General features: G+C 69.9%; 83 protein-coding genes and 1 other annotated feature. Of the genes, 49 read left to right on the forward strand and 34 right to left on the reverse strand.

Translation table 11 applies throughout. The features are described from left to right. Positions 1-729 precede the first annotated feature (729 nt). Complete coding sequence (locus ACUN0C_RS15520) at positions 730-1512, reverse strand: 3-hydroxybutyrate dehydrogenase (protein ID WP_445467301.1); 783 nt, start codon at positions 1510-1512, stop codon at positions 730-732. 120 nt (positions 1513-1632) lie between these two features. Here ACUN0C_RS15520 and ispG point away from each other — a divergent pair, with 120 nt between their 5' ends. Further along, positions 1633-2910, forward strand: coding sequence for a flavodoxin-dependent (E)-4-hydroxy-3-methylbut-2-enyl-diphosphate synthase (ispG, locus tag ACUN0C_RS15525; protein WP_445467302.1), 1278 nt, complete (start codon positions 1633-1635; stop codon positions 2908-2910). A gap of 13 nt (positions 2911-2923) precedes the next feature. Here the strand turns inward: ispG and ACUN0C_RS15530 are convergent, their stop codons facing one another. Continuing rightward, entirely contained in the window at positions 2924-3457 is a 534-nt protein-coding gene (locus tag ACUN0C_RS15530) for a DUF6790 family protein (protein ID WP_445467303.1), read from the reverse strand. A gap of 89 nt (positions 3458-3546) precedes the next feature. On the opposite strand from ACUN0C_RS15530, the gene ACUN0C_RS15535 reads away from it, so the two are divergent. Together ACUN0C_RS15535 and ACUN0C_RS15540 are read left to right on the forward strand one after the other, a co-directional pair. After that, a complete protein-coding gene (locus tag ACUN0C_RS15535; protein WP_445467304.1) occupies positions 3547-4197 on the forward strand; it encodes a DNA-3-methyladenine glycosylase family protein in 651 nt (216 codons plus the stop codon). A 9-nt stretch (positions 4198-4206) separates the two neighbouring features. Next, entirely contained in the window at positions 4207-4854 is a 648-nt protein-coding gene (locus tag ACUN0C_RS15540) for an alpha/beta hydrolase (RefSeq protein WP_445467305.1), read from the forward strand. Positions 4855-4919: 65 nt separating this feature from the next. Here ACUN0C_RS15540 and ACUN0C_RS15545 read toward each other — a convergent pair whose 3' ends face one another. Continuing rightward, positions 4920-6125, reverse strand: a complete 1206-nt coding sequence (locus ACUN0C_RS15545; RefSeq protein ID WP_445467306.1) for a reverse transcriptase domain-containing protein — start codon at positions 6123-6125, stop codon at positions 4920-4922. 1155 nt (positions 6126-7280) lie between these two features. On the opposite strand from ACUN0C_RS15545, the gene ACUN0C_RS15550 reads away from it, so the two are divergent. The 5 genes from ACUN0C_RS15550 (at position 7281) to ACUN0C_RS15570 (ending at position 12212) form a co-directional block, all read left to right on the forward strand. Next, positions 7281-8081: a DUF1269 domain-containing protein gene (locus ACUN0C_RS15550; protein ID WP_445467307.1), complete on the forward strand. Its 801-nt coding sequence runs from the start codon at positions 7281-7283 to the stop codon at positions 8079-8081. Between the two features lie 118 nt (positions 8082-8199). Then, complete coding sequence (locus ACUN0C_RS15555) at positions 8200-8811, forward strand: hypothetical protein (RefSeq protein ID WP_445467308.1); 612 nt, start codon at positions 8200-8202, stop codon at positions 8809-8811. 208 nt (positions 8812-9019) lie between these two features. Next, positions 9020-9072, forward strand: a sequence feature (sul1 is cis-regulatory element that is thought to sense ions involved in sulfur or methionine metabolism; They are found in Alphaproteobacteria). Positions 9073-9134: 62 nt separating this feature from the next. Then, positions 9135-10619: a SulP family inorganic anion transporter gene (locus tag ACUN0C_RS15560; protein ID WP_445467309.1), complete on the forward strand. Its 1485-nt coding sequence runs from the start codon at positions 9135-9137 to the stop codon at positions 10617-10619. 13 nt (positions 10620-10632) lie between these two features. After that, positions 10633-11484, forward strand: coding sequence for a universal stress protein (locus tag ACUN0C_RS15565; protein ID WP_445467310.1), 852 nt, complete (start codon positions 10633-10635; stop codon positions 11482-11484). A 170-nt stretch (positions 11485-11654) separates the two neighbouring features. Then, positions 11655-12212 (forward strand): HNH endonuclease, encoded by a 558-nt coding sequence (locus ACUN0C_RS15570; protein ID WP_445467311.1) that lies wholly within the window; start codon positions 11655-11657, stop codon positions 12210-12212. Here the strand turns inward: ACUN0C_RS15570 and ACUN0C_RS15575 are convergent. After that, the gene (locus ACUN0C_RS15575) at positions 12185-12718 is read right to left on the reverse strand and encodes a disulfide bond formation protein B (RefSeq protein WP_445467312.1); all 534 of its coding nucleotides are present in this window, start codon (positions 12716-12718) and stop codon (positions 12185-12187) included. The genes ACUN0C_RS15570 and ACUN0C_RS15575 overlap by 28 nt on opposite strands. Positions 12719-12765: 47 nt before the next feature. Continuing rightward, complete coding sequence (locus tag ACUN0C_RS15580) at positions 12766-13347, reverse strand: YqaA family protein (protein WP_445467313.1); 582 nt, start codon at positions 13345-13347, stop codon at positions 12766-12768. Between the two features lie 205 nt (positions 13348-13552). Between ACUN0C_RS15580 and ACUN0C_RS15585 the strand changes: the two genes are divergently transcribed. From ACUN0C_RS15585 to ACUN0C_RS15595, 3 genes are read left to right on the forward strand one after another with little or no spacing between them, the layout of a single operon-like run. Next, positions 13553-14758: an aspartate aminotransferase family protein gene (locus ACUN0C_RS15585; RefSeq protein ID WP_445467314.1), complete on the forward strand. Its 1206-nt coding sequence runs from the start codon at positions 13553-13555 to the stop codon at positions 14756-14758. Beyond that, positions 14755-15693 (forward strand): ornithine carbamoyltransferase, encoded by a 939-nt coding sequence (gene argF / locus ACUN0C_RS15590; protein ID WP_445467315.1) that lies wholly within the window; start codon positions 14755-14757, stop codon positions 15691-15693. The genes ACUN0C_RS15585 and argF overlap by 4 nt, the downstream gene beginning before the upstream one ends. After that, entirely contained in the window at positions 15693-16682 is a 990-nt protein-coding gene (locus tag ACUN0C_RS15595; RefSeq protein WP_445467316.1) for an Hsp33 family molecular chaperone, read from the forward strand. Before argF ends, ACUN0C_RS15595 begins: the two co-directional genes overlap by 1 nt. Before the next feature lie 4 nt (positions 16683-16686). On the opposite strand, the gene apaG is transcribed toward ACUN0C_RS15595, so the two are convergent. Together apaG and ACUN0C_RS15605 are read right to left on the reverse strand one after the other, a co-directional pair. Further along, complete coding sequence (gene apaG, locus ACUN0C_RS15600) at positions 16687-17079, reverse strand: Co2+/Mg2+ efflux protein ApaG (RefSeq protein ID WP_445467317.1); 393 nt, start codon at positions 17077-17079, stop codon at positions 16687-16689. Between the two features lie 132 nt (positions 17080-17211). Continuing rightward, positions 17212-17790 (reverse strand): phasin family protein, encoded by a 579-nt coding sequence (locus ACUN0C_RS15605; RefSeq protein ID WP_445467318.1) that lies wholly within the window; start codon positions 17788-17790, stop codon positions 17212-17214. A 245-nt stretch (positions 17791-18035) separates the two neighbouring features. Here ACUN0C_RS15605 and ACUN0C_RS15610 point away from each other — a divergent pair, with 245 nt between their 5' ends. Beyond that, positions 18036-21140, forward strand: a complete 3105-nt coding sequence (locus ACUN0C_RS15610) for an ATP-binding protein (RefSeq protein WP_445467319.1) — start codon at positions 18036-18038, stop codon at positions 21138-21140. Between the two features lie 3 nt (positions 21141-21143). Here the strand turns inward: ACUN0C_RS15610 and ACUN0C_RS15615 are convergent, their stop codons facing one another. After that, a complete protein-coding gene (locus ACUN0C_RS15615) occupies positions 21144-22301 on the reverse strand; it encodes an acyl-CoA dehydrogenase family protein (RefSeq protein ID WP_445467320.1) in 1158 nt (385 codons plus the stop codon). A gap of 95 nt (positions 22302-22396) precedes the next feature. Here ACUN0C_RS15615 and ACUN0C_RS15620 point away from each other — a divergent pair, with 95 nt between their 5' ends. Then, entirely contained in the window at positions 22397-23263 is an 867-nt protein-coding gene (locus ACUN0C_RS15620; RefSeq protein ID WP_445467321.1) for a DUF937 domain-containing protein, read from the forward strand. On the opposite strand, the gene ACUN0C_RS15625 is transcribed toward ACUN0C_RS15620, so the two are convergent. Together ACUN0C_RS15625 and ACUN0C_RS15630 are read right to left on the reverse strand one after the other, a co-directional pair. Continuing rightward, entirely contained in the window at positions 23203-24198 is a 996-nt protein-coding gene (locus ACUN0C_RS15625; RefSeq protein ID WP_445467322.1) for a DMT family transporter, read from the reverse strand. The genes ACUN0C_RS15620 and ACUN0C_RS15625 overlap by 61 nt on opposite strands. Positions 24199-24286: 88 nt before the next feature. Continuing rightward, positions 24287-25660: a glutamate--cysteine ligase gene (locus ACUN0C_RS15630; protein ID WP_445467323.1), complete on the reverse strand. Its 1374-nt coding sequence runs from the start codon at positions 25658-25660 to the stop codon at positions 24287-24289. Between the two features lie 171 nt (positions 25661-25831). Here ACUN0C_RS15630 and ACUN0C_RS15635 point away from each other — a divergent pair, with 171 nt between their 5' ends. Further along, positions 25832-26356, forward strand: coding sequence for a hypothetical protein (locus ACUN0C_RS15635; protein WP_445467324.1), 525 nt, complete (start codon positions 25832-25834; stop codon positions 26354-26356). Here the strand turns inward: ACUN0C_RS15635 and ACUN0C_RS15640 are convergent, their stop codons facing one another. Continuing rightward, entirely contained in the window at positions 26357-27097 is a 741-nt protein-coding gene (locus tag ACUN0C_RS15640; RefSeq protein WP_445467325.1) for a 16S rRNA (uracil(1498)-N(3))-methyltransferase, read from the reverse strand. It abuts the gene before it with no gap. A 62-nt stretch (positions 27098-27159) separates the two neighbouring features. On the opposite strand from ACUN0C_RS15640, the gene xseA reads away from it, so the two are divergent. Then, a complete protein-coding gene (gene xseA / locus ACUN0C_RS15645) occupies positions 27160-28695 on the forward strand; it encodes an exodeoxyribonuclease VII large subunit (protein ID WP_445467326.1) in 1536 nt (511 codons plus the stop codon). Positions 28696-28992: 297 nt separating this feature from the next. On the opposite strand, the gene ACUN0C_RS15650 is transcribed toward xseA, so the two are convergent. After that, entirely contained in the window at positions 28993-29148 is a 156-nt protein-coding gene (locus tag ACUN0C_RS15650; protein WP_445467327.1) for a hypothetical protein, read from the reverse strand. 200 nt (positions 29149-29348) lie between these two features. Between ACUN0C_RS15650 and ACUN0C_RS15655 the strand changes: the two genes are divergently transcribed. Further along, positions 29349-30434 (forward strand): acyltransferase family protein, encoded by a 1086-nt coding sequence (locus tag ACUN0C_RS15655; protein ID WP_445467328.1) that lies wholly within the window; start codon positions 29349-29351, stop codon positions 30432-30434. A 6-nt stretch (positions 30435-30440) separates the two neighbouring features. Here the strand turns inward: ACUN0C_RS15655 and ACUN0C_RS15660 are convergent, their stop codons facing one another. The 4 genes from ACUN0C_RS15660 to ACUN0C_RS15675 are packed head-to-tail and all read right to left on the reverse strand — an operon-like array spanning position 30441 to position 34138. Continuing rightward, entirely contained in the window at positions 30441-31118 is a 678-nt protein-coding gene (locus tag ACUN0C_RS15660) for a LutC/YkgG family protein (protein ID WP_445467329.1), read from the reverse strand. After that, positions 31115-32551, reverse strand: a complete 1437-nt coding sequence (locus ACUN0C_RS15665; RefSeq protein WP_445467330.1) for a LutB/LldF family L-lactate oxidation iron-sulfur protein — start codon at positions 32549-32551, stop codon at positions 31115-31117. The genes ACUN0C_RS15660 and ACUN0C_RS15665 overlap by 4 nt, the downstream gene beginning before the upstream one ends. Before the next feature lie 4 nt (positions 32552-32555). Continuing rightward, positions 32556-33329: a (Fe-S)-binding protein gene (locus ACUN0C_RS15670; protein WP_445467331.1), complete on the reverse strand. Its 774-nt coding sequence runs from the start codon at positions 33327-33329 to the stop codon at positions 32556-32558. Positions 33330-33337: 8 nt separating this feature from the next. Next, positions 33338-34138, reverse strand: coding sequence for an FCD domain-containing protein (locus ACUN0C_RS15675; RefSeq protein ID WP_445467332.1), 801 nt, complete (start codon positions 34136-34138; stop codon positions 33338-33340). A gap of 188 nt (positions 34139-34326) precedes the next feature. Between ACUN0C_RS15675 and ACUN0C_RS15680 the strand changes: the two genes are divergently transcribed. Then, positions 34327-35619 carry a DUF3422 family protein gene (locus tag ACUN0C_RS15680; RefSeq protein ID WP_445467333.1) on the forward strand — a complete coding sequence of 431 codons (1293 nt, stop codon included), beginning with the start codon at positions 34327-34329 and terminating at the stop codon, positions 35617-35619. A gap of 48 nt (positions 35620-35667) precedes the next feature. On the opposite strand, the gene ACUN0C_RS15685 is transcribed toward ACUN0C_RS15680, so the two are convergent. Next, entirely contained in the window at positions 35668-36066 is a 399-nt protein-coding gene (locus tag ACUN0C_RS15685) for a c-type cytochrome (RefSeq protein ID WP_445467334.1), read from the reverse strand. A gap of 157 nt (positions 36067-36223) precedes the next feature. On the opposite strand from ACUN0C_RS15685, the gene ACUN0C_RS15690 reads away from it, so the two are divergent. Genes ACUN0C_RS15690 through glcF form a run of 3 tightly spaced genes read left to right on the forward strand, consistent with a single transcriptional unit; the run spans position 36224 to position 40297 of the window. Continuing rightward, a complete protein-coding gene (locus ACUN0C_RS15690) occupies positions 36224-37720 on the forward strand; it encodes an FAD-linked oxidase C-terminal domain-containing protein (RefSeq protein WP_445467335.1) in 1497 nt (498 codons plus the stop codon). A gap of 10 nt (positions 37721-37730) precedes the next feature. Next, on the forward strand, positions 37731-38957 hold the full coding sequence (gene glcE / locus ACUN0C_RS15695) for a glycolate oxidase subunit GlcE (RefSeq protein WP_445467336.1): 1227 nt from the start codon (positions 37731-37733) through the stop codon (positions 38955-38957). A gap of 5 nt (positions 38958-38962) precedes the next feature. Further along, positions 38963-40297 carry a glycolate oxidase subunit GlcF gene (gene glcF / locus ACUN0C_RS15700; protein WP_445467337.1) on the forward strand — a complete coding sequence of 445 codons (1335 nt, stop codon included), beginning with the start codon at positions 38963-38965 and terminating at the stop codon, positions 40295-40297. 422 nt (positions 40298-40719) lie between these two features. On the opposite strand, the gene ACUN0C_RS15705 is transcribed toward glcF, so the two are convergent. The 5 genes from ACUN0C_RS15705 to ACUN0C_RS15725 form a co-directional block, all read right to left on the reverse strand. Continuing rightward, entirely contained in the window at positions 40720-41139 is a 420-nt protein-coding gene (locus ACUN0C_RS15705; RefSeq protein WP_445467338.1) for a hypothetical protein, read from the reverse strand. A gap of 123 nt (positions 41140-41262) precedes the next feature. Further along, the gene (locus tag ACUN0C_RS15710) at positions 41263-42234 is read right to left on the reverse strand and encodes a hypothetical protein (RefSeq protein ID WP_445467339.1); all 972 of its coding nucleotides are present in this window, start codon (positions 42232-42234) and stop codon (positions 41263-41265) included. 213 nt (positions 42235-42447) lie between these two features. Continuing rightward, entirely contained in the window at positions 42448-42714 is a 267-nt protein-coding gene (locus ACUN0C_RS15715) for a DM9 repeat-containing protein (RefSeq protein WP_445467340.1), read from the reverse strand. Then, a complete protein-coding gene (locus tag ACUN0C_RS15720; protein ID WP_445467341.1) occupies positions 42711-43391 on the reverse strand; it encodes a hypothetical protein in 681 nt (226 codons plus the stop codon). Before ACUN0C_RS15720 ends, ACUN0C_RS15715 begins: the two co-directional genes overlap by 4 nt. A gap of 445 nt (positions 43392-43836) precedes the next feature. Continuing rightward, the gene (locus ACUN0C_RS15725) at positions 43837-44733 is read right to left on the reverse strand and encodes a fumarylacetoacetate hydrolase family protein (RefSeq protein ID WP_445467342.1); all 897 of its coding nucleotides are present in this window, start codon (positions 44731-44733) and stop codon (positions 43837-43839) included. Positions 44734-44845: 112 nt separating this feature from the next. Between ACUN0C_RS15725 and ACUN0C_RS15730 the strand changes: the two genes are divergently transcribed. Continuing rightward, entirely contained in the window at positions 44846-45511 is a 666-nt protein-coding gene (locus tag ACUN0C_RS15730) for a FadR/GntR family transcriptional regulator (RefSeq protein ID WP_445467343.1), read from the forward strand. A 90-nt stretch (positions 45512-45601) separates the two neighbouring features. Here the strand turns inward: ACUN0C_RS15730 and ACUN0C_RS15735 are convergent, their stop codons facing one another. Continuing rightward, positions 45602-46009 (reverse strand): cupin domain-containing protein, encoded by a 408-nt coding sequence (locus ACUN0C_RS15735; RefSeq protein ID WP_445467344.1) that lies wholly within the window; start codon positions 46007-46009, stop codon positions 45602-45604. Positions 46010-46164: 155 nt separating this feature from the next. Between ACUN0C_RS15735 and ACUN0C_RS15740 the strand changes: the two genes are divergently transcribed. Further along, complete coding sequence (locus ACUN0C_RS15740) at positions 46165-47049, forward strand: LysR family transcriptional regulator (RefSeq protein ID WP_445467345.1); 885 nt, start codon at positions 46165-46167, stop codon at positions 47047-47049. 145 nt (positions 47050-47194) lie between these two features. After that, on the forward strand, positions 47195-47944 hold the full coding sequence (locus ACUN0C_RS15745; RefSeq protein ID WP_445467346.1) for a TSUP family transporter: 750 nt from the start codon (positions 47195-47197) through the stop codon (positions 47942-47944). Here ACUN0C_RS15745 and ACUN0C_RS15750 read toward each other — a convergent pair. Then, positions 47936-48697: a FadR/GntR family transcriptional regulator gene (locus tag ACUN0C_RS15750; RefSeq protein WP_445467347.1), complete on the reverse strand. Its 762-nt coding sequence runs from the start codon at positions 48695-48697 to the stop codon at positions 47936-47938. The two genes, ACUN0C_RS15745 and ACUN0C_RS15750, sit on opposite strands and share 9 nt — an antisense overlap. Before the next feature lie 131 nt (positions 48698-48828). On the opposite strand from ACUN0C_RS15750, the gene ACUN0C_RS15755 reads away from it, so the two are divergent. The 6 genes from ACUN0C_RS15755 to ACUN0C_RS15780 all read left to right on the forward strand — a co-directional run bounded on the left by ACUN0C_RS15755 (position 48829) and on the right by ACUN0C_RS15780 (position 55251). Continuing rightward, positions 48829-49833 (forward strand): Bug family tripartite tricarboxylate transporter substrate binding protein, encoded by a 1005-nt coding sequence (locus ACUN0C_RS15755; RefSeq protein ID WP_445467348.1) that lies wholly within the window; start codon positions 48829-48831, stop codon positions 49831-49833. A 64-nt stretch (positions 49834-49897) separates the two neighbouring features. Beyond that, positions 49898-50392: a hypothetical protein gene (locus ACUN0C_RS15760; RefSeq protein WP_445467349.1), complete on the forward strand. Its 495-nt coding sequence runs from the start codon at positions 49898-49900 to the stop codon at positions 50390-50392. Then, positions 50392-51927: a tripartite tricarboxylate transporter permease gene (locus tag ACUN0C_RS15765; RefSeq protein ID WP_445467350.1), complete on the forward strand. Its 1536-nt coding sequence runs from the start codon at positions 50392-50394 to the stop codon at positions 51925-51927. The genes ACUN0C_RS15760 and ACUN0C_RS15765 overlap by 1 nt, the downstream gene beginning before the upstream one ends. 1 nt (position 51928) lies before the next feature. Further along, positions 51929-53212 carry an LVIVD repeat-containing protein gene (locus ACUN0C_RS15770; RefSeq protein WP_445467351.1) on the forward strand — a complete coding sequence of 428 codons (1284 nt, stop codon included), beginning with the start codon at positions 51929-51931 and terminating at the stop codon, positions 53210-53212. A 60-nt stretch (positions 53213-53272) separates the two neighbouring features. Further along, positions 53273-54250 carry an aldo/keto reductase gene (locus ACUN0C_RS15775; protein ID WP_445467352.1) on the forward strand — a complete coding sequence of 326 codons (978 nt, stop codon included), beginning with the start codon at positions 53273-53275 and terminating at the stop codon, positions 54248-54250. Between the two features lie 77 nt (positions 54251-54327). Continuing rightward, a complete protein-coding gene (locus tag ACUN0C_RS15780; protein WP_445467353.1) occupies positions 54328-55251 on the forward strand; it encodes an alpha/beta hydrolase in 924 nt (307 codons plus the stop codon). Here the strand turns inward: ACUN0C_RS15780 and rssA are convergent. Next, on the reverse strand, positions 55239-56222 hold the full coding sequence (gene rssA, locus ACUN0C_RS15785; RefSeq protein ID WP_445467354.1) for a patatin-like phospholipase RssA: 984 nt from the start codon (positions 56220-56222) through the stop codon (positions 55239-55241). The two genes, ACUN0C_RS15780 and rssA, sit on opposite strands and share 13 nt — an antisense overlap. A gap of 185 nt (positions 56223-56407) precedes the next feature. Here rssA and ACUN0C_RS15790 point away from each other — a divergent pair, with 185 nt between their 5' ends. From ACUN0C_RS15790 to ACUN0C_RS15800, 3 genes are read left to right on the forward strand one after another with little or no spacing between them, the layout of a single operon-like run. Then, positions 56408-56989 carry an Hsp20/alpha crystallin family protein gene (locus ACUN0C_RS15790; protein ID WP_445467355.1) on the forward strand — a complete coding sequence of 194 codons (582 nt, stop codon included), beginning with the start codon at positions 56408-56410 and terminating at the stop codon, positions 56987-56989. 36 nt (positions 56990-57025) lie between these two features. After that, entirely contained in the window at positions 57026-58075 is a 1050-nt protein-coding gene (locus ACUN0C_RS15795) for an endonuclease/exonuclease/phosphatase family protein (protein ID WP_445467356.1), read from the forward strand. Further along, a complete protein-coding gene (locus ACUN0C_RS15800) occupies positions 58072-58761 on the forward strand; it encodes a pyroglutamyl-peptidase I family protein (protein ID WP_445467357.1) in 690 nt (229 codons plus the stop codon). The genes ACUN0C_RS15795 and ACUN0C_RS15800 overlap by 4 nt, the downstream gene beginning before the upstream one ends. Here the strand turns inward: ACUN0C_RS15800 and ACUN0C_RS15805 are convergent. Continuing rightward, on the reverse strand, positions 58758-59792 hold the full coding sequence (locus tag ACUN0C_RS15805) for a LacI family DNA-binding transcriptional regulator (protein WP_445467358.1): 1035 nt from the start codon (positions 59790-59792) through the stop codon (positions 58758-58760). The two genes, ACUN0C_RS15800 and ACUN0C_RS15805, sit on opposite strands and share 4 nt — an antisense overlap. Before the next feature lie 192 nt (positions 59793-59984). On the opposite strand from ACUN0C_RS15805, the gene ACUN0C_RS15810 reads away from it, so the two are divergent. The 6 genes from ACUN0C_RS15810 (at position 59985) to ACUN0C_RS15835 (ending at position 67299) form a co-directional block, all read left to right on the forward strand. Further along, positions 59985-61298 carry a M24 family metallopeptidase gene (locus ACUN0C_RS15810; RefSeq protein ID WP_445467359.1) on the forward strand — a complete coding sequence of 438 codons (1314 nt, stop codon included), beginning with the start codon at positions 59985-59987 and terminating at the stop codon, positions 61296-61298. A gap of 58 nt (positions 61299-61356) precedes the next feature. Continuing rightward, a complete protein-coding gene (locus ACUN0C_RS15815; protein ID WP_445467360.1) occupies positions 61357-62370 on the forward strand; it encodes a thiamine pyrophosphate-dependent dehydrogenase E1 component subunit alpha in 1014 nt (337 codons plus the stop codon). Continuing rightward, positions 62358-63335: an alpha-ketoacid dehydrogenase subunit beta gene (locus ACUN0C_RS15820; RefSeq protein ID WP_445467361.1), complete on the forward strand. Its 978-nt coding sequence runs from the start codon at positions 62358-62360 to the stop codon at positions 63333-63335. The genes ACUN0C_RS15815 and ACUN0C_RS15820 overlap by 13 nt, the downstream gene beginning before the upstream one ends. A gap of 10 nt (positions 63336-63345) precedes the next feature. Beyond that, positions 63346-64797 carry an NAD-dependent succinate-semialdehyde dehydrogenase gene (locus ACUN0C_RS15825; protein ID WP_445467362.1) on the forward strand — a complete coding sequence of 484 codons (1452 nt, stop codon included), beginning with the start codon at positions 63346-63348 and terminating at the stop codon, positions 64795-64797. Positions 64798-64822: 25 nt separating this feature from the next. Continuing rightward, positions 64823-66235 (forward strand): dihydrolipoamide acetyltransferase family protein, encoded by a 1413-nt coding sequence (locus ACUN0C_RS15830; protein ID WP_445467363.1) that lies wholly within the window; start codon positions 64823-64825, stop codon positions 66233-66235. Positions 66236-66327: 92 nt separating this feature from the next. Further along, positions 66328-67299, forward strand: a complete 972-nt coding sequence (locus tag ACUN0C_RS15835) for an NAD(P)-dependent oxidoreductase (protein WP_445467364.1) — start codon at positions 66328-66330, stop codon at positions 67297-67299. Positions 67300-67413: 114 nt separating this feature from the next. Here the strand turns inward: ACUN0C_RS15835 and ACUN0C_RS15840 are convergent, their stop codons facing one another. Genes ACUN0C_RS15840 through ACUN0C_RS15860 form a run of 5 tightly spaced genes read right to left on the reverse strand, consistent with a single transcriptional unit; the run spans position 67414 to position 71631 of the window. Beyond that, positions 67414-68190 carry a glutathione S-transferase family protein gene (locus ACUN0C_RS15840; RefSeq protein WP_445467365.1) on the reverse strand — a complete coding sequence of 259 codons (777 nt, stop codon included), beginning with the start codon at positions 68188-68190 and terminating at the stop codon, positions 67414-67416. A 13-nt stretch (positions 68191-68203) separates the two neighbouring features. After that, positions 68204-69238: a branched-chain amino acid ABC transporter permease gene (locus ACUN0C_RS15845; protein WP_445467366.1), complete on the reverse strand. Its 1035-nt coding sequence runs from the start codon at positions 69236-69238 to the stop codon at positions 68204-68206. 1 nt (position 69239) lies between these two features. Beyond that, positions 69240-70118, reverse strand: coding sequence for a branched-chain amino acid ABC transporter permease (locus ACUN0C_RS15850; RefSeq protein ID WP_445467367.1), 879 nt, complete (start codon positions 70116-70118; stop codon positions 69240-69242). Positions 70119-70130: 12 nt separating this feature from the next. Further along, a complete protein-coding gene (locus tag ACUN0C_RS15855; protein WP_445467368.1) occupies positions 70131-70865 on the reverse strand; it encodes an ABC transporter ATP-binding protein in 735 nt (244 codons plus the stop codon). After that, positions 70858-71631, reverse strand: a complete 774-nt coding sequence (locus tag ACUN0C_RS15860; RefSeq protein ID WP_445467369.1) for an ABC transporter ATP-binding protein — start codon at positions 71629-71631, stop codon at positions 70858-70860. The genes ACUN0C_RS15855 and ACUN0C_RS15860 overlap by 8 nt, the downstream gene beginning before the upstream one ends. 317 nt (positions 71632-71948) lie before the next feature. Here ACUN0C_RS15860 and ACUN0C_RS15865 point away from each other — a divergent pair, with 317 nt between their 5' ends. The 4 genes from ACUN0C_RS15865 to ACUN0C_RS15880 all read left to right on the forward strand — a co-directional run bounded on the left by ACUN0C_RS15865 (position 71949) and on the right by ACUN0C_RS15880 (position 75812). After that, positions 71949-72251, forward strand: a complete 303-nt coding sequence (locus tag ACUN0C_RS15865) for a hypothetical protein (RefSeq protein WP_445467370.1) — start codon at positions 71949-71951, stop codon at positions 72249-72251. A gap of 162 nt (positions 72252-72413) precedes the next feature. Further along, positions 72414-73679 carry a glucose-1-phosphate adenylyltransferase gene (gene glgC / locus ACUN0C_RS15870; RefSeq protein WP_445467371.1) on the forward strand — a complete coding sequence of 422 codons (1266 nt, stop codon included), beginning with the start codon at positions 72414-72416 and terminating at the stop codon, positions 73677-73679. Next, positions 73676-75175 carry a glycogen synthase GlgA gene (gene glgA / locus ACUN0C_RS15875; RefSeq protein ID WP_445467383.1) on the forward strand — a complete coding sequence of 500 codons (1500 nt, stop codon included), beginning with the start codon at positions 73676-73678 and terminating at the stop codon, positions 75173-75175. The genes glgC and glgA overlap by 4 nt, the downstream gene beginning before the upstream one ends. Continuing rightward, entirely contained in the window at positions 75168-75812 is a 645-nt protein-coding gene (locus ACUN0C_RS15880) for an alpha/beta hydrolase (RefSeq protein ID WP_445467372.1), read from the forward strand. The genes glgA and ACUN0C_RS15880 overlap by 8 nt, the downstream gene beginning before the upstream one ends. Here ACUN0C_RS15880 and ACUN0C_RS15885 read toward each other — a convergent pair. After that, positions 75809-76744 carry a ring-cleaving dioxygenase gene (locus ACUN0C_RS15885; protein WP_445467373.1) on the reverse strand — a complete coding sequence of 312 codons (936 nt, stop codon included), beginning with the start codon at positions 76742-76744 and terminating at the stop codon, positions 75809-75811. The genes ACUN0C_RS15880 and ACUN0C_RS15885 overlap by 4 nt on opposite strands. A 273-nt stretch (positions 76745-77017) precedes the next feature. Here ACUN0C_RS15885 and ACUN0C_RS15890 point away from each other — a divergent pair, with 273 nt between their 5' ends. Beyond that, positions 77018-77461 (forward strand): hypothetical protein, encoded by a 444-nt coding sequence (locus ACUN0C_RS15890; RefSeq protein ID WP_445467374.1) that lies wholly within the window; start codon positions 77018-77020, stop codon positions 77459-77461. 59 nt (positions 77462-77520) lie between these two features. On the opposite strand, the gene ACUN0C_RS15895 is transcribed toward ACUN0C_RS15890, so the two are convergent. Continuing rightward, the gene (locus ACUN0C_RS15895; protein ID WP_445467375.1) at positions 77521-79431 is read right to left on the reverse strand and encodes a hypothetical protein; all 1911 of its coding nucleotides are present in this window, start codon (positions 79429-79431) and stop codon (positions 77521-77523) included. A 117-nt stretch (positions 79432-79548) separates the two neighbouring features. On the opposite strand from ACUN0C_RS15895, the gene ACUN0C_RS15900 reads away from it, so the two are divergent. Both ACUN0C_RS15900 and ACUN0C_RS15905 read left to right on the forward strand, forming a co-directional pair. After that, positions 79549-80022 carry a Tat pathway signal protein gene (locus ACUN0C_RS15900; protein WP_445467376.1) on the forward strand — a complete coding sequence of 158 codons (474 nt, stop codon included), beginning with the start codon at positions 79549-79551 and terminating at the stop codon, positions 80020-80022. Between the two features lie 27 nt (positions 80023-80049). Continuing rightward, on the forward strand, positions 80050-81165 hold the full coding sequence (locus ACUN0C_RS15905; protein ID WP_445467377.1) for an NADH:flavin oxidoreductase/NADH oxidase: 1116 nt from the start codon (positions 80050-80052) through the stop codon (positions 81163-81165). Positions 81166-81201: 36 nt separating this feature from the next. Here ACUN0C_RS15905 and ACUN0C_RS15910 read toward each other — a convergent pair whose 3' ends face one another. Continuing rightward, positions 81202-82599, reverse strand: coding sequence for an aspartate aminotransferase family protein (locus tag ACUN0C_RS15910; RefSeq protein ID WP_445467378.1), 1398 nt, complete (start codon positions 82597-82599; stop codon positions 81202-81204). 412 nt (positions 82600-83011) lie between these two features. Here ACUN0C_RS15910 and ACUN0C_RS15915 point away from each other — a divergent pair, with 412 nt between their 5' ends. The 4 genes from ACUN0C_RS15915 to ACUN0C_RS15930 form a co-directional block, all read left to right on the forward strand. Continuing rightward, complete coding sequence (locus ACUN0C_RS15915; RefSeq protein ID WP_445467379.1) at positions 83012-84529, forward strand: Do family serine endopeptidase; 1518 nt, start codon at positions 83012-83014, stop codon at positions 84527-84529. 162 nt (positions 84530-84691) lie between these two features. Next, positions 84692-85369, forward strand: coding sequence for a response regulator transcription factor (locus ACUN0C_RS15920; RefSeq protein ID WP_445467380.1), 678 nt, complete (start codon positions 84692-84694; stop codon positions 85367-85369). Further along, positions 85362-86774, forward strand: a complete 1413-nt coding sequence (locus tag ACUN0C_RS15925) for an ATP-binding protein (protein ID WP_445467381.1) — start codon at positions 85362-85364, stop codon at positions 86772-86774. Before ACUN0C_RS15920 ends, ACUN0C_RS15925 begins: the two co-directional genes overlap by 8 nt. Next, on the forward strand, positions 86764-89735 hold a 2972-nt coding region (locus ACUN0C_RS15930), incomplete at its 3' end, for a bifunctional [glutamine synthetase] adenylyltransferase/[glutamine synthetase]-adenylyl-L-tyrosine phosphorylase (RefSeq protein WP_445467382.1). The genes ACUN0C_RS15925 and ACUN0C_RS15930, both read left to right, overlap by 11 nt.

Here is an 89735-nt window from a genome sequence, read left to right on the forward strand (position 1 = left end):
AAGCCGGAGGCGCCCGGAATTTCGGGAGGGGGGCTGGACCGCGCCAAGAGACGGGCGCTCGATGCCATGCGAAACGAGCGCTGACGCGGCTGCTGTTTCCCGGGATAGGTCCAGGCTCCATCGCAGCCACGGGGGCGGCGGCGGTGCACCGCCCCCCTCCCGAAAGCGGCTCCGCCGCTTTCGACCTCCCCGCGAGGGGGAGGTTGGGGCGCCGTGCCGTTTCGCGTGGTGCGGACGCGGCGGATGGTCCGCGTTTCCTCTCGCTCTGTCGTCATGCCCGGGCTTGACCCGGGCATCCAGCGCGGCCTCGCCGCAGGGGGCGCCGCTCGTGGATCGCCGGATCAAGTCCGGCGATGACGACAGAGTGTGGGGCGGGGGTGGTGCGGTCGACCCCCTGCGTTTCCTCTCGCGCTGTCGTCCTGCCCGGGCTTGACCCGGGCATCCAGCAGGCGGTGCCGCGGGGATGGCGCTGCTTGGATCGCCGGATCAAGTCCGGCGATGACGACAGGGGGTGGGGCGGGGGCGGTGCTGCTGACCCGCTGCGGCTCCTCTCGTTCTGTCGTCATGCCCGGGTTCGACCCGGGCATCCAGTGCGGCCGTGCCGCGGGGGAGGCGCAGCCGGATCGCCGGATCAAGTCCGGCGATGACGACAGAGAGTGGGGCGGGGGCGGTGCTGCTTGGATCGCCGGTCGATGCGCGGCGATGACAGGGATAGGGGCGCGGGTGAGCTCAGAGGGCGGTCCAGCCGCCGTCGACGGGGAGGGGGGTGCCGGTGATCTGGGCGGCGGCGTCGGAGCAAAGGAAGACGGCGAGGGCGCCGATGGCGGAGACCTCGACGAATTCCTTGGTGGGCTGGCGGGCGAGCATGACGTTGCGGATCACCTCGTCGCGGCCGAGGCCGTGCGCCTTCATCTGGTCCTCGACCTGGCCCTCCACGAGCGGCGTGCGCACATAGCCCGGGCAGATGGCGTTGCAGGTGGTGCCGGCCTCGGCGAGCTCGAGCGCGACGGTGCGGGTCAGCCCGATCAGGCCGTGCTTGGCGGCGACGTAGGCGGACTTGTAGGGCGAGGCGGTGAGCCCGTGCGCCGAGGCGATGTTGACGATGCGGCCCCAGCCGGCCGCGCGCATGGCCGGCACCGCGGCGCGGATCGTGTGGAAGGCGGAGGAGAGGTTGACGGCGAGGATCGCGTCCCAGCGCTCCGGCGGGAAGTCCTCGATCCTGGCGACGTGCTGGATGCCGGCATTGTTGACGAGGATCTGGACGGGGCCGAAGGCGTCGGCCGCCGCCTCCACCAGGCGGACGCAGGCCGCGGGATCGGCCATGTCGGCCGCGACGTAGACCGCCTTCACGCCGTGCGCGCCCGCGACCCGCTCCGCCATCGCATGGTCCTCCGGGCGGTCGGTGAAGGAATTGAGCACGACGTTCGCGCCCGCGCCGGCCAGCGCCTCGGCGATGGCCAGCCCGATGCCGGAGGTCGACCCGGTCACGATCGCGGTCTTGTCGGAAAGCATCGCCGTCTTCTCCTCGTCTCGAAGAGCGCATATCTATTGCAGCGCAGCAGGGAAGGCCATCGGGCCGACCGGCGCGGGCCGCGTTGACTTCGGGCGCCGCCTTCGCCACCTCAAGCCGTAATGAACGGGGATCCGATGCACGCGCACGCCATCCATGCCGGGCCGAGCCCGCGTCGCAGCACCGTCGCGGTCGACGTCGGCGGCGTCACAGTCGGCGGCGGCGCCCCGGTCGTCGTGCAGTCGATGACGAACACCGACACGGCGGACGTGGAGAGGACGGTCGCCCAGGTCGCCGCGCTCGCCCGCGCCGGCTCCGAGATCGTGCGCATCACGGTCGACCGCGACGAGGCGGCGGCGGCCGTGCCGCACATCCGCGAGCGGCTCGACCGGATGGGCGTCACCGTGCCGCTCGTCGGCGACTTCCACTTTATCGGCCACAAGCTGCTGGCCGACCATCCGGCCTGCGCCGAGGCGCTCGAGAAGTACCGCATCAATCCCGGCAATGTCGGCTTCCGCGAGAAGCGCGACCGGCAGTTCGCGGCGATCGTGGAGACGGCGATCTCGCACGGCAAGACGGTCCGGATCGGGGTGAACTGGGGCTCGCTCGACCAGGCGCTGCTGACGCGGCTGATGGACGAGAACGCGGCGTCGGCCGCGCCGCTCACGGCAGCCGCGGTGACGCGCGAGGCGATGGTGCGCTCGGCGCTCATCTCCGCCGAGCAGGCGGAGGAGATCGGGCTTGCCCGCAACCGCATCATCCTCTCCGCCAAGGTCAGCCAGGTGCAGGAGCTGATCGCCGTCTACCGGATGCTCGCGGCGCGCACCGACCACGCGCTCCATCTCGGCCTGACGGAGGCCGGCATGGGCTCGAAGGGCATCGTCGCCTCGTCGGCGGCGATGGGCATCCTGCTCCAGGACGGGATCGGCGACACGATCCGCGTCTCGCTGACGCCGGAGCCGGGCGGCGACCGGACGCTGGAGGTGAAGGTCGCGCAGGAGCTCCTGCAGACCATGGGCTTCCGCGCCTTCGTGCCGGTGGTGGCGGCCTGCCCGGGCTGCGGGCGGACGACCTCGACGCTCTTCCAGGAGCTCGCCAAGGAGATCCAGGACAACATCGCGGAACGCATGCCGGTGTGGCGCGAGACCTATCCGGGCGTGGAGGCGCTGCAGGTCGCGGTGATGGGCTGCATCGTGAACGGGCCGGGGGAATCGAAGCACGCCGACATCGGCATCTCGCTGCCGGGCACGGGCGAGACGCCGGCGGCGCCGGTCTTCATCGACGGCAGGAAGGCGATGACGCTGCGCGGAACGACGATCGCGGCCGAGTTCAAGCAGATCGTCGAGGACTACATCGAGAAGCGCTTCGGGCGCGCGCGCTCCGACATCGAGGCGGCGTGAGGCGGGACGCGCGTCACGCGGCGGGGGAGCGGCCGGTCTCGGCCGGGCGGCTCCAGCCATAGCGCCAGACATAGAGCGCGAGGCCGATGATCGGGCCGAAGATGTCGGTCCAGAAGATGACGCCCGCATTGCCGGGCGCGAAATTGCCGGCCGTCACCATCTGGTAGACATGGCCGCCGGCCGCACCCCACAGGAAGAAGGCGGGCCCGAGGATCGCCGCGAGGCGCATGCCCCGGCTGCCGTGGAAGGCGAGGAGCCCGACGACCGCGAAGCCGAGGCTCGCGAAGCCGACCTCGGCCTGGAACGGGCTGTCCTCCCAGCCGATGAAGCGGGCCGTCATCGCGCCGAAGAAGACGTGCATGACGAAATTGTAGAAGAAGGCGATGGCGATCGAGAAGAGCAGATAGAAGGCGAGGAAGGCCTCCGCCGGCTGGCTGGAATGGCGCGGCCGGTGCTCGGCCGCGAGCGCGACGAGGGCCGCGAGCGCGCCGAGGATCAGCACCGTCAGCGTGAAGTTCTCCAGCGCAAGCCGGATCGCCGTCTCCATTCGAAATCCCCCGTTTCCGCCCCGCTCCGGGCGGCGCTATGTTCCCGGCCGGTTGCTAAGGAATCCTGAAACGGCAGGCGTGGCAAGCGATGCGGACGATCGGGGAAGCGGCGGACATCGAGGCGGGGCTTGAGGCGCTGACGGCGGCAGACCCGCGGCTCGCGCCCGTGCTCGCGGCGGCGGGCGAGGTGCCGCTCCGGCGGAATGCCGGCGGCTTCGAGGGGCTCGCCGCCATCATCACCTCGCAGCAGATCTCGAACGCCGCCGCCGACGCGATCTGGGGCAGGCTCCGGGCGGCGGTCGACCCGTTCACGCCGGACGCCTTCCTCGCCGCGGAGGCGGAGACGCTGAAGGCGGCGGGGCTGTCGCGGCCGAAGATCCGCACGCTGACAGCCTTCGCCGGCGCCTGCGCGGACGGCTTCGACGTCGAGGCGCTCGGCCTCATGCCGCCGGAGGAGGCGGTGGCGGCGATGGTCGTCCATCCCGGCATCGGGCGCTGGACGGCGGAGATCTACCTGCTCTTCTGCCTCGGGCACCCGGACGTCTTCCCGGCCGGCGACCTCGCGCTGCAGGCCGCGGTCGGCGACGCCTTCGCGCTCGAGGCGCGGCCGAACGAGAAGGCGCTGCGGGCGATCGCGGAGGCGTGGTCGCCCTGGCGCGGGGTCGCGGCGCGGCTCTTCTGGTCCTATTACCGGGTGCGGCGCGAGACCCGGTTGCGCGCCGCGCCCGACCTGCCTTAGCTAGCCGCCATGCTCGACGGACCCCGCATCGCGCCCGCTTCCGGCGGGCGGCCCCGCAGCCTCGTGATCTTCCTGCACGGCTACGGCGCCGACGGCCGCGACCTGATCGCGATCGGCCGGGAATGGGCGGGGCTCATGCCGCACACCGCCTTCGTCGCGCCCGACGCGCCGGACGCCTGCGCCGGCGCGCCGATGGGCCGGCAATGGTTCCCGCTCACCATGCGCGACCCGCGCGAATATGCCCGCGGCGTCGCGGCCGCGCAGCCCGGGCTCGACGCCTTCCTCGTCGCCGAGCTCGCCCGGCACGGGCTCTCGGAGGAGGCGGTCGCGCTGGTCGGCTTCAGCCAGGGCACGATGATGGCGCTCCATGTCGGCCCGCAGCGGCGGCGCCCGCTCGCCGGCATCCTCGGCTATTCGGGGCTGCTCGCCGACCCGCGCGCGCTGAAGGCGGACGGCATCAGCCGGCCGCCGGTCTTCCTCGTCCACGGCGACCGCGACGACCTCGTCCCCGTCGGCGCCGTCTTCACCGCCGCCCAGGCGCTCGCCGCGGCCGACATCCCGGTGCAATGGCACATCTCCGCCGGCGTGCCGCACGGCATCGGCCCCGACGGACTGGAGTTCGGCGGGGATTTTTTGCGGCGCGTGCTGCCGGGGTGAGGGGGTGTGTCGGAGTTTGATGTGAGCCAACTTAAAGAATCCGCCTGTGATGATAGTGGCCTTTATCAATCGGACAGGAGATGCACACCCAAGGCTCTGCGCTTCTGGGGAGCGCTGCACTTCGCAGTCGTCTGAGAATAGAAGTCTCTGAAATCCGCTAAGCGACGGTCTATTTCTCGATCCAGCCGTTCGAACACGTCGGGGCACTTGGAAATGCGGAATGATCGTCGCCAACCACGAACTACATGGTCGATCGCAACAAGGGTCTGAGCATAACAGCGATCCTGCCCGGTTAACTTTCGGTCTTTTGCGGCCTTTGCAATCGAGTGTTTGCCCACAGAAATTAAGTCATTGACTTGCTTCACTAGCCTAAGGTTGGCTGCATCAGCAGGCGGGTAGATGCCAGGTAGTAGTTTGTAACCTAAAAACACCCATCCATCGTCAACAGTTCCTATGAACGCTTTTGTAGGTGATTTGCAAGGATCATATATATCCATTCCTAATTCGGACAAATGGCGTTTCGCCCCCTCTAACGCTTTCCCAACAGCCGATCTTGATTTCCCCATTACTATAAAATCATCGATATAGCGGATGCAGGTTATGCCTCGCGCATTCATCTGCCGATCGAAACGCTCGAGGACGATATTGCCGGCGAGTGCCGAAAGGGGGCAGCCCTGCGCCACGCCGTCCTTCCCAGTCGGGAAGAGCTTGCGATCATCCTCGCTCAGCTTGTCTGCATTTGAAAGTTCGACGGTGAGCGCACAATCGACAAGCTGAACGAATTCGGGCTCGACGGATCCTCGTGTCAAAAAATCGATCACATCGGGCCGCGAAATTTTCGTGAAGAACCCCGAAATGTCAGACCCGGCGACATATCGGTCGCCCGCCTTAACGCGCTCATCGAATAACTTTATCGCATGGTCCACGCCGCGGCCACGGATGCCGCCGACCGACGTGGGCGTTTTCAGGACACTCTGGACGGCAGAGATTTCTGTAGCGTCTTGAAGAACGTCGAGGATCGCACGTTGGACAATCCGATCCTCCAAAGGCGCGACGACGATCGGCCTCTTTCCCGGCTTGCCACCGCCCTTGGGTGGGGTTGCACCGTAAGCTTTGTCAAAGTGGTAGCCATCGCGGAGCCGACGCTGAAGCTTGCTAAGGTTGGATGGCAAGTTCTCACCGAACTTGCGTGCATTCAGCTTCGTTGTCTTCTGCTGCGATGTCTCAGCATTCCGCCGAATGGCATGCCACGCGGCCAACAACACGGGCATCGAGCGAACACGCTTGCAGAGCGTCGTTCCCTTGGACCTAGCTCTGGGGCCTGCCGACAAAGTTATCCCCCGGCCAGGTGTGTCCTTCAAGCGAAGCCCCGACGCCGATAGACGGCGAGGCATCGACCTGCACCGCGAAGCTCATCGCCCCGCGATGGTCCCCGCCTCTCGGACCTGCACCCGTTACGGGCCAAGCGAGAATAAGGGCCAGTGACAAAACGGCTGCCGTTCTCAGGCTTGTCGCCAGAGTAACCGACACCGAGAAAACTCCGCGGACGCGCATGGTAACTCCCCCTTCCAGCTTAGCAGCTTTTTGGGCGCGTCAAGTCCTTGCGCGGCTCCCCGCCCTGGCGGACATTTAAGTTCGGAGACTGTTCGACAGGCCGCCATAGACGGAACACCAGTCTCGCACATGTCAGCCGGGGCGTGCGGGCGTCCTTCAAGCGAAGCCCCGACGCCTATAGACGGCGAGGCATCGACCTGCACCGCGAAGCTCATCGCCCCGCGATGGTCCCCGCCTCTCGGACCTGCACCCGTTACGGGCCAAGCGAGAATAAGGGCCAAGTCAGCACCTTCAACTTACCCGATTGCGAATGAGAAGGAAAGGTGAACATTCCCAGCTCGGTCGCCGCAAACCGCAAAAGCGGGGATTCTACGGAGAAATATCCCCAGAATTCGTCAGTTGGGCTCGCGTATCGGCGGCTCAGGCTCGGATTGGAAGCCGTCTGCACTCATAGAGCGGCGGTTCGCCCCCCCAACTTCTCAAGGATGACACGGGCGTTATCGACTATGGCGTCGGCCGAGTGGGGTCGGGCTTCGGTGAAACGGCACGCGGCATGACGATAGGCGTGGCGCCCGATGCCGAACCGGTCGTGGATGTGGCGCGGAAAGGCGGGCGGTGCGGGGGCTCGGGGGCGCCGCCGGAGCGCGGTCGGCGGGGGCGGGGCGGGGGCCCGGCGCGAAAGGTGACCGGGGGTTGATCCATGTCAAGGTGAGTTCACGCTCGAGCGGCATTCTGGATCCGTCCCGGTCCGGAAATCGGCGGCGCCCTCGAGGTCCGTGAGGAGCCTCGAAGGACGAGGGCCGGCGCCGGCATGATGCTCGGGCGCCCGCGGACCGTGGACCATTCGACCGCTCCTCACGGGATGCGCAGCAATGAGCAAGTTCGTGGTCATCGTGTTTCCTGGTGAGGCGCAGGCCTACGAGGGCACGCGCGTGCTGACCGAACTCCATGCCGAAGGCAGCGTGACGCTCTACGGCATGGCGGTCATCGCGAAGGACGCGGCAGGCCATTCATCGATCAAGGCGGAAGCCGATGCCGGCCCGCTCGGAACCGCCGTCGGCGCCCTCGTCGGCGGCCTTCTCGGCGTGATCGGCGGACCGGTCGGCGTGCTCGCCGGCGCGGCCGGCGGGACGCTGATGGGAAGCGTGGTCGACATCGTCAATTACGGCGTCGGCGAGGACTTCGTGGTGCAGGTTTCCGAGGAGCTCGGCGCAGGCAAGACCGCAATCGTCGCCGAGCTCGTGGAGAACTGGACGACGCCGCTGGATGCGCGGATGGAAGCCCTGGGCGGCACCGTGCTGCGGACCTGGCGCGCGGACTTCGAGGACGAGCAAGTCGCCAAGGAGGTGACCGCACTCAGGGCCGATCTCGAACAGCTGAGAGCCGAATATGCCGAGGCGCGCGAGGAGGCGAGAGCCGCGATCAAGGCGAAGCTGGACCAGGCGGAGAGCGATCTCGAAGCGGCCGAAGAGAGACTCGAGGCCAGACTGGAAGCCTTGAAGGCGGAGGTGAACGCCAAGGTGGCTGCGCTCGAAAAGCAGCTCGTCGAGGCGCACGCGGATGCCAAGGAGAAGATCAGGCGGAACATCGCCGCCATCCGGGCCGACTACGAGGCCCGTTCCGCCAAGCTGAAGCAGGCGTGGGCGCTCGCGAAGGAAGCGCTCGCCGCCTGAGGCAGCCGACGAGATCCGGCGGGCCGGCCGGCGAGGCCCGGCCCCCGGCCACACGGGATCCGACATGGCGCCCGCCGCCTTGCGGACCATTCACAGTCCACGCGAGCCGGAGGCTTTCATGCCGGAGCAAAGCAGCATGCACGACTATCTGAACTGGACGAAGGAGCGGATCGACGAGATGGACGCCACGCTCGCCGCGCTCGAAGGCAAGGCGGCGGAGGTCAAGGCCGAGTCCCAGGCCATGACCGAGGAGGCGGTCGCCGAACTGACGAAGCAGCGCGATGGGTTCCAGGCGCAGGCCAGGGCGCTGGCCGAAGCGGGCGGATCGGCGCTGCTGGCCGGCAAGGGGCAGCTGGAAGCGCAGTGGCGCGACTTCGAAGCCCGGGTGAAGGCCTATTTCGAGACGGTCGGGAAGCAGATCGGACAGCAGCAGGCGACGTTCCAGGAGATCGCCGCAGCGCAGGTGAAGGCCTGGCGCGAAGCAGCCGAGACGTTCAACGGCGAAGCCGCCAAGCTCGCGGCTGCGAAGCGCGCCGACGTGGACGCCGCCGTCAAGCAGATGAAGGCGGACGCGGCGGAGGCGGAGGCCCGGCTCCGGACGCTGAAGCAGGCCGGCAGCGAATCCTGGGCGGCGATGAGTGCGGCCCTCGCAGAATCGCGCAAGGCCTTCGACCAGGCCAACCAGAAGGCGTGGGAGGCCCTCAAGCGCGCCACGCCCCCGTCCGCCTGAGCCGGCCGCCCCGGCCGCCCTCCGCGGGCGCGACGGATCCGGAGCGCCGCCTGCGGATGCGCTCCGGACCGACGACCTTGCCGGGTCCCGCTCCGGCGGCGACAGGTCCGGCCCGGGCGAACGAAGCTGCCCGGTGCAAGCAGGGCTGACCTGCAGGCGCCTTTTCGCCTTGCATTCGGCTGCCGCGAAGCTATCCGTGCGGCTTCAGTTCGGATCCCGCAATGCGGGTGGCTCTTCCGGCCGCCGATCCGCCGGACAATCCTCACACCCTGTGAGACGACAGCCGGCGCGCGGGGACGACCCGCGCCGCCCGCCAGGACCCCATGATCAGTTTCGACGCCTACCGCAGCCAGTGGCTGGGCAACATCCGCGGCGACCTGCTTTCGGGCATCGTCGTTGCCCTGGCGCTCATACCCGAAGCCATCGCCTTCTCCATCATCGCCGGGGTCGACCCGAAGGTCGGCCTCTACGCATCCTTCTCGATCGCCGTGATAACCGCCATCGCCGGCGGCCGCCCCGGCATGATCTCCGCCGCGACGGCCGCAACCGCGGTGCTGATGGTCACTCTCGTGCGCGACCACGGCCTGGAGTACCTGCTCGCAACCACCGTGCTGGCGGGCCTCCTCCAGATCGCCGCGGGGGTCGCCCGCCTCGGGCGGCTCATGCGCTTCGTCTCGCGATCGGTGATGACGGGCTTCGTGAACGCCCTCGCCATCCTGATCTTCATCGCTCAGATTCCGGAGCTCGTGGGCGTGCCCTGGCTGACCTACCCCCTGGTCGCCGGCGGCCTCGCGATCATCTACCTGTTCCCGCTGCTCACCAAGGCCGTTCCTTCGCCACTCGTCACCATCGTCGTGCTGACGGTGCTGGCGATCGTCTTCGGCTGGGACGTCCGCACGGTGGGGGACATGGGGGCTCTGCCCGACACGCTCCCGATGTTCCTCATCCCCGGCGTGCCGCTCACGCTCGAGACGCTGACGATCATCCTGCCCTATGCCGCCGCGGTCGCGGTGGTCGGGCTGCTCGAAAGCCTGATGACGGGGCAGATCGTCGATGACCTCACCGATACGCCGTCGAACCGGAACCAGGAATGCATCGGCCAGGGCCTGGCGAACACCGCGACCGGCTTCATCGGCGGCATGGCCGGCTGCGCGATGATCGGCCAGTCGATCATCAACATCAAGTCGGGCGGGCGCGGGCGCCTTTCCTGCTTCGCAGCCGGCGTCTTCCTCCTCTTCATAGTGGTGGCGCTCGGCGACCTCGTCGCGCAGATCCCGATGGCCGCGCTCGTGGCCATCATGATCATGGTCTCCATCGGGACGTTCTCATGGTCGTCCATCAAGCAGCTGCGGACGCACCCCAAATCCTCCTCCGTCGTCATGCTCGCCACCGTCGCGGCCGTGGTCATGACGCACAACCTGGCGATCGGCGTGCTCGTCGGCGTCCTGCTCTCCGGCATCTTCTTCGCCGCCAAGATCGCCCAGCTCTTCCGCGTCCACTCGACGCTCTCGGGAGACGGGCGCGTGCGGACCTATCACGTCGAGGGGCAGCTCTTCTTCGCCTCCGCCGAAGACTTCATGAAGGCGTTCGATTTCAAGGAAGCCCTCGAGCGCGTCGTGATCGACGTCAACAAGGCGCACATCTGGGACATCTCGTCGGTCGCGGCCCTCGACATGGCGGTCCTCAAGTTTCGCCGCGACGGCTCGGAGGTCGAGATCGTCGGGATGGACGAGGCCTCGGAGACCATCGTCGACCGGCTTGCAATCCACGACAAGCCCGGCGCGATGGACAAGCTCATGGCACATTAGGAGAGTGGGTCTCATGACGCGCAAGATGATCGCCCTCATCGACGGCTCCATCTATTCGGAGAGCGTCTGCAACCACGCCGCCTGGATCGCCAGCCGCACCGGGCTCGCCGTCGAGCTCATGCATGTGCTCGGCCGCCGCGAGACGGCCAGCGGCGACGACCTTTCAGGCTCGATCGCCCTCGGCGCGCGGAGTGCGCTCCTCCAGGAACTCACGGCGCTCGACGAACGGCGCGCCAAGCTCGCCGTGCAGCGGGGCCGCGCCATCCTGGATGACGCCAAAGCCATCCTCGACAAGGCCGGGGTCGCTGCCTCCATCCATCTGCGCCACGGCGATCTCCTGGAAGCGATCGCCGAGAAGGAGGCAGAGGCCGAGCTGCTCCTCATCGGCAAGCGCGGGGAGGCGGCGGACTTCGCCAAGGGCCATTTGGGCTCCAACCTCGAACGCGTCATGCGCGCCGTGAGCAAGCCCCTCTTCGTTGCATCGCGGGCCTTCCGCCCGATCGAGCGGGTGCTCGTCGCTTATGACGGCAGCGCGAGCGCCATGCGGGCGCTCAAATACGTCGCGGAGAGCCCCCTCTACAGGAATCTGAGCGTGAAGGTGGTCACCGCCGGAACTGCCACGGAAGCCGTGCAAAAGGGTTTGGCTGACGCGCAGGCGGTGCTCGCCGGCGCGGGGATCGAGGCGGAGAGCGCGATCCTTCCCGGGCCGCCGGACGAAGCGCTCGGCAGGCTCGTCGAGGACGGGCCGTTCGGGCACCTGGTCATGGGCGCGTCCGGGCACAGCCGCCTGCGCGCCCTCTTCGTCGGCTCCACCAGCCTGGAGATGCTCCGCAGCTGCAGGGTTCCGATCCTGCTGGTGCGGTGATCCGGGGCGGCCGGAGAGCGAGGAGCACCGCTGGAACCCTCCAGCCTCCGCAGCGGAGCCGACCGGCGGTGGAGGCCCCGCAACCCCCTGCTTCACAAGGATGACACAGGCGCTGTAGACTATGGCCGTCGATCGAAGTGGAATCAGCCTTCGGTGAAACGACACGCGGCATGACGATACACGTATCGCCCGATGCGCATCCGGCTCTGGTGCTGAACGCCGACTACCGGCCTCTCAGCTATTACCCGCTCTCGCTCTGGTCCTGGCAGGACGCCATCAAGGCCGTGTTCCTCGACCGCGTGAACATCGTCTCCGAATACGATTTCCTGGTGCGAAGTCCGCGCTTCGAGATGCGCCTGCCGAGCGTCGTCTCGCTCCGCCACTACATCAAGCCGAGCCGCAACCCCGCCTTCACCCGCTTCAACGTCTTCCTGCGCGACCGCTTCCAGTGCCAGTATTGCGGCTCGCCCGACGACCTCACCTTCGACCACCTCGTGCCGCGCTCGCGCGGCGGGCAGACGACCTGGGGCAACGTCATCACCGCCTGCTCGCCCTGCAACCTCAGGAAGGGCAACAAATCGTGCCGGGACGCCGGCCTCTTCCCGATGCAGATGCCCTACGAGCCGAGCGTCCACGATTTGCACAATAACGGCCGGCTGTTCCCGCCCAACTATCTCCACGAGAGCTGGTTCGACTATCTCTACTGGGACGTCGAGCTCGAGCCGTAGAGGCCGCGGATCGCGAGAAGCGCGCCGAGGGCGAGCGCGGCGGAGACGATCACGTTCCATCCCGCAAACGAGAGGCCGAGGAAGCGCCAGACCGCCTCGGTGCAGCTCGGGCCGCGCATGCCCGCCTGCAGGCTCTGCAGCATCGCGCCGGCGCTGCCCGGCGCGCCGCCGGCCGGTGCGCAGCCCGCCGGCCCCGCCCACAGGCCCCATTCGACGCCGGAATGATAGACCGCGAGGCCGAGCCCATAGAGCATCAGGCCGGCGAAGAGCGCGAAGAGGAGGGCGGCGAGCGCGCGCGGCCAGCGGAGCCGCGTCGCGGCGAGGGCGGCGAGCGCGACCGGCACGCCGAGATAATAGGGCCAGCGCTGCTCCAGGCAGAGCGCGCAGGGCGCGTAGCCGCCGATATACTCGAAGCCGAGCGCGCCGAGGATGGTCGCGGCGGAGACGAGGACGAGGAGGAGCGCGAGGTTCGCCGGGCGGGCGGCGCGCGCTGCGGAGGTGGGCATGGGCGAAGACGTCGAAGGCATGGGCAGGATATGGGGGCGGTGGCGCGTCAGGCCACGAACTTCACGAGCACGAAGCCGCCGATGAGAAGCACCAGCGACAGGGTGAAGACGAGGCCGAGGCGCTCCTCGATGAAGCGGCGGATCGGCGGTCCGTAGAGATAGAGGAGGCCGGCGACCGCATAGAACCGGATGCCGCGCGCGACGAGGCTCGCCACGATGAAGATCGGGAGCGACAGCTGCGTCGCGCCGGAGGCGATGGTGATGACCTTGAACGGGAACGGCGTGACGCCGGCGAAGAGCACGGCCCAGGCGCCCCAGCGATTGTAGGCGTCGGCGAACTGCTGGAACCTGTCGGCATAGCCGTAGAGGGCGAGGATCGGCTGGGCGACCAGCTCGAAGAGGAGCGCGCCGATGAGATAGCCGGCGAGGCCGCCCAGCACCGAGGTGACGGTGCAGACGAAGGCGTAGCGCCAGGCGCGGGCGCGGTTGGCGAGCACCATCGGCACCAGCAGCGCGTCGGGCGGGATCGGGAAGACCGAGCTCTCGATGAAGGAGACGGTGCCGAGCGCGGTGCTCGCATTGCGGCTCTCGGCAAGCCGCATGGTCCATTCGTAGAGGGGGCGGAGCATCTCTTCCCGGCGCAGTTCGCGTCGCGCCGGCTCTATCCTGTTCGCGGGCGCGAGGCCAGCGGCGGGTTCGCCGCAGCCGCGGCCAGATCGGGAGAAGCTGAGCCGGCGATGTGCGGTATTTGCACATTCCGCGGCGCGCATGATACATTCGCGCCGTCTTGGGAGCCGCCCGCGGGCGGCTTTTTGATTTCCAGCAGGCAGTGCAATGTCCAAAGAGGCCGTTCCGGAGTCCGCTCTCTATTCCACCTATGCCCGCGCCGATCTCTCCTTCGATCGCGGCGAGGGCTCCTGGCTGGTGGCGACCGACGGGCGACGCTATCTCGACTTCATGGGCGGCATCGCCGTGAACAGCCTCGGCCACGCCCATCCGCACCTCGTCGCGGCGCTGAAGGCGCAGGCCGAGAAGCTCTGGCACGTCTCCAACATCTTCGAGATCGAAGGCCAGCGGCGCCTCGCCGAGCGGCTCGCGGCCGCGACCTTCGCCGACCGGGTGTTCTTCGCCAATTCCGGCGCCGAGGCGATCGAATGCGCGATCAAGACGACGCGGCGCTTCCACTACGTGAACGGCCGGCCGGAGCGCTACCGGCTGGTGACGTTCGAGGGCGCGTTCCACGGGCGCACGCTCGCGGCGATCGCCGCCGGCGGGCAGAAGAAGTACCTCGAGGGCTTCGGGCCGCCGGTGCCGGGCTTCGACCAGGTGCCGTTCGGCGACCGCGAGGCGGTCGAGGCGGCGATCGGGCCGGAGACGGCGGGCATCCTGATCGAGCCGATCCAGGGCGAGGGCGGCATTCGCGCCTTCCCGCCGGAGGAATTGCGCTTCCTGCGCGCGCTCTGCGACGAGCACGGCCTGCTCCTCGTGCTCGACGAGATCCAGACCGGGATCGGCCGCACCGGCCGGCTCTTCGCGCATGAATGGGCGGGGATCACGCCCGACGTGATGGCGATCGCCAAGGGGATCGGCGGCGGCTTCCCGCTCGGCGCCTGCCTCGCCACGGAGGCGGCGGCGGCCGGCATGTCGGCCGGCACCCACGGCACGACGTTCGGCGGCAACCTGCTCGCCATGGCGGTCGGCAACGCCGTGCTCGACGTCGTGCTGGAGGACGGGTTCCTCGAACGCGTGCGGCAGACCGGCCTCCTGCTGAAGCAGAAGCTCGCCGGCCTGGTCGACGCGCATGGCGGGGTGGTCGAGGAGATCCGCGGCGAGGGCCTGATGCTCGGCATCAAGTGCCGGGCGCCGAACGCCGAGGTCGCCGCCGCGGCGCGCGAGGAGGGGCTGCTCCTGGTGGCCGCCGGCGACAACGTGGTGCGGCTCCTGCCGGCGCTCACCGTCGGCGAGGCGGAGGTCACGGAGGCGGTCGTCCGCCTCGACCGCGCGCTCGGCCGGCTCGCCAAGCGGGAGGCGGCGGAATGACCGCGCACGATGCGCGGCTGCGGCAGCCGCGGCACTTCCTCGACCTCTGCGAGATGCAATCGGCGACGCTCCGCGCGATCCTCGACGACAGCCGCCGGATGAAGGCGGACCCGGACGGCGCGACGCGCGGGCCGTTCGCCGGGCGGACGCTCGCCATGATCTTCGAGCGGCCGTCGACGCGGACCCGCGTCTCGTTCGACGTCGCCATGCGCCAGCTCGGCGGCGAGACGATCGTGCTCACCGGCGAGGAGATGCAGCTCGGCCGCGGCGAGACGATCGGCGACACGGCGCGCGTGCTGTCGCGCTACGTCGACGCGATCATGATCCGCATCCTCGACCACGAGGCCCTGCTGGAACTCGCCGCCAACGCCACCGTTCCGGTCATCAACGGGCTGACGCAGAAGTCGCATCCCTGCCAGATCATGGCCGACCTGATGACGTTCGAGGAGCATCGCGGGCCGGTGAAGGGCCGCAAGATCGCCTGGTCGGGCGATTCCAACAACGTGCTCGCCTCCTGGGTCCACGCGGCGCCGCATTTCGGCTTCCGCTTCGACGTGGCGACGCCGCCGGAGCTCGCGCCGGAGGCGGAGCTGATCGAATGGGCGGCGCGCTCCGGCGCGGACGTCCGGTTCGGCTTCGATCCCGAAGCGGCCGTCGCCGATGCCGATTGCGTGGTGACCGACACCTGGGTGTCGATGGGCGACGACGAGGCCGAGCGCCGGCACAACCTCCTGCAGCCCTACCAGGTCAACCGGCGCCTGATGGAGCGTGCCGGCAGGGACGCCATCTTCATGCACTGCCTGCCCGCCCATCGCGGCGAGGAGGTGACGGCCGAAATCTTCGACGGGCCGCAATCGGTGGTGTTCGACGAGGCCGAGAACCGCCTGCACGCGCAGAAGGGCATCCTCGCCTGGTGCCTCGGAGCGTCGGCCTGATGGCGGAGGCGACCGGGCACAGGGAGACCGACGATCGCGCCCTGCCGTTCCAGGTCGAGGGGCTCGACGTGCGCGGGCGGGTCGTCACGCTCGGGCCTTCGATCGACGCGATCCTGAGCCGGCACGACTTTCCGCGCCCGGTGAAGGTTCTCGTCGGCGAGGCGGCGGTGCTCGCCTCGCTGCTCGCGACGTCGCTCAAGGATGTCGGCCGCTTCATCCTGCAGACGCAGACCGACGGGCCGGTGTCGATGATCGTGGTCGACGTCAGGACGCCGGGCGAGATCCGGGCGACGGCGACCTTCGACGCGGCGGCGGTGAGCGCGGCGGAATCGGACGGGCGGGCGAACGCTGCGAACCTGCTCGGCCGCGGCACGCTCGCCATGACCATCGAGCAGGGCCGGACGCAGCAGCGCTACCAGGGCTACGTGCCGCTCGAGGCGGACAGCCTGGAGGAGGCGGCGCACACCTATTTCCGGCAATCGGAGCAGATCCCGACGCGGATCCGGCTGGCGGTGGCGGAGATGTTCGAGCGCGACCCGGCGGGTGCGGCGCGCCAGAGCTGGCGGGCGGGCGGCATCATCGGGCAGTTCCTGCCGGACTCGCAGGACCGCCTGCCGATCCGCGACCTGCCCGGCGGCGACGCGCCGGAGGGCGCGGAGGCGGAATTCCACGAGGAGGAGGACGACGACGCCTGGCGCGAGGCGGCGGCGCTCCTCGACACTGTGGAGGACCACGAGCTGACCGACCCGGACATCGCGGCCGAGCGGCTGCTCTACCGGCTGTTCCACGAGCGCGGCGTGCGCGTCTTCGAGCCGATCGAGCTGCAGGACCGCTGCTCGTGCTCGCGCGAGCGGATCGAGCAGGTGCTCGGCCAGTTCTCGCCGGAGGAGATCGAGGAATTGACGGTCGACGGGCAGATCGACGTCCGCTGCGAGTTCTGCGGCCTGCACTATGCCTTCGACCCGAAGCAGTTCCTGCCGAAGGGCTGAAGCCTCAGTTCAGGATCGGGCGGGCGTCCGGCAGGTCGAGCGAGAAGGCGGGAATCGCGATGCTGATCGTCTCGCCGTCGGGCCCGCGTGCCTGATAGGAGCCGACCATTATGCCGGACGGGGTCTGGAGCGGGCAGCCGCTGGTGTAGGTGAAGCGCTCGCCGGGCTCGATGACCGGCTGCTCGCCGACGATGCCCGTGCCGCGGACATCCTGCCGCCGGCCGTCCTGGTCGGTGATCACCCAATGGCGGGCGACGATCTGCACGGCGCTGTCGCCGTGGTTCTCGATGGCGACCGTGTAGGACCAGAAGAAGCGCCGCTCCCCCGGGTCGGATTCGTCCTCGAGATATTTCGGGTCCACCGTGACCCGAACCCCGTTGCTCACTTCTGAATACATTTCAGATCACCGCCATCACGGGAGCCGGTTTGCGCGTCCTTGCCGAACAACGCAAGACGCGGTTCGCGGTGCCCTCGCAACAAAAAAAGGGGCCCGGATGAACCGGACCCCGCGACCCGCTTCGCCGATCGCTCACGCGACCTGGCGGAACTCTCCGACGGTCTTGCTGACCACCGACTTCGCCGGCTCGGCGGCTTCCTGGGCGACCTTGGTCCAGGTGCCCTGGACGTCCTTGGCGTAGCCGACCAGGAACTCCATGCGCTCGCGCAGGAAGGTGCTCTGGATCTGCATCGCGTCGGCGACCGAGTTCACGGCGAGGAGCTGGCGGGCGAGCTCGAAGCTGGCGTCGGCGTTCGCCTTGGCCGCATCGAGCGCCTTCATGTTCAGCTCGAGCACGCCGTTGCGCGTGGTCTCGAAGGTGTCTCCGAGCGCCGTCGTGGCGTCTTCGGTGGCGGTCTTCACGCGTGCATAGAAGTCGCGCGTCTGGCTGATGTTGCGGTCGGTCAGCGACCTGAACATCTCGGGCAGGTCGAAGGCGGCGGCCTGGAAGCTCTCCGCGGCCGCACTCGGCGCGGCCTTAGCGGCGGTTTCGGCTGCCGGCGCTGCGGTGTCGGCGGCCGCGTTCACCGCCGCTGCAGCCTGTTCGCCGGCTTCCTGCAGGACGGCCTTGGCGCTGCGGCCCGTCTTGGTGGTCGGCACGGGATCGGCCATGGCAAGTTCTCCTGTGTGGTCGGGGGGCGTGCGGGATGCTCGTCCCGACGCCTACCCGATGCATATAGGGCGGCGTTTTGTGCAGTGCAACATAAATTGTGCCCTGCGGCAGGATCGGCGCCCACGACGTTAACCAGTGCGGCCGAAAGCAGCACGGAAAGCGGCTTCCGCACTGGCCTGAGCCCCGTCTCTCGCGTAACGTTCCATTAACCACTCAGGGAACCGGATCCGAGGCGCGATCCATGATGCACTGGCGCGATTCCGCGCTCGCCTTCAGCGGAATGCCGGAGCTTTCCGAGCGGCTCCTCTCGGCCGTTCCGACGTGGCTCTGGTCCATGGAGGGCCAGAGGGTGCTGTGGGCCAATCCCGCCGGCGGCGCCGAACTCGGCGCCGCGCAGTTCGCAGACCTCGCAGGGCGGCGCTTTCCCGTCAACCATCCGCTCCGGCGGGATGTGGAAAGCGTGGCGCGCATCGCCGGCGAGGCAGGGACCCTGGCGAGGCTTCATCTTCCCGGGCGGGCGGTCCCGCTCCTCTGCCGGGCGTGGAGGGTCCGCACGCCGGTCGGCGATTCGGCGCTCCTGATCGAGGCGCTGGGCGCGGCGGCGCGGAAGGAACACGGCGAGTCGGCGCTCGTCAGGTTCTTCTCGGGCTCGGGCTTCGAGGCCCTGCTGCTCGAGCCCGGCGGCGAAGGCGGCGGCGATCGCCAGCCCGCGGCGGATCCCGGTGGGCTCGACCGCGAGGCGGTGACACTGCGATTGGGCGGCCGACCAGTTCAGCTCCACATCGCCGAGAGCCGTTTGCACGAGCTGCGCGAGGCGCCGGCGGCGGACGGCTGGCCGGCGGCTGCGGCGCCGACGGAAACGCTCGAAGACGCGCCGTCAGGACCCGGTGAGCCCGGACCCGACGTCCCCGAGCCGGCGCCCGCGCCGGTCACGCCCGAGCCAGATTCCGTCCCGGAGCCCGGCCCGCAGCCCGAGATCCCCGATGCGCCTCCGCCCGGGCCGGAAGTCCCGCACGAGCCGGAGCCCGATGTGGCGCCGGAGCCGGGGCCGGGACCGGAAATCCCGAACGCGCCGCCGGCCGGGCCGGAGATCCCCGGGACGCCGGCAGGGCCGGAGGTGCCGGCGCCGCCCGGAATGGAGGGTGCGGACCAATGGTCGGCCCGCCTGCGCGGGCGCGAAGGGCTCCATCCGCTCGCCGGGCGCTGGGAGGAGCCGGAGCCGCAGCGCAGGCTCGTCCGGTTCCTCTGGCAGACGGATGCGGCCGACCGCTTCCTGTTCGTCTCGCCGGGGCTCGCCGAACTCGTCGGCCGGAACGCCGAGGTGGTCGGCGAGCGCTGGAGCGAGGCCGCCGACCGGCTGCGGCTCGATCCGCCGATGCGGATCGCCCGTGCGCTCCGGCAGCGCGACACGTGGAGCGGGCTGACCGTATGGTGGCCGGTCGAGGGCAGCGGCGTCCGCGTCCCCGCGGAGCTCACCGGCCTGCCCGTCTTCGGCATCGACCAGTCGTTCCAGGGCTATCGCGGCTTCGGGGTCCTCAAGCCGGCCGAGGCCCTGATGCCGGCGGCGTTCGAGGCGCGCTTCGGCGTGGAGGGGCCCGTCGCGCCCGCCGTGCAGCAGCCGAGCTACGAAGAGGCGGCGCCGTCGCAGCCGGCGAAGGTCGTGCCGATCCGCGCCGACATCGACCGGCTTCCGGAGTTCGCGCGGCTGTCCGCTCACGAGCGGAGCGCGTTCGAGGAGATCGCGGCGGCGCTGCAGGCGCGCATCGAGGTGCCCATGCGCCGCCGGTCCGACGCGGACGGCGCGAGCCGGTTCGCCGAGCGGGTGCATGGCGGGGACGCAGGAACGGCCGCCACCGGCCCGGGACCGGAGCGGCGCGAGGGCGCGCAGCCCGGCGATCACCAGGCGCACGGCCAGGAGGGCGAAGGCGGCGGGACGACCGGCCGAGTGCTGCATCTCTTCCCCGTCGATACGCCGCTCGGCGATCCCGGCGCCGAAGCGCCCTCGATGGCGGGCGCCGACGAGGACGGGATGCGCGACACCGGCGCGGGTACGGAGCGCCCGGCGGCGGCACCGCGGACGGTCGACGGACGCGACGCCGGTCCGGGCGGCCCCGCATCGGCCGAGTGGGACGTCATAGCCGACGTCGATCTCCAGCCGTTTTCGGCCGACGAGGGCGGCGAGCCGATCGCCGCGCCCCTCGCACAGGCGGTGCCGGAGCGCGCTGGCGACGCCGACCAGCGGATCCGCGAACTGGCGGCGATCCTCGACACGGCGACCGACGGCGTGGTGATCCTGGACGGGTTCGGGCTCATCGAGAGCCTGAACGCGAGCGCGGAGGCGCTGTTCGGGCTCGCCAGCGCGGAGGCGGCCGGACGGCCGTTCGGCGATCTGCTGACGGAAGAAGGCCGGGCCGTCGCCTTCGACTATCTCGAGCACATCGCGAAGGGCGGCGTCGCGAGCCTCCTCAACGCAGGGCGGGAAGTGGATGCCCGCGTCGGGGCGGCAACGCTGCCCCTGTTCATGACGATGGGACGGCTATCGGACGGCGAGCCGGGGCGGTTCTGCGCCGTGCTCCGCGACATCACACCGTGGAAGCGCGCCGAGGCCGACCTCGTCGCAGCGCGCAAGAAGGCCGAGGCCGCCTCGACGCAGAAATCCGAGTTCCTGGCCCGCGTGAGCCACGAGATCCGCACGCCGCTCAACGCGATCATCGGCTTCGCCGAGGTGATGATAGAGGAGCGCTTCGGGCCTATCGAGAACGAGAAGTACCGCGAATACCTGCGCGACATCCGCCGGAGCTCGGAGCATGTCGTCAGCCTCGTCAACGACCTGCTCGACATCTCGAAGATCGAGGCGGGCAAGCTGGAACTGAGCTTCGAGGCGGTGCCGATCAACGAGCTCCTGCGCGACTGCATCGCGCTCATGCAGCCGCAGGCCAACCGTTCGCACGTGATCCTCAGGTCGAGCCTGTCGGGGGAGGTGCCGCCGGTCATGGCCGATGCCCGGACCCTGCGCCAGATCGTGCTGAACCTGCTCTCCAACTCGGTGAAGTTCACCGGCCCGGGCGGACAGGTGATCGCCTCGACGAGCGTCACGGAAGAGGGCGAGGCCGTGCTCCGGGTGCGCGACACCGGGGAAGGCATGAGCGAGGTCGAGCTGGAGCGGGCGATGGAGCCATTCCGGCAGCTCACGACGGCGACGATCAGCCGATCCGGAACCGGGCTCGGGCTCCCGCTCACCAAGGCGCTGGTCGAGGCGAACCGCGCGAGCTTCTCGATCCGCAGCGCGCCGGGCGAGGGCACGATCGTGAAGATCGTCTTCCCGGCGACGCGCGTTCTGGCGAGCTGACGGTCAGCCGAGCTGGCGCAGCGCCTCACGCGCGATGATCATGCGCTGGATCTCGCTCGTCCCCTCGTAGAGCGTCGTCACCCTTGCGTCGCGGGCATAGCGCTCGAGCGGCAGGTCCTTCAGGTAGCCGGCCCCGCCATGAAGCTGCAGCGCGGTGTAGGTCGCGCGCTGCGCGGCCTCGGTGGCGTAGAGCTTGGCCATGGAGGCGGCCGCGGCGAAGGGCTCGCCGCGATCCTTGGCATGGGCGGCGGAGAGGATCAGCAGGCGGGCGGCCTCGAGCTCCGTCTCGCGATCGGCGATCAGCCATTGCACGCCCTGCATGTCGGCGATCGCCTGGCCGAACTGCCGCCGCTCGCGGACGTAGGCCTTGGCGGCGTCCATCGCGGCGCGCGCGATGCCGAGCGCGAGCGCCGCCACGCCGATCCGCCCGCCGGCGAGCTCGGCGACGGCGATGCGGTAGCCGTCGTGCTCGCGGCCGAGAAGGGCGGAGCCCGGAACCCGGCAGCGCTCGAAGCGGACCTCGTTGGTGGCCGAGCCGGCCTGGCCCATCTTGCGCTCGGCCGGGCCGATGGAGAGGCCGGGCGTTCCAGCCTCGACGAGGAAGCAGGAGATGCCCCTGCCGCGCGCCGCGGCCGGGTCGGTGACGGCCCAGACGACGAAGAGGCCGGCATATTCGGCCGACGAGATGTAGAGCTTCGCGCCGTCCAGCACCCATTCGCCGCCGTCGCGGACGGCGCGCGTGCGGATCGCCGCGGCGTCGGAGCCGGCTTCGGCTTCGGTCAGGCAGAACGATCCGGCGGGGAAGGTGCCGTCGCAGAGCTTCGGCAAGTAACGGCGGCGCTGGTCGTCGCTCGCCACCGCCTGGATCAGCTCGGCCACCATGTTGGTGACGGAAACGGTGACGCCGGTGGCGGCGCAGGCGCCGCCGATCGCCTCCACGGCAAGCGCGAAGGCGACCGCGCCGGCTTCCGCGCCGCCATGCTCCGCGCGCACGTTCAGCCCCATGAAGCCCGCTTCCGCGAGGCGCCGAAGGTTGGCGAGCATCTCCTCGCGGCCCTCGCCGCGGTCGAGCCGTGCGGCCAGCGGCGCCAGGTGCTCGGCGGCGATGCGCTCCGCGGTCCGGCGGACGAGGATCTCCTCGGGGGTGAAGGCAAACTCCATCGCGATCCTCCTGGCGCCGTCGCGAGGCTATGGCCGGCCTTGCCTCCGGGCAAGCCGGCATGCTCCATTCGGGGAAAGCCGACGAGGAGGGCCCGATGACGCTCGACGATCTGCTCAGCAAGGCGGGCGGCGGGGACGGCCTGCGGACCCTTGCGCGGCATTACGGCCTCTCGGAAGCGGATGCGGACCGCATGGTGGCCGCCTTCACGCCGGCATTCCAGACCGGGCTGCAGAGCGCGATGGCGGATCCCGCCGCGCTCTTCCAGCTCATGAGCCGGCTCGCGACGGAGAACCTAGAGCGCTTCTACAAGGAGCCGGAGAGCGCGTTCGCGGGCGCGGGCCTGCGGGAGAGCCAGGAACTGATGGAGCGGATCTTCCGCTCCGAGGACGTCCGCAGGGCACTCGCCGAGCAGATGAGCGCCGCCACCGGGCTCGCGCAGGCGGTGACGCGGGAGATGATGCCGGCGCTGACCGCGATCGCGCTCGGCGGGATCGAACGGAACGCGCGCGAGAACCCTCTGCTCTCCGCCATGCTGGACCAGATGCGGGCCCTCTCGGGCGGGCGACCGAGCGGGACGCCACGCGCGGAGGTGCCACGCGCGGAGAAGGGGCCGCTCGACCGTTACGAGGACGAGCAGGCGGAGAAGAGCCGGTCGGACGCCGCGCGGCTCGCCGGCGCGTTCGCCGACAATCCGTTCGTGAAGGCCTATGGCGAGATGATGCGGGCCGGGACGGCGGCCGCGCTCGACCCGTCGAACCCGTTCATGGCCGCTTCAAAGGCGGGTACGCCGCCGCAATCGGGCGAGGGCGCGGGCGCCGATCCGGCGGCCGCCTCCGCGGCGGCGGGCCAGGCGCTCTTCGGCAATGCGATCGAATCGAGCCGCCGGCTCGGCGAGGCCTATCAGCGCGCGATCGAATCGATCCTCGCCTCCGGCTCCGGCTCCGGCTCCGGGGTGCGCTGAGGGGCGCGGCGGCCGGTGAGGACGAGCACGTTGCCGGCGACCACCAGCGCGATGCCGCCGAACGCCATCGCCGACCAGCGATAATCCTCGAAGAGGGTGGAGATCAGGAGGGCGAGGACGGGCGAGAGCACGGTGGTGTAAGCCGCCCGGTCGGCGCCCATGCGCCCGAGCAGCGCGAGATAGATCCAGAATGCGCCCACCGACCCGGGGATGGCCAGCCAGACGAGCGACAGGAGATAGGCGGGCTCAGGATCGATCGCGAAGGAGGCTCCGGTCGCGAGCGCGACCGCCGCGTTGATGCCGACGCCGTAGACCATGCCCCAGGCGGTGCTGGAGAGCACGGGGATGCCGTCGCGCTGGGTCGCTGCCGACATCATGTTGCCGAGGCAGAAGGAGAGCGTGCCGAGCGTGCCGAGGCCGAGCCCGACGAGCGCCTGCAGGCCGAGCGCGCTCGCGTCGACCTCGTGCCCGAAGAGCAGGATCGCGCCGGTCACGCCGAGGAACGCCCCTGCCGCGACGCGGCCGCGGATCGGCTCCTTCAGGATGACCGCGGCGAGCAGGATGTTGAGGACCGAGGCGAGCGAGAAGATGACGGAGAGGAGGCCGGACACCACGAACGTCCCGGCATTGTAGAAGAGCATGAAGTTCGTGGAGAACATCAGCGCGGCGAGCAGCACGAAGCGCAGATGCGTGCGCAGCGGGAAGGCGAGCGGCGCGCCGAGCGACCGCGCCACGATCAGCATGATCGGCGCCGCGATCAGGAAGCGCCAGACGAGCGAGACCTGCGGCGCGATGGTGCCGAGTTGCAGCTTCAGCGCGATCCAGGTCGTGCCCCAGAGCATCACCGTGGCGGCGAACAGGGCGTAGTCGACGCCCGCAGGCTGGGTCCCGCGATCCGGCGAAGCGGCACCCGGGACGAGCGTGGATCCTGCCACGGTGGGCTCCTTGCCGGTGCGGGTCGTGCGCCCGTCCCGGCCTGCGGGGTTTCGGATTGGCTCGGCGTCCGGGGCGCGCCCGGACCCCTCAGTAGGCGTATTCGTCGAAGATCGGCTCGACCGAATGGCCCCAGCGCGTCTGGTACTGCCGGAGCAGGCTCTCGGCCGGGGTGCGGCCGAGCGCGAGCGTCTCCTCCAGCGGCGCGAGATACCCCGTCTCGTCGGGGGCGCCGTTGCCGGCTACGGCGCGGCGCCTGAGCCCGTCCTGGGCGAGGCGGACGGCCTCGCGCGCGATCTCCAGCACCGTCGTCCGGCGGAACGGGGTGACGAGCCCCGACCGCGGCACCGCGGCACGCAGCTCTTCGCGCTCCGCCTCGGTCCAGTCGGCGATCATGTCGCGCGCGGCCGAAAGCGAGGTGTCGTCGTAGAGGAGGCCGACCCAGAAGGCCGGCAGGGCGCAGATCCGCCGCCACGGCCCGCCGTCCGCCCCGCGCATTTCGAGATAGGTCTTCAGCCGCACTTCGGGGAAGAGGCTGGAGAGGTGGTTCTTCCAGTCGCCCATCGTCGGCCGGGGGTCGGGAAGACCCTCCGGGTGCCGCCCATCCAGGAACTGCCGGAAGGTGACCGAGGTCATGTCGTGGTAGCGGCCGTCGCGGACGACGAGATAGATCGGGACGTCGAGCGCCCAGTCGACGTAGCGCTCGAAGCCGAAGCCGTCGGCGAAAGCGAAGGGCAGCATGCCGGTGCGGTCGGCGTCGGTGTCGCGCCAGATCTCCGCCCGGTAGGACACGAAGCCGTTCGGCTTGCCGTCCGTGAACGGCGAGTTGGCGAAGAGCGCCGTCGCGATCGGCTGGAGCGCGAGCCCGATGCGCATCTTGTCGCGCATGTCGGCCTCGCTCTCGAAATCGAGGTTCACCTGGACGGTGCAGGTGCGGAACATCATGTCGAGGCCGAGCGAGCCGACCTTCGGCATGTAGTCCGACATGATCTTGTAGCGCGACTTCGGCATGACCGGTGTCTGCTCGCGCCGCCATTTCGGGCTCATGCCGAGGCCGAGGAAGCCAATGCCGAGCGGGTCGGCGATCTCGCGGACCTGCGCGAGATGGGCATGCACCTCCCGGCAGGTCTGGTGGATGGAGCGCAGCGGGGCGCCGGATAGCTCGAACTGTCCGCCCGGCTCCAGCGAGATCGCCGCGCCGCCGACCGGGTCGACGAGGCCGATGATGTTCTCGCCGTCCATGATCGGCTCCCAGCCGAGGAGCCCCTGCATGCCTTCCAGCAGTGCCCGCACGCCCTTCGGACCGGCATAGGGAACCGGCCGGTGGCCGTCATGATAGAAGCCGAACTTCTCGTGCTCGGTGCCGATCCGCCACGCCTCGCGTGGCTTGCAGCCCGATTCGAGGTGCGCGACCAACTGGTCGCGGCTTTCGATCTCGGTCGAATCGGCGGTGTCGCGCGCCATGCGGTCCCCTTTGAAAACCGCGCGCGACTATGTTCGCGCGCCGGCCCCTTCGAAAAATGCGCGCGAACATAGTCGCGCGCCGGTGGCCCGGCAAAGACTTTCGCCGCCCGGACTGGCGAAGCCGGCCGCGCGTCACGACATGGAGGAGAGCCGGCGCCGGAGACTTGCGTGATGCGGATGCGAACCCCCTTTGCCCTCCTCGGTCTGACGCTCCTGGCGGGGGGGACGGCGTTCGCCCCGCCCGCTCTCGCCCAGCCGCAGACCTTCCTCGACCGCTTCGCCGGTCAGTGGGAGGGCTCGGGGCTGGTGCGGCGGAACCTCGATTCGGGCGCGAACCGCGTATCCTGCCGCCTCACGGGCTCGGCCGATCGCGCGCAGGCGACTGTGAGCGGAAAATGCCGCGCGCTCGCGATCTTCTCCCGCGACGTCACCATTGAGCTGCGGTCGGACGACGGCAAGCGATTCACCGGCCGCTATGTCGGCTCGCGCATCGGCCCCGCCGCGCTGAGCGGGACGCGGGCCGGCGACGCCCTGAACCTCACCGTCCACTGGCCCGTGCCGGTGAACGGCACCGACACCTCGCAGATGACGATCTCGACGAGCGCCGACGGCCGGATGCGGCTCGTGGTGGCGAGCCGCCCCGGCGGTTCCGGCGCGCCCGTCCAGACGACGGACATCAGCCTCGACCGGCGCTGATCAGCCCTTCCAGTCGCCGAGCACGGCCTGCACGAGGGCGAGGGCGGCGACGGCCGCGGTGTCGGCGCGCAGGATGCGCGGGCCGAGCGAGACGGCGGTGACGAACGGCTGGCGCAGGAGCGCCGTGCGCTCCTCCTTCGAGAACCCGCCCTCGGGGCCGATCAGCACGGCCAGAGGGCCGGGCGGGACGGCCCGGAGCGCCTCGACGGGATCGGCGACCGGCGCGCCCTCGTCGCAGAGGATGAGGCGGCGGCCGCTCTCCCAGTCGCCGAGCGACCGTTCGAGCGGGACGGGCGCGTCCACCGCCGGGATCGAGAGGATGCCGCACTGCTCGGCTGCCTCGACCGCGTTCGCGCGCATCCGCTCCAGGTTGACGCGGCTCACCTGGGTATGGCGGGTCAGGACGGGCCGGAGGCGGCCCGCCCCCATTTCCACGGCCTTCTGGACCATGTAGTCGAGGCGCGCCTGCTTGAGCGGCGCGAACAGGTAGTGGAGGCCGGACGGCTCCGGCTGCGGCCGGGTCCGCTCCTCCACGGCGATGACGCAGCGCTTGCGGCCGGCCTCGGCGATGCGGCCGAGCCATTCGCCGTCGCGGCCGTTGAAGAGGAGGATGGCCGCGCCTTCGCCCATCCGCAGCACGTTGAGGAGGTAGTTGGCTTGCGTGCGGTCGGCCTCGATCGACGCGCCCGCGGCGAGCGGGGCGTCGACGTGAAGGCGCTGCGTGCGGAAGTCGTAGCTCATCGCGGTCCCGGGCTCCGCCCTCCGGCTTGAATGCCGCGGCGCGAGGCGTCAAGACTGGCCGGATGGTCACGCCCGCCACGAATATCGCCGAATACACCGTCTCCGAACTCGCCTTCGCGCTGAAGCGCACGGTCGAGGAGACCTACGAGCACGTGCGCGTGCGCGGCGAGATCTCCGGCTTTCGGGGCGCGGTCGGATCGGGGCACTGCTACTTCACGCTGAAGGATGACCGCGCCTGCCTCGACGTCGTGGTCTGGAAGACGACGATGCAGCGCCTCCGCTTCAAGCCCCAGGAGGGGCTGGAGATGGTGGCGACCGGGAAGCTCACCACCTATCCCGGCCGGTCCCGCTACCAGATCGTCATCGACAGCCTGGAGCCCGCGGGCCAGGGCGCGCTGATGGCGCTCCTCGACGAGCGGCGGAAGCGGCTGGAGGCGGAAGGGCTCTTCGCCGAAGCGCGCAAGCGCCCGATCCCGTTCCTGCCGAAGGTCATCGGCGTCGTCACCTCGCCGACCGGCGCCGTCATCCGCGACATCCTGCACCGCCTGCGCGACCGCTGCCCGTGCCGCGTCGTCGTCTGGCCGGTGCGCGTGCAGGGGGACGGTGCGGCGGAGGAGGTCGCGGCGGCGGTGCGCGGCTTCAACGCCATTCTCCCGGGCGGCCCGGTGCCGCGGCCGGACGTGCTGATCGTGGCGCGCGGCGGCGGCTCGATCGAGGACCTCTGGGCGTTCAACGAGGAGGTCGCGGTGCGGGCGGTCGCGGCGAGCGCGATCCCGACCATCGCGGCGGTCGGCCACGAGACCGACTGGACGCTGATCGACTTCGCCGCCGATCTCCGGGCGCCGACGCCGACGGGCGCGGCCGAGAAGGCGGTGCCGGTGCGCGCCGACCTCGTCGCGGCCATCGCCGACCTCGCGCGCCGGCACCAGGGCTGCGTGCGGCGCCTGATGGACCAGCGCCGCCGCGACCTCGCCGCCGCCGCACGGGCCCTGCCGAAGCCGGCCGACCTCCTCCAATTGCCGCGCCAGCGGCTCGACCATGCCGGCGGGCGGCTCGCGCGCGGCCTGCAGGCGGGGGTCGCGGTCAAGCGCCGCCACTTCGATGCGGTCGCGGCGCGGGTCGCCCCGGCGCTGCTGGAGCGCGGCTGCGCGCGCGCGGCGGAACGGCTCAGTGCCGCATCGGGGCGTCTCGCGACGGCGTTTCGCGGAAGGCTGCGGCAGGAGCGGCGCGACTTCGCGCGGATCGCGCCGCGGCTCTCGCCTGCCTGTCTCGCGCGGATCGCGCAGGCGAAGCGCGAGCGCCTCGCCCAGGCGGCGCGGCTCCTGAACTCGGTTTCGTACGAGGCGGTGCTGGCGCGCGGCTTCGCGCTCGTGCTCGACGGGGACGCGAAGCCGATCCGGCGCGCCGCCGACATCGCGGGCGGGCAGGCGCTCCGGCTGCGCTTTTCGGACGGGAGCGTCGGCGCGACGGCGGACGGTCCCGTCCCCGCCGAAGGTCCTGCCGGCACAGAGCCCGCGCGGCCGCGACCAAGCGCGCCCGCGCCTGCCCGCAAGCCGCGCGACAAGGCGGCGCCAGCGGGTCAGGGCAGGCTGTTCTGATCGCGCGTGCCGCGATCGCGGCGGGGCTGCTGGATTGCCTCTCCCACGGTCGTCCTGCCCGGGCGCGGCGGTGGCGGGAGCGGCGGGGCCTTCGCCTTTCCCACTGTCGTCCTGCCCGGGCTTGACCCGGGCATCCAGCGCGGCCGCGCCGCGGCGGTGCTCTGGATCGCCGGATCAAGTCCGGCGATGACGACAGAGGGTGGGGGTCGCTCGGTGGTGGAGGCGTTGCTGCTGGATCGCCGGTTCGAAGCCCGGCGATGACGACAGGGGGGCGCAGTGAAAGCCGACGCGTCCGGCCTAGTGCTTGCCCTCGTCCTTGTGATGCGGCGGCTGCGCCGGGGCGGGCGGGTCGCTGGCGGGGAAGCTCTCCTCGAGCGCCTCGTCGAGGATCTCCTCGTCGTCGTCCGGCGCCGGGGCGTCGGGCTCGCGCGTCTTTCCAGGATCCTGCTGCATCTTCGCCTCCTCGGGATCGTCCGAGACAAACGCATAGCCGGCAACGCAAGTTCCCGTTGCGCGCCGCGGATTTCACAGTGATTTACTAAAACTTGAAGGCACGCTGGCCCGAAGGTTGCGGCAGGAGCAGAGTAGGCGGCTAGCGGGGCGCGGGCGACATGCGCGGGCGTCCGCACCCCGAACCGCAGAATTGGCAAGCGATGGCAACCGACCGCCGCGTTCTCGGACCGTATCTCGATCCCGACAGGAACGCCTTCAACCTCGTGCGCCTCGCGGCGGCGCTCTGCGTCATCGTCTCGCACGCCTTCGTCATCGTCGGCGGGAGGGGGACGGCGCAGCCGCTTGCGCTCCTGACGCCCTTCACGCTCGGGCAGCACGCGGTGAACGTCTTCTTCGTCATCTCGGGGCTCACCGTCGCCGCCAGCCTCGACCGCACGCCGGACGTGCTGCGCTTCATCGCGCACCGCTGCCTGCGCATCTTCCCGGCGCTTCTCGCATTCGGCCTGGTCTTCGCCTTCGCGATCGGCCCGTTCGTGACGGGGAGCGACCTCGCGACCTATTTCGGCAGCGCGGACACGCTCGGCTATCCGTTCGCCGTCCCGGTCCTGCTCAGCCACGCGCCGGGGCCCGAGGGGGTGTTCCTGACTACACCGCTCGCCGGGGCGGTGAACGTGCCTCTCTGGACGATCGAGTACGAGCTGCTCGCCTATGCGGGGCTCGCGACGCTCTTCGCGCTCGGGCTGCTGCGGAACGGCAGGGTGCTCGTCGGCCTGATCGCGCTCTGCGCGGCCGCGCTCGTCGGGGTGAAGGCGGCGCCGGACATTCTGCGCATGTGGAGCGGCGCGCTGCACCCGCCGCTCTTCGGGCTCACCTTCCTGCTCGGCGTCGCGGCCTACCGCTGGCGCGACCGGGTCGTGCTTTCGCCCTGGCTCCTGGCGCTTCTCCTGGTCGCGGCCGTGGCGCTCGGCGGAACGGCAGTGGGGCCGGTGGCCTATGTGGCGCTCGCGGCCTACGGCGCGCTCTATCTCGGCACGCTGCCGATGGGCGCGCTCGCGCGCTGGACGCGGCGCACCGACATCTCCTACGGCACCTACATCTACGGCTGGCCGGTCCAGCAGACGCTGGTGGTCATCTTCCCTGGCTGGGGGCTCGTGCCGCTGATGTGCGCTGCGCTCGCCGCCGCGCCGCTCGCGGGGTTCCTGTCGTGGTCACTCGTCGAGCGGCGGGCGCTCGCGCTGAAGAAGCGGCTGCCCGCGTTCAGGACCGCGGCGGCCGCCGCTTCCTGAGCGGCGTCAGGGGTTTCCCACCACCAGGATGTGGAGCGCGCGCGGCCCGTGCGCGCCGAGGATCAGCGTCTGCTCGATATCGGCGGAGCGGGACGGGCCGGTCACGAGGTTCACCGTGCGCGGCATTGCGCCGGGGCCGAGCGCCTCGCGCAGGCGCGCCCAGGCCGTTTCGAAGTCGCCGACGATGTCGGCGGCGGAGACGACCACGACATGCGTGTCGGGGAGGAAGGTGACGGTGGTCGGGTTGTCCGGCCCGGAGGTCAGCATCAGCGTCCCCGTCTCCGCGACGCCGGCGAAGGCGTGGCTCAGCCCGACGGCATCGTGGCCGTCCGACGGGCCGGCGCGCAGTTCGACCTGCGGCGCGAGATGCCAGGGCATGGCTTGCAGGCGGGGATCCGCGCCCATGCGGAGCGATGCAGGCAGGTTGTGCCTGCGGAGATGGTCGGCGAGGGCGGCGGGCACGTCCTCCGGGCCGGCGAGCCGGGCGACGGTCGCGTTGACGCGCTCGGCCATCAGGCAGAACAGCGCCACGCGCTCGGCCGGCGGCAGCTGGCCGCGCGCCGGCACGAGGTTCGGCCGGCGCTCGGAGAGGCGCCGTTCGACCGCCGCCGTTCGTGCTGCCGCGGGGCCGCCGCCGGCGAGCGCGCGCCGGACCTTGGCGAGGACGATGTCGCGCGTGCTCATCGCGCCTGCCGTGCTCCTGAACGGGACCGCGCCCGGTACTCGGCCATGAACGTGCCGCCTTCGGGGGCGGGCATGTCGCGGTGGCGCGTCCAGCCGCCGGCGAGCGGCAGCGCGGCGAACCGGCCGCGCTTCCTCCCCAGGCCGGCGAGCGCCGCGGCGCCGACCCTCGTCGCCAGCCGGTAGAGCGCGGGGTTGCGCGCGACGAGCGCCCAGAGGCCCAGCCCCCAGCGCTGCGTCGCCGGCTGCAGGCCGCGCTCGAATTCCTTCTCGCGCCAGTGCCGCATCAGCTTCGGCAGCGGGATCCGCATCGGGCAGACCGCCTCGCAGCGGCCGCAGAAGGTGGACGCGTTCGGGAGATCCCGCGTCCGCTCCAGGCCGAACAAAGCCGGGTCGAGGACGGAACCCATCGGCCCCGGATAGGTCGCGCCGTAGGCGTGGCCGCCGACGGCATGGTAGACCGGGCAATGGTTCATGCAGGCGCCGCAGCGGATGCAGCGCAGCATCTCCTGGAACTCCGTTCCGAGCATCGCGGTGCGGCCGTTGTCCAGGATGACGACGTGGTAGGCCTCCGGCCCGTCGGGGTCGCCGGGGCGGCGCGGGCCGGTGGAGAAGGTGGTGTAGACCGACATGTCCTGACCGGTCGCGGAGCGGGCGAGCACGCGCAGGATCGTCGAGGCGTCCTCCAGCGTCGGGACAACCTTCTCGATCGAGGCGAGCACGACGTGGACCCGCGGCAGGGTCTGGCTGAGGTCGCCATTGCCCTCGTTCGTCACGATGATCGAGGTGCCGGTCTCCGCGACGAGGAAGTTCGCGCCGGTGATGCCGACATCGGCGGCGAGGAAGCGGTCGCGGAGCACGCCGCGGGCCTCGGCGAGCAGCGTGGTCGGCTCGCGGAGGTCGCGGTCGGGCGCGAGTTGGGTGTGCACGCGCCGGAAGTCGGCCTCGACCTGGTCGCGGTTGACGTGGATCGCCGGCGCGATGATGTGGCTCGGCCCTTCGCCGCGAAGCTGGATGATGTACTCGCCGAGATCGGTCTCGACCGGGACGATTCCGGCCGCGGCGAGGCTGTCGTTGAGGCCGATCTCCTCGGATACCATCGACTTGCCCTTGGCGACCGTGCGCGCGCCGGCGGCGCGGCAGATGGCGAGCACAATCCCGCACGCCTCCTCCGCCGTCTCGGCCCAATGGATCTCGGCCCCGGCGGCCCGGGCGTTCTTCTCGTAGGTCTCGAGGTAGAGGTCGAGATGGGCGAGCGTGTGGTTCTTGATGTCGCGTGCCTCGTCGCGGAGGCGCTCGAATTCCGGCAGGGCCTCGACCGCGACGCGGCGGCGCTCGATGAAGCCGCCGCGGGCGTTCTTCAGCGCGCGCTGGAGCTGGTCGTCGCCGAGCGCCTCGCGCGCATTGGACTTGAAGGCGGCGGAGGTGATCTCCATCGGCTCAGCTCCTCTCGCCGATCGCCGGCCCGTCGGCCATGCCGGCGAGGACTTCGGCGACATGGCGGACCTTCACGGGCCGACCTTCGCGCTGCAGCTTGCCCGCCATGTTCAGGAGGCAGCCGAGGTCGCCGGCGAGCAGCGTGCCCGCGCCGGTCGCCGCAATGTTCTCGGTCTTGGCGCCGACGATGGCGTTCGAGATCTCGGGGTACTTGACGCAGAAGGTGCCGCCGAAGCCGCAGCAGACATCGGCGTCGGCGAGCTCGCGGAGGGTCAGGCCTTCCACTGTGCCGAGGAGCCGGCGGGGCTGCTCCCGGATGCCGAGCTCGCGCAGGCCGGAGCAGGAATCGTGGTAGGTGACGGAGCCGGCGAAGGCGGCATCGACCGCCTCGACGCCGAGCACGTCGGCGAGGAAGCTGACGAGCTCGTGCGTGCGGGCGGCGAGGGCGTCGGCCCGCGCGCCCCAGTCGGGATCGTCGCGGAGCAGCGCCGGGTAGTGCTTGCGGATCATGCCGGCGCAGGAGCCCGACGGCGCGACGACATAATCGTACCGCTCGAAGGCCTCGACGACCCGGCGCGCGAGCGCGGCCGCATCGCTTCGGTCGCCGGAATTGTAGGCCGGCTGCCCGCAGCAGGTCTGGCTCTCCGGCACGTCGACCGTGCAGCCCGCATCCTCGAGCAGCTTGATCGCCGCGAAGCCGACGCTCGGGCGGAAGAAATCGACCAGGCAGGTCACGAACAGGCCGACGCGCGGCCGGGCTTCACTCGGCAGGGGCACGTCCGCTCCTATTCCGCCGCCATGCGGGCCGGCTGTTTCGGCAGGTTCGCACGGCGATAGCTCTCCAGCCTGAGGGCCGCGACCGCTTCGCGCGCGTCGCACTCGTCGATCGCGCGCACCTTCTCAGCCACGAAATCGATGTGCTCCTCCGCCGCAGCCCGGGCCCTGTCCGGTGCCTTCGCGACGATCGCGGCATGGATAGCGCGGTGCTGATCGAGCAGCGCATCCCGCCATTCGGGGCGGGCGTAGAGCTTCAGCCGGTGCTGCACCACGCCCTCGGCGACGAGCCGGTAGCAGGAGCGCATGACATGGAGGAGCACGATGTTGTGCGCCGCCTCGATGATTGCGGTGTGGAAGGCGATGTCGACCCGCGCCTCCGTCTCGGCGTCGCCCGCCTCGTGGGCGGCGAGCATCTCGGAGAGGATCTGGTCGAGGATGGCGCGATCCGCATCGGTCGCCCGCACCGCCGCATGGGCGGCGGCGAGCCCTTCGAGGTCGCGGCGGAACTCGAGATAGTCGACGGCCGCTTGCGGATGGCGCCGCACGAGGTCGATCATGGCGCCGTTGAAGACGGCACCGGTGATGTCGGCGACGAAGGTGCCTTCGCCGTGGCGGGTCCGGATGAGCCCGCGCTCCTCGAGCGCCTTGAGCGCCTCGCGCAGGATCGGGCGGGAGATGTCGAGCTGGAGCGCGAGCTCCCGCTCCGGCGGCAGGCGCTCGCCGGCCCGCAGAACGCCTTCCAGGATCAGCGTCTCGATCTGCCGGATGACGGCGTCGGCGGTGCGGTCGTGGACGATCTTGCGGAACATGGCGGCTCGCCGGCGGGAATGCGGAGGGATCGCATGGCGGAATCCCGCGGTCAACATTCTTTGCCACTGCCGCCGCGGCAGCCGCCGCCAAAGGCGTCACGGTGCGCCCGGCGGATTCGGCTGATAGGTTCGGCTCGCGAGCGGATTCGCGTATCGCTCATGTCCTGTGCGGTGGAGGTGGCGGGCCGATGGACGGGGTTGCAGAACGGGCCGAGGCCTCGCTCGGGGCGCCCTACGGCTTCACGCCGCATCCGCTCCGGCCGTTCGTGCTGGGCGAGCTGCATTCGCGCCCGTTCCAGCTCGTCTCGCCGCCGCGCACCATCCTCCAGCTCGCGTTCCTGAGCGAGGGGACGCTCGATCAGGACCTGGCGATCGTGGCGCAGCTCGCGCGCAGCCGCGGGCTTTCGGGTCCCGACAGCACCGCGCGCCACTTCGCGATGAACTGGGGCGAAGGCCGGCTCAGATGGGAGCGGCACAGCGAGTTCACGACCTGGACCTACGACGCGCCGGCACCCCGCAATCTCGACGATCCGGTGCGCGGCCATCCCTTCGGCGACGCGTTCCGCACGCCCGGGCCGCTGATCTCTGCCATCCGGCTCGATCTCTGCCCCGGCGAGACCGACGAGACGGCGCTCCGGCGGTTCCACCCGACCAGCCTCTGCTATTCGCGCATGGATGGGGGCAAGGCGCGTGCGGCGAGCGATTTCCGGCAGGACGCCGACGGCTTCAGCCGGATCCTGGTTTTCGACGACGGGCTCGGCGAGGCCCGCGCCGGGGCGCTCACCCAGCGCCTGATCGAGATCGAGACCTACCGCACGCTGGCGCTGCTCGGCCTGCCGGTCGCCCAGCGGCTCGCGCCGGCGCTCGCCCGCATCGAGGCCGAGCTCGCCCGGATCACCGGGGAGATGCGCGAGATCGGGGGCGAGGCGAGCAACGTGCTCCTCGACGAGCTGATCGCGCTCGCCGCCGACCTCGAAGCCGATGCCGTCTCGAGCCTCTACCGGTTTGCGGCGAGCCGCGCCTACGACGAGATCGTGACGCAGCGCCTCGGCGTCGTCGCCGAGCAGGCGATCCCGGGCTACGAGACCTGGCACATCTTCCTGCTGCGCCGCATGGGGCCGGCGCTGCGCACCTGCCGGGCGGTGGAAGCCCGCCAGGCGGACCTGTCGCGCAAGCTCTCGCGGGCGGCCGACCTCCTGCGCACGCGCGTCGACGTGGAGCTCGAGCGGCAGAACCGCGACCTGCTGAAATCCATGGAGCAGCGGACGCGCCAGCAGCTTCGCCTGCAGCAGACCGTGGAAGGCCTCTCGGTCGCCGCGGTCAGCTACTACATCGTCGGGCTGGTGGCCTATTCCGCCAAGGGCTTCGAGAAGCTGGCGCCGGGGCTCGACCCGGCGCTCGTCGCCGCGCTCGCCGTGCCGCCGGTCATGCTCGCCGTGTGGTGGGTGGTGCGGCGCATCCGGCGCGCGCACAAGGATTAGGCCGGCGCGCGGCCGGCCCAACCCAGATTGAGGATCGCCCGAAAGCGATCAGCTGTCGCCGTCGCCGTCGTGGCTCTTGAGGAAGGCGGTGACGGCGTCGAGGTCTTCCTGCTTCTTCAGGCCCGGGAACGCCATCTTGTTGCCCTTCACGAAGCCCTTCGGGTCCGCGAGGTACTGGTGCAGCGTCTCGTCGTTCCAGACGAGGCCGTTGGCGCCGGCTTCCTTCATGGGCTTGGAATAGTTGTAGTCGTCCAGCCCGCCGGCGGTGCGGCCGAACAGGTCGTTCAGCTCCGGCCCGACCTTGTTCTTCGCGCCTTCGCCGACGGCATGGCAGGCCTGGCACTTCTTGAAGACGTTGGCGCCGGCCTTGATGAGATCTTCATCCGCCTGGGCAAGGCTGGCTCCCGCCACCAATGTCGCCGCGGCAAATGCGAACGCTTTCAGCATCCGGTTTCCTCCTGTTGATGAACCGAGACTTTCATAACGTGCAGGACAACGCGGCGGAGCCGCCCGCGTTGCGGCACAGGGCCGCATCCGGCCTCGACAACCCTCGGCAAACTGCGTAACGAGCTTGGTCAACATTCCAGACCACCGAGGCTCCCGCGTGACGACCCTGACCATGCCGAAGGCGGACGAGGCGGTGATCGCGCGCCGCGGGCAGATCGCGGCCGACCTGCGCGAGATCGTCGGCGAGGAATGGGTGGTGGACCATCCCGACGGGCTGCGGCCGTTCGAATCCGACGGGCTGACGGCGTACCGGACGCTGCCGCTCGTCGTCGTCCTTCCCGAGACGACGGACGAGGTCGTGGCGGTGCTGCGGTACTGCGACGCGAACGGGCTCAAGGTCGTCCCGCGCGGGTCGGGAACCTCGCTCTCGGGCGGCTCCATGCCCGTCGCCGATGCCGTGCTCCTCGTCATGTCGCGCTTCAACCGCATCCTCGACATCGATTTCGAGAACCGCGTGGCCTTGGTCCAGCCGGGTGTCACCAACCTCAACATCACCAAGGCGGTCGCCCATCGCGGGTTCTATTACGCGCCCGACCCGTCGTCCCAGATCGCGTGCTCGATCGGCGGCAACGTGGCGGAGAATTCCGGCGGCGTCCACTGCCTGAAATACGGCATCACCACGAACAACGTGCTCGGCATCGAGATGGCGCTGATGTCGGGCGAGCTGGTGCGGCTCGGCGGCAGCCATCTCGACGCGGAGGGCTACGACCTGCTCGCGCTGATGACGGGCTCCGAGGGGCTGCTCGGCGTGGTGACGGAGGTCACCGTCCGCATCCTGCAATCGCCGGAGACGGCGAGGGCGGTGCTGCTCGGCTTTCCGTCCAGCGAGGACGGCGGCCAGTGCGTGGCCGAGATCATCGCCGCCGGCATCATTCCGGGCGGCATGGAGATGATGGACAGGCCGGCGATCCACGCCGCGGAGGACTACGTCCATGCCGGCTATCCGCTCGACGTCGAGGCGCTCCTCATCGTGGAGCTCGACGGGCCGCAGGGCGAGGTCGATTTCCTGCTCGGGCGCGTGGAGGCGATCGGCCGGGCGAACCGGGCGAGCTACGTCCGGGTGTCGCAGAGCGAGGCCGAGCGGCAGGCGTTCTGGCTCGGCCGCAAGGCGGCGTTCCCGGCGGTCGGGCGCATCTCGCCGGACTATTACTGCATGGACGGGACGATCCCGCGCAAGGCGCTGCCGCAGGTCCTGCAGCGCATGCGCGAGCTCTCGGAGCAGTACGGGCTGCTCGTCGCGAACGTGTTCCATGCCGGCGACGGCAACCTGCACCCTCTCATCTGCTACGACGCCAACAAGCCGGGCGAGCTGGAGGCGGCGGAGGCGTTCGGCGCCGACATCCTGCGGCTCTGCGTGGAGGTCGGCGGCGTGCTGACCGGCGAGCACGGCGTCGGCGTGGAGAAGCGCGATCTGATGCCGACCATGTTCAGCGAGACGGACCTCAAGCAGCAGCAGCGCGTGAAATGCGCCTTCGACCCCAAGCAGCTCCTCAACCCCGGCAAGGTCTTCCCGGAACTGCACCGCTGCGCCGAGCTCGGCCGCATGCACGTCCATCGCGGCCAGCTGCCGTTCCCCGATCTGCCGCGGTTCTGAGGAGGTCGGGGTGAGCGAGACGAGCGGGACGGCGTTCCGGCCGGAAAGCGCGGAGGGCGTGCGCGAGGTCGTGGCCTGGGCCGCGGCCGAGGAGAGGCCGCTCGAAGTGCTCGGCCACGGCACGAAGCGGACGGTCGGCCGGCCGGTGCAGGCCGAGCACGCGCTCGACCTCACGAGCCTCACCGGCGTGACGCTCTACGAGCCGGAGGAGCTGGTGCTATCCGCCCGGGCCGGCACGCCGATCGCCCAGATCGAGGCGCTGCTCGCCGGGCGCGGCCAGGAGCTGCCCTTCGAGCCGATGGATCACGGGCCGCTCGGGGGCGGCGCCGCAGGACGCGGCACGGTGGGCGGCGTGGTCGCCGCCAATGTCGGCGGGCCGCGGCGGATCAAGGCCGGGGCCGCGCGCGACCACGTGCTCGGCGTCGCCGCGGTGAGCGGTCGGGGCGAGATCTTCAAGGCCGGCGGCCGGGTGGTGAAGAACGTCACGGGCTACGACCTCTCGCGCGGCCTCGCCGGCTCGTGGGGCACGCTCGCGGTGCTGACCGACGTCACGCTGAAGGTGCTGCCGCGAGCGGAAGCGGCGACGACGCTGGTGCTCGAGCGGCTCGCGGACGACGACGCGGTGCGGGCGCTCGCAGCGGCGATGGGCTCGCCCTACGAGGTCTCGGGTGCGGCGCATCTCCCCGCCGGCCTCGCCGGCGACCTGCCCGGGCTCGGGCACGGCCGCGCCGCCACCCTCATACGGCTGGAGGGCTTCGAGCCGTCGGTCGCCTATCGCGCCGAACGGCTGGCGGGGCTGTTCGCCGACGTCGCGCCGGCGGAGCGCGTGAGCGGGGAGGCTTCCGCCGCGCTGTGGCGGGCGGTGCGCGATGCCATGCCGTTCGCGGCAAGCGCGCGGCCGCTCTGGCGCGTCAGCGTGGCGCCGACGGCAGGCCCGGCGGTCGTCTCGGCGCTCGCCGGACGGAGCGTGCGGCACTTCTACGACTGGTCGGGCGGGCTCGTCTGGATCGAGGTTCCGGACGAGGCGGACGACGCCTGCGCCGGGCTCATCCGCACCGCGATCGAGGCGGCGGGCGGCGGCCACGCGACGCTCGTGCGCGGCAGCGCGGCGCTCAGGACGGCCGTGCCGCCGTTCCAGCCGCAGCCGGCTGCGCTCGCGGCGCTCTCGCGGCGGCTGAAGGAGCAGTTCGACCCGAACGGCATTCTCAATCCCGGCCGGATGGCGGCGGGGCAGTAGGACAGATGCAGACCCATTTCTCCCCCGAGCAGCTTGCCGACCCGCGCATCCGCGAGGCCGACGCGATTCTGAGGAAATGCGTGCATTGCGGGTTCTGCACGGCGACCTGCCCGACCTATGTCGAGCTCGGCAACGAGCTCGACAGCCCGCGCGGGCGCATCTACCTCATCAAGGAGATGCTGGAGAACGACAGGCCGGCGTCCTCCGAGGTCGCGCTCCACATCGACCGCTGCCTCTCCTGCCTCTCCTGCATGACGACCTGCCCGTCCGGCGTCGACTACATGCACCTCGTCGACCAGGCGCGCACGCACATCGAGAACACCTATCGTCGACCGCTTGGTGACCGGCTCGTGCGCGACCTGCTCGCGGCCGTGCTGCCTTACCGCAGCCGGTTCCGGCTGGCGCTCGCCGGCGCCTTCTTCGCGCGGCCGCTCGCCCCGGCGCTCGACGCGCTCGGCGGCCCGTTCCGTCGTATGGCGGCCATGCTGCGGCTCGCGCCGGGCCGATTCGCGGGACGCGTGCCGGCGGCGGGGGGGCAGGTCATGCCGGCGGCGGGCGCGCGGCGCGGGCGGGTGGCGGTGCTCTCGGGCTGCGCGCAGCCGGTGCTCGACCCGGGCATCAACGAGGCGGCGATCCGGCTCCTCAACCGGCTCGGCGTCGAGGTCGTGCTGCCGAAGGGGGAGGGGTGCTGCGGCGCGATCGTCCATCACATGGGCCGGGAGGAGCAGGCGCTCGCCTTCGCGCGCGCCAATGTCGATGCCTGGACGCGGGAGATCGAGGGCGAGGGGCTGGACGCGATCGTCATCACGGCGTCGGGCTGCGGCACGACCATCAAGGATTACGGCCACATGCTGGCGCTCGACCCGCTCTATGCGGAGAAGGCGCGCCGGGTCTCAGCGCTCGCCAAGGACGTCACGGAATACCTCGCGGGCATCGACCTGCCGGTGCCGGAGAACGCCTCGGGCCTGATCGTCGCCTACCACTCGGCCTGCTCGATGCAGCACGGCCAGCGCATCCTGTTCCAGCCGAGGATCCTGATGGAGAAGGCGGGGTTCGTGGTGCGCGACGTGCCGGAGGGGCATCTGTGCTGCGGCTCGGCCGGCACCTACAACATCCTGCAGCCGGAGATCGCGACCAGGCTGCGCGACCGCAAGGTCAGGAACATCGAGAGCGTCGTCCCGGACCTGATCGCGACCGGGAACATCGGCTGCATGACGCAGATCGGCGCCGGCACCCCGATCCCGATCGTCCACACGGTCGAACTCCTCGACTGGGCCTTCGGCGGGCCGGAGCCGGAGGGCATGCCCCATACGCCTGGCTTCCGCGAGGCGGCGGAATAGAGACTTCAACTGCGTCTCCAGCGTTCGTGGGCGAAGTGACAAGGAGAACGACGCCAACACTCAAAGAGAGAAGAAGCGACTTCTTCAACACGGCCTTGTCGCCCGCGCGATATGCAAGACGAGATTGTTGCGCGAACGAGTCAGCGGACGTTGGGGCGAAGCCGCGCGAGGGCCTAACGCCCGTCATCCAGATCTCCGCCGGTCCCGTCGCGCCGGAGCCCTGATCGCCAGGCGCGCTTCAGCCGGATCACCCCCCTTGACCCGCCCGCGCGCGCCGCGTCGCGGACAGGGGCGCGAGGGGAGAATCACGAAGACGAAGGCGGGCCGATTCTGCGAGGATTTCCGCATCGACGACGTGATGAAGCACGCAACGCCGCGCAGCGTGACCGCGGGCGATGTCGCCCTTGATCCGCCGAGCGGCCTCACTCGCGCATCATGCGGACCATCGCGGCGGGAGCCTCCCGCCGGCGCCGCTCGTCCAGCCACATCCGGCCCTCGAGCGAGTTGAAATCACCGAACCAGAACTCGTAATAGCCGCCGCTCGGGACGGTGAAGCTGTAGATGCCGCCGCGCTCGCGGTGCTGCACATCCCAGCATGACTGGTAGATGCAGAAATGAGCGGTCGTCCCCTGCAGGAGCCGGATCGAGGAGCGGTTGTCGCGATCGACCCATTTGCGGTTCTCGGGCGTCCAGATCCAGCTGCCGGACCAACCGATCGTCGACTGGGCCAGGTGCACCTTTGGAGGCGCGGCCGGATCGGGGCCGCTCATGGGACCCGCCCCGGGCGCGGTGGGTGCGATCGACGCGAGGGCTCCGAGCGCGGCGGTGAGAAGCGTCAACATCGGTATCTCCATCGGACGATATGCGCCTCAACCCAAAGGGGCGAGGCCAAGTCGCGGGGCGAAGTCGCGGGTCTCGCCGGAACGAGCCGGCGACGCGGGCGGCGAGGTCCGCGCCGCGATGCGTCATTCGATGCAGAGTTCCCAGGTATCATGACCGAGATTGGCCTCGGCTTCGGCGTCCTGGTCCGGCATGGGGCGGCGGCAGCGCCCGTCGCTGGTATTCCACAGGCCGAGATACTTGAAGGTCGCGGGCTCCAAGGGGTAGGCGACCCAGACCTGCGAAACGTCGCGCCGGTCGGTCTGCACGATGAAGTTCGGCTCGGAACCGAGCGGATCGGCGACCAGCATCGCCTCACCGTAGGAGCCGGTCGGCGTCAGCGTCGTCGCCGTGCAGCGGTAGCCGGCGAAGAACGTGCGGCAATTGCCGACGAAGACCTCGCCGGGATTGCCGGGATTGGGCATCGATGGCCCGGCGCCCGCCATGCGCGGCGACGGCGCGGAGCCGAACGGGCGGCCGGGAGCGGGAGCGGCGGCGAGCGGGCGGGCGGGAGCGGCGCCGATCGGGCGAGTGGGCGCCGGTCCGAGCGGGCGGACCGCGCCCTGGCCGGGGCTGTGGCTCGGGATCTGCGACACCCGCGGTCCCGCGCCGGGCGCGACGCCGCGGTTCTCGACGCATTCGCGCACCTTGAGCGCGGCGGCGGCCGTGCCCCGCAGCGCCATCCGGCGCTGGATCGGGCCAAGCCGCAGGTCGAGCCGGTTGCCCTGCGTGATCGCCTCGTATTCGCCGAGATTCACCCAGAGAACCACCCAGAGGCCGTCGCCCCAGCCGGAGATCCCCGAATCTCGGCCGTCCACCGCGAAGGACCCGTAAGGCGTCTCGCCGGAGAATTCATGGAGGATGGCGACCTGCCATTGTCGGCCGGAATCGTAGCCGAAGCGCCAGGTTCCCTCCGGCCCCGACATCTGCGCCGCGCAGAATGCGAAGGCGCCGTTGTTCGTGAACCCGGAGAGCACCGACCAGCCGCGGGTCTGCCCGTACTCCCCGGCTGTCGCAACGTCCGGGTCGCCGGCGATGTTGTAGAATTCATCGCCCATTTTAGGAGCTTGCGCCAGCGCGGGGGTCGCGAGGCCAAGGAAGACGAGCGGCGCTAAGCGCCGTGCCAGAGAACTCATGGGAGGAGCCTTTCGCGTTCGCCTGTGGAACGGCGCAGGAGAGGAATCGGGGGAGGCGGCCGACGGAGTCCTGCTCGCCCGTCCCGTCTCGGTGCGGCCGAACCGTGTGAGCGCACGGCCCGCCTCGCCGGAATGTCACTGGGTTAGTATATCGAAGCGATCGAAGCTGTATTCGGTGCCCCGGTCGCTGTAATTGCAGCCGCGGAAACCGGATCGGTACTTTCCGGCATAGACCATTCCGTCATGCCGGACGCGGCAGACATAGAGGGTCCGCCCATCGGCCTCCTGGCCGCCATCGACGGCGTTGCTCGGAATGCGCCCGTTGAACGACGTCCAGCGCGCCTGGCCCTGCAGAACACTGTGGTTCGTGACCGCATATTCGCGCCCGCCGAAGCCGATCATGCAAGCATCGCTCTGGCCGGTATTGACGGCGCCGGGATGAAGGCCGCCCTGCACCATGCCGTTGGGACATAAACCGGCCAGCCGTCGGGCGTCGCCCCGGCCGATACGAGGTGCGGGCCGTACTTGCCGGGACGGAAGCCGACCCATTCGAGGGAGGAGGCAGCCGGAGCGCGCGCGTCCTGAACGCAGGCGATGGTGCGATCCACCATCTGGTTGGAGCCGCGTAGCGAAAACGTCGTCGTCAGCTCGCCCCAGCCCTGGGCGAGGAAGTTGAAGCTGATCTTCGAGCGGTTGGCGAACGAATCGAAGATGCCATCCGGCTCGTTATTGGGCGAGCGATAGACGAGCATCTCCCCTTCGAGCGGCATGGTGAGCACCTGCGAATCGGCCCGGTTGTTGTCGAACCAGACCTCGACCTCGTAGCCCAATCCGATAGCGCCGATGCGCGGGGCGCTGAAGCCAAGCGACGTCACCTCCATCGTATAGTCGAAGATCAGCGAGGTATTCGGGTCGGTGTTCAGCGTCGCCCAGCACGCGACCTCGCCGCCATCGACATGGCGGTGAATCGTCCACGGCCCGGCTTTCCCGTATTCCTGCGAACCGGCATGAAGGAGTCCCGGCAAGGCCAGGATAAGGACAACGGCGCCAAGCTGGCGCACCATCGTTTGCAGTCGCATTGGTGTCTCCTGGCCTTGAGGAGCCCGCTTGCGCGTCTGAACAACGGGCCGCCAAGTACGACTTTAACAAAAGTTTAATCATTGCGGCAGTCGGCTAAATAGATTTGCGGCGGTGGATCGCTGAAAACCGATTCGATAGTTGTGATTCTGCAACATGACCCGTTCGGCCAGCCGTGGGGGCCAGGAGGGAGCGCCTTCTTGCCGCTCGCAGGCGATACTCCGCAGGACACGCTCGGAGGCGGAATGACCTCCGCAGGGATGTTATACCGCCCGTCTCGCTGCGCCCTCGCTCGGTCCGCCTCGTCCGAACGGGCATGTCCGGGCCGGAACGGCCGGGTTCATGGTAGAGAGCCACTCACCGTTTGCGGGAAACCGTGAACGGTCCAAAGAACGGCCGCCCCGGAGGGCGGCCGCCGCTTCATTTCACGAATGCCGGGCGCGGCGCTCAGGCCGCCTTGCCCTCGATCGGGTTCTCCAGAACGCCGAGGCCGGTGATCTCCATCGTCACGACGTCGCCTGGCTTCAGGTATTTCGGCGGGTTGAAGCCGAGGCCGACGCCGGCCGGCGTGCCGGTCGCGATGATGTCCCCCGGCTCCAGCGTGATGACCGCCGAGATCGTCTCGATGAGGGTCGGGATGTCGAAGATGAGGTCGGCGACGCTCGCATCCTGCCGCGTCTCGCCGTTCACCTTGGTCGACACGCGCATCGCGGTCACGTCCGGCACCTCGTCGGCGGTCACGAGCCACGGCCCCATCGGGCAGAAGCCGTCGATGCTCTTTCCGAGGAACCATTGCTGGTGCTTCTTCTGGAGCTCGCGCGAGGTGGCGTCGTTGAGGATCATGTAGCCGAAGACGTGGTCGAAGGCGTTCGCCTTCGTGATGCCGGCGCCGCCCTTGCCGATGACTACGGCGAGCTCGACCTCGTAGTCCAGCGAGTTGGTGAAGTCGCGCCAGGCCGGGATCGGGTCGTTCGGACCGATGACGGAGCTGGTCGCCTTGGTGAAGATCACGGGGAGCGGCGGCACGGCCTGGGCGCCGCCCGAGGAATCGAAGCCGCTGCCGTGGAACTCGTGGGCGTGGTCGTAATAGTTCTTGCCGACGCACATGATGTTGCGGGCGGGACGGGGGATCGGCGCGAGATGGCGCACGTTGCCGGGGCCGACCACCCCCTTGCCGGACGAGACGAGCGCCTCGACGGCGGCGCGATGCGCGTCCCAGCCCTCGATCAGCCCGATCAGGGTCGACGGCAGCGCGGCATCCGTCGAGAGATCGACGTAGCGGCCGTCGGCGAGCGCAACGGCGGGTGTCTGCCGTCCTCCGACGGCGATGGTTGCGAGCTTCATGGGTGACCTCCTGGCTGCCCCTGAACTCAACCATTTTGAAATTGGTGTCAACCGTGCTTACAATGGTTGCGAAGTTGGTTCTGCGTTCGGAAGGCTGGAAGAGGTGAAGACGATGGCGGTCCGATCGGAACTGCTGCGGACCTACATCGCGGCCGAAAAGCTCGGCGCGGGGGACCGCCTGCCGCCGGAGCGCGAGCTCGCCCAGGCGCTCGGCGTGCCGCGAACGGCGCTCCGCCGGATGCTGGCCGACCTGGAGGCGCGGGGCGAGATCTGGCGCCATGTCGGGCGCGGCACCTTTCTCGGCTCGCCGGCCCAGGCCGCAGGCGAGGCGGAAACCGATCCCCAAGATGCGACGCCGAACACCTATCCCGCGGAAGTGCTGGAAGTGCGGCTCATCGTCGAACCGCCGGCCGCCGCGCTTGCGGCGCTCCGCGCGGGGCCGGCCGACGTGGCGGCGCTGGAGCGGGCCGTCAGCCGCGGCGCGGAGGCCGCGAGCTTCGAGGAATTCGAGAGCTGGGACGCGAACTTCCACCGCATGCTGCTCGCCGCGGCGCGCAACGGGCTGCTGGCGAGCCTCTACCGCAGCATCGAGGCGGCGCGCTCGGATCGCATCTGGGGGCGCCTGAAGCGGGCTTCGCTGACGAGCGAGCGGCGAAAGGACTACGAGGAGAGCCACGCCGCGATCGCCGCCGCGATCGCCGACCGGGACCCGGCCCGCGCCGAGGCCGAGATGCGCCGGCACATCAAGGCGGTGCAGGCGAGCATGGGAGCGGTGTGAGCCGGCCTGCGGGTGCGGAGCGAGCGCGCCGCCCCGCACCCGCAGGCCGGAATCACCGCCGGTTGCAGGCTCCCGCGGCGTGGCATCCGATCAGTGGAGCAGGTCGAGGAACGGCGTGTCCGGGGCGCTGACGTAGAAGATCACCACCTTCGTTTCCCCGTCCGTCCGGTTGAAGCCCGTCATCTCGACGTGCGGCGGCTCGACCATCGCCTCGCCGGCGCGGAGCGTCACGGGCGCGTGGCCCTTCATCTCGAGGGTGAACGCACCCTCCAGGACATAGACGGTGACCGGGAAGCGGTGCGTGTGCGGGACGGTCCTGTCGCCGGGCCGGAACGAAGCCGTCATGACCCGGACGGACTGGACCGCATCGCGCGGCAGGCCGTCGACCTTCTGGTCGAGGAGGAGATCCGGCTTGGCGATTCCCTCCTGCTGGGCGAGGGCATTCGCGGCGGCCATCCCGCTCACGAGCAGGCAAAAGATGCCGAAAGCGTTGCGCATGGAAGCCTCCTTCTTCGCACTCCGGGCAAGTGCTTCAGTCCGCCCGGCCACTGCGGATCGGCTGCCGATCCGAACGGGCTCACGGTAGGCCCGGCCGGCCCGCCGCGGGAGCCGCATGGTTGCCGCCCGGGGCCGCAGAACTGCATAATGCGGCGATGTTCGACTGGGACGACCTGCGGCACTTCCTGGCCGTTCACCGTCACGGCAGCACGATCGCGGCCGGCAAGGCGCTCGGCCTCAGCCAGTCGACGGTGCATCGCAGGATCGCCGAGCTCGAACGCCGAACAGGCCGCAAGCTCGTGGTGCGGCGCCCGGAGGGCTACCGGCTGACGGATCTCGGCGCGGAACTCGTGGTCCACGCCGAGCGCGTGGAGGCCGCCGTGCTGGAATTCGAGCGGCGCATCGCCGATACGGCGAACGAGCTCACCGGGACCATTCGCGTCACCTGCCCGGAACCGATCGTCTACCGCATGACCGGCCTGATCGACCGCTTCCACGCCCGCTATCCTGGGCTCCGCGTCGAGTTCGTCACGAGCGACCGCTACCTGGATCTCTGCCGGGGAGAGGCCGACGTCGCCTTCCGCTCGGGCGACACCGACGACGAGCTTGTCGGGCGCAAGATCGCGGACTCGTTCTGGGCCGTCTATGCCAGCCGCTCCTATGTCGAGCAGCACGGCCGGCCCGAGCGCATCGAGGACCTGGGCGCCCATCCGCTCGTCGCCTTCGACGAAACGCTGAGCGGCCACAGGAGCCTGAAATGGCTGCGGGACATCGCGCCGGGGGCGACGATCGCGGCGCGCAACAACAGCGTGCTGGGGCTGGTCTCTTCGGTGAAGTCGGGCCTCGGCGTCGGGCCGCTGCCGACTGCGCTCGGCGATTCGGAGCCGGACCTCGTGCGGGTGCTCGGTCCGATCCCGGAACTGGCGCGGAGCTGGCGTCTCCTGGCGCATCCCGACCTCCGACGCACGCCCCGGGTCGCGGCCTTCTTCGACTTCGTCATCGAGGAAAGGGAGGCGCTGAAAGCCATTCTGACCGGCTGAAGCCGCGACCTGCGACAGCCGCGCGGCCCGCATTCAGGCAGTGCCCGATTCGGACGTCCCTGGCCGGGCGGAACCGGGATTTTCGTTCGCGCGGCGCGTTCGCAGCAGAGACAAACCGGCAGCGCCGTGCCATTAAGCGCCCGCCATGCTGAGCACCCCGATCCTCGTCGCCCTCGCCATCACCGTCGTCGTCACCTCCTTCATGTCCGGCGTGTTCGGCATGGCCGGGGGCATGATCCTGATGGGCCTGCTGCTCCTCATCCTGCCGGTCCCGGCGGCGATGATGATGCACGGCGCGACGCAACTGGTCGCGAACGTCTGGCGCGCCGCGCTCTGGTACCGCTACGTGTCGGTGCGGATCCTGGCGCTCTACGTGACCGGAAGCCTCGTCATCTTCGCCGTCTTCGCCTTCATCCGCCTCGTCCCCAACACCGCGATGGTCTACATCATCATGGGGCTGATGCCGTTCGTCTCCATGGCGCTGCCGATCCGCTACGCGCCGCGGGCGGACCTGCCGTTCGGCGCGGTCCTGAGCGGCCTAATCTCGACGGGGTTCCAGCTGCTCTCCGGCGTCTCCGGCCCGGCCTTCGACGTGTTCTTCGTGCGCACGGAGCTCGACCGCCGGACGGTGGTCGCCACCAAGGCGGCGTGCCAATCGGTGAGCCACCTCGCCAAGCTCGCCTATTTCGGCGGCATGCTCGCCATCGGCGGGACGGAGGTGGGCTGGCCCGTAATGGCGACGGCGATGGTGCTCGCCGTCGTCGGCACGAGCCTCAGCCGGATCGTGCTCGACCGCATGAACGACGTGCAGTTCCGCAGCTGGACGCAGCGGATCGTGATGGCGATCGGCTTCGTCTACCTCGTTCAGGGCGTGCGGGAGCTGGTGCTAGCCTGACGCGCCGACGGAGCGGAGCTGGCGCTCCGCGCCGGCGGGCTCGGCCGGCGCCGCCTCCTTGCGCAGCGAAGCGGCGAGAAGGGTCGCCCGCACCGACTGGAGGTGGTCGAACATCGCGCCGGCCGCCGATTGCGGATCGCGGTCGGCGATCGCCTTCAGGATGGCCTCGTGATCGCGGCGATACCGGTCGCGCCGCTCCGGCGACGAGGTCCGGAGCTTCAGCCGCTCCCATTGCGGCTGGTTCCGCATCTCGCGGACCATGTCCATGACCATCAGCAGGATTGGATTCTGCGTCGCCTCCGCGATCGAGCGATGGAACGCGTTGTCCCAGGCCTCGAAGCTCTCGAAGTCCTCGACGGCGCGGCCGCGGTCGAGGCAGAGCCGCATCTGGTCGAGATGCGCCTTGTGGTGGCGCAGCGCGGCCTCCGCTGCGATGGCGGGTTCGAGCGTGAGCCGCGCGTCCATGAGGTCGATCGGGCTGCGCGTGGAGGTTGAGCCGAGCGGTTCCGCGGGCGCCGTCCCGACGAACGTGCCGCGCCCGACATGGCGGCTGATCAGGCCTTCCTGCTCGAGCCGGCCGAGCGCCTTGCGAAGGGTGGCCCGGTTGACCTGGAGCTCGGCGGCGAGCGTCCGCTCCGGCGGCAGCCTTTCGCCCGGGACAAGGTCACCGGCAGCGATCATCCTGCGCAGATGGCCGAGCACGAGCTCGGCCCGATCCGCGTCGGCGGGGATTGTGTCCGAGAAAAGCGCCATCCGGGCCGGAAAACCTCTTGCCTAACCGGTTCGGAATTGGTTGACGGTTGCCGAGCCAAGTTATAGCTTGGTCACCCATTGGTCAACCAATAAGCGAGGCGGCACGTCGCCGCCGGTCAGGGGAGACGCTCATGTCCAGCCGTTTCATGCTTTCTCGTCGTCGGTTCCTCGCCAGCTCGGCCGCCGGCGCCGCCGCGCTGTCGCTCTCGGGCCGCGCCGCCTTCGCGCAGGATTTCCCGAGCCAGAACATCAACATCACCATCCCGACCGCCGAAGGCGGCGGCGCCGACCGCGACGTCCGGCTCATCACGCAGTTCTGGAAGAAGTACCTCGGCGCCGATTTCGAGTTCGGCTACTACCCCGGCGCGGCCGGCCAGGTCGGCTACGAATTCTTCATGAAGCGCGATCCGAACGCCTACAACCTGCTGTTCGCCAACATGGGTCCCGAAGTGATCATGTTGACGCTGCAGAACGTGCCGATCGAGATCGGCAAGGACCTCGTCTACATCAACCAGACGAGCTCGGAGCCGATGTCCGTCTTCGTCGGCGCGCGCTCGCGCTTCAACAGCCTCGAGGAGCTCGTCGAGGAAGGCAAGAAGCGGCCGATCACCTGCTCGGTGAGCCGCCTGCCGCATCCGGCCTCCATCGGCATGCTGGCGCTCGGCGAAGCGACCGGCGCGAAGTTCAACCTGGTGCCGTTCGGCGGCGGCAACCCGTCGGCCATGGCCGCCATCACCGGCGAGGTCGATTGCTGCGCGCTGCCCTTCGCGAACCCGATCACGCTTGCATCCGAGGTCAAGATCCTCGGCGTGTTCGCCAACAAGAACCCGGCCCCGGACCAGAGCGGCAACGCCCCGACGGTCAACTCGGTTTTCGGCACGGACCTGCCGGAGCTCACCAGCTCGCGCGGCTTCGCCGTCCATGCCGCCGCGATCGAGCAGTACCCGGACCGGGTGCAGAAGCTGCAGGAGACCTGCGCGCAGGTGCTCGCCGATCCGGAATACGTCGCCGCCGTCGAGAAGGCCGGCCTGCCCAAGGAATTCGTCGATCCGGGCGACCAGGAGAAGGCGATGGGCACCGCCGAGGCGACGCGCGAGCTCGCGCTGAAGTACCGCGAGCTGCTCACCGGCAAGTAATCCCACAAGGCGGCCGCCCCTCCGGGCGGCCGCCTTTCCGTTTCTCGACAATCCGCGGAACACAATGTCCGATTCTGTGAAGAAGAAGGCGGTCGGGGCCGATCTGATCATCCCGCTCGCCGGCGCCGCCTACGCGATCTACTACGTCTGGTCGGTGCGCGACTTCCCGCGTGAAGCGCAGACGAGCGGCATGATCCTCGCCGGGATGCTGCTCCTGCTGGTCTTCCTTTATCTCGTGCGGGTGGCGGTGGGCCTCGGCGCCGGGCGCTACAGCCTCGGCCTCGGCAACTTCCTCGGGCCGAAGGAGACGCGCGCCGCGCGCGGCATCTTCTTCCTGCTGCTCCTGGTCTCGGCCTACCTGATCGGATCGGCCGGGTTCACGCTCACGACCTTCGCGTTCCTGTCGCTCTCCTTCATCGTGCTCGGCATCCGGCCGATCTGGCGGGCGCTCGCGATCGCCGCAGCCGCCGCCCTCATCGGGTGGCTCTTCTTCATCGTCCTCCTCGGCACCCGGTTCCCGGTGGGGCCGTTCGAGCAGTTCATGCGGTCGGTGTTCTGATGGGATTCGATTTCGACACCGTCGTCGGGCTGTTCGCGCATTCGTTCAGCCTCTGGTACGTCATCATCCCGGCGATCATCGTCGGCATCATCGCCGGCGCGATCCCGGGCTTCGCGGCGCACAACACGATCATCATCCTGCTGCCGCTGACGCTCGCCTTCGACGTCGAGGTGGCGCTGACCTTCATGGTCGCGCTCTATTGCGCCTCGCATCTCGGCGGCGGCCTGCCGGCGATCCTGGTCAACATCCCGGGCACGGGCGGCGCCGCGGCGACCACGCTCGACGGCTACCAGATGACCAAGAAGGGCCTGGCCGTCCGGGCGCTCGCCGTCTCCTTCGTCGCCTCGGTGCTCGGCGGCCTCATCAGCGCGATCGTCACGCTCTTCGCGCTGCCGGCGCTGTCGCAGGTCGGCTATTACGTCCACAGCGTCGAGATGGTCGTGATCATGCTGTTCGGCCTCGCGCTGATCGCCTCGATCGCCGCCAAGGACATGCTGAAGGGGCTGATCGCCGGCGTGCTCGGGCTGCTGCTCGGCGCCATGGGCGCGGACCATATCTACGCCACGCCGCGCGGCACGTTCGGCGTCCTCGAGCTCTTCGACGGCATTCCGCTTGTCCCGGCGCTGATCGGCCTCTTCGCCGTCTCCGAGGCGCTGGTGATGCTGGAGGAGAAGTCGATCGTCCAGAGCGGCGACGCCAAGGTCGGCAAGGTCACGTGGAGCGAGACCTTCAGCGAGATCTTCGGCGCCTTCCGGCACTGGTGGAACATCACCTGGACCGCCATTCTCGGCCTGGTCATCGGCGTGCTGCCCGGCGCCGGCGCGAGCATCGCCGCCTTCGTCGCCTACCAGCAGACGCAGTTCTTCTCCAAGCACCCGGAGAAGTTCGGCACCGGCATCCCGGAAGGCGTCGCGGCGCCGGAATCTGCCAACAACGGTGTGACGACGGGCACGCTCGTGCCGCTGCTCGCCATCGGCGTGCCCGGCGGCAGCACGGCGGCCGTCATGATGATCGTGCTGCAGTTCCACGGCGTGCCGTTCGGGCCCCGCCTCTTCGTGGAGCAGCCGCAACTCGCCTACGGCGTCATCGTCTCCATGGCCGCGTCCTACGTGCTGATGCTCTTCACCATCTTCCCGATGGTGAAGTACATGTCGCGAATCACGGTCATCTCGACGCTCTACCTCGCGCCGCTCATCAGCGCGTTCACGCTGGTCGGCGCCTTCGTGCCGCGCGGCTTCCTGTTCGACATCGGCATCGCGATCGCGTTCGGTGTGCTCGGTTACGTCGCCCGCAAGACCGGCTACCACGTCGCGGCGATCCTGATCGGGGTGATCCTCGGGCCGCTGATCGAGAAGTCGTTCCTGCTCGCCATGCGCATCTCGGGCAACGACCCGATGGTCATGTTCTCGTCCACCATCGGAAACATCCTCTGGATCATGCTCGTGCTGACGCTCGTGCTGCCGTACGTCTTCAAGTGGCGGCGCGAGCGGAAGGCCCAGGCCGAGGACGAGCGACTTGCGCAGATGGGGAACTAGGATGACCGTTCACGCACAGAGCCCGCTCGCGCACCGCACGCGCCAGATCGGCCATCTCGACATTCCCGGCGGCGGCCAGGTCGTGGTCCGGGACGGCTACGCCTATGTCGGCCACATGAAGCCGCCCTACGGCACCAGCATCATCGACGTCCGGGATCCGAAGAACCCGCGCATCATCAGCCAGATCACGCTGCCGAACGAGGATTCCCACACGCACAAGGTGCGCGTTGTCGGCGACGTGATGATCACGAACGTCGAGGAGAACAACCGGCACCTGAAGCGCAAGGGCGGCAACATCCCCGCGGCCGAGGCGAAGCTCGCGGCCGCGCTGGGGCGGGCGCCGAGCGACGGCGAGCTCGCCACGGCGATCGGCGTCGACGTCGTCGACATCCCCTATTTGCGCCGTGTGCTCGGAGAGAGCTATCGCGACGGGGGATTCAAGGTCTGGGACATCTCCGACCGGACGAAGCCGCGCGAGCTCTGCCACGTGCGCACCCACGGCTTCGGCGTGCACCGCTTCCACGCCGACGAGCGCTACGCCTACATCTCGACCGAGATGGAGGGCTATGTCGGCAACATCCTCATCGTCTACGACATGGCCGACCCGGCGCGGCCGCAGGAAGTCTCGCGCTGGTGGATGCCGGGCCAGCACGTCGCCGGCGGCGAGACGCCGACCTGGCGGGGCTATTCCAACCGGCTGCACCACGCCATGCGCTGCGGCGACGAGCTCTGGGCCTCGGTCTGGCACGCCGGCATCCGCGTCATCGACGCCTCCGACATTCGCGACCTTCGGACGGTCGGCGAGTACGACTACCATCCGGCGATCCCGGAGCCGACGCACACGGTGATGCCGTTCGAGAACATGATCGGCGGGCGACGCTACGCGGCGGCGATCGACGAGGAGCACGTCCACGTGCGCGGCCGGCTGCGCGGCTTCATGTGGATCCTCGACGTGACCGACCTCTCCGCAATCAAGGCGGTCTCGACCTTTACGGTGAGCGAGCTCGATTCGCCCTTCAGCGGGCGCGGGGGGCGGTTCGGCGCGCACCAGTACCGCGAGAAGCTCGACAGCACGCTCGTCTATGCGACCTGGTTCGCCGGCGGGCTGCGCATCGTCGACGTGAAGAACCCGGAAGAGCCGGAAGAGGTCGGCTACTTCATCCCCGAGCCGCACAAGGCGGACGGGGCGCCGCAATCGAACGACGTCGACGTCGACGAGGAGGGCAGGATCTACCTGCTCGACCGCGACCGCGGCTTCCACGTGCTGGAGTTCGACCGGCCGTAAGAGTTCGACCGGCCGCAAGAGGGGCGTTCCGGGGCAAGGCAGCGTTCAGGGGGAGAGGGCATGAGGAAGCGGCGACTGGGCCAGGTGGACGTCTCGGCGATCGGCCTCGGCTGCATGGGCATGACGGGCCTCTACGGCGAGCGCGACGAGACCGAATCGAAGGAGACCATTCGCTACGCGATCGACCAGGGCATCACCCTCATCGACACCTCCGACGCCTACGGGAACGGTTCCAACGAGACGATGCTGGGGGAAGCGCTGAAGGGGCGGCGGGACAAGGTCGTGCTCGCCACCAAGTTCGGCAACCTGCGCAATCCCGACGGCAGCACCGGCGTGAACGGCCGGCCGGACTACGTGCCGCAGGCGTGCGACGCGAGCCTGAAGCGGCTCGGGACGGACCACATCGACCTCTATTTCGTGCACCGGATCGATCCGGACGTGCCGATCGAGGAGACGGTCGGGGCGATGTCGCGCCTGGTCGAGGCCGGCAAGATCGGGCAGATCGGACTGTCGGAGGCGGGCGCGCAGACGATCCGCCGCGCCCATGCCGTCCATCCCGTCGCCGCGCTGCAGACCGAGTACTCGCTCTGGACACGCGAGGTCGAGGACGAGATCCTGCCGACCTGCCGCGAGCTCGGCATCGGCTTCAACGCCTACGCGCCGCTCGGCCGCGGCTTCCTGACCGGGCGGATCGAAGGGCCGGATTCGCTGGAGCCGAAGGACCGGCGCCGCGACATGCCGCGCTTCAAGGACGAGAATCTCGACCAGAACCTCGACTTGCTGAAGACGCTGAAAGCGGTTGCGGAAGAGACCGGGCATACGCCGGCGCAGGTCGCGATCGCATGGCTGCTCGCCAAGGGCGACGACATCGTGCCGATTCCGGGCGCCTCGCGGCGCAAGTGGATCGACGTGAACATCGAGGCGACGGAGATCGAGTTGCCGGCGGCTGCGGTCGAACGCCTCGACGGCGATTTCCTGCCCGAGCGTGTCCACGGGACGCGCTATCCGGGCGGCCAGATGAAGCGCCTCGGCATCTGACGGACGGACCATCTCTCAGACGCGGCGCCGCCGATGCGGCGCCGCGACCTCATTCAAGCAAGGGCAAGGGAAGCACGATGCAGGACGACATCCGCGCTGCGACGAAGACGAAGGGCACCGAGCACTGGACCGAATCGAACGGCCAGAAGCTCTTCCTCTGGGAGAAGCCGGCGGTGAACGGGGCGAGCCGCGGGACCGTCCTCTTCATCCACGGCTCGTCGATGGCGTCGCAGCCGACCTTCGACCTGCAGGTCGAAGGCATGCCGGAAGCCTCGGTGATGGACTGGTTCGCGAGCCGCGGCTTCGATACCTGGTGCTTCGACTGCCGCGGCTACGGCCGATCCTACAAGGGCGACGACATGCTCGCCGTCATCTCCGACGGCGCCGACGACGCCAAGGCAGCGACCGACTACATCATGGCGCAGGGCAAGGCCGGGCCGTTCATGGTCTACGGCATCTCCTCCGGCGCGCTGCGGGCAGCGCTCTTCGCGCAGCGCAATCCCGACCGCGTCTCGCGTCTCGCGCTCGACGCGATGGTGTGGACCGGCGAGGGCAGCCCGACGCTCGAGCAGCGCCGCCAGAAGCTCGACCAGTGGCGCGGCTCGACGCGGCGTCCGCTCGACCGGGCCTTCCTGCTCTCGATCTTCAACCGCGACCATCCGGGGACGGCCGAGGACCGTTTCATCGATCCGTTCATCGAGCAGGTGCTCGCGCTCGACGATTCCATGCCGAACGGCACCTATATCGACATGTGCGCCAACCTGCCGGTGGTCGACCCGGAGAAGATCAGCGCCGCTACCGTCCTAATGCGCGGCGAGTACGACGGCATCGCCGGCATGGACGACCTCCTGAAGTTCTTCGACAGGCTGCCGAACGCGGACAAGGAGTTCGCCGTCATGCCGGGCATCGCGCACGCCTCCTTCACGCAGAAGAACTTCCTGCTCGTCTACCAGATCCTGCACGCGTTCTTCACGCGGCCGGAGCCGGTCTACCGGGGCTGAGGCTCCGCTTCGCCCGACGACGCGCCGGGCGGCTCGCCGCCGCCCGGAGCCGCCTCTGGCGGCACGCGGCAGGCGGCGAGGATCTGGTCCCGCGCCGCCTCGACCGCCTCCTGGCCGGCCGCGATCGCCTCCTGCGCCCGGTGGAAGTCCATGACGCCGATATGGCGCGCCTCGGGCGTGACCAGCACGTCGACCGGATCGGCGGCGAGGCGCACGCGCGACACGAAGTTCTCCATCACCAGGAACGAGCCGGCGATGACCTCCAGATAGGTCGGAACGGCGGCGGGGTCGTCCGCGCCCTCGGTTTCCTGGGCGCGTCGCAGCCGTCCCATCCAGGACGACGGCGACGGCGAGACGATCCGCGTGCGCGGCTTGCGCCGCGACACGATGCCGGAGCGCGTGACGAGGTCGCCGCTCAGATTGACCGCAATGATGACTTCGGCGCCGAGGGCGCGGCAGAGGGAGACCGGCAGCGGGTTGACCAGCGCGCCGTCGACGAGCCACTGGCCCTTGAGCGGCACCGGCGTGAGGAGGCCGGGAAGGGCGAGCGAAGCCCGCACGGCGTCGATGATGGAGCCGGAGGTCAGCCAGGTCTCGCGGCCGGAGCCGAGCTCGGTCGCCACCGCGCCGAAGGTGCAGCGGGCGTCCTCAATGAGAATGTCGCCGATGTGCTTGCGGAAGAAGTCGACGATCCAGCGCCCCTCAATGAGGCCGCCGCGCGAGAAGCGGACGTCGAGGAAGCCGAGGGTCCGGCTGAAGGTCATGGCGCGGGCGAGCTCGTTCAGCATGTCGAGCCGGCCGGCGGCGTAGGAGGCGCCGACCAGCGCCCCGCTCGAACAGCCGCAGACGATGTCCGGCGCCACGCCGAGCCGGCCGAGACCCTCGAGCACGCCGATATGCGCCCAGCCGCGCGCCACGCCCGACCCGAGCACGATTCCGACCTTCGGCTTGACCGGAGGCCCGTTCGACACATCTGAATCGCGTGCCCGACGCCGGCGGCCGGACGCGCTCCCGAGCTGCTTCATGCGTCCGTTCTGCATCGCGCGGATCTGGCTGGTTTGATCGACATCAAGGCTGCGGCGGTGCGCCCGGAGAGAATCCGTTCCGTCCGGGGCGCCGTTCGGCGGACGGGCATCTCTAGCACGGGAGAACGACGATGAGCGAACAACCGAGTGCACCTGCGCAACCCGAAACGGCTCCGGCCGCGGCGCAGCCCGGCGCCGGCGGCGCCGCTCCGGCGCCTGGCCAGACGAGCGCGCCGCAGCCGGCGCCGGCCGAGCCGTTCACCCTTCTCAGGCGGCAGATGGACAGGCTGTTCGACGACTTCCAGACGTCCTTGCCGGTGTTCGGCCGTTCGCTCTGGGAGAGCGATCTCGCCAGGCCGGTACTCGAATGGGTGGGTGGCAACTGGGGCGCCGTCGACCTCTCGGAAGGGGACAGCGCCTATTGCATCGCGGTCGAGCTGCCGGGCTGCGATGAGAAGGATCTCGATATCGGCTTCGCAAACGGCATGATCACGATCAAGGCCGAGAAGCGCCAGGAGACGAAGGAGGAGAAGGAGGACTTCCACCTCTCCGAACGCCGCTACGGCTCGTTCCGCCGCTCGTTCCGGGTGCCGGAGGGTGTGGACGCCGACAGCATCGAGGCGACGTTCAAGAACGGCGTCCTGACGCTCTCCATCCCGAAGACGGAGCAGGCGCGGCAGGCGACGAAGAAGATCGCGGTCAAGCGCGTCTGAGGCGACGAGGCGGCCGGAATCCCGGTCTGCGGCGGCTTGGCCCGCAGCACGCTTCCTGCGAAGAAGGTCGGGACGAGGGCAGGGGCCGCGGATCGGGTGCGGATCGCGACGTTCAACATGGAGAGCCTCGGGGAGAGTGGCGGCGCGGCGGAGTCCGACCGCCGCCGCATCGCCGTGCTGCGCCCGCAGCTCCTGCGGCTCGACGCCGACATCGTCTGCATGCAGGAGGTGAACGCGCCGCGCGGCCCCGACGGCACCAGGCGCCCCCTGCTCCTCGACGAGCTCGTGGACGGCACCGCCTACGCGAACTACCGGCGCGCCTCGACGACGCGGCCCGGGACGACCGACCTCCTCGACAGGCACAATCTCGTCGTCCTCAGCCGCTGGCCGATCGCGGAGAGCCGGCAGATCCTCCACGATCTCGTGCCGCCGGTCGCCCACCGGTTCCTTTCCGGCGCGGATGCGGGGCAGGACCACCGGATCTGCTTCGACCGGCCGCTCCTTCTCGTCGCGATCGAACTGCCGGACGGGCGTCGCCTCCACGTGCTGAACCTGCACTTCCGGGCGCCCCTTGCGGCGCCGGTCCCGGGCGAGAAGACCGGGCCGTTTGCCTGGGCGAGCATCGGCGGATGGGCGGAGGGCTATTTCATCGCATCGGTGAAGCGCTCGGGCCAGGCGCTCGAGGCGAGGCTCGCGGTCGAGCGCATCCTCGACGGCGATGCCGGGGCGCTGGTGATCGTCGCGGGCGACTTCAACGCGGAGACGCGGGAGGTCCCGACCCGCATTCTCCTCGGCGACGTCGAGGACACCGGCAATGGCGCGCTCGCGGAGCGCAGCCTGATCCCGCTCGAGCGCAGCCTGCCGGAATCGAGCCGCTATTCGGTCCTCCACGGCGGCCGGCGCATGATGCTGGACCATCTGCTGGCCTCGCGGCCGCTGATGGCGCTCTATCGCGGAATGGAAGTCCACAACGAGGCGCTCGGCGACGAGCTCTTCGCGCAGTCGGGCGTGAAGGACAGCGCCGAATCCTACCACGCGCCGGTCGTGGCGACCTTCGCCGACCCAAGCGAGGCGGCCGGGAAATGAGTGCCGCCCCGGCGCTCGTCCTCGGCTTCGAGCCCTATGGCGGGCGGAGCAGCAATCCGGCCGAGGCGGTCGCGCGCGAGATGGACGGCGGAACGGTCGACGGCGTGCCGGTGGTCGGGCGCGTCGTCCCCGTCCGCCGCGACGGCCTGGAGGACGGGCTGGCGCGCATCTTCTCGGAGCATCGCCCGGCGATCGCGATCGGCCTCGGCCTCTGGCCGGGAGCGGCCGTGATCCGGATCGAGCGGATCGCGGTCAACATCGCGGATTTCGAGATCGCCGACAATGCCGGCGCGCGAACGGATGCGCGCGTCAGAACGGACGGCGCGCTCGCGGTCGAGGCGACGCTGCCGATCCGGGCGATCCGCGCGCGGCTCCTTGCCGCCGGCATCCCGGCCGTGCTGTCGAACGGCGCCGGGACCTTCCTCTGCAACGCGCTGATGTATCACGCGCTGATGCTGTCGGCAGAGCAGGAGCCGCCCGCTTCGTGCGGCTTCCTGCATCTGCCGCACAGTGCGGCGGAAGTGGCGGCGATGATGGCGGAGCAGGCGCGGACGGGGCAGCCCGGTGCCGGGCGGCTCTCGGAGACGCCGTCCATGGCGCTCGGAACCGTGATCGAAGGCGTGAGGATCGCGATCTCGGCGGCGCTCGACGCGCGGGCCGCGGCGGGCGGCGGCGCCGGCCGCTAGACTGCCGCCCTGGGCGGCGCGGTCGAGCCGCGGACCACGAGCTCGACGGGGAGCACGACGTGCTTCGGCTGGCGCGCCGCCGGGTCCTCCTCGATGAGCTCGACCAGGAGCTCGGCCGCCTTGGCGCCGGCCTGGTACTGCTCGATCCGGACGGTGGTGAGCGGCGGAAAGAGCCGGTCGATCATCGGCATGTCGTTGTAGCCGGTGACGGAGACATCCTCGGGGCAGGCGAGGCCGCGGGCGCGCAGGGTCGCGATCGCACCGATGGCGATGCGGTCGTTCGAGCAAACGATTGCGGTAAAGGGCACGCCGCGCTCGAGGAGCTCGGTTCCGGCACGCTCGCCCTCCGCCTCGTTGAAACCTTCGGCAAAGATGACGAGCCTCGGATCCGGGTCGAGGCCCATCTCGTTCCGCAGGTCCTGGAACGCCTCGTAGCGCTCGCGGCCGGTGGAGATCGTCTGCGGCCCGGCGATGTTGGCGATCCGCCTGTGACCGAGATCGGCGAGGTGCCTGAGCACCAGGCGGATGCCGTCGCGATCGTCATGGACGACGGAGGCGATGTCGGGGCGCTCCACGCGCCGGTTAACCGTCACCATCGGCGTGCCTTCGGCGCTGAGGCGCGAGACGAGCTGGTCCTCACGCTCGACGCTCGCCAGGACGAGCCCGTCGACGCCGCGCCACAGCAGCGTGTCGGCGATGGCCGCCTCGCGCCCGGCCTTGCCGTCGGTGTTGGCGAGGAAGGCGAAATAGCCCTGCTCGGCCAGCGCATCCTCGACGCCGCGGATGATCGGCGGGAAGATCGGGTTGGTGATGTCCGGGACGATGACGCCGATCGTGCGCGTGCGGTTGGTCTTGAGCGAATAGGCGGCGGCGTTCGGCCGATAGTCGAGACGCTCGCTGGTCTTGAGGATGCGCTCGGCGATCTCGGGCGTGATGAGATGGCGCGTCTTCGGGTCGAGCGCGCGCGACACCGTCGAGACGTGGACGCCGACGGCCTGCGCCACATCCTTCAGCGTGACGCGTTTCCTCATTCGGGCCGGTGCGATTCCATGTCGGAGAGACTATAGATGCCTTCGGAACCGGCGCAATCGCCGGCGAACACGTGCACGCCCACCGGCCTCGCATCGGTTGACTCGGCGCGCCGGCGGTGATTTATCTGCAAACGATTGCACCCCGTGCGCTCGCCCGCCCGCAACCGGGCCCGGCCGCGGCAGGAGGAAGAGATGGATCAGAAGGTATTCCGGCCCCGAATCGTCGACGGCGATCCGACGGCCTTCGCGCTCGAGCCGAACTGGCGGTGGGACCGGCACATCCCGGCGCCGGGGCACACGAACGTCGACTTCGAGCGCCGCGTCGACCACGACCGGCTGCGCAACTACCGGCTGGCGCGCGCGAAGCAGGCGCTGAAGAACTCCAAGTGCGGCGCGCTGCTCCTCTTCGACGTCAACAACATCCGCTACGTCACCGGCACCAAGATCGGCGAGTGGGAGCGCGACAAGTTCTGCCGCTTCGCGCTGCTGGCCGGCGACGACGAGCCGATCGTGTGGGATTTCGGCTCGGCCGCCATCCATCACAAGCTCAACTGCGACTGGCTGCTGCCGGACAATTGCCGCGCCGGCATGCTCGGCATGCGCGGCACCGTGCCGCCCTCGGTCGGGCTCATGCGCAACCATGCGGCGGAGATCATGTCGCTCCTGCGCGAGGCGGGCGTGGCGGACCTTCCGGTCGGCGTCGACGTCGCGGAGACGGCAATGTTCTTCGAGCTGCAGAAGGCCGGCATGAACGTCGTCGACGGCCAGCAGGTCATGCTCGACGCGCGCGAGATCAAGAACATCGACGAGATCATCCTGCTCAACCAGGCCGCGACGATGGTGGACGGCGTCTACCACATGATCTGGGAGGAGCTTAAGCCGGGCCGGCGCGAGAGCGACATCGTCGCGCTCGCCAACAAGATGCTCTACGAGATGGGCTCCGACGACGTCGAGGCGATCAACGCGATCTCCGGCGAGCGCTGCAGCCCGCATCCGCACAACTTCACCGACCGCTACATCCGCCCGGGCGACCAGGCCTTCTTCGACATCCTGCAGTCCTACCAGGGCTACCGGACCTGCTACTACCGCACCTTCAACGTCGGCCGCGCCACCCCCGACCAGCGCGACGCCTACCGGAAGGCGCGCGAATGGCTGGACCGCGCCATCGAGCTGATCAAGCCGGGCGTCTCGACCGACCGCGTGGCGTCGGTATGGCCGTCGGCGGAGGAGTTCGGCTTCCCGAGCGAGCTCGCCGCCTTCGGGCTGCAGTTCGGCCACGGGCTCGGCCTCGCGCTCCACGAGCGGCCGATCATCTCGCGGCTGGTCTCGCTGGAGAACCCGATGGAGATCAAGACCGGCATGGTCTTCGCGCTGGAGACCTATTGCCCGGCGAAGGACGGCTATTCGGCCGCCCGCATCGAGGAGGAGGTGGTCGTCACCGACACCGGCTGCACGGTCATCAGCCTGTTCCCGGCCGAGGACCTGCCGATCGCCAACGCTTATTGACGGGCCGCCCGCGGCGCCGGGGCAAGCCCGGCGCCGGGGCTGCGAGGAGGAATCGTCAGTGGATGCCATTACGCCGAAGGGCGCGAACGACGATATCGGCCTGGACACCAGGCTCGAGCTTTACCGCAGGCAGGTCGAGATCCGCGACTTCGAGAAGCGCGCCTACGACCTCTTCCTGCAGAACCTGGTGAAGGGCACGAGCCATCTCTCGCTCGGCCAGGAGGCGGTCGCGGCCGGCATGGCGGTGGCCATGCAGCCGGGCGACCTGTCCTTCTGCACGTATCGCGGCCACGCGCACACGCTGGCGCGCGGCGTGCCGATGGAGAAGGTGCTGGGCGAGCTCATGCAGCGCGACAACGGCCTGATGCGCGGCAAGGGCGGCTCGATGCACCTCACCTCTGCCGAGCACGGGGTGATGGGCTCCTACGCCATCATCGGCGCGCACCTGCCGATCGCCTGCGGCGCGGCGTGGCGCGCGCAGTATCTCGGCCAGAGCGACGTCTCGGTCTGCTTCTTCGGCGACGGCACGACGAATATCGGCGCCTTCCACGAGGCGCTGAACTTCGCGGCGGTGTGGAAGCTGCCGGTCGTGTTCGTGTGCGAGAACAACCTCTACATGGAATACACGCCGATCGCCGACGTGATCCCGGTCGAGCATCCTGCGGCCGACCGCGCCTCGGCCTACGGCCTGGAGCGGATCGTCATCGACGGCAACGATGCCGACGCGGTCTACCGCGAGGCGCAGAAGGCCTACGCCAAGGCGCGCGCGGGCGACGGGCCCTCGCTCATCGAGTGCCTGACCTACCGCCATTCCGGCCATTCCCGCGCCGATCCGGCGAAATACCGCCCCGAGGGCGAACTGGAGCGCTGGCTCGAGCGCGACCCGATCAAGGTCTACCGCCAGCGGCTGGCCGAGTTCGGCGTGGACGAGGCGGCGGTGAAGGCGATCGAGCAGGAATCGAAGAAGCAAGTCGACGCGGCGACCGAGGCCTGCAAGGCGGCCCCGCCGCCGCCGGTCGAGATCCTCACGACCGACGTCTATGCGGATGGGGGCTGGGCATGGCGGAACTGACCTATCGCGACGCCGTCGCGCGCGGCATCGCACAGGAGATGGAACGCGACGAGCGCGTCGTGTTCCTCGGCGAGGACGTCGCCAAAGCGGGCGGCGTGTTCAAGGCGACGGTCGGGCTCTACGACAGGTTCGGGCCGAAGCGCGTCCGCGATACGCCGATCTCGGAGCAGGCGATCCTCGGCGCGGCGATGGGCGCGGCGATGACCGGCCTCCGCCCGATCGCCGAGATCATGTTCTCCGACTTCCTGGCGGTCTGCTTCGACTACATCGCCAACGAGTTCCCGAAGAGCCGCTACATGACGAACGGCCAGCTCGGCTGCCCTCTCGTCGTGCGCACCGGGAACGGCGCGGGCTCGCGCTTCGGCGCGCAGCATTCGCAGTCGGTCGAGAACTGGGCGATGATGATCCCGGGGCTGAAGGTGGTCGCGCCGTCCTCGCCCGCCGACGTGGTCGGCCTGATGGCGGCGGCGGTCCGCGACGAGGACCCGGTCATCATGTTCGAGCACAAGTCGCTCTACGCCACGAAGGGCGAGGTGCCGGACGGCGAGATCGTCGACCAGCTCGGCAAGGCGAAGGTGCTGCGCCCGGGCAAGGACGCCACCATCCTCGCGCTGGCGCTGATGGTGCCGCGGGCGATGCAGGCGGCCGAGCGCCTGAAGGCGGAGCACGGCATCGACGCCGAGGTGATCGACGTCCGCTCGCTCGTGCCGCTCGACACGCAGACCATCCTCGGATCGGTCGCCAAGACCGGCCGGCTCTTCACGGTCGAGGAGAACCCGCGGCTCTGCGGCTGGGGCGCCGAGATTGCCTCGATCGCCGCCGACGAGGCCTTCTACGACCTCGACGGCCCGATCGTCCGCATCACCACGCCGCACATCCCGCTGCCGGCGGCCGACAACCTCGAGGACATCGTGCTTCCGACGCCCGACAGGATCGTCGAGAAGATCAGCCGGTCCATGAACTGAGGCCAATGCCATGAAGCACGCATCCATACCCAACGTGCCGACGCAGCTCTTCCTTGGCGGCGAATGGCGCGACGCCTCCGACGGCGGCGCCTTCGACGTCGACAACCCTGCGACCGGCGAGATCATCGCGACGGTGGCGAGTGCGACGATCGAGGACGGCAAGGCGGCGCTCGACGCGGCCGAGCAGGCCTTCGCCGGCTGGGCCGCGCTGAAGCCGCGCGAGCGCGGCGAGGTGCTGCGCAAGGCGTTCGAGCTCATCATCGCGCAGAAGGAGGAGCTCGCCCGCCTCGTCACCATGGAGAACGGCAAGGCGCTGCCGGATTCCCGCGCCGAAATCGCCTATGCGGCCGAGTTCTTCCGCTGGAGCGCGGAGGAGGCGGTGCGCGCCGTCGGCGAGTTCTACCGGGGCCCCTCGACCGGCGCCCGCATCCTTGTCGGCCACAAGCCGGCCGGCATCGCCGTGCTGGTGACGCCGTGGAACTACCCGGCGGCGATGGCGACCCGGAAGATCGGCCCGGCGCTCGCCGCCGGCTGCCCCGTCATCCTGAAGCCGGCTTCCGCGACGCCGCTCACCATGCTGGCGCTGATGCCGATCATGGAGCAGGCCGGCGTTCCCAAGGGGGTTATCAGCGTGCTGCCGTCGCGGCACACGGGCAGGCTGGTGGATTCGCTGCTGCACGATCCGCGCGTGCGCGTCGTCTCCTTCACCGGCTCGACGGAAGTCGGGCGGACGCTGCTGCGTTCGGCGGCCGACTGCGTGCTGAACCCGGCGATGGAGCTCGGCGGCAATGCGCCGCTCGTTGTCTTCGAGGACGCCGATCTCGACCAGGCGGTCGACGGCGCGATCCTCGCCAAAATGCGCAATCTCGGCGAGGCCTGCACGGCCGCGAACCGCTTCTACGTGCACGAGAAGGTCTACGATGCCTTCGCCGAGAAGCTCGCCGCCAAGATGGGCGCGATGCGGGTCGGCAACGGCCTCGAGGAAGGCGTCGAGGTCGGCAGCCTGGTCAACGCGGAAACGCGCGACAAGGTGGTCGAGCTGGTCGAAGACGCGGTGTCGCGCGGCGCAAAGGTGCTGACGGGAGGCCAGGCCGTCGAAGGCACCGGCTTCTTCTATCCGCCGACCGTGATGGTCGACGTGCCGGAGGACGCGCGCTGCTTCCACGAGGAGATCTTTGGGCCGGTCGCCGCGCTCACCCGCTTCTCGGGCGAGGAGGAGGTGGTGAAGCGCTGCAACGACACGGAATACGGGCTCGTCGCCTATGTCTTCACGAAGGACCTGAAGCGCGGCCTCGCCGTCTCCGAGCGGCTCGATTTCGGCATGATCGGCCTCAATCGCGGCCTCGTGTCCGACCCGGCGGCGCCGTTCGGCGGCATGAAGCAGTCCGGCATCGGCCGCGAGGGCGCACATCACGGGATCATGGAGTTCCTCGAGACCCAGTACATCTCGGTCGAGTGGTAGGCGTGGGCCGAGGCAGGGGAGAGACATGGAAGTCCTGATGCCGCAGCTCGGCGAGACGGTCGCCGAGGGAACGATCAGCACGTGGTTCAAGTCCGTCGGCGACGTCGTCGAGGCGGGCGACAACCTGTTCGAGATCGAGACCGACAAGGTCAGCATGGAGGTGCAGGCGATCGAGGGGGGCGTGCTCTCCGAGATCCGGGTGGCGAGCGGCGAGACGGCCAGCGTCGGCACGGTCGTGGCCGTCATCGGCGATGCCGGCAGCGGCGCCGGCCGGGACAGCGCACAGGCGAAGGCGGAGGCGCGCACGGGCGCGCCGGACGACGCGCCGGGCAGGGCCGAGCCGGTCGCGCCGGCGGCGGCCGCTGCGATGGCGTCGGCGCCGGCAGCCGAGACCCGCGTGAACGGCACGGCCGCACCCGCCATGACGGATCCCTTCAACGAGGTGCGCACGCCGGAGCGCGGCTACGGCAGGGCCGATGCCGGCAACGGCATCAAGGTGACGCCGCTCGCGCGCCGGCTGATCGCGCAGCACGGCATCGACCTCGGCGCGCTCGCCGCCGCCGCCAGCAAAAGCGGCGCGTGGCGGATCGGCAAGGACGAGGTGATGGCGGCGGTCGAGCAGGGCGCGGCGGCGCCGGCGGCGCGGCGCGACGCTACTGCGCAACCGGAGCCCGCCCCGGCCCAGGCACGGCAGGCGCCGGCACCGCGTGCGCCGGCGCGCGACGTGCCGGGCGAGGTGGTGCCGTTCAACGCCATCCGGCGACAGACGGCGCAGCGGCTGTCGGAATCCTGGCGGACGATCCCGATGGCGGTGCAGGCGGTCGAGGTCGACTACGCCAATGTCGAGCGCGTGCGCGCGGCGCGGAAGCAGGCGTTCCGTGAGCGGAATGGCACCTCGCTGACCTACCTGCCGTTCATCGCGCGCGCCGTCTGCCTGGCGATCGCCGAGTACCCGCGCGTCACCGCGCGCGTGGAGGGCGACGGGCTGGTGCTTTCGCGCGAGGTCAATCTCGGCATCGCCGTGGATCTCGGGCAGGACGGGCTGGTCGTGCCGGTGATCCGCAACGCCGACGAGCTGACGGTGCCCGGCATCGCGAAGGCAATCGACCGCCAGGTGGAGAAGGCGCGGAGCGGGCGGCTGTCCCCCGACGACCTCAGCGGCGGCACCTATTCGATCACCAACAATGGCAGCTTCGGCACGCTGTTCACGGTGCCGCTCATCAACCCGCCGCAGGTGGCGATCATGTCGACCGACGCGGTCCGCAAGAAGCCGGTCGTGGTCGAGACGGAGAGCGGCGATTCCATCGCCATCCACCCGGTCGGCGTGCTCGCGCAGAGCTTCGACCACCGCGCCTTCGACGGCGCCTATTCGGCCTCGTTCCTCGGCCGGGTGAAATCGCTCCTCGAGACGCGGGACTGGGCGGGAGACTTCGGCTGAACATGGCCGATTCCGCATATGTGGGTTGAACGGCATCGGCAGGAATGATAATCAGAATGCAAACGTTTGCACATGCCGCAGGAGGGCAGAAGATGCAGGAGAACAGGCACCGGCTCGGCTGGATCGGCATGGGGCGGATGGGCTACCCGATGGCCGAGCGGCTCATCAAGGCCGGCTACGACGTCTCGGTGTGGAACCGCACGCGCGCCAAGGCCGAGCCGCTCGCCGAGAAGGGCGCGAAGATCGTCGACAAGCCGGCCGATCTCGCCGATGTCGACATCCTCTTCACCATGGTCTCGACCGGCAAGGACCTCGACCAGGTCTATTTCGGCACGGACGGCGTGATCGACGGCCGCACGTCGGGCCCGGTCCCGCGGATCTTCGTCGACTGCTCGTCGATCTCGGTCCCGGAATCGGCCGTCTTCCGCGACCGCATCGCCGCGCTCGGCTCGGAGTTCCTGGTGGCGCCGGTGAGCGGCAACGGCAAGTGCGTGAAGGCCGGCAAGCTGTCGAGCGTCGTGTCGGGCCCGGAGAACGTCTACGAGGTGGTGAAGCCCTACCTGCAGGCGATCGCGGGCGCGGGCGTCGCCTATGTCGGCGACGGCGACCTCGCCCGCTTCTGCAAGATCGCGCACAACGTCATGCTCGGCGTGGTGACGCAGAACCTCGTCGAGATCACGGTGCTCGCCGAGAAGGCCGGCGTGCCGCGCCACGCCTTCCTGGAGTTCATCAACAACTCGGTGATGGGCTCGACCTTCACGCGCTACAAGAGCCCGTCGCTCGTCAACCTCGACTGGACGACGACCTTCACCCCGGCGCTCCTCAGGAAGGACCTCGACCTCGGCCTCGCCGCGGGGCGCGAGTACAACACGCCGATGCCGGTGACGGCGGCGACGCGGGAGGCGCTGCAGGCGCATTTCGGCGCGGCCTCGCTGCAGGACGACCCGGCGGCCTATCTGGAGAAGGATTTCGCCGCCCTGCTCGAGACGCAGGCGCTTCTCTCCGGCATCAAGGTCGAGAGCGAGAACAAGCCGGTGAAGACGGGCCTCGAGGTCGAGGGCTGAGAGCGCACGCGCCGGGCACGCTCCGGCGCGGCGGCCCTCGCGGCCTGAACGAGAAAGGGGCTGGCCCGCGGGCCAGCCCCTTTTCTTTCGTTGCGGGACGCGTCCGCCCGTCCGTCAGCTCGCCTTGCCGAGCCTGGCTTCGGCCAGGTGCGGGTACTTCTCGGTCAGGAGCGACCCGAAATAATAGGTCGGCGCGAAGGCCGGATGGGCGCGGATCGCGTCGAACCAGCGCGCCACCGCCGGCCGGTCGTCCCAGTACCGCCCGAGGTTTATGTCGTCCATGCGCACGATCACCGGCATGATCGCGATGTCGGCGAGCGTGAGCTGCCCGCCCATGAGGAAGGGGCCGCCGCTCGCCCGGATCGCCTCGTCCATGCGGGCGACGGCGCGGCCGAGGCGCCCGAGCGCCTCGTCCATGTCGGCCTGCGGAAAGCCCGTCCGACCCATCCGGAGCAGGAACTCGCGGCGGAGCGGCTTGGAATCGGCGAGCGCCTGGAACTCGTCCTCGCTCATCGACTGGAAGTGCGGCAGGAAGGCGAGATTGTAGGAGGGCACGCGGACGGCCGGCGTCGGCACCTCGTCGATGAAGCGCATGAGGGAGCGCATGCGTGCGAGGGGAAGCAGGCCCGCCGGGCGGAACGGCTCGGGCTCGGGCCGCAGCTCGTCGAGATACTCGATGATGACGGCGGAATCGACGACCGGCTCGCCGTTATGGACGAGCGCCGGGACGACCCCGTTCGGGTTGATCGCGAGATAGTCCGGCTTCAGCTGGTCGCCTGCGAAGAGATCGAGCTTCACCTCCCGGAAGGGCATGCCCTTAGCATTGAGGACGAACCGGACGCGCTGGCTGCAGGTCGATTGCGGCGCGTCGTAGAGGACGAATTCCGGCATTCCGTTCCCTTTGTCAGTCCCAGTCGAGGAAACGGGGCAGGCGCTTCTTCTGCCTGAGCGTGCCGACGATCCCGTTCGGGAAGTACATCAGCACGAGCAGCATGATGATGCCGGTCCCCATGATGTTGAGCTCGCTCGCGCCCATCGTGGCGACGAAGAACTCGTTGAAGAGGATGAGGAGCACGGCCCCGATGATCGGGCCGGCGACCGTGCCCTTGCCGCCGAGGATGCACATCAGCACCATGTTGGCGGCGACCAGGATCATCAGGAAGATGTTCGGGCGGAGATAGGTCAGGTACTCGCCCCAGACCGCGCCGGCCATGCCGACGAAGAAGGCGGAGATGGCGAAGGCGGCCGACTTGTAGAGGCGCGTGTCGATGCCGGCGCTCTCGGCCTTCACCTCGTCCTGCGAGATCGCCCTGAGGCCCAGCCCGAACTTGGAGTGCTTGATGCGGTAGGAGGCGTAGACCGTCACCGCCGCGATCACCAGGAAGGCGTAGTAATAGGGGATCTTCATCCACTGTGCCGACAGGCCGAGCTGGGGCAGCGTGACGCCGTTCGCGCCGCCGACGAAGTGCCAGTTGTCGAACAGGATGCGCGCCACCATCAGGAGCGCGATGGACGAGATGATGAAGGTCGGCCCGCGCATCTTCAGCGTGACGCGGCCGATCGCGAAGCCGGTGACAGCGGCGACGATGCCGGCGAGCGGGGCGGTCAGCAGCGTGCTCACGCCGAAATAGGCTAGGATCATGCCGGAGAAATAGCCGCCGATGCAGAAGAACACGTTGTGGCCGAGCGAGACGTAGCCGGTGTAGCCGCCGAGGATGTTCCAGCTCGACGCCATGGCGACGTACATGAGCGCATAGAGCGCCAGGTGGATGACGTAGTTGTAGCCGCCGACGAACTGCAGAGCGGGCAGCGCGGCGAGCAGGACGAGAAGGACGATCGGGAGCCAATAGGCCCGGTCGGCGCTCTTCTCGTGCGCGAGGCCGCGATTGTAGCGGTCCCGCGCCTCAAGGACGTTCCCGACGTCCATGTCCATGCTCATCTCAGGCCTCCTCGATCTTGTCGCCGAGGAGCCCCTGCGGCCGGACGAGCAGCATCACGAAGAGGGCGAGGAAGAAGGTCATCGTCGACCAGGTCGAGCCCCAATAGGTGCCGACGAACGCCGCGATGACCGAAAGCCCGAGGGCGGCGACGATGGTGCCCATCAGCTTGCCCATGCCGCCGAGCACGACGAGCGACATCAGCACCGCGATCCATTCCCAGTGCTTGGCCGGGAAGAAGGAGAAGATGAAGCTCACCAGCGAGCCGGCCGCGCCGGCGAGCGCGAGGCCGATGCCGAATGTGACGAGCGAGACGAACTCCACGTTGACGCCCATCAGCTGCGCCGCCGCGCGGTTCTGGGTGGTGGCGCGGATGGCGTAGCCGAAGCGGGTGTAGCGCAGGAACGCGATGAGGGCGCCGATGATGACGAAGCTCGCAATGCCCGCATAGAGCTGCGCCGTCGGGATGAAGATGTCGCCGATGAAGATCGCCTGGGTGCCGTAGGGCGGCGTGGTGACGCGCTGCGTGTTGGAGAACAACGCGCCGAGCAGGCCGTCGACGATCATCGCCAGCGCGAAGGTCATCAGCACCGTCATCTCGGAATATTTCGCGTTCGCGGCCTCGCGCGCGAAGACCAGCTTGTAGAGGAGGAGGCCGATCAGGAAGAGGAAGATCGCTGCGAGCGGCATGGAGACGAGCGGGTCGACGCCGTAGAGCCTGAACAGCCAGTAGCTCACATAGGCGCCGACGACGATCATGATCGGATGCGCAAGATTGACGATCCGCATGACGCCGAAGATGAGCGTCAGCCCGGAGGCCATCAGCGCGTAGACGCCGCCAAGCGCCAGCCCGAGTATGAGAACCTGCAACAGATCTGCCATGTCTGGTTCCGCTCAGGCGGCCGCTGCGGCGGCCTTGCCGAGATAGAGTTCCTGGATCCGCGGATCGACGAGCACCTCGGCCGCCGGCCCCTCGAAGAGCATCGTGCCGAGGTCGAGCACGGTGCCCCAATCGGAGTGCTTGAGCCCGGCAATGGCATTCTGCTCGACGAGCAGGATGGTCATGCCGCGGTCGCGCAGCATGTGCATGATGTCGAACATCTGCTGGACGATCTGGGGGGCGAGGCCGAGCGACGGCTCGTCGAGCATGACGATGTCCGGCTCGACGATCAGCGTGCGCGCCATCGCGAGCATCTGCTGCTGGCCGCCCGACATGGTGCCGGCATGCTGGCCCGCCCGCTCGCGCAGGATCGGGAACTGATCGAGCACCGCCTCCGTGCGCTCCTCCAGCACCTTCTTGTCGCGGATCGAGTAGCCGCCCATCCGGAGGTTCTCGCGCACGCTCATCTTGGGGAAGAGCGCGCGCTCCTGCGGCACGAAGGCGATGCCCTTGCGCAGGATCTGGTCGGGGCGGAGCCCGTCGATGCGCTCGCCCTTGAAGCGGATCTCGCCGCTGCGGATCGGCAGCAGCCCGGCGATCGCCTTCATGAGCGTCGACTTGCCGGCGCCGTTCGGGCCGATGATGCACTGGACCTGGCCCGGCCGGACCGTGAGGTCGATGCCGTTCAGGATGGCCGGGCCGCGGCCGTAGCCGGCGACGACGCCGCGGACTTCGAGGAGCTCAGCCATGGACGACGGCTCCGACGGCCTGAACCGCGGGTTCCTTCTGCGCGCCGCCGAGATAGGCCTCCAGCACGAGCGGGTCGGCCTGCACCTCCTCGGGCGTGCCCTCCGCTATCACCTGGCCGTGCGCCATGACCACGACTTTGTGGGAGAGGCGCATGACGAGATCCATGTTGTGCTCGACGATCAGGACGGTGAGGCCGCGGGCGTTGAGCGCGCGGATGCGATCGACGATCTCCTCCAGGAGACGCGGATTGACGCCGCCGGCCGGCTCGTCGAGCAGGATCATTTCCGGATCGGACATCAGCAGCGCGCCGAAATCCATCAGCTTCTTCTGGCCGTAGGAGAGGCTCCGCGTCTCCTCGTGCGCAAGGCGGGTGATGTTGAGGAAATCGAGGATCTCCATCGCCTTCTCGCGCTCCCACGGCGCGATGGCCGGCCCGAACAGAGCGCGCCAGTTCGGCACGCGCGACTGGACCACGAGGTTCTCGAGGACGGTCAGATCCTCGAGATTGCGGCTGATCTGGAAGGTGCGGCTGAGGCCGCGGCGCGTCACCTGATGGGGCCGCATCGCGTCGATCCGCTCGCCCTTCAGCCAGACCTCGCCGGAGGTGGGCCGCAGCGTCTTGCTGATGCAGTTGAAGGCGGTCGTCTTGCCGGCGCCGTTCGGGCCGATGAGGGCGGTAATCGACCCGCGCTCGACGGTGAAGCTGCACTGGTCGACGGCGCGGATGCCGCCGAAATGCTTGCACAAGCCGCGCACCTCGAGCATCGCCGCTGTCCTACTCCTTGCCCGACCGGCAGGGAACCGTGCGCGGGAGCGGCCGACGCGACCGGGACGGCGGCTGCACCGCCGAACCGACCGTATGAACGCTCTTCATGCCGCCTCCCTTCGTGCCCCGATTTCCTCGGGACGGGGTCTGCCGGAGCCGGCAGGGTTCGCTGCCGGTGCGTCCGCAAACGTTTGCACGAATAGTGTCGGCTTCCATCCCCCCAGTCAAGGCGATTCGCCTGCCGGCGCGCCGCCGTCCCGGCTTTCGGAACCCTGCGGTGGGGCGCTCGGTTGAACGGCAGAACGGAGGACCTGCCATGGCCGACACGACGACCGATCACGCCACCATCCGCAGATGGGCCGAAAGCAAGGGCGGAAAGCCTGCCGCCGTCGAGCGGACGCACAAGGACGGCGACGTCGGGATCATCCGCATCATGTTCCCCGACGCGCCCAACTCGGAGCACGACGCACTCACCGAGATCAGCTGGGACGAGTTCTTCAAGGAGTTCGAGGAGCGCGAACTGGCGCTGCTGTACGAGAAGGACAGCATGTTCTCCAAGATCATCGGCCGCGACACGGCGGAGAAGCGCAAGCAGGGCGACAGCAAGGCGGCGCGCTGACGCCGGTCGCCTCTCGAACGAGGCGCCGGGGGTGCGACGATGCACCCGGGTGCCCCGACGTTCTCGCGCAAGCGGCGCGCGTTCCGCTATACTCCACGGGTGAATCGCCACGCGGCATGAGGGCGTGCCGGCAGCCGGCGAGCGCATGACCCGGGAGGGGGCATGAACGGGCATCCGATCTCCGGACCGCTGTCGCGGAGCGCGATGGCCTACGTGCTCGCGGGCGGCCGCGGCAGTCGGCTCATGGAGATGACGGACAAGCGCGCCAAGCCGGCGGTCTATTTCGGCGGCAAGTCGCGGATCATCGACTTCGCGCTCTCCAACGCGCTGAATTCCGGGATCCGGCGCATCAGCGTGGCAACGCAGTACAAGGCGCACAGCCTGATCCGGCACCTCCAGCATGGCTGGAACTTCTTCCGCCCGGAGCGCAACGAGAGCTTCGACATCCTGCCGGCGAGCCAGAGGGTCTCGGAAGACAAGTGGTACGCCGGGACGGCCGACGCGGTGTTCCAGAACATCGACATCATCGAGAGCTACGCGCCGCAGCACATGGTGATCCTCGCCGGCGACCACATCTACAAGATGGACTACGAGGCGATGCTCCAGCAGCACGTGGAGCAGGGCGCCGACGTGACCGTGGGGTGCCTCGAGGTGCCGCGGCACGAGGCGTCGGGCTTCGGCGTGATGGCGATCGACGAGAACGACCGTATCGTATCCTTCCTGGAGAAGCCGCAGGACCCGCCCGGCATGCCGGGCCGCCCGGACTTCAGCCTGGCGAGCATGGGGATCTACGTCTTCGAGACCAAGTTCCTGTTCGAGCAGCTCAGGCGGGACGCCGCCGACCCGAACTCGGCCCGCGACTTCGGCCGCGACGTCATTCCCTACCTGGTCGAGAACGGCAAGGCCGTCGCTCACCGCTTCTCGCGCTCCTGCGTGCGCTCCAGCGCCGAATCGGACGTCTACTGGCGCGACGTCGGCACGGTCGACGCCTATTGGGAGGCGAACATCGACCTGACGGCGGCGATCCCCTCGCTCGACCTCTACGACCGCGACTGGCCGATCTGGACCTACAGCGAGATCACGCCACCGGCGAAATTCGTCCACGACCTGCCGGGGCGACGCGGCGAGGCGATCAACTCGCTCGTTTCGGGCGGCTGCATCATCTCCGGCGCGCAGCTCTGCCGGACGCTGCTCTTCACCGGCGTCCACGTCCATTCCTTCGCGAGCGTGCAGGACACCGTCATCCTGCCCTATGCTGACATCGGGCGCAGCGCGCGACTGACCAAGGCGGTGATCGACCGCGGCGTGCGCATCCCGGAGGGACTCGTCGTCGGCGAGGATCCGGAGCACGACGCCGCCCGCTTCCGCCGCACCGAACGCGGCGTGTGCCTGATCACGCAGGCGATGATCGACCGCCTGGGCGCCTGAGCCGCGTGCAGGTCCTTTCCGTCGCCTCGGAGATCTTTCCGCTAGTGAAGACCGGCGGGCTCGCGGACGTGGCCGGCGCCCTGCCGGCGGCGCTGGCGCGCGAAGGCGTCGCCGTGCGCACGCTGGTGCCGGGCTATCCGGCCGTGCTCGACGCGATCGAGGAGGCCGAGGCCGTCCACGCCTTCGCCGCGCTCTTCGGCGGCCCCGCGCGGCTTCTGGCGGCGACGGCCGCGGGGCTTGCCGTCTTCGTCCTCGACGCGCCGCATCTCTATGGACGGGCGGGAAACCCCTATCTCGACCCGCACGGGCGGGACTGGAGCGACAACGGCATCCGGTTCGCCGCGCTGGGCCTGGCGGGGGCGCGCCTCGCGCAGGGCCTTGCGCCGGGCTACGCGCCGGACGTGCTCCACGCGCACGACTGGCAGGCCGGGCTCGCGCCTGCCTACCTCCACTATTCCGGTGGCGCTCGTCCGGGCACGCTCGCCACGATCCACAACATCGCCTTTCAGGGGCTCTTTCGCGCCGACCTGTTCCCCCTGCTCGGGCTTCCCGAGGCAGCCTTCGCGATGGAGGGGGTCGAGTTCTTCGGCCGGGTCGGCTTCCTGAAGGCGGCCCTTCACACCGCCGACCGCATCACCACGGTTTCGCCGACCTATGCCGAGGAGATCCTCACGCCGGAATTCGGCATGGGCCTCGAAGGGGTTCTCCAAGCACGCGGCGGCGCCGTCTCCGGCATCCTGAACGGGATCGACGAGGCGGTGTGGAATCCCGACACCGATCCGCACCTGCCGTTCCGCTACGATGCGCGGCGGACGATCTCGCGGCGCGGCAACAAGCGTGCGCTGCAACGGCGCCTCGCCCTGGCGGAGCAGCAGGACGCGCTGCTCGTCGGCGTGGTGAGCCGGCTCTCCTGGCAGAAGGGGCTCGATCTGGTGCTCGAGGCCTGGCCGGAAATCCGCATGGGGAACCTTCAGCTCGCAGTGGTCGGCGCGGGCGACCGGGGCCTCGAGCGGGCATTCGAGGCGACGGCTGCGGCCGAGCCGAAGCGGATCGGCGTGTTCATCGGCTACGACGAGGCGCTCGCGCACCTCGTGCAGGGCGGCGCGGATGCGCTCCTCGTGCCGTCGCGCTTCGAGCCGTGCGGCCTGACGCAGCTCTGCGCCATGCGCTACGGCGCGCTGCCGATCGTGTCGCGCGTTGGCGGGCTCGCCGACACGGTGGTCGACGCCAACGCGATGGCGCTCGCGGCGGGCGTGGCGACGGGATTCCAGTTCGCGCCGGCGGAACGCGCGCCGCTCGAGCGCGCCTTGCGCCGGGCGCTGTCGGTGTGGGAGGACGGCGAGGCGTGGCGCAGGATGCAGCGGAACGCGATGGCGGCGCCCGTCGGCTGGGAGCGCCCGGCCGAGCGCTATGCCGCACTCTACCGCGAGGCGGCCGGGCTTCACCGCGGGAGCACCTTGGCGGGCGGTCCAGAGGAGGGCGTGGAGCTTGAGTGACGATCCGCATGCCGGCCGGCCGGTGGAAACCTCCGGTCCGACGCTCGCCGACGCTCGGGCGGCGGCGATCCTGCTCCACGGCCGGGGCAGCAACCCGGCCGACATGCTCTCGCTGGCGCGGCTCCTGCTGCCCGAGGGCATGGCCGTGCTCGCCCCGCACGCGGCCGGCTCGACCTGGTACCCCTATTCCTTCATGGCGCCGCTCGAGGCGAACGAGCCGGCGCTCGGCTCGGCGCTCCGCCGGGTCGGCACGCTCGTCGAGGAGATCGTCGCCGCCGGCATTCCGGCGGAACGCACCGCGCTTCTCGGCTTCTCGCAGGGGGCGTGCCTCGCGCTCGAATTCTCGATCCGCAACCCGCGCCGCTACGGCGCGGTCGTGGCGCTGAGCGGCGGCCTGATCGGGCCGCCGGGAACCGCATGGCCGGAGCGGGGCTCGCTGGAGGCGACGCCCGTCTTCCTCGGCTGCAGCGACGTCGACTTCCACATCCCGGTCGCGCGGGTGGAGGAATCGGCGGCGGTCCTCGCCGATCGCGGCGCGGCGGTGGACGCCCGGATCTATCCGGGCATGGGCCACACCGTGAACGACGACGAGGTCGCGGCCGCGCGCGACCTCCTCGCGGCCATCGCCAAAGCCTAGAGCGGCTTCAGGCCGGCCTCGATCTCCGCCCGCCGCGGTTCCAGGAAGGGCGGCAGCGCGAGCCGCTCGCCGAGTGCCTCGAGCGGCTCGTCCGCGGCGAAACCCGGCCCGTCCGTGGCGATCTCGAAGAGCACGCCGTTCGGCTCGCGGAAATAGAGGCTGCGGAAGTAGTAGCGGTCGACCTTGCCGCTCGACGGAATCCGCAATTCGCGAAGGCGCGCCGCCCAGGCATCGTAATCCGCGTCGGCGCTGCGGAAGGCGACGTGATGCACGCCGCCCGCGCCGAGCCGCGCCTGCGGCATGCCGGGCTGGACGAGCACGTGGAGCTCGGCGGCCGGGCCGCCTTCGCCCATCTCGTAGACGTGGACCGCTCCGTCGGCGGTGGCGTATTGCCGGACCGGGCGCATCATCATGACCCGGGTCAGCACGAGGTGCGTCGGCTCGAGGTCGGGCACGCTCATGGTGATCGGCCCGAGCCCGCGGATCTGGCGGTCGGCCGGCACCGGGCTCCTCTCCCAGGGATGGGCCTCGCCGGCGCCGCCGTCGTCGACCAGCGCGAGGCGCTGCCCCTCGTGATCCTCGAATTCGAGCGTGGCGCGGCCGTCTTGCAGGGCGACCGGCGCATGCTTCACTCCCGCCTCGGCGAAGCGTTCGGTCCACCAGGCGAGTGCGTCCTCGCCGGCGACGCGGAGCGCGGTCCGCACCACGCTGTGCGTGCCGCGGCGCTCGGGCGCGGCCGGCCAGTCGAAGAAGGTGATGTCGCTGCCCGGCGTCGCCATGCCGTCGGCGTAGAAGAGGTGATAGGCCGAGACGTCGTCCTGGTTCACGGTCTTCTTCACGAGCCGCATGCCGAGCGTGTCGGTGTAGAAGCGCAGGTTCCCCGGCGCGTCCGCCGACACGGCGGTGAGATGATGGATGCCCTTCAGTTCCATGGCGCCCTCCCAATGGCGTGGCGTGCTGACGTGGACCCTATTTCGTCCCGGAGAGGCCGCCGGTCGAGCGGTCATCCGCCTGACAGACCGTTTCAGCCTCGGTGAACCAGACGCAGAAATGGTGTCGCCGAAGCGTAAGGGGCGATGTGCGGGAAACAATCGCCACGCTAAAAGAAACCGAGCGGCGGCGGTGCGAAACGAAGACGCAAACAAGCACCCCAGGGGACCGCTGCGGCCGCGAACCGGTCGGAATTGTCTGGAGGAGGGATTGCCATGAATGTGAAGCCGATGGCCATCGCGACAATCATGCTGGTCGGCGCCGCCTTGTCCGGCGGTGCCGCTGCGGACGGTGCGCTGGACAAGCTGCCGAAGGTGGAGAGCCTGCCCGCGGGCGTGATCCAGATCTCGCCCTTCATACCCGGCATGGGCGAGCACTGGGCCGACCCGAAGACGCTGCCGCTTGGGCCGATCTACTGCGTCATGGACGGGCGCGTGACCTGCATGGAGTTCATGATCGCGCAGAAGGACTTCGAGGAGGGCAGGTCGTTCGAGCAGCTGAGGCCGTGGTTTTCGGGAACCGAGCAGCCGCCGATCGACCACATGGAGTTCAACTTCGAGCCGCACGGCCATGAGGGCTTCACGGTGCCGCATTACGACATCCACATGTACTTTGTGTCGCCGGAAGTCCGGGCGACCACGAAGGCGGCGATGAAGTAGAACGCCCCGAGGCGATCCGCCCGACGCGGCACGCGCCGGACGGGGAGGCCGTCCTCCCGCTACGGGCTCGTGTAGATGAGGTGGTAGGCGTATTCGAGCTGCAGGTCGGGATCGGCGGCGCGCAGCCTCAGGACCGCTGCGGCGAGCGCTTGCAGATAGTCCCCGGCCGGCTCCACCGCCGGGCGGGGACCCTCGAAGAGCGGGCGCGAACTCGCGACGACGACGATCATGTCGAGCCCGTAGGGCGGCCCGATGGTCATGCTCCGCCCGGCACGGTCGAGGCCGCGCAGATCGATCATCGCGTTCTCCGGAAACCGCGCCTCCAGCGGGTCCGACGCCGGCAGGAGGTGGTGCACGCGGCCGTCGCCGGAGAAGTAGGCGACCTGCACGAAACTTTCGAATTGCGGGGTGCCGAGCCGGAGCTGGAGCGTCTGTCCGCCGAAATAGCGTTCCACCCCGAAGCGCGCCGGCGTGGCGAAGGCGGCCGATTCGTAGCGCTGATGGTTCGACTGGGCGAAGCCGGGCCCGCCCAGCGTGGCGAGCACGTTGCAGTGGGGCTCGCCCACGATGTGCACGGCTCCTGTCTCGACCGTCTCGATGCCGCCGATCTCGGCGAGCTGCTGCCGGAGCCGGCTGCGATCGTTCTCGGAGGCGAGATGCCCGGAGACCCGGACCGCGCCGCCGGGCCCGAGGTCGGCATCGAGGCGCGCGCATGAAAAGCGCGCCAGCGTCTTCTCGATCTCCGCCTGCGGATCGGCGCTCCTGATGACGAGCGAGGGCATGGCCGGGAGTGCGGCGAGCGCCTGGGGCGGCGGCGCCGACGGCTGCAGGGCGCCGGCCCCGCCGACGGCCCGAACGCCGGGCCCTCCGCCCGGTCCGGGCGGGACGGGTTCCGGCGGGATAGCCGGCGATGCGGCCAAGGCGCGCTCGGTGCGGGCGACGGCGGCGGGGGCGGCCTCGGCTGGGGCGACGGCGGCGAGCTCTGCCGGCGGCGCGGCAGCCGCCGGTCCCGGCTGGCCGACGGAGGCAACCGGGGCGGCCGGGGCGGGTGCCGGTCCAGGCACTGCCTCGAGGGCCGGGATCGCGGGGACAGGGGCCGCAGGCGCGGCGGCGATCGCAAATGGCGGGTCGGCGGGCCGGATTTCGGCGGCAGATGCGAGCGGAGCAGGGCCCGCGGGCTGGGTCGGGACCACCGGCACGGCGGGGCTGAGCGGGAGCGCGGCGGCCGGCGAGATCAGCGGCTGGAATGATGACGATTCCACCGGCGCAGCCGGCACGGGTGGCGCGAGGGCAGGCTCCGACGCGGCGGAGGAGAGCTCCGCGAGCGCGGGGGAGAGGCTCGCGACCTCGCGCGGCGCTTGCGCTGCGGGCGGGACGTCCGCCGCTTCAGGCCCGGTCGGCCTCAGTGGCGCGGTTTCAGGCCCGGACGGCCTAAGTGCCTCGCTTGCGGACGCAGCGGCACGTGCAGGCTGCGCCGGCGGCTCGGCTTGCTTAAGGGCCTGCGCCGACGAATCCGCTGCAGGCTGTGCGAGGGGCGCGGCGGATTCGGCGGGCGGGACGGGCTCGGGCCGGGCCGGGGAGGGGGGCGTGGCGAAGGCGCGCGCACCGCCCACCGGCGCCATCGGCTCCGACGCACGGAGTTCCGCCAGCGGCTCGGGCGGAGCGTCAGGGGCGAGCGCCGCCTCCGCGGCAACAGCCGGAACCTCTTCCGGATCGGGCATCGCCGCGGCGAGCTCGACGAGGGGCTGCTCTTCGACGAATTCCACGTAGACGGCCCGATCCGGTTCGGGGGCCGGAAGCCGGTGCGCGGAGAAGTGCATGGTCCCGACGACGGCCACGATCGCGGCGTGGCAGGCGAGCGAGGCGAGAACGGCGGCCGGCCGGAGGCGACGCGTCCGCGGGCGCAGCGGGCGCGGCTCGACCGCGACCTCCGGGGCCCTTTTCCTCGACTCTGGCTTTCGTCGTCTCACGGCGACATTATAGAGGCTTCGCGCGAAGACGGTCTCGCCTCAACCGTTCGCGGGAGCTCCCCTTTTTGCCCATCTGCCTTCCGCGGACGGGAACAGCCCGAGAATAGGAGTGGATCGATGCGCCTTGCAGGTCTCTGCGCCGCGGCAGTCCTGGTGGCCGTTCCGCCGCTGGTCGCAGCGCAGGAAGGGACATCGCCCGCCGCGCCGCCCGGCGCGGAGCGCGCCGCGCTTCCGTCGCACGGGGCCGTGAACGTCGAGCTCAACAAGCTCGAGCCGGTGGCGAGCGCCTGCCGAGCCTATTTCCTGGTCGAGAACCAGATGCCGGTTCCCTTGCAGGAGATGCGGCTCGACGTCTTTCTCTTCGACCTTTCCGGGGTGGTGCTCCGGCGCGTGGCGTTGAGCTTCGCGGATGTCGGCGTGGACAAGATCAAGGTGGCGCTGTTCGACCTGCCGGACCTCGCCTGCACCGACGTGAGCCGCCTGCTCGTCAACGACGTGATCGGATGCACGATCAGGAACAACGAAAACGTGCCGGATTGCGGCGACCTGCTCTCGGTCGGCAGCAAGGCTTCGGCCGAGTTCAGGTACTGACGCGCCGGTCGCGCGAAGGAGACGTTCATGCCCGCAGCCCTCTTCACGCCGGTCGCGCTCGGCGGCCTCACGCTTTCCAACCGGATCACGATCTCGCCGATGTGCCAGTACAGTGCGGCCGATGGCAGCATGACGGACTGGCACGTCGCGCATCTGTCGTCGCTGGCACTGTCGGGCGCGAGCCTGCTCGTCATCGAGGCGACCGGGGTCGAGCCCGCCGGCCGCATCTCGCCGGAGGATGTCGGCCTCTACAGCGACGCGAACGAGGCCGCGATGAAGCGGGTGCTGGACGTGATCCGCTCCGTCAGCCCGATCAGGGTCGGCGTGCAGCTCGCCCATGCCGGCCGGAAGGCCGCCACCTACAGCCCGTGGAAGGGCTCGGGCTCGGTGCCCGACGGGGACGGCGGCTGGGAGACGTTCGCCCCTTCGGCCCTGGCGTTCCAGGATGGCTGGCGGGTACCGCAGGCGATGACCCGCGCCGACATGGACCGGGTGAGGGACGCGTTCGTGGCCACCGCGCGGCGGGCCGAGCGGCTCGGCATCGATTGCGTCGAGCTGCATTTCGCGCACGGCTATCTGATGAGCACGTTCCTCTCGCCGCTCTCGAACCGGCGCGAGGACGCGTATGGCGGCAGCCTGGAAAACCGGATGCGCTATCCGTTGGAAGTGGCGGCCGCGGTGCGGGAGGCCTGGCCGCGGGAGCGGGCGCTGACGGTCCGGGTCAATGGATCGGATTTCACGGAGGGCGGCTGGACGGCCGAGGACGCGGCGCGGCTCGCGACCAAGCTGCGGGCGATCGGCATCGACGGCGTCTCGGTCTCCGGCGGCGGCGTCGACCCGCGCCAGCAGATCCAGGCCGGGCCGGGATACCAGCTGCCGTTCGCCGAGCATGTGAGGAAGGTGTCCGGGATCACCACGACGGCGGTCGGCATGATCCTGACGCCGAAGCAGGCCGAGGCGATCGTCGCCGAGGGTAAGGCCGACCTGGTGGCGCTCGCCCGCGGCATCCTGTTCGACCCGCGCTGGCCCTTTCACGCTGCCGAGAAGCTCGGCTCCGCAATGGCCTATCCGCCGCAATACGAGCGGGCCAACCCGCGCAACTGGCGCGGCGGCGGCCCGCTCCTCACCTCGTTCGGCGAGTGAGGGGAGGCGGGGGCAGGACCCCCGCCCGGAGCGCGCTCAGGCGGCGCGGCTCGCCTCCAGCTCCCTGGCGACCTCGTCGACCGCGCCGCGGGTGGCGTCGACGATCACGTCGGCCTCCTCGCGCGTGAGGCAGAGCGGCGGCGCGAAGCCGAGGATGTCGCCGTGCGGCATGGCGCGGCCGACGACGCCGCGGCGGGCGAGCGCTGCCACGATGCGGATGCCGACCTTGAGGTCCGGGTCGAAGAAGAGCCGGTCGCCGCGGTCGGCGACGAATTCCACGGCCGCGAGCATGCCGTCACCGCGCACCTCGCCGACGATCGGATGGTCGGCGACCGCATCGGCGAGCGCCTTGCGGAAATAGGCGCCCACCGTCTCGGCATTCGCCACCAGGCCCATCTCGTCGACCAGCTTCAGGTTGGCGACGCCGGCGGCCGCGCAGAGCGGATGGGCCGAATAGGTCCAGCCGTGGCCGATGACGCCGAGCCGGTCGGAGCCTTCGACCAGCACGTCCCAGACCTTCTGCGAGACGATCGACCCGGAGAGCGGCGCATAGGCCGAGGTGAGGCCCTTGGCGATGGTGATGATGTCGGGCTTCAACCCGTAGCGCTCGGAGGCGAACATCGTGCCGAGCCGGCCGAAGCCGGTGACGACCTCGTCGACGATCAGCATCACGTCGTGCCGCTCGAGCACCTTCTGGATCTTGTCCCAGTAGGTCCGCGGCGGCGGGACGATGCCGCCGGTCCCGAGCATCGGCTCGCCGATAAAGGCGGCCACCGTGTCCGGGCCTTCGGCGCGGATGAGCGCGTCGAGGCGGTCGGCGCAGAAGGTGGCGAAAGTCTCCTCGTCCATGTCCGCGTCCGGCCGGCGGAAATAGTAGGGCGCCTCGGTGTGGAGGACCGGCGGGCGCGGCAGGTCGAAGGCGTTGTGGAACGAGGGCAGGCCGGTGAGGCTGCCGGTCATCAGGCCGGAGCCGTGATAGGCGCGCCAGCGCGAGATGATCTTCTTCTTCTCGGGACGGCCGAGAATGTTGTTCATGTACCAGACGAGCTTGAGGTTCGTCTCGTTGGCGTCCGAGCCGGAGAGGCCGAAATAGACGCGGCTCATGTTCTTCGGCGCGCGCTCGATCACCATGTGGGCGAGCGTGATGGAGGCCTCGGTGCCGTGCCCGGCATAGGCGTGGTAGTAGGAGAGCTCGGCCGCCTGGCGCGCGATGGCGTCGGCGATCTCCTTCCGGCCGTATCCGACATTCACGCAATAGAGCCCGGCGAAGGCGTCGAGCGACCGCCTTCCGTCGCGGTCGACGATGTAGACGCCCTCGCCGCCGGTCACGATGCGGGACGGGCTCTCGCCGCGCGCATGCTGGCCCATGTGGGTCGAGGGATGGAAGAAGCTTCCGCGGTCCCAGGCGTCGAGGAGATCGTTGGGCTGAAGCATGGGGCCGTCCTTTTCGGTTACGGAACACGGTCGGGGGGCGGCCCTGGCCGGCGTCGATCCGGCTGGCCGGACGAGGTTCGACGCGGAGGGCCGCCTTTCGGCCGGCGTGTAGCACGACCGGGCCTGCGAAAAGTAGGGGGCGGGCGATTCTTGCCCAAACCCGACATGCGCGAGGCGAGGCGCAGAACGGTGCGGCCCGGCGGCGCGTGCGGTCGCAGAGCCCTGTGCTCCCGGCAAGCTTACGAAGAATTAATCGCGCCGAAACGGCATCGTAAGGCGACGCTCCCTATCTCTTTGGAGCGGAAGAGCGATGCACCCCCCTGCCCCCGCAGAGCTCGACCGCAAACCTCCAGTCCGCCCCGTCCCCCACGGGGCGGACCCCTCTTTCAACCGCGTGGAGCTTTCGACTGCGATGAGAAATCACGAAAACACCACCTCGCGAGCTCGGCGCCTGCGCCACGCGCTGCTTGCCAGCGCGCTCACCCTCGGCATTGCCGGCGCGACCGGCGCCGGCCTCGTCATCGGCGAGAGCCCCGTCGCCCAGGCCGAGCCCGTCCGCGTGGAAGCGCCTGCGCCGGCCGATTTCACGGCCGTGGTGGAGAAGGTCAAGCCGGCCGTCGTCAGCGTCCGGGTGAAGACCGAGGCGAGCCCGGTCGCCGACCGCTCGCCGTTCAGCGACATTCCGCAGGACAGCCCGTTCTACGAGTTCTTCAAGCGCTTCGGCCCGCCCGGCTTCGAGCCGGGGCCGCAGTCGCGCGGCCCGCAGGGGCGCACGCCGAACCCGCGGAGCCCGCGCTTCGGCATGAGCCAGGGCTCCGGCTTCTTCATTTCCGAGGACGGCTATCTCGTCACCAACAACCATGTCGTCGACGGCGGCAAGGAACTCGTCGTGGTGATGGATGACGGGCGCGAGATCGACGCCAAGCTCATCGGCACCGACGACCGGACCGACCTCGCCTTGCTTAAGGTCGACGGCGACGGCTTCACCTACGTCACCTTCGCCAGCGACGCTCCAAAGGTGGGCCAGTGGGCGATCGCCGTCGGCAATCCGTTTGGCCTCGGCGGCTCGGTCACGGCCGGCATCGTATCGGCCGACGGACGCGACATCGGCGCCGGACCCTACGACGACTTCATCCAGATCGACGCACCGGTTAACCGCGGCAATTCGGGCGGTCCGACCTTCAATGCGCGCGGCGAGGTGATCGGCGTCAACACCGCCATCTTCTCGCCGTCGGGCGGCAATGTCGGCATCGCCTTCGCGATCCCCGCCGCGACCGTGCAGGACGTGGTCGCCGACCTCAGGAACGACGGGCAGGTGACGCGCGGCTGGCTCGGCGTGCAGATCCAGCCGGTGACGCAGGACATCGCCGACAGCCTCGGCATCGAGCAGACGACCGGCGCGCTGGTCTCCGATCCGCAGGCCGACGGCCCCGCCCGCGCCGCCGGCATCCGCGCCGGCGACGTCATCCTGAAGGTCGACGGCCGCGACGTGAAGGGCCCGCGCGAGCTGGCTCAGATCATCGCCCGCTACGACCCGGACACGACGGTGAAGCTTGACATCCTGCGCAACGGCAAGAACGAGCAGATCGACGTGAAGCTCGGCCGGCTCGGCAAGATGGCGAGCAACGCGCCGAGCGGGACGCCCGACGCGGCGCCGACTTCGCTGGAGGGCCTCGGGCTCGCGCTCGGGCCGAGCCAGGACGGCAACGGCGTGCTCGTGACGGGCGTCGAGGACGGCAGCCCGGCGAGCGAGAAGGGCCTGCAGGCGGGCGACGTCATCGTCACGGTCGCCGGCGAGGAGGTCGGCAGCCCGGCCGACGTGCGCTCCGGCATCGACGCCGCGCAGAAGCAGGGCCGCAAGGCCGTGCTGATGCAGGTCCAGGGCGAGCGCGGAACCCGCTTCGTGGCGCTGCCGGTGGAGAAGGGCTGAGCCGCAAGCACACGGGATCGGGCGCGGCGATCGTCAGCTCCGACCGCCCGCCAGTCCTCAACGGCGGACCGCTTCTGCGGCCCGCCGTCCTTGCGCTCCGGGCTTCGCGTTTCGTGATCGACGACGCTGGCGCCGGCGCCGCCAGCGATTAGTCTCTGCCCCATGCGGATTCTCGTAGTCGAAGACGATCAGGAGGCGGCCGCCTATCTCGCCAAGGCGCTGCGCGAGGCCGGCCACGTCGCCGACCAAGCGGCCGACGGCGAGAGCGGGCTCGCGATGGCGCGGGACGGCGGCTACGACGTGCTCATCGTCGACCGCATGCTGCCGAAGCGGGACGGGCTCTCGCTGATCGCCAGCCTGCGCGCGGAGGGCGACCGGACGCCGGTGCTCATCCTCTCCGCGCTCGGCCAGGTCGACGACCGCGTCACCGGCCTGCGCGCCGGCGGCGACGACTATCTCCCCAAGCCCTATGCCTTCTCCGAGCTCCTCGCGCGCGTCGAGGTGCTCGCGCGGCGGATGACGCCGCAGGAGGCGGACACCGTCTACCGGGTCGGCGATCTGGAGCTCGACCGGCTCGCCCGAACCGTGACGCGGGCGGGAAAGGCGATCGTCCTGCAGCCCCGCGAGTTCCGGCTGCTCGAATACCTGATGAAGAACGCCGGCACCGTGGTGACCCGCACCATGCTGCTCGAGAACGTGTGGGACTACCATTTCGACCCGCAGACGAACGTGATCGACGTCCACATCTCGCGGCTGAGGGGCAAGATCGACAAGGATTTCGGCCGGCCCCTTCTGCAGACGGTGCGCGGCGCGGGCTACGTGATGCGGCCCGATGGCTAGCCCGGGGCGGCTTCGCCTCTTCCGCACCACGGCGTTCCGGCTTTCGGCGATCTTCCTCGCCGTCTTCACGATCTTCTCCGCCTTCATGATCGGCTACATCGTGAAGAGCACGATGCAGCTCCTGGAGAGCCAGACGCTGCAGGCCGTCGACCGCGAGCTCGACGAACTCGCCACGCAGTACCAGTTCGGCGGCATCCTGCGGCTCGCGCAGGTGATCCAGCTGCGCAGCCAGCAGCCCGGCGCGAGCCTCTACCTCGTCAGCGACCAGAGCGGCGCGAAGATCGCCGGCAACGTCGCCTTCGTGCCGCAGGCCGTTATCGAGAACCCCGATCCCGCGCCGCAGACCGTGCCCTATCGCGGCGTCGAGGAGCCGGGCATGGGCGAGCGGCGGGTCGCGCTGGTGCGCGTGTTCGAGCTGCCCGGCAACTACCGCATCCTGGTCGGGCGGGACGTGAGCGAGCGGAACCAGCTGATCGAGATCACCATCCGGGCGCTCGTCGTGACGATGGCGCTGATGGTGGTGCTCGGGCTCGCCTCCTGGCTGTTCGTGACGCGCCGGGTGCTGAAGCGGATCGACTCGATTGCCGGCACGAGCCGCAGGATCATCGCGGGCGACCTCAGCGGTCGGCTCGAGGTGACCGGAACGGGCGACGAGTTCGACCGCCTCGCGGAGAGCCTGAACACCATGCTCGACCGCATCGAGCGCCTGATGGAGGGGCTGAAGGAAGTCTCCGACAACATCGCGCACGACCTGAAGACGCCGCTGACCCGGATGCGGAACCGCGTGGAGGGCGCGCTCGCGGTGGCGCCCGACGCGCCGCGCTACCGCGAGGCCCTGCAGGCGACGATCGAGGACGCCGACCAGCTCATCCGCACCTTCAACGCGCTCCTGATGATCGCGCGGGCGGAGGCCGGGTCGTCGGGCACCGCCTTCGCGCCGGTGGACGCATCGCGGGTCGCGGCGGACGTCTTCGAGCTCTACGAGCCGCTCGCTGAGGATGCCGGGGCCGACCTGACCCTCGATGCCGCCGCGGCCTGGGTCGAAGGCAACCGGGAACTGCTCGGCCAGGCGCTGTCCAACCTCGTTGACAACGCCCTGAAATATGCCGACGGAGGCGCCGCAAAGGCCCGCATCGCCATCTCGGTGCGGCGGGAGGGGGACCAGGTGCAGCTGATCGTTGCAGACAACGGCCCGGGCATCGCGGCAGCCGACACGGCGCGTGCCACCGAGCGCTTCGTGAGGCTCGAGAAGAGCCGGTCCAAGCCCGGGGCGGGGCTCGGGCTGAGCCTTGTCGCGGCCGTCGCCCGGCTGCATCACGGCGAGCTGCTGCTCGAGGACAATGCGCCCGGCCTGAGGGCCGTCGTCTCGCTGCCCGCGACGCGGGAGCCCGGGCATGCAGCGTGAGCCGCTGAGACGGCTCGTCCAGGCTCTCCCGGAGAGCCCGGCGGCCGAGGCGGCGCTCATTTCGCTGCGCGAGACGGCGGCGCGGCAGGACGCGGCGGACCGCCTGGAAGGCCTGCTCGCCGACGCCGCGACTGCCAGCTTTCTGGGGACGGCGCTCGGCGAGTGCCCGTTCCTGCTGGATCTCGCCGAGAAGGACATCGACCGCCTGGCGCGGATCGTCGAGGGCGACCCGCTCGCGATCGTGGCGGGCGAGATCGAGGCACTGGGGAGCACCGTCTTCGCGACCAAGGCGGACGCGATGCGGGGGCTGCGGTGCTCGCGGCAGACCGTGGCGCTCGCCCTTGGCCTCGCCGATCTGGGCCGCGCCGTCGATCTCGACACGGTGACGACCGTCCTCAGCGATTTCGCGGATGCGGCGCTCGGCGGCGCACTGCGCTTCGCGCTGGAGGAGGCGAGGCGGAAGGGCACCTATGCGGGCGACCCGAGCGGGGCCGGCAGCGGCTTCGCCATCCTCGGCATGGGGAAGTACGGAGCGCGCGAGCTGAACTATTCGAGCGACATCGACCTCATCGTCGTCTACGAGCCGGCGGCCGGCGGGCTCGCGGAGGGGACGGAGCCGAGCGTGTTCTGGGTCCGCATCGTCCGGCAGATCGTGGCGCTCCTCCAGGAGCGGACGGCCGACGGCTACGCATTCCGCGTCGACCTCCGGCTCAGGCCCGATCCCGGCGCGACGCCTGTCGCGCTCTCCATTCCCGGTGCGCTCCTCTACTACGAGAGCATGGGCCAGAACTGGGAACGGGCAGCGCTCATCAAGGCGCGCGCCTGCGCCGGCGACATCGCCACCGGCAACGCGTTCCTCGCCGAGATCGCCCCCTTCATCTGGCGCAAGTATCTCGACTTCGCGGCGATCGCCGACATCCACTCGATCAAGCGCCAGGTGCACGCCCATCGCGGCCATTCCGACGTGACGGTGCTCGGCCACGACATCAAGCGCGGACGCGGCGGCATCCGCGAGATCGAGTTTTTCGTGCAGACCCAGCAACTGATCGCGGGCGGGCGCGACCGGAGCCTGCGCGGGATCCAGACCCGGCCGATGCTGGCGATGCTCGCTGAGCGGAGCTGGATCGGCAGACGCACGGCGGAGGTGCTGGACGACGCCTATGTCTATCTCCGCACGCTGGAGCACAGGCTGCAGATGGTGCGCGACGAGCAGACCCATTCGATGCCCGCCGACCGCGAGGCGCTCGCCCGCATCGGCCGGCTGATGGGGCAGGGCGACCCGGCCGCCTTCGAGGCCGAGGTGCGCGGCGTGCTGGAAAGGGTCGCCACGCGCTATTCCGAGCTTTTCGAGGATGCGCCGGAGCTCACGAGCGGCAAGGGCAATCTGGTCTTCACCGGCGGCGACGACGACCCGGAGACGCTGCGCACCCTGAGGGAGTTCGGGTTCCAGCATCCCGAGGCCGTGACCGAGGCGGTGCGGGCCTGGCATTTCGGCCGCTTCCCGGCGATGCGCTCCACGACGGCGCGCGAGCGCCTGACCGAGATCACGCCCGTGCTGCTGGAGGCGCTGTCGCGCGCGGGCAACCCGGACCAGGCGTTCCGCAGTTTCGACGCGCTGCTGCGGAAGCTGCCGGCGGGCGCGCAGCTCTTCGCGATCCTGCAGTCCAATCCCGAGCTCCTCGACCTCCTCGCCTTCATCCTGGGCGCCGCGCCGCGGCTCGCCGAGATCTTCACAAGGCGGCCGCATGTCGTGGACACGCTGATCGAGCCGGCCATCATCAACGACCGGCTCGATCGCAGCGACATCGAGGAGCGGCTCCAGGCGACGCTCAGGGAGGCGAAGGACTACGAGGAGGCGCTCAACCGGGCGCGGCTCTTCGCGGCGGAACAACGCTTCCTGTTCTCGGTCCGGATGATCCGCGGCGGGCTCTCGCCGGTGGAGACGGGGCACGCCTTCTCCGACCTCGCCGAACTGGTGATCGAGGCGCTCTACCAGCGCACGCTCGAGGAGTTCCGGGCGCAGCATGGCAGGCTGGAGGGGAGCGCGGAGGCGATCATCGCCTTCGGGCGGCTCGGCAGCCGCGAGATGACGGCGGGTTCCGACCTCGACCTCATCGTCGTCTACAGCCACGATCCGGACGCGACGGTCTCCGACGGGCCGCGGCCGCTTGCGCCGTCGCAATACTATACGCGCTTCACGCAGCGGCTGGTGGCGGCGCTCTCGGCGCCGACATCGGAGGGCGTCGCCTACGCCGTCGATACGCGCCTGCGCCCTTCGGGCCGGGCGGGCCCGCTCGCGACCCATATCGAGGCGTTCCGGCACTACCAGCTGAACGACGCCTGGACCTGGGAGCACATGGCGCTGTCGCGGGCGCGGCCGATCGCCGGCGATGCCGGTCTCGCCGACACGGTGCGCGCCATCATGGACGAGGTGATGGGCCGGCCGCGCGAGCGCGCGAGCCTCGCGGCGGACGTGGCCGGCATGCGCGCGAAGGTGGACGAGGCGCGCGGCACGAAGAGCTGCTGGGAGTTGAAGACGATCCCCGGCGGCCTGATGGATTGCGAGTTCGTCGCCCAGTTCGCCGTGCTCGCCGGCCTGGCGAAGATCGAGGGCGAGACGACGGCGGAGACGCTCTGGCGCGGTGTCGAGGACGGCTGCCTTCCGGCCGAGGACGGCGGGCTGCTCGCCCGTTCCGCGGTGGCGCAGTCCGCGCTCCTGCAGGCGTTGAGGATCGCCGACGACAAGGCGTTCGACCCGGACGCCGCGCCCGACGGCATGAAGACGCTGCTGGTCCGCACCACGGAGCGGGCGCGGCAGGATTTCGCGCGGCGCGTCGAAGGCGGGGAGCCGGCCCCCGCGGCGGCACAGTCGCGGGACGCGTTCGGCGATCTGCAGCGCGAGCTCGAGGAGCTGCAGTCGGGCACGCGGCAGGCGTTCCAGCGCGTGCTGGGCGCTCCCGC

The sequence above is a fragment of the Faunimonas sp. B44 genome (genome assembly GCF_052655945.1).

What these genes read in the sequence shown, in the direction of transcription:
- ACUN0C_RS15615 (WP_445467320.1), bottom strand. Translation starts at nt 22,301, where the DNA reads ATGGAGTTTGCCTTCACCCCCGAGGAGATCCTCGTCCGCCGGACCGCG.
- ACUN0C_RS15855 (WP_445467368.1), bottom strand. Translation starts at nt 70,865, where the DNA reads ATGGCTGAGCTCCTCGAAGTCCGCGGCGTCGTCGCCGGCTACGGCCGC.
- ACUN0C_RS15530 (WP_445467303.1), bottom strand. Translation starts at nt 3,457, where the DNA reads ATGGAGACGGCGATCCGGCTTGCGCTGGAGAACTTCACGCTGACGGTG.
- ACUN0C_RS15740 (WP_445467345.1), top strand. Translation starts at nt 46,165, where the DNA reads ATGTTCGACTGGGACGACCTGCGGCACTTCCTGGCCGTTCACCGTCAC.
- glcF (WP_445467337.1), top strand. Translation starts at nt 38,963, where the DNA reads ATGCAGACCCATTTCTCCCCCGAGCAGCTTGCCGACCCGCGCATCCGC.
- ACUN0C_RS15925 (WP_445467381.1), top strand. Translation starts at nt 85,362, where the DNA reads ATGGCTAGCCCGGGGCGGCTTCGCCTCTTCCGCACCACGGCGTTCCGG.
- ACUN0C_RS15745 (WP_445467346.1), top strand. Translation starts at nt 47,195, where the DNA reads ATGCTGAGCACCCCGATCCTCGTCGCCCTCGCCATCACCGTCGTCGTC.
- ACUN0C_RS15750 (WP_445467347.1), bottom strand. Translation starts at nt 48,697, where the DNA reads ATGGCGCTTTTCTCGGACACAATCCCCGCCGACGCGGATCGGGCCGAG.
- ACUN0C_RS15630 (WP_445467323.1), bottom strand. Translation starts at nt 25,660, where the DNA reads ATGGCGCGCGACACCGCCGATTCGACCGAGATCGAAAGCCGCGACCAG.
- ACUN0C_RS15800 (WP_445467357.1), top strand. Translation starts at nt 58,072, where the DNA reads ATGAGTGCCGCCCCGGCGCTCGTCCTCGGCTTCGAGCCCTATGGCGGG.
- ACUN0C_RS15605 (WP_445467318.1), bottom strand. Translation starts at nt 17,790, where the DNA reads ATGGCCGATCCCGTGCCGACCACCAAGACGGGCCGCAGCGCCAAGGCC.
- ACUN0C_RS15540 (WP_445467305.1), top strand. Translation starts at nt 4,207, where the DNA reads ATGCTCGACGGACCCCGCATCGCGCCCGCTTCCGGCGGGCGGCCCCGC.
- ACUN0C_RS15730 (WP_445467343.1), top strand. Translation starts at nt 44,846, where the DNA reads ATGGCGGTCCGATCGGAACTGCTGCGGACCTACATCGCGGCCGAAAAG.
- xseA (WP_445467326.1), top strand. Translation starts at nt 27,160, where the DNA reads ATGGTCACGCCCGCCACGAATATCGCCGAATACACCGTCTCCGAACTC.
- ACUN0C_RS15620 (WP_445467321.1), top strand. Translation starts at nt 22,397, where the DNA reads ATGACGCTCGACGATCTGCTCAGCAAGGCGGGCGGCGGGGACGGCCTG.
- ACUN0C_RS15850 (WP_445467367.1), bottom strand. Translation starts at nt 70,118, where the DNA reads ATGGCAGATCTGTTGCAGGTTCTCATACTCGGGCTGGCGCTTGGCGGC.
- apaG (WP_445467317.1), bottom strand. Translation starts at nt 17,079, where the DNA reads ATGTATTCAGAAGTGAGCAACGGGGTTCGGGTCACGGTGGACCCGAAA.
- ACUN0C_RS15845 (WP_445467366.1), bottom strand. Translation starts at nt 69,238, where the DNA reads ATGAGCATGGACATGGACGTCGGGAACGTCCTTGAGGCGCGGGACCGC.
- ACUN0C_RS15635 (WP_445467324.1), top strand. Translation starts at nt 25,832, where the DNA reads ATGCGGATGCGAACCCCCTTTGCCCTCCTCGGTCTGACGCTCCTGGCG.
- ACUN0C_RS15585 (WP_445467314.1), top strand. Translation starts at nt 13,553, where the DNA reads ATGTCCAAAGAGGCCGTTCCGGAGTCCGCTCTCTATTCCACCTATGCC.
- ACUN0C_RS15840 (WP_445467365.1), bottom strand. Translation starts at nt 68,190, where the DNA reads ATGCCGGAATTCGTCCTCTACGACGCGCCGCAATCGACCTGCAGCCAG.
- ACUN0C_RS15535 (WP_445467304.1), top strand. Translation starts at nt 3,547, where the DNA reads ATGCGGACGATCGGGGAAGCGGCGGACATCGAGGCGGGGCTTGAGGCG.
- ACUN0C_RS15830 (WP_445467363.1), top strand. Translation starts at nt 64,823, where the DNA reads ATGGAAGTCCTGATGCCGCAGCTCGGCGAGACGGTCGCCGAGGGAACG.
- ACUN0C_RS15610 (WP_445467319.1), top strand. Translation starts at nt 18,036, where the DNA reads ATGCACTGGCGCGATTCCGCGCTCGCCTTCAGCGGAATGCCGGAGCTT.
- ACUN0C_RS15915 (WP_445467379.1), top strand. Translation starts at nt 83,012, where the DNA reads ATGAGAAATCACGAAAACACCACCTCGCGAGCTCGGCGCCTGCGCCAC.
- ACUN0C_RS15650 (WP_445467327.1), bottom strand. Translation starts at nt 29,148, where the DNA reads ATGCAGCAGGATCCTGGAAAGACGCGCGAGCCCGACGCCCCGGCGCCG.
- argF (WP_445467315.1), top strand. Translation starts at nt 14,755, where the DNA reads ATGACCGCGCACGATGCGCGGCTGCGGCAGCCGCGGCACTTCCTCGAC.
- ACUN0C_RS15640 (WP_445467325.1), bottom strand. Translation starts at nt 27,097, where the DNA reads ATGAGCTACGACTTCCGCACGCAGCGCCTTCACGTCGACGCCCCGCTC.
- ACUN0C_RS15735 (WP_445467344.1), bottom strand. Translation starts at nt 46,009, where the DNA reads ATGCGCAACGCTTTCGGCATCTTTTGCCTGCTCGTGAGCGGGATGGCC.
- ACUN0C_RS15890 (WP_445467374.1), top strand. Translation starts at nt 77,018, where the DNA reads ATGAATGTGAAGCCGATGGCCATCGCGACAATCATGCTGGTCGGCGCC.
- ACUN0C_RS15720 (WP_445467341.1), bottom strand. Translation starts at nt 43,391, where the DNA reads ATGCGACTGCAAACGATGGTGCGCCAGCTTGGCGCCGTTGTCCTTATC.
- ispG (WP_445467302.1), top strand. Translation starts at nt 1,633, where the DNA reads ATGAACGGGGATCCGATGCACGCGCACGCCATCCATGCCGGGCCGAGC.
- ACUN0C_RS15820 (WP_445467361.1), top strand. Translation starts at nt 62,358, where the DNA reads ATGGCGGAACTGACCTATCGCGACGCCGTCGCGCGCGGCATCGCACAG.
- ACUN0C_RS15825 (WP_445467362.1), top strand. Translation starts at nt 63,346, where the DNA reads ATGAAGCACGCATCCATACCCAACGTGCCGACGCAGCTCTTCCTTGGC.
- ACUN0C_RS15665 (WP_445467330.1), bottom strand. Translation starts at nt 32,551, where the DNA reads ATGGAGATCACCTCCGCCGCCTTCAAGTCCAATGCGCGCGAGGCGCTC.
- ACUN0C_RS15570 (WP_445467311.1), top strand. Translation starts at nt 11,655, where the DNA reads ATGACGATACACGTATCGCCCGATGCGCATCCGGCTCTGGTGCTGAAC.
- ACUN0C_RS15805 (WP_445467358.1), bottom strand. Translation starts at nt 59,792, where the DNA reads ATGAGGAAACGCGTCACGCTGAAGGATGTGGCGCAGGCCGTCGGCGTC.
- ACUN0C_RS15775 (WP_445467352.1), top strand. Translation starts at nt 53,273, where the DNA reads ATGAGGAAGCGGCGACTGGGCCAGGTGGACGTCTCGGCGATCGGCCTC.
- ACUN0C_RS15715 (WP_445467340.1), bottom strand. Translation starts at nt 42,714, where the DNA reads ATGATCGGCTTCGGCGGGCGCGAATATGCGGTCACGAACCACAGTGTT.
- ACUN0C_RS15575 (WP_445467312.1), bottom strand. Translation starts at nt 12,718, where the DNA reads ATGCCCACCTCCGCAGCGCGCGCCGCCCGCCCGGCGAACCTCGCGCTC.
- ACUN0C_RS15860 (WP_445467369.1), bottom strand. Translation starts at nt 71,631, where the DNA reads ATGCTCGAGGTGCGCGGCTTGTGCAAGCATTTCGGCGGCATCCGCGCC.
- ACUN0C_RS15765 (WP_445467350.1), top strand. Translation starts at nt 50,392, where the DNA reads ATGGGATTCGATTTCGACACCGTCGTCGGGCTGTTCGCGCATTCGTTC.
- ACUN0C_RS15545 (WP_445467306.1), bottom strand. Translation starts at nt 6,125, where the DNA reads ATGCCCGTGTTGTTGGCCGCGTGGCATGCCATTCGGCGGAATGCTGAG.
- ACUN0C_RS15760 (WP_445467349.1), top strand. Translation starts at nt 49,898, where the DNA reads ATGTCCGATTCTGTGAAGAAGAAGGCGGTCGGGGCCGATCTGATCATC.
- ACUN0C_RS15560 (WP_445467309.1), top strand. Translation starts at nt 9,135, where the DNA reads ATGATCAGTTTCGACGCCTACCGCAGCCAGTGGCTGGGCAACATCCGC.
- ACUN0C_RS15565 (WP_445467310.1), top strand. Translation starts at nt 10,633, where the DNA reads ATGACGCGCAAGATGATCGCCCTCATCGACGGCTCCATCTATTCGGAG.
- ACUN0C_RS15685 (WP_445467334.1), bottom strand. Translation starts at nt 36,066, where the DNA reads ATGCTGAAAGCGTTCGCATTTGCCGCGGCGACATTGGTGGCGGGAGCC.
- ACUN0C_RS15780 (WP_445467353.1), top strand. Translation starts at nt 54,328, where the DNA reads ATGCAGGACGACATCCGCGCTGCGACGAAGACGAAGGGCACCGAGCAC.
- ACUN0C_RS15675 (WP_445467332.1), bottom strand. Translation starts at nt 34,138, where the DNA reads ATGTTCCGCAAGATCGTCCACGACCGCACCGCCGACGCCGTCATCCGG.
- ACUN0C_RS15920 (WP_445467380.1), top strand. Translation starts at nt 84,692, where the DNA reads ATGCGGATTCTCGTAGTCGAAGACGATCAGGAGGCGGCCGCCTATCTC.
- ACUN0C_RS15710 (WP_445467339.1), bottom strand. Translation starts at nt 42,234, where the DNA reads ATGGGCGATGAATTCTACAACATCGCCGGCGACCCGGACGTTGCGACA.
- ACUN0C_RS15680 (WP_445467333.1), top strand. Translation starts at nt 34,327, where the DNA reads ATGGACGGGGTTGCAGAACGGGCCGAGGCCTCGCTCGGGGCGCCCTAC.
- ACUN0C_RS15520 (WP_445467301.1), bottom strand. Translation starts at nt 1,512, where the DNA reads ATGCTTTCCGACAAGACCGCGATCGTGACCGGGTCGACCTCCGGCATC.
- ACUN0C_RS15655 (WP_445467328.1), top strand. Translation starts at nt 29,349, where the DNA reads ATGGCAACCGACCGCCGCGTTCTCGGACCGTATCTCGATCCCGACAGG.
- ACUN0C_RS15770 (WP_445467351.1), top strand. Translation starts at nt 51,929, where the DNA reads ATGACCGTTCACGCACAGAGCCCGCTCGCGCACCGCACGCGCCAGATC.
- ACUN0C_RS15865 (WP_445467370.1), top strand. Translation starts at nt 71,949, where the DNA reads ATGGCCGACACGACGACCGATCACGCCACCATCCGCAGATGGGCCGAA.
- ACUN0C_RS15790 (WP_445467355.1), top strand. Translation starts at nt 56,408, where the DNA reads ATGAGCGAACAACCGAGTGCACCTGCGCAACCCGAAACGGCTCCGGCC.
- ACUN0C_RS15725 (WP_445467342.1), bottom strand. Translation starts at nt 44,733, where the DNA reads ATGAAGCTCGCAACCATCGCCGTCGGAGGACGGCAGACACCCGCCGTT.
- glgC (WP_445467371.1), top strand. Translation starts at nt 72,414, where the DNA reads ATGAACGGGCATCCGATCTCCGGACCGCTGTCGCGGAGCGCGATGGCC.
- ACUN0C_RS15910 (WP_445467378.1), bottom strand. Translation starts at nt 82,599, where the DNA reads ATGCTTCAGCCCAACGATCTCCTCGACGCCTGGGACCGCGGAAGCTTC.
- ACUN0C_RS15595 (WP_445467316.1), top strand. Translation starts at nt 15,693, where the DNA reads ATGGCGGAGGCGACCGGGCACAGGGAGACCGACGATCGCGCCCTGCCG.
- ACUN0C_RS15810 (WP_445467359.1), top strand. Translation starts at nt 59,985, where the DNA reads ATGGATCAGAAGGTATTCCGGCCCCGAATCGTCGACGGCGATCCGACG.
- ACUN0C_RS15885 (WP_445467373.1), bottom strand. Translation starts at nt 76,744, where the DNA reads ATGGAACTGAAGGGCATCCATCATCTCACCGCCGTGTCGGCGGACGCG.
- ACUN0C_RS15705 (WP_445467338.1), bottom strand. Translation starts at nt 41,139, where the DNA reads ATGTTGACGCTTCTCACCGCCGCGCTCGGAGCCCTCGCGTCGATCGCA.
- ACUN0C_RS15755 (WP_445467348.1), top strand. Translation starts at nt 48,829, where the DNA reads ATGTCCAGCCGTTTCATGCTTTCTCGTCGTCGGTTCCTCGCCAGCTCG.
- ACUN0C_RS15580 (WP_445467313.1), bottom strand. Translation starts at nt 13,347, where the DNA reads ATGCTCCGCCCCCTCTACGAATGGACCATGCGGCTTGCCGAGAGCCGC.
- ACUN0C_RS15550 (WP_445467307.1), top strand. Translation starts at nt 7,281, where the DNA reads ATGAGCAAGTTCGTGGTCATCGTGTTTCCTGGTGAGGCGCAGGCCTAC.
- ACUN0C_RS15905 (WP_445467377.1), top strand. Translation starts at nt 80,050, where the DNA reads ATGCCCGCAGCCCTCTTCACGCCGGTCGCGCTCGGCGGCCTCACGCTT.
- ACUN0C_RS15835 (WP_445467364.1), top strand. Translation starts at nt 66,328, where the DNA reads ATGCAGGAGAACAGGCACCGGCTCGGCTGGATCGGCATGGGGCGGATG.
- ACUN0C_RS15555 (WP_445467308.1), top strand. Translation starts at nt 8,200, where the DNA reads ATGCCGGAGCAAAGCAGCATGCACGACTATCTGAACTGGACGAAGGAG.
- ACUN0C_RS15660 (WP_445467329.1), bottom strand. Translation starts at nt 31,118, where the DNA reads ATGAGCACGCGCGACATCGTCCTCGCCAAGGTCCGGCGCGCGCTCGCC.
- ACUN0C_RS15900 (WP_445467376.1), top strand. Translation starts at nt 79,549, where the DNA reads ATGCGCCTTGCAGGTCTCTGCGCCGCGGCAGTCCTGGTGGCCGTTCCG.